At 65.6% G+C, this 113,009-nt stretch carries 106 protein-coding genes, 1 other RNA gene and 1 riboswitch (2 of these 108 cut by a window edge); of the genes, 55 read left to right on the top strand and 52 right to left on the bottom strand.

The window, feature by feature from the left end; translation table 11 throughout:
* Positions 1-9: 9 nt before the first annotated feature.
* Positions 10-594 carry a DNA-3-methyladenine glycosylase I gene (locus tag L2Y97_RS19860; protein ID WP_247430072.1) on the bottom strand — a complete coding sequence of 195 codons (585 nt, stop codon included), beginning with the start codon at positions 592-594 and terminating at the stop codon, positions 10-12.
* Entirely contained in the window at positions 591-1,082 is a 492-nt protein-coding gene (locus L2Y97_RS19855) for a DUF1993 domain-containing protein (RefSeq protein ID WP_247430069.1), read from the bottom strand. Before L2Y97_RS19855 ends, L2Y97_RS19860 begins: the two co-directional genes overlap by 4 nt.
* A gap of 179 nt (positions 1,083-1,261) precedes the next feature.
* Here L2Y97_RS19855 and L2Y97_RS19850 point away from each other — a divergent pair, with 179 nt between their 5' ends.
* Positions 1,262-2,212 (top strand): ABC transporter ATP-binding protein, encoded by a 951-nt coding sequence (locus L2Y97_RS19850; protein WP_247430066.1) that lies wholly within the window; start codon positions 1,262-1,264, stop codon positions 2,210-2,212.
* Positions 2,209-2,970, top strand: coding sequence for an ABC transporter permease (locus L2Y97_RS19845; RefSeq protein ID WP_247430064.1), 762 nt, complete (start codon positions 2,209-2,211; stop codon positions 2,968-2,970). Before L2Y97_RS19850 ends, L2Y97_RS19845 begins: the two co-directional genes overlap by 4 nt.
* Before the next feature lie 166 nt (positions 2,971-3,136).
* On the opposite strand, the gene L2Y97_RS19840 is transcribed toward L2Y97_RS19845, so the two are convergent.
* Entirely contained in the window at positions 3,137-3,646 is a 510-nt protein-coding gene (locus L2Y97_RS19840) for a DUF1993 domain-containing protein (protein WP_247430061.1), read from the bottom strand.
* A gap of 102 nt (positions 3,647-3,748) precedes the next feature.
* On the opposite strand from L2Y97_RS19840, the gene L2Y97_RS19835 reads away from it, so the two are divergent.
* Complete coding sequence (locus tag L2Y97_RS19835; RefSeq protein ID WP_247430058.1) at positions 3,749-4,351, top strand: FUSC family protein; 603 nt, start codon at positions 3,749-3,751, stop codon at positions 4,349-4,351.
* Positions 4,348-5,043: a VIT1/CCC1 transporter family protein gene (locus tag L2Y97_RS19830; RefSeq protein ID WP_247430055.1), complete on the top strand. Its 696-nt coding sequence runs from the start codon at positions 4,348-4,350 to the stop codon at positions 5,041-5,043. The genes L2Y97_RS19835 and L2Y97_RS19830 overlap by 4 nt, the downstream gene beginning before the upstream one ends.
* A gap of 107 nt (positions 5,044-5,150) precedes the next feature.
* Here the strand turns inward: L2Y97_RS19830 and L2Y97_RS19825 are convergent, their stop codons facing one another.
* The 4 genes from L2Y97_RS19825 to L2Y97_RS19810 all read right to left on the bottom strand — a co-directional run bounded on the left by L2Y97_RS19825 (position 5,151) and on the right by L2Y97_RS19810 (position 9,439).
* Positions 5,151-6,518, bottom strand: coding sequence for a GGDEF domain-containing protein (locus L2Y97_RS19825; RefSeq protein ID WP_247430052.1), 1,368 nt, complete (start codon positions 6,516-6,518; stop codon positions 5,151-5,153).
* Positions 6,519-6,591: 73 nt separating this feature from the next.
* The gene (locus tag L2Y97_RS19820) at positions 6,592-7,851 is read right to left on the bottom strand and encodes a TCR/Tet family MFS transporter (protein WP_247430049.1); all 1,260 of its coding nucleotides are present in this window, start codon (positions 7,849-7,851) and stop codon (positions 6,592-6,594) included.
* A complete protein-coding gene (locus L2Y97_RS19815) occupies positions 7,844-9,031 on the bottom strand; it encodes a cation:proton antiporter (RefSeq protein WP_247430047.1) in 1,188 nt (395 codons plus the stop codon). The genes L2Y97_RS19820 and L2Y97_RS19815 overlap by 8 nt, the downstream gene beginning before the upstream one ends.
* Before the next feature lie 57 nt (positions 9,032-9,088).
* Positions 9,089-9,439, bottom strand: coding sequence for an EF-hand domain-containing protein (locus L2Y97_RS19810; RefSeq protein ID WP_247430044.1), 351 nt, complete (start codon positions 9,437-9,439; stop codon positions 9,089-9,091).
* A 78-nt stretch (positions 9,440-9,517) separates the two neighbouring features.
* On the opposite strand from L2Y97_RS19810, the gene cysK reads away from it, so the two are divergent.
* From cysK to L2Y97_RS22580, 4 genes are all read left to right on the top strand, one after another.
* Positions 9,518-10,474 carry a cysteine synthase A gene (cysK, locus tag L2Y97_RS19805; protein WP_247430042.1) on the top strand — a complete coding sequence of 319 codons (957 nt, stop codon included), beginning with the start codon at positions 9,518-9,520 and terminating at the stop codon, positions 10,472-10,474.
* Positions 10,475-10,667: 193 nt separating this feature from the next.
* Positions 10,668-11,111: a hypothetical protein gene (locus L2Y97_RS19800; RefSeq protein WP_247430040.1), complete on the top strand. Its 444-nt coding sequence runs from the start codon at positions 10,668-10,670 to the stop codon at positions 11,109-11,111.
* Positions 11,112-11,198: 87 nt separating this feature from the next.
* On the top strand, positions 11,199-11,903 hold the full coding sequence (locus L2Y97_RS19795) for a MerR family transcriptional regulator (RefSeq protein WP_247430037.1): 705 nt from the start codon (positions 11,199-11,201) through the stop codon (positions 11,901-11,903).
* Positions 11,900-12,301 (top strand): PIN-like domain-containing protein, encoded by a 402-nt coding sequence (locus tag L2Y97_RS22580; protein WP_425492793.1) that lies wholly within the window; start codon positions 11,900-11,902, stop codon positions 12,299-12,301. Before L2Y97_RS19795 ends, L2Y97_RS22580 begins: the two co-directional genes overlap by 4 nt.
* Before the next feature lie 98 nt (positions 12,302-12,399).
* Here the strand turns inward: L2Y97_RS22580 and L2Y97_RS19790 are convergent, their stop codons facing one another.
* From L2Y97_RS19790 to L2Y97_RS19740, 11 genes are all read right to left on the bottom strand, one after another.
* The gene (locus L2Y97_RS19790) at positions 12,400-15,192 is read right to left on the bottom strand and encodes an AAA family ATPase (RefSeq protein ID WP_247430035.1); all 2,793 of its coding nucleotides are present in this window, start codon (positions 15,190-15,192) and stop codon (positions 12,400-12,402) included.
* Positions 15,185-15,910: a hypothetical protein gene (locus L2Y97_RS19785; RefSeq protein ID WP_247430032.1), complete on the bottom strand. Its 726-nt coding sequence runs from the start codon at positions 15,908-15,910 to the stop codon at positions 15,185-15,187. The genes L2Y97_RS19790 and L2Y97_RS19785 overlap by 8 nt, the downstream gene beginning before the upstream one ends.
* Complete coding sequence (locus tag L2Y97_RS19780) at positions 15,903-17,213, bottom strand: hypothetical protein (protein WP_247430029.1); 1,311 nt, start codon at positions 17,211-17,213, stop codon at positions 15,903-15,905. Before L2Y97_RS19780 ends, L2Y97_RS19785 begins: the two co-directional genes overlap by 8 nt.
* 2 nt (positions 17,214-17,215) lie before the next feature.
* Positions 17,216-17,812, bottom strand: a complete 597-nt coding sequence (gene folE / locus L2Y97_RS19775; protein ID WP_247430027.1) for a GTP cyclohydrolase I FolE — start codon at positions 17,810-17,812, stop codon at positions 17,216-17,218.
* 125 nt (positions 17,813-17,937) lie between these two features.
* Positions 17,938-19,386, bottom strand: coding sequence for a DNA recombination protein RmuC (locus L2Y97_RS19770; protein WP_247430025.1), 1,449 nt, complete (start codon positions 19,384-19,386; stop codon positions 17,938-17,940).
* 140 nt (positions 19,387-19,526) lie between these two features.
* Positions 19,527-20,180: a ribose-5-phosphate isomerase RpiA gene (rpiA, locus tag L2Y97_RS19765; RefSeq protein ID WP_247430024.1), complete on the bottom strand. Its 654-nt coding sequence runs from the start codon at positions 20,178-20,180 to the stop codon at positions 19,527-19,529.
* Positions 20,177-20,635 carry an EVE domain-containing protein gene (locus L2Y97_RS19760; protein WP_247430022.1) on the bottom strand — a complete coding sequence of 153 codons (459 nt, stop codon included), beginning with the start codon at positions 20,633-20,635 and terminating at the stop codon, positions 20,177-20,179. The genes rpiA and L2Y97_RS19760 overlap by 4 nt, the downstream gene beginning before the upstream one ends.
* Positions 20,632-21,243: a 5-formyltetrahydrofolate cyclo-ligase gene (locus L2Y97_RS19755; RefSeq protein WP_247430020.1), complete on the bottom strand. Its 612-nt coding sequence runs from the start codon at positions 21,241-21,243 to the stop codon at positions 20,632-20,634. Before L2Y97_RS19755 ends, L2Y97_RS19760 begins: the two co-directional genes overlap by 4 nt.
* A gap of 107 nt (positions 21,244-21,350) precedes the next feature.
* A non-coding RNA gene (ssrS, locus tag L2Y97_RS19750) (6S RNA) lies at positions 21,351-21,534 on the bottom strand.
* Between the two features lie 8 nt (positions 21,535-21,542).
* Positions 21,543-21,851, bottom strand: a complete 309-nt coding sequence (locus L2Y97_RS19745; RefSeq protein ID WP_247430018.1) for a cell division protein ZapA — start codon at positions 21,849-21,851, stop codon at positions 21,543-21,545.
* A 7-nt stretch (positions 21,852-21,858) separates the two neighbouring features.
* Complete coding sequence (locus tag L2Y97_RS19740) at positions 21,859-22,083, bottom strand: TIGR02449 family protein (protein ID WP_247329781.1); 225 nt, start codon at positions 22,081-22,083, stop codon at positions 21,859-21,861.
* A gap of 115 nt (positions 22,084-22,198) precedes the next feature.
* Between L2Y97_RS19740 and L2Y97_RS19735 the strand changes: the two genes are divergently transcribed.
* Both L2Y97_RS19735 and L2Y97_RS19730 read left to right on the top strand, forming a co-directional pair.
* Positions 22,199-22,765, top strand: coding sequence for a UPF0149 family protein (locus L2Y97_RS19735; RefSeq protein ID WP_247430016.1), 567 nt, complete (start codon positions 22,199-22,201; stop codon positions 22,763-22,765).
* Positions 22,766-22,809: 44 nt separating this feature from the next.
* Positions 22,810-24,042: an aminopeptidase P N-terminal domain-containing protein gene (locus L2Y97_RS19730; protein ID WP_343218380.1), complete on the top strand. Its 1,233-nt coding sequence runs from the start codon at positions 22,810-22,812 to the stop codon at positions 24,040-24,042.
* 12 nt (positions 24,043-24,054) lie between these two features.
* Here the strand turns inward: L2Y97_RS19730 and cydX are convergent, their stop codons facing one another.
* From cydX to rph, 12 genes are all read right to left on the bottom strand, one after another.
* Positions 24,055-24,183: a cytochrome bd-I oxidase subunit CydX gene (cydX, locus tag L2Y97_RS19725; RefSeq protein WP_247430012.1), complete on the bottom strand. Its 129-nt coding sequence runs from the start codon at positions 24,181-24,183 to the stop codon at positions 24,055-24,057.
* 13 nt (positions 24,184-24,196) lie between these two features.
* Entirely contained in the window at positions 24,197-25,327 is a 1,131-nt protein-coding gene (cydB, locus tag L2Y97_RS19720; RefSeq protein ID WP_247430010.1) for a cytochrome d ubiquinol oxidase subunit II, read from the bottom strand.
* A 13-nt stretch (positions 25,328-25,340) separates the two neighbouring features.
* Positions 25,341-26,909: a cytochrome ubiquinol oxidase subunit I gene (locus L2Y97_RS19715; protein ID WP_247436926.1), complete on the bottom strand. Its 1,569-nt coding sequence runs from the start codon at positions 26,907-26,909 to the stop codon at positions 25,341-25,343.
* Complete coding sequence (gene cydP / locus L2Y97_RS19710; protein WP_247430008.1) at positions 26,909-27,127, bottom strand: cytochrome oxidase putative small subunit CydP; 219 nt, start codon at positions 27,125-27,127, stop codon at positions 26,909-26,911. Before cydP ends, L2Y97_RS19715 begins: the two co-directional genes overlap by 1 nt.
* Before the next feature lie 286 nt (positions 27,128-27,413).
* The gene (gene pepQ / locus L2Y97_RS19705; protein WP_247430006.1) at positions 27,414-28,736 is read right to left on the bottom strand and encodes a Xaa-Pro dipeptidase; all 1,323 of its coding nucleotides are present in this window, start codon (positions 28,734-28,736) and stop codon (positions 27,414-27,416) included.
* Between the two features lie 69 nt (positions 28,737-28,805).
* The gene (locus L2Y97_RS19700) at positions 28,806-29,414 is read right to left on the bottom strand and encodes a hypothetical protein (protein ID WP_247430004.1); all 609 of its coding nucleotides are present in this window, start codon (positions 29,412-29,414) and stop codon (positions 28,806-28,808) included.
* Between the two features lie 57 nt (positions 29,415-29,471).
* Positions 29,472-29,819 carry a PilZ domain-containing protein gene (locus L2Y97_RS19695; RefSeq protein ID WP_247430002.1) on the bottom strand — a complete coding sequence of 116 codons (348 nt, stop codon included), beginning with the start codon at positions 29,817-29,819 and terminating at the stop codon, positions 29,472-29,474.
* Positions 29,816-32,053 carry a DUF1631 family protein gene (locus L2Y97_RS19690; RefSeq protein WP_247430000.1) on the bottom strand — a complete coding sequence of 746 codons (2,238 nt, stop codon included), beginning with the start codon at positions 32,051-32,053 and terminating at the stop codon, positions 29,816-29,818. The genes L2Y97_RS19695 and L2Y97_RS19690 overlap by 4 nt, the downstream gene beginning before the upstream one ends.
* Before the next feature lie 126 nt (positions 32,054-32,179).
* A complete protein-coding gene (hemW, locus tag L2Y97_RS19685) occupies positions 32,180-33,337 on the bottom strand; it encodes a radical SAM family heme chaperone HemW (protein ID WP_247429998.1) in 1,158 nt (385 codons plus the stop codon).
* Positions 33,334-33,927, bottom strand: a complete 594-nt coding sequence (gene rdgB / locus L2Y97_RS19680) for an RdgB/HAM1 family non-canonical purine NTP pyrophosphatase (RefSeq protein WP_247429996.1) — start codon at positions 33,925-33,927, stop codon at positions 33,334-33,336. Before rdgB ends, hemW begins: the two co-directional genes overlap by 4 nt.
* The gene (locus L2Y97_RS19675) at positions 33,927-34,439 is read right to left on the bottom strand and encodes a GNAT family N-acetyltransferase (protein WP_247429994.1); all 513 of its coding nucleotides are present in this window, start codon (positions 34,437-34,439) and stop codon (positions 33,927-33,929) included. Before L2Y97_RS19675 ends, rdgB begins: the two co-directional genes overlap by 1 nt.
* A complete protein-coding gene (rph, locus tag L2Y97_RS19670; RefSeq protein WP_247429992.1) occupies positions 34,436-35,167 on the bottom strand; it encodes a ribonuclease PH in 732 nt (243 codons plus the stop codon). The genes L2Y97_RS19675 and rph overlap by 4 nt, the downstream gene beginning before the upstream one ends.
* 75 nt (positions 35,168-35,242) lie before the next feature.
* Between rph and L2Y97_RS19665 the strand changes: the two genes are divergently transcribed.
* The 3 genes from L2Y97_RS19665 (at position 35,243) to L2Y97_RS19655 (ending at position 37,508) form a co-directional block, all read left to right on the top strand.
* Positions 35,243-36,106 carry a YicC/YloC family endoribonuclease gene (locus L2Y97_RS19665; protein WP_247429991.1) on the top strand — a complete coding sequence of 288 codons (864 nt, stop codon included), beginning with the start codon at positions 35,243-35,245 and terminating at the stop codon, positions 36,104-36,106.
* 114 nt (positions 36,107-36,220) lie between these two features.
* Positions 36,221-36,787 (top strand): DUF6932 family protein, encoded by a 567-nt coding sequence (locus L2Y97_RS19660; RefSeq protein WP_247429989.1) that lies wholly within the window; start codon positions 36,221-36,223, stop codon positions 36,785-36,787.
* 13 nt (positions 36,788-36,800) lie between these two features.
* Positions 36,801-37,508 carry a hypothetical protein gene (locus L2Y97_RS19655; RefSeq protein ID WP_247429987.1) on the top strand — a complete coding sequence of 236 codons (708 nt, stop codon included), beginning with the start codon at positions 36,801-36,803 and terminating at the stop codon, positions 37,506-37,508.
* Here L2Y97_RS19655 and cysC read toward each other — a convergent pair.
* Both cysC and cysD read right to left on the bottom strand, forming a co-directional pair.
* A complete protein-coding gene (gene cysC, locus L2Y97_RS19650; protein ID WP_247429985.1) occupies positions 37,432-39,303 on the bottom strand; it encodes an adenylyl-sulfate kinase in 1,872 nt (623 codons plus the stop codon). The two genes, L2Y97_RS19655 and cysC, sit on opposite strands and share 77 nt — an antisense overlap.
* Entirely contained in the window at positions 39,303-40,220 is a 918-nt protein-coding gene (cysD, locus tag L2Y97_RS19645; protein WP_247429984.1) for a sulfate adenylyltransferase subunit CysD, read from the bottom strand. The genes cysC and cysD overlap by 1 nt, the downstream gene beginning before the upstream one ends.
* Positions 40,221-40,443: 223 nt before the next feature.
* Here cysD and L2Y97_RS19640 point away from each other — a divergent pair, with 223 nt between their 5' ends.
* The 6 genes from L2Y97_RS19640 (at position 40,444) to L2Y97_RS19605 (ending at position 51,459) form a co-directional block, all read left to right on the top strand.
* Positions 40,444-41,442: an AraC-like ligand-binding domain-containing protein gene (locus tag L2Y97_RS19640; RefSeq protein WP_247429982.1), complete on the top strand. Its 999-nt coding sequence runs from the start codon at positions 40,444-40,446 to the stop codon at positions 41,440-41,442.
* Between the two features lie 178 nt (positions 41,443-41,620).
* A complete protein-coding gene (locus L2Y97_RS19635) occupies positions 41,621-42,436 on the top strand; it encodes a sulfotransferase family protein (protein WP_247429981.1) in 816 nt (271 codons plus the stop codon).
* A gap of 69 nt (positions 42,437-42,505) precedes the next feature.
* Positions 42,506-46,942: an autotransporter-associated beta strand repeat-containing protein gene (locus L2Y97_RS19620; RefSeq protein ID WP_256452058.1), complete on the top strand. Its 4,437-nt coding sequence runs from the start codon at positions 42,506-42,508 to the stop codon at positions 46,940-46,942.
* A 1-nt stretch (position 46,943) separates the two neighbouring features.
* Entirely contained in the window at positions 46,944-47,468 is a 525-nt protein-coding gene (locus tag L2Y97_RS19615) for a GNAT family N-acetyltransferase (RefSeq protein WP_247429979.1), read from the top strand.
* 262 nt (positions 47,469-47,730) lie between these two features.
* The gene (locus L2Y97_RS19610) at positions 47,731-50,418 is read left to right on the top strand and encodes a TonB-dependent receptor (protein ID WP_247429977.1); all 2,688 of its coding nucleotides are present in this window, start codon (positions 47,731-47,733) and stop codon (positions 50,416-50,418) included.
* 15 nt (positions 50,419-50,433) lie between these two features.
* A complete protein-coding gene (locus tag L2Y97_RS19605; RefSeq protein WP_247429974.1) occupies positions 50,434-51,459 on the top strand; it encodes a phospholipase C/P1 nuclease family protein in 1,026 nt (341 codons plus the stop codon).
* Positions 51,460-51,494: 35 nt separating this feature from the next.
* Here L2Y97_RS19605 and L2Y97_RS19600 read toward each other — a convergent pair whose 3' ends face one another.
* A complete protein-coding gene (locus tag L2Y97_RS19600) occupies positions 51,495-53,828 on the bottom strand; it encodes an arylsulfatase (protein WP_247429971.1) in 2,334 nt (777 codons plus the stop codon).
* 168 nt (positions 53,829-53,996) lie between these two features.
* On the opposite strand from L2Y97_RS19600, the gene L2Y97_RS19595 reads away from it, so the two are divergent.
* Positions 53,997-55,091: a pilin gene (locus L2Y97_RS19595; protein ID WP_247429970.1), complete on the top strand. Its 1,095-nt coding sequence runs from the start codon at positions 53,997-53,999 to the stop codon at positions 55,089-55,091.
* 9 nt (positions 55,092-55,100) lie between these two features.
* On the opposite strand, the gene L2Y97_RS19590 is transcribed toward L2Y97_RS19595, so the two are convergent.
* Entirely contained in the window at positions 55,101-56,318 is a 1,218-nt protein-coding gene (locus L2Y97_RS19590) for an MFS transporter (protein WP_247429967.1), read from the bottom strand.
* A gap of 102 nt (positions 56,319-56,420) precedes the next feature.
* Here L2Y97_RS19590 and L2Y97_RS19585 point away from each other — a divergent pair, with 102 nt between their 5' ends.
* The 3 genes from L2Y97_RS19585 (at position 56,421) to L2Y97_RS19575 (ending at position 60,861) form a co-directional block, all read left to right on the top strand.
* The gene (locus tag L2Y97_RS19585) at positions 56,421-57,323 is read left to right on the top strand and encodes a LysR family transcriptional regulator (protein ID WP_247429964.1); all 903 of its coding nucleotides are present in this window, start codon (positions 56,421-56,423) and stop codon (positions 57,321-57,323) included.
* A gap of 101 nt (positions 57,324-57,424) precedes the next feature.
* Positions 57,425-59,566 carry a penicillin acylase family protein gene (locus L2Y97_RS19580; protein ID WP_425492864.1) on the top strand — a complete coding sequence of 714 codons (2,142 nt, stop codon included), beginning with the start codon at positions 57,425-57,427 and terminating at the stop codon, positions 59,564-59,566.
* Positions 59,563-60,861: an amidohydrolase family protein gene (locus tag L2Y97_RS19575; RefSeq protein WP_247429958.1), complete on the top strand. Its 1,299-nt coding sequence runs from the start codon at positions 59,563-59,565 to the stop codon at positions 60,859-60,861. Before L2Y97_RS19580 ends, L2Y97_RS19575 begins: the two co-directional genes overlap by 4 nt.
* Positions 60,862-60,972: 111 nt before the next feature.
* On the opposite strand, the gene L2Y97_RS19570 is transcribed toward L2Y97_RS19575, so the two are convergent.
* Positions 60,973-61,953, bottom strand: coding sequence for an oxidoreductase (locus L2Y97_RS19570; protein ID WP_247429955.1), 981 nt, complete (start codon positions 61,951-61,953; stop codon positions 60,973-60,975).
* Positions 61,954-62,029: 76 nt separating this feature from the next.
* Between L2Y97_RS19570 and L2Y97_RS19565 the strand changes: the two genes are divergently transcribed.
* The 9 genes from L2Y97_RS19565 (at position 62,030) to L2Y97_RS22405 (ending at position 68,816) form a co-directional block, all read left to right on the top strand.
* Positions 62,030-62,977 carry an AraC family transcriptional regulator gene (locus L2Y97_RS19565; RefSeq protein WP_247429953.1) on the top strand — a complete coding sequence of 316 codons (948 nt, stop codon included), beginning with the start codon at positions 62,030-62,032 and terminating at the stop codon, positions 62,975-62,977.
* Positions 62,978-63,037: 60 nt separating this feature from the next.
* Positions 63,038-63,838, top strand: coding sequence for a DUF4339 domain-containing protein (locus L2Y97_RS19560; protein ID WP_247429950.1), 801 nt, complete (start codon positions 63,038-63,040; stop codon positions 63,836-63,838).
* A gap of 107 nt (positions 63,839-63,945) precedes the next feature.
* The gene (gene gmk / locus L2Y97_RS19555; protein ID WP_247429949.1) at positions 63,946-64,563 is read left to right on the top strand and encodes a guanylate kinase; all 618 of its coding nucleotides are present in this window, start codon (positions 63,946-63,948) and stop codon (positions 64,561-64,563) included.
* Positions 64,560-65,372: an ABC transporter ATP-binding protein gene (locus L2Y97_RS19550; protein ID WP_247429946.1), complete on the top strand. Its 813-nt coding sequence runs from the start codon at positions 64,560-64,562 to the stop codon at positions 65,370-65,372. Before gmk ends, L2Y97_RS19550 begins: the two co-directional genes overlap by 4 nt.
* The gene (gene mlaE / locus L2Y97_RS19545; protein ID WP_247429944.1) at positions 65,369-66,136 is read left to right on the top strand and encodes a lipid asymmetry maintenance ABC transporter permease subunit MlaE; all 768 of its coding nucleotides are present in this window, start codon (positions 65,369-65,371) and stop codon (positions 66,134-66,136) included. Before L2Y97_RS19550 ends, mlaE begins: the two co-directional genes overlap by 4 nt.
* 58 nt (positions 66,137-66,194) lie before the next feature.
* A complete protein-coding gene (gene mlaD / locus L2Y97_RS19540) occupies positions 66,195-67,070 on the top strand; it encodes an outer membrane lipid asymmetry maintenance protein MlaD (protein WP_247429943.1) in 876 nt (291 codons plus the stop codon).
* A 23-nt stretch (positions 67,071-67,093) separates the two neighbouring features.
* Positions 67,094-67,783 (top strand): MlaC/ttg2D family ABC transporter substrate-binding protein, encoded by a 690-nt coding sequence (locus L2Y97_RS19535; protein ID WP_247429941.1) that lies wholly within the window; start codon positions 67,094-67,096, stop codon positions 67,781-67,783.
* A complete protein-coding gene (locus L2Y97_RS19530; protein ID WP_247429939.1) occupies positions 67,780-68,076 on the top strand; it encodes an STAS domain-containing protein in 297 nt (98 codons plus the stop codon). Before L2Y97_RS19535 ends, L2Y97_RS19530 begins: the two co-directional genes overlap by 4 nt.
* A 608-nt stretch (positions 68,077-68,684) precedes the next feature.
* Complete coding sequence (locus L2Y97_RS22405; RefSeq protein ID WP_256452057.1) at positions 68,685-68,816, top strand: hypothetical protein; 132 nt, start codon at positions 68,685-68,687, stop codon at positions 68,814-68,816.
* 521 nt (positions 68,817-69,337) lie between these two features.
* On the opposite strand, the gene L2Y97_RS19525 is transcribed toward L2Y97_RS22405, so the two are convergent.
* On the bottom strand, positions 69,338-70,168 hold the full coding sequence (locus L2Y97_RS19525; RefSeq protein WP_247429938.1) for an MlaA family lipoprotein: 831 nt from the start codon (positions 70,166-70,168) through the stop codon (positions 69,338-69,340).
* Positions 70,169-70,345: 177 nt separating this feature from the next.
* Here L2Y97_RS19525 and rpoZ point away from each other — a divergent pair, with 177 nt between their 5' ends.
* From rpoZ to recG, 4 genes are all read left to right on the top strand, one after another.
* Positions 70,346-70,636: a DNA-directed RNA polymerase subunit omega gene (rpoZ, locus tag L2Y97_RS19520; protein ID WP_045828432.1), complete on the top strand. Its 291-nt coding sequence runs from the start codon at positions 70,346-70,348 to the stop codon at positions 70,634-70,636.
* Positions 70,637-70,755: 119 nt separating this feature from the next.
* On the top strand, positions 70,756-72,936 hold the full coding sequence (locus tag L2Y97_RS19515) for a RelA/SpoT family protein (RefSeq protein WP_247429936.1): 2,181 nt from the start codon (positions 70,756-70,758) through the stop codon (positions 72,934-72,936).
* Positions 72,937-73,098: 162 nt separating this feature from the next.
* The gene (locus L2Y97_RS19510) at positions 73,099-73,482 is read left to right on the top strand and encodes a RidA family protein (RefSeq protein ID WP_247429934.1); all 384 of its coding nucleotides are present in this window, start codon (positions 73,099-73,101) and stop codon (positions 73,480-73,482) included.
* A gap of 19 nt (positions 73,483-73,501) precedes the next feature.
* Entirely contained in the window at positions 73,502-75,619 is a 2,118-nt protein-coding gene (recG, locus tag L2Y97_RS19505) for an ATP-dependent DNA helicase RecG (protein WP_425492791.1), read from the top strand.
* A 26-nt stretch (positions 75,620-75,645) separates the two neighbouring features.
* On the opposite strand, the gene L2Y97_RS19500 is transcribed toward recG, so the two are convergent.
* A complete protein-coding gene (locus L2Y97_RS19500) occupies positions 75,646-76,623 on the bottom strand; it encodes a mitochondrial fission ELM1 family protein (RefSeq protein WP_247429931.1) in 978 nt (325 codons plus the stop codon).
* A gap of 136 nt (positions 76,624-76,759) precedes the next feature.
* On the opposite strand from L2Y97_RS19500, the gene L2Y97_RS19495 reads away from it, so the two are divergent.
* From L2Y97_RS19495 to L2Y97_RS19470, 6 genes are all read left to right on the top strand, one after another.
* Complete coding sequence (locus L2Y97_RS19495; RefSeq protein ID WP_247429928.1) at positions 76,760-77,353, top strand: malonic semialdehyde reductase; 594 nt, start codon at positions 76,760-76,762, stop codon at positions 77,351-77,353.
* Positions 77,354-77,427: 74 nt separating this feature from the next.
* Positions 77,428-78,012, top strand: coding sequence for a YceI family protein (locus tag L2Y97_RS19490; RefSeq protein WP_247429926.1), 585 nt, complete (start codon positions 77,428-77,430; stop codon positions 78,010-78,012).
* A gap of 134 nt (positions 78,013-78,146) precedes the next feature.
* Positions 78,147-78,353 carry a zinc-finger domain-containing protein gene (locus L2Y97_RS19485; protein ID WP_247429925.1) on the top strand — a complete coding sequence of 69 codons (207 nt, stop codon included), beginning with the start codon at positions 78,147-78,149 and terminating at the stop codon, positions 78,351-78,353.
* Positions 78,354-78,413: 60 nt separating this feature from the next.
* The gene (locus tag L2Y97_RS19480; protein ID WP_247429923.1) at positions 78,414-79,553 is read left to right on the top strand and encodes a glycosyltransferase family 4 protein; all 1,140 of its coding nucleotides are present in this window, start codon (positions 78,414-78,416) and stop codon (positions 79,551-79,553) included.
* Positions 79,550-80,830 carry an O-antigen ligase family protein gene (locus L2Y97_RS19475; RefSeq protein WP_247429921.1) on the top strand — a complete coding sequence of 427 codons (1,281 nt, stop codon included), beginning with the start codon at positions 79,550-79,552 and terminating at the stop codon, positions 80,828-80,830. Before L2Y97_RS19480 ends, L2Y97_RS19475 begins: the two co-directional genes overlap by 4 nt.
* Positions 80,805-81,614: a glycosyltransferase family 2 protein gene (locus L2Y97_RS19470; protein ID WP_425492790.1), complete on the top strand. Its 810-nt coding sequence runs from the start codon at positions 80,805-80,807 to the stop codon at positions 81,612-81,614. The genes L2Y97_RS19475 and L2Y97_RS19470 overlap by 26 nt, the downstream gene beginning before the upstream one ends.
* Here the strand turns inward: L2Y97_RS19470 and L2Y97_RS19465 are convergent.
* Both L2Y97_RS19465 and lpxL read right to left on the bottom strand, forming a co-directional pair.
* Positions 81,561-82,475: a VirK/YbjX family protein gene (locus L2Y97_RS19465; RefSeq protein ID WP_247429919.1), complete on the bottom strand. Its 915-nt coding sequence runs from the start codon at positions 82,473-82,475 to the stop codon at positions 81,561-81,563. The genes L2Y97_RS19470 and L2Y97_RS19465 overlap by 54 nt on opposite strands.
* Positions 82,476-82,603: 128 nt before the next feature.
* Entirely contained in the window at positions 82,604-83,521 is a 918-nt protein-coding gene (lpxL, locus tag L2Y97_RS19460; RefSeq protein ID WP_247429917.1) for an LpxL/LpxP family Kdo(2)-lipid IV(A) lauroyl/palmitoleoyl acyltransferase, read from the bottom strand.
* An 80-nt stretch (positions 83,522-83,601) separates the two neighbouring features.
* On the opposite strand from lpxL, the gene waaA reads away from it, so the two are divergent.
* Positions 83,602-84,867 (top strand): lipid IV(A) 3-deoxy-D-manno-octulosonic acid transferase, encoded by a 1,266-nt coding sequence (gene waaA / locus L2Y97_RS19455; protein WP_247436919.1) that lies wholly within the window; start codon positions 83,602-83,604, stop codon positions 84,865-84,867.
* 26 nt (positions 84,868-84,893) lie between these two features.
* Here waaA and L2Y97_RS19450 read toward each other — a convergent pair whose 3' ends face one another.
* The 4 genes from L2Y97_RS19450 to L2Y97_RS19435 all read right to left on the bottom strand — a co-directional run bounded on the left by L2Y97_RS19450 (position 84,894) and on the right by L2Y97_RS19435 (position 88,095).
* Entirely contained in the window at positions 84,894-85,190 is a 297-nt protein-coding gene (locus L2Y97_RS19450; RefSeq protein ID WP_247429916.1) for a hypothetical protein, read from the bottom strand.
* Between the two features lie 40 nt (positions 85,191-85,230).
* On the bottom strand, positions 85,231-85,797 hold the full coding sequence (locus L2Y97_RS19445; protein WP_247429914.1) for a hypothetical protein: 567 nt from the start codon (positions 85,795-85,797) through the stop codon (positions 85,231-85,233).
* A 223-nt stretch (positions 85,798-86,020) separates the two neighbouring features.
* Complete coding sequence (locus tag L2Y97_RS19440) at positions 86,021-87,397, bottom strand: TolC family outer membrane protein (protein ID WP_247429912.1); 1,377 nt, start codon at positions 87,395-87,397, stop codon at positions 86,021-86,023.
* Positions 87,398-87,435: 38 nt separating this feature from the next.
* Complete coding sequence (locus L2Y97_RS19435) at positions 87,436-88,095, bottom strand: protein-L-isoaspartate O-methyltransferase family protein (protein ID WP_247429910.1); 660 nt, start codon at positions 88,093-88,095, stop codon at positions 87,436-87,438.
* A 362-nt stretch (positions 88,096-88,457) separates the two neighbouring features.
* Between L2Y97_RS19435 and L2Y97_RS19430 the strand changes: the two genes are divergently transcribed.
* The 4 genes from L2Y97_RS19430 (at position 88,458) to L2Y97_RS19415 (ending at position 92,882) form a co-directional block, all read left to right on the top strand.
* Positions 88,458-89,114 (top strand): TetR/AcrR family transcriptional regulator, encoded by a 657-nt coding sequence (locus L2Y97_RS19430; RefSeq protein WP_247429907.1) that lies wholly within the window; start codon positions 88,458-88,460, stop codon positions 89,112-89,114.
* A gap of 34 nt (positions 89,115-89,148) precedes the next feature.
* A riboswitch (TPP riboswitch) is annotated at positions 89,149-89,247 on the top strand.
* A 70-nt stretch (positions 89,248-89,317) separates the two neighbouring features.
* Positions 89,318-91,159: a phosphomethylpyrimidine synthase ThiC gene (gene thiC / locus L2Y97_RS19425; RefSeq protein WP_283248293.1), complete on the top strand. Its 1,842-nt coding sequence runs from the start codon at positions 89,318-89,320 to the stop codon at positions 91,157-91,159.
* Between the two features lie 83 nt (positions 91,160-91,242).
* On the top strand, positions 91,243-91,815 hold the full coding sequence (locus tag L2Y97_RS19420) for a ferritin-like domain-containing protein (RefSeq protein ID WP_247429904.1): 573 nt from the start codon (positions 91,243-91,245) through the stop codon (positions 91,813-91,815).
* Positions 91,816-91,859: 44 nt separating this feature from the next.
* A complete protein-coding gene (locus L2Y97_RS19415; protein ID WP_247429902.1) occupies positions 91,860-92,882 on the top strand; it encodes a DUF2333 family protein in 1,023 nt (340 codons plus the stop codon).
* Between the two features lie 152 nt (positions 92,883-93,034).
* Here the strand turns inward: L2Y97_RS19415 and ppa are convergent, their stop codons facing one another.
* The 6 genes from ppa to L2Y97_RS19385 form a co-directional block, all read right to left on the bottom strand.
* On the bottom strand, positions 93,035-93,568 hold the full coding sequence (ppa, locus tag L2Y97_RS19410) for an inorganic diphosphatase (RefSeq protein WP_247429900.1): 534 nt from the start codon (positions 93,566-93,568) through the stop codon (positions 93,035-93,037).
* Between the two features lie 229 nt (positions 93,569-93,797).
* Positions 93,798-95,924, bottom strand: coding sequence for a prolyl oligopeptidase family serine peptidase (locus L2Y97_RS19405; protein WP_247429898.1), 2,127 nt, complete (start codon positions 95,922-95,924; stop codon positions 93,798-93,800).
* A gap of 186 nt (positions 95,925-96,110) precedes the next feature.
* Positions 96,111-98,159: a sodium-translocating pyrophosphatase gene (locus tag L2Y97_RS19400; RefSeq protein ID WP_247429896.1), complete on the bottom strand. Its 2,049-nt coding sequence runs from the start codon at positions 98,157-98,159 to the stop codon at positions 96,111-96,113.
* A 256-nt stretch (positions 98,160-98,415) separates the two neighbouring features.
* A complete protein-coding gene (locus L2Y97_RS19395) occupies positions 98,416-98,796 on the bottom strand; it encodes an RcnB family protein (RefSeq protein ID WP_247429894.1) in 381 nt (126 codons plus the stop codon).
* 15 nt (positions 98,797-98,811) lie between these two features.
* The gene (locus L2Y97_RS19390; protein ID WP_247429892.1) at positions 98,812-99,258 is read right to left on the bottom strand and encodes an RcnB family protein; all 447 of its coding nucleotides are present in this window, start codon (positions 99,256-99,258) and stop codon (positions 98,812-98,814) included.
* A 137-nt stretch (positions 99,259-99,395) separates the two neighbouring features.
* Positions 99,396-100,682 carry an amidohydrolase family protein gene (locus L2Y97_RS19385; RefSeq protein WP_247429890.1) on the bottom strand — a complete coding sequence of 429 codons (1,287 nt, stop codon included), beginning with the start codon at positions 100,680-100,682 and terminating at the stop codon, positions 99,396-99,398.
* 163 nt (positions 100,683-100,845) lie between these two features.
* Between L2Y97_RS19385 and L2Y97_RS19380 the strand changes: the two genes are divergently transcribed.
* Together L2Y97_RS19380 and L2Y97_RS19375 are read left to right on the top strand one after the other, a co-directional pair.
* On the top strand, positions 100,846-102,066 hold the full coding sequence (locus L2Y97_RS19380; RefSeq protein ID WP_425492789.1) for a putative DNA modification/repair radical SAM protein: 1,221 nt from the start codon (positions 100,846-100,848) through the stop codon (positions 102,064-102,066).
* Entirely contained in the window at positions 102,066-103,475 is a 1,410-nt protein-coding gene (locus tag L2Y97_RS19375; RefSeq protein WP_247429889.1) for a UdgX family uracil-DNA binding protein, read from the top strand. The genes L2Y97_RS19380 and L2Y97_RS19375 overlap by 1 nt, the downstream gene beginning before the upstream one ends.
* A 97-nt stretch (positions 103,476-103,572) precedes the next feature.
* Here L2Y97_RS19375 and L2Y97_RS19370 read toward each other — a convergent pair whose 3' ends face one another.
* Entirely contained in the window at positions 103,573-104,841 is a 1,269-nt protein-coding gene (locus L2Y97_RS19370; RefSeq protein WP_247429887.1) for a 6-phosphofructokinase, read from the bottom strand.
* A gap of 202 nt (positions 104,842-105,043) precedes the next feature.
* Between L2Y97_RS19370 and L2Y97_RS19365 the strand changes: the two genes are divergently transcribed.
* The 6 genes from L2Y97_RS19365 to L2Y97_RS19340 all read left to right on the top strand — a co-directional run bounded on the left by L2Y97_RS19365 (position 105,044) and on the right by L2Y97_RS19340 (position 111,680).
* A complete protein-coding gene (locus L2Y97_RS19365) occupies positions 105,044-105,625 on the top strand; it encodes an adenylate kinase (protein ID WP_247429885.1) in 582 nt (193 codons plus the stop codon).
* A 48-nt stretch (positions 105,626-105,673) separates the two neighbouring features.
* A complete protein-coding gene (mpl, locus tag L2Y97_RS19360) occupies positions 105,674-107,032 on the top strand; it encodes a UDP-N-acetylmuramate:L-alanyl-gamma-D-glutamyl-meso-diaminopimelate ligase (RefSeq protein WP_247429882.1) in 1,359 nt (452 codons plus the stop codon).
* 10 nt (positions 107,033-107,042) lie between these two features.
* Positions 107,043-107,648, top strand: a complete 606-nt coding sequence (locus L2Y97_RS19355; protein WP_247429879.1) for an LON peptidase substrate-binding domain-containing protein — start codon at positions 107,043-107,045, stop codon at positions 107,646-107,648.
* Between the two features lie 10 nt (positions 107,649-107,658).
* The gene (locus L2Y97_RS19350) at positions 107,659-108,474 is read left to right on the top strand and encodes an SDR family oxidoreductase (RefSeq protein ID WP_247429876.1); all 816 of its coding nucleotides are present in this window, start codon (positions 107,659-107,661) and stop codon (positions 108,472-108,474) included.
* Between the two features lie 214 nt (positions 108,475-108,688).
* Positions 108,689-110,026, top strand: coding sequence for a sigma-54 interaction domain-containing protein (locus L2Y97_RS19345; RefSeq protein ID WP_425492787.1), 1,338 nt, complete (start codon positions 108,689-108,691; stop codon positions 110,024-110,026).
* A 403-nt stretch (positions 110,027-110,429) separates the two neighbouring features.
* Positions 110,430-111,680, top strand: a complete 1,251-nt coding sequence (locus L2Y97_RS19340) for an acetylornithine/succinylornithine family transaminase (RefSeq protein ID WP_247429871.1) — start codon at positions 110,430-110,432, stop codon at positions 111,678-111,680.
* Positions 111,681-111,728: 48 nt separating this feature from the next.
* On the opposite strand, the gene hemL is transcribed toward L2Y97_RS19340, so the two are convergent.
* Positions 111,729-113,009: the 3' portion of a glutamate-1-semialdehyde 2,1-aminomutase gene (gene hemL / locus L2Y97_RS19335; RefSeq protein WP_247429868.1), read on the bottom strand. 3 nt of this gene lie beyond the right edge of the window; only the last 1,281 of its 1,284 coding nucleotides appear in the window; its start codon lies beyond the right edge, outside the window — the gene reads right to left on this strand; it ends in the stop codon at positions 111,729-111,731.
* Position 113,009: a 1-nt sliver of a thiamine phosphate synthase gene (thiE, locus tag L2Y97_RS19330; protein WP_247429865.1), read on the bottom strand. 650 nt of this gene lie beyond the right edge of the window; a 1-nt sliver of its 651-nt coding sequence is all that appears in the window; the start codon falls outside the window, past its right edge — the gene reads right to left on this strand; only part of the stop codon is in view: it crosses the right edge, with 1 base visible at position 113,009. Before thiE ends, hemL begins: the two co-directional genes overlap by 4 nt.

Genomic DNA, 113,009 nt, shown 5'->3' with positions numbered 1-113,009 from the left:
AAAAAATCATTAACCCTTGTTCCGCAAGGGTTTACGAAGCAGTTCGGCCCGCCGGAAGCAGCCCGGCGCGTGGGTGTTGAGCAGGCCGGTGGCCTCCATCCAGGCGAAGACGATGGTGGGGCCCACGAAGGTGAAGCCACGCTTCTTCAGCGCCCTGGATACCTGCTCGGAGAGCGGGCTGTTGGGCGGTACGGGGCCTTCCCAGGCCAGCGGCTCGCCGCCCACGAAATCCCAGCAGAACGTCGCGAAATCTTCGCCGGCATCGCGCATGGCCAGGTAGGCTTTCGCGTTGTTGATCGCGGCGCCGATCTTGCTGCGTGAGCGGATGATGGCGGGATCGGCGAGCAGCCGTTCCACATCGCGCGGCCCATACCCTGCCACCACCTCGGGATCGAACCCTTCGAACGCGGCGCGGAAGCCATCGCGGCGGGCCAGGATGGTCCGCCACGACAGCCCGGCCTGGAAGCCATCCAGGATCAGCTTCTCCCACAGCTTGCGGCCGTCGCGCTCGGGCACGCCCCATTCGCGGTCGTGGTAACCGCGCATGAGGTCGTCGGCATCGCCCCAGGCGCAACGCGCCAGGCCATCACTCATCCGGCAAAGCCGAGGTAATCCAGCTTGCCCACGCCCACGCCGTTGTGGCGCAGGATGTCGTACGCGGTGGTGATGTGGAAATAGAAGTTGGGCAGCGCGAACACCATGAGGTACTCGCTGGCGGTGAAGGTCTTCTCGGCTGGGCCGAACTTGCGGGTGATGGTGCGCGAGGCGCCGGCATCCACCTTCTCGGCTGGGACGGATTTGATCCATGCCACCGTATCGTCGATGCGCTTGATCAACTGGTCGATCGTGGTCTCGGTATCTTCGAACGACGGGGCCTGCACATCGGCCACGCGCGCGACGCCGAACTTGGCGGTATCGCTGGCGCGTTGCACCTGGCCAGCCAGGTTCAGCATGTCCGGAGCAAGCCGCTGTTCGATCAGCGCATCGCCGCCATGCTCTTTCGCCTTGGCCAGCAGATCGGCAAGGACGCGGAAGCCGCGGATGTAGGCGGCGGCGGAGGCTTCGTGCAGCGAGATGCTCATGGCGGTGGCTCCTGGAAGGTTCGGGCAGGGTGATCGGTGAAGGGGGGCCGGTACCACGGCCATCGGCGGACCGGCAATCCAAGCATGCTTGGGGTGTCAGGGCCTCACCTTCAAGGCCTGTGCGCCATACCGCCCAAGGGACTACCATCACCCGCCAACCCCGCAACCAACGGCCCCCCATGTCCCCCACCGATCACGCGCCCGACGCCATCGTCGCGGTGCGCGGCCTTTCCAAGGCCTACAAGACCGGCTTCCAGGCGTTGAAGCACGTGGACCTCGAGATCCGGCGCGGTGAAATCTTCGCGCTGCTCGGCCCCAACGGCGCCGGTAAGACCACCCTCATCAGCATCATCTGCGGCATCGTCAACGGCACCGGTGGCAGCGTGGCCGTGGATGGCCACGATATCGTCCGCGACTACCGCGCCGCACGCAGCCTCATCGGGCTGGTGCCGCAGGAGCTCTCCACGGATGCGTTCGAAACCGTATGGGCCACCGTGAACTTCAGCCGTGGCCTCTTTGGCAAGGCGCCGAATCCGGTGTACCTCGAACGGATCCTGCGCGAGCTCTCCCTGTGGGAGAAGAAGGATTCGAAGATCATGGCGCTGTCCGGCGGCATGAAACGCCGTGTTTTGATCGCGAAGGCGCTATCGCACGAGCCGCGCGTGCTCTTCCTCGATGAGCCCACCGCAGGCGTGGACGTGGAGCTGCGCCACGACATGTGGCAGATGGTCCGGCGCCTGCGCGCATCGGGCGTCACCATCATCCTGACCACGCATTACATCGAAGAGGCCGAGGAGATGGCCGATCGCATTGGTGTCATCAACCACGGTGAACTCATCCTCGTGGAAGACAAGCACACGCTGATGCAGAAGCTCGGCAAGAAGCAGCTCACGCTGTCGTTGCAGGCACCGCTGCAGAGCGTGCCCGAGGGGCTGGAGCACTGGCCGCTGGAGCTGTCGAAGGACGGCTTGTGCCTGACCTACACCTTCGATACGCAATCGGATGACACGGGCATCGCCGAACTCCTGAAGAAGCTCGGCGCGCTGGGCATCGACTTCAAGGACCTGCATTCCAGCGAGAGTTCGCTGGAAGATATCTTCGTCAGCCTCGTCCGGGGAGGTGGCCTGTGAATATCCATGGTATCCGCGCCATCTATCGTTTCGAGATGGCCCGCACGTTCCGCACGCTCACGCAGAGCATCGCCTCGCCGGTGCTTTCGACGTCGCTGTACTTCATCGTGTTCGGTGCGGCGATCGGCTCGCGCATGGGCGCGATCGGTGGCGTGAGCTACGGCGCTTTCATCATCCCTGGCCTGATCATGCTGTCGCTGCTCAATGAGAGCATCTCGAACGCATCGTTCGGCATCTACATGCCCAAGTGGGCCGGCACGATCTACGAGCTGCTTTCGGCGCCGGTGAACTACGTCGAAGTCGTGCTCGGCTACGTCGGTGCGGCGGCAACCAAGTCGATGATCCTCGGTGCACTGATCCTGCTGACCTCGCGCCTGTTCGTCGATTACCAGATCATGCACCCGGTGTGGATGGTGGCCTTCCTGATGCTCACCGCGGTGACCTTCAGCCTGTTCGGTTTCATCATCGGCCTGTGGGCGGATGATTTCCAGAAGCTGCAGGTCGTGCCATTGATGGTGATCACGCCGCTCACCTTCCTGGGTGGCAGCTTCTACTCCATCAACATGCTGCCACCGTTCTGGCAGAAGGTGACCCTGTTCAATCCCGTGGTGTACCTGGTGAACGGGTTCCGCTGGAGCTTCTACGGGCAGGCCGATGTGAACGTGGTGGTGAGTGTGTCGGCCACCGTGGGGTTCATGCTGGTGTGCCTGGCGATCGTGTGGTGGATTTTCCGCACGGGGTGGAAGCTAAAGAACTAACCGCCTCCCGGAACGGGTGTAGGAGCCCACCCTGTGGGCGACATCTTTCGCACCAAGGCCACAGGGCCCATGCGCTCTCGCGAAGAGCTGTCGCTCACAGGCGGCCCGTGCGCTCTCGCGAAGAGCTGTCGCTCACAGGGTGAGCTCCTACCGTAATGACACTTCGTTATTCGGGCTTGCCGATGAAATCGGACTTGCCCAGCACCACGCCCACGCCGCGCAGGATCGCGTAGGCGGTGGTGCAGTGGAAGTACACGTTGGGCAGCACGAAGCCGAGCAGGTAAGCCTGGCCTTTGAAGTGCATCTCGCCCGAGCGCATCTTCAGCAGGATGTCGCGGGTTTCGCTGCCATCGATCTGCTCCGGCGTGAAGCCCTTGAGCATGTCGATCACCCTGGCGATGCGGGCCTGCAGCTGCTCGAACGTGGTCTCATCGTCGGCCATGGCCGGCGCGTCCTGGCCGGCCAGGCGGAAGCCCGCGCCCTTGGCCATGTCGGTGGCGATCTGCACCTGGCGGATCAGCGGGAACATATCCGGGGTGATGCGGGTATTCAGCAGCACCTCTTCGGCGATGTTGCGTTCCTTCGCGTGGTCGGCACCCTTCTTCAGCACGCCGGAAAGGTTGGTCAGCGCGCGAACGAGGACGGGCACAGTGGTCTGGTACATCGTGATGGACATGGAGGTCGGGCTCTTTGGGGTGGGCCGGCCGGCGGCCGGGGCGCGCGTATTGTGCTTGTGAGTTGGCGGCCCGTCGACGGCGTGGGAAGCTACGATGCAGCCATGACCGAACCCGTGCCCCCCAACGCCCATCCCGACGGGAAGAAACCGCTGCAGCGCGTGCGCCGCGCCCAGCGTTTGCTCGATCAGCTCTTCCAGGGCCTGCCGCTCGCCTCGCGCATGCGCGTGGGTGCATTCATGGCGTTCAAGGCCGTGCTGGCCTCGACGTTCGCCTACGGGGTGGGTTTCCTGCTGAACCCGGAGGAAGCGTTCTGGGCGGCGATCAGCGCCATCGCAGTTACCCAGCCCCACTATGGCGATACGCAACACTCGGGGCGCGATCGCGTGGTGGGCACGACCTTCGGTGGTATCGCCGGCATGCTCGGCCTGTGGGTGGGTGGCGATGGCGACCTGCTTTCCTTCGCCGTTGCGCTGGGCCTGGTCACGCTCGCGTGCTGGACCGCCAACGCGGGCGCGGCTGCACGCATCGGCGGCATCACCTCGGCGGTCGTGCTGCTGGTGCCCGCCACCGGCCCGCGTTGGGAAGTGGCCGCCTGGCGATTGGGCGAAGTGATCTGCGGCACGGCCTGCGCGCTGGCGGTGGGTTGGTTGGTATCGCGTCTGGAACACCGCGTGGAAGAAAAGGCAGAAGGGGAACCGGGTTGAGCCGCAAACATTCCGAACATCACCGGCTGGACCGCCTGGGCTGGCTGCGCGCCGCCGTGCTGGGCGCCAATGACGGCATCCTTTCCACGGCCAGCCTGCTCGTGGGCGTCGCCTCCGCGGAAGCGGGCACCTCCGGCGTGATGATCGCGGGCGTGGCCGGGCTCGTGGCGGGCGCCATGTCGATGGGGGCGGGTGAGTACGTCTCGGTGAGTTCGCAAGCCGACAGCGAGCGCGCCGAGCTGGCCGTCGAATCGCGTGAGCTACGCGAGGACCCCACGGGGGAGCACAAGGAACTGACCGAGATCTATGTGCGCCGCGGGCTGGACCGCGCGCTGGCCCACGAGGTGGCCGAACAGCTGATGGCGCATAACGCGTTGGAAGCCCACGCGCGCGATGAGCTTGGCCTGTCCTCGGCGACCGCGGCGCGGCCGTTACAGGCTGCCGCTGCTTCGGCAGTCAGCTTCGCCGTGGGTGCGATCGTGCCGATCCTGGCGACCGCGGCTTCGCCGCGCGAGCACATGGCTCGGGTGACGGTGGTTGTTTCGTTGCTGGCGCTGGCAGCATTGGGCGCGGTGTCGGCGCGGCTGGCGGGTGCGGCCGTATGGCGTGGCGTGGCGCGCATCGTGTTCTGGGGTGCGGCGGCGATGGCGCTAACGGCGCTGGTGGGTCGGTTATTTGGCGTGGCTGCCTAGAGCGGCGGTAGGAGCCCACCCTGTGGGCGACGCCGTTCGCGAACCGCTACAGGCCCGACATTGTTGCGAAAGATGTCGCCCACGGGGTGGGCTCCTACACGGGCGGGTTAGCCGGCTACGCAGCGGTTGCGGCCGCCGTTCTTCGCGGTGTACAGCGCCAGATCGGCTCGCTCGAAGACGGCCTGCGGCGTGTCGCCCTGGCGGAACTGCGCCACGCCGATCGACGCGGTGACGCGCACGGGCTGGCGGCTGGCGTGGAAGGCCAGATGCTGGATCTTGCCACGCAGGCGCTCGCACACCTGAAGCGATTCCGCTTCGTCTGCGCCGTCGAAAATGACGATGAATTCCTCGCCGCCGTAGCGGGCGACGAAGTCGACGGGCCGCACGTGCTTCAGCAGTGCCTGGCCGATCACGCGCAACACCGCATCACCTGCGGTGTGGCCGTAGGTATCGTTCACGCTCTTGAAGTGATCGATATCGATGGCGGCGATGGAAAGCGGGCGCGACGTGGTCAGCCAGCTCTCGTACGCCGCTTCAATGCGCTTCTCGTACGCCAGCCGGTTCGGCATGCCGATCATCGTGTCGGTCTGGGCCAGCTCGTGCTCGCGCTCGAGCGAACGCTGCAACGCATTGCGCTCGGTCTCCAGTTGCTCCACGCGCTGGCGCATTTTTTCGGCGCGCTCGCGGTAAGCCGTGAGGCGTGCACCCTCGCGGCCGCGGAAATCGCGGAAGCACGCCGCGATGGTTTCCAGGCTGGCGTTGACCCGCTCACGCAGTTCATGGGCATCCTCGGCTTCGAGGATCGCCTCGCTAAGCAGGCGCATCTCGTGCGCCACGGACGCATCCAGGGCCTGGCCATTGGCTTCGCCGGTGGACTGGTCCGCCAGCTCGCGGGCCATGTACTGGGTCATCTCATCCAGGCGGCCCGCCACGTGGCGCAGCACCGCCTGCAGCGCATCGATCTCGCGCTGCATGCCGATCCGCTGCTCATTGACCAGGTCGGCCAGGCGGTCGCCGCAGGTAGCCAGGCCGACCAGGTCGCCGGCGTCGGCCACATCGCGGCGCAGGTCGTTGGCGCGGTCGGCCAGCTTCGGTTGCACCACGATGCGATCGACCAGGCGGTGCAGGGCGGCTTGCACGGACGAGCCGTGCTCCGTGCGTGCCGGCCGGGTGATGGGGATGGCCCGCTCTTCCGGGCTGCGCAACGGCCGGGTGGCCAGGCCCTCCAGGGCGTCGCGCAGGCTGTTGGAAAGGGTTTCCAGCACCATGGCATCGACCGAGCCGGCCGAAAGGGCCGCGCTCAGGCGCTCGATATGGGGATCGACCTGGTCATGGGCGCCGTGGGCGGCGCGGGTCAGGCTTGCAACCAGCTGGCGAAGCACGGACTCCACGGCCCGCCACTGGGCTTCTTCGCGGGTAAGCCGTTCAACGGCCTCGCGGTATTTGCTTTCCCAGAGCTGGCTGTCCAAACGCACGCCCCAACCGTCGCGTGAAGTGTCTCAAGTACGTCGCGCATCATACGATGAAACTTGGAGATTTCGATCGGCCTTATGGCTGATCCGGCGCTTCTTTCATCCAACGGGTGGCCCGGGCTGCCACGACCGCCCCGACGGCGATCAGCACCGCCGCCAACAGGAAGGCGATGCCCGGTACGTGCACCTGGCGCTCAGGGGCGATGGAGAACGCGAAGATCTGGGCGAACAGGTACGGGCCAAAGATGCCGGCGAAGCTGCCCAGGCTGGTGATCGCACCCTGCAGCCGGCCTTGCTGGTCGGCCGACACGCAGCGGGTCATGATCGATTGCATGGGCGGCCCGGCCAGGCCCCACAACGACATCAACGGGATGCCGATCAGGAACACCCACCCGGTGGTCGCCAGGCCCATGACAGCGAACGCCAATGTGCCGAAAACGAGGCCGGTGACCAGGATCGGCCGCTCGCCGAAGCGGGTGGTGAGCTTGCCGGTCAGGAAGGCCTGCACCGAGCCGTCGCAGGCGCCGACCAGCGCCAGCACGAAGCCCACCGCCTGCGCGCCCCAGTGGTAGCGGTAATCCGCATACAGCACGAAGGTGGTCTGGAGCACATAGTGCGCCAGGTAAAAGAGGAAGGTGACGATGGCCAGCCCGAATACCGTGGGGCTGCAGCGGAGCAGGCGCATGGCCCCCAGCGGGTGCGCGGTGTGGGGTTCAAACCGTGCGGCGCGGCGTTCCGGCGGCAACGATTCCGGCAGGATGAAGAAGCCATACATGAAGTTCGCCAGCGCCAGGCCGGCGGCGACCCAGAACGGCAGGCGCAGGTCGATTCCGCCGAGGAAACCACCTAGCGCCGGGCCGATGATGAAACCGATGCCGAACGCGCCGCCGAGCAGGCCAAAGGCACCGGCACGTTTCTCCGGTGGCGTGACATCGGCGATGTAGGCATTCGCGGTAGTAAAGCTTGCCGCCGTCATGCCCGAAATGATGCGGCCGACGAACAGCAGCCAGAGCGAGGGCGCGAGCGCCATCAGTACGAAATCCAGGCCAAGGCCGAGATTTGAAAGCAGGATAACGGGGCGGCGGCCAAACCGGTCGGACAACGCGCCCTGGATCGGCGAGGAGAAAAACTGCACGGCCGCGAACACGGTGCCAAACACGCCGACCCACCACGCCGCATTGCTCACGGTGCCGCCGGTCATCGTCTCGATCAGGTGCGGCAACACTGGGATGATGATGCCGAACGCGAGGATATCGATCAGCACCGTGACGAAAACGAACGCCACGGCGGCCCGGCGCACCGGTTGCGGTAACGGCGTGTGCGCTGCATCAGCCATGCAGCAACGCCTTAAGCCGTGGTGCGACAAACGGTACCGTCAGCATGGTGCTGGCCACCGCCATCAGCAACAGGGCAGTGAAGGTTTCACTGGTGATCATGTGTTTATCGAGCAGCACGTTGACGAAGATGATCATGATGAGCGCCTTGGTCTGCAGCAGCCAGCCGATGATCCATGCGTCACCGCGCTTCCAGCCCAGCATCTTGCCTGCCAGGCCTACGCCCGCCAGCTTGCCCACGACGGACGCCACCAACAGCACGGCAGCCGCGACGAACACTGCGGCACCACCGATGTTCCAGTTGGTGCGCAAGCCCGTGGACAGAAAGAACACCGGCATGACCACCAGCAGGACGTTGTCGCGCAGCGCATCAAGTTTCGTGAGCGTGAACCAGTCACGCTCCATCACGGCGCCAGCCAGGAAAGCGCCCACCATGAAATGCAGGCCGCACCAGTCGGCGCCGTAACCGCACGCCGCCAGCCATACCAGGCCGAGGTAGTAGCGATCGGATTCCTGCACGCGCTCCATGATGCGGCGGAACGCCCAGGCGGCCACGGCGAACAGCGCGAGAAAGGCGGCCTGATGGCCGACACGTTTCCAGTCGAGCAGCAGGATGGCCAGTACCGCCCAGATCGCGAGGTCGTCGAGGCTCGCGTAGCGCAGCACACGCTGTCCGAGTGGCTCACGCAGGATCCCCAGCTTGTTCATCAAAAGGATGAGGATGGGTAGCGCCGTCACCGCGCACGCCATGCCCACACCCACCACGAACTGCCACGGCTGCGTGTCCGTACCCATCCAGCCATCGCGCCAGGCCAGCAGGCCGAGGGCTGCGGCGCAACCGGTAAGCATGGGGGCGCCGAGCGCCAGCGCGGCGGTGGTGCCGCACTCACGGCGTTGCTGCCAAACGGCACGCAGGTCGAGCTCGATGCCGGCGATCCATACGAACACCATCACGGCCCACCAGGCAATACCGTTCAGCGCGCCGATGACCGGCGGTGCAAACACCGTGGCGTAGTAATCGGGAAAGATTTTCCCCAGCACCCCTGGCCCCAGCAGGATACCGGTGAGGATCTGGACGACGACCAGCGGTGCCCAGTAATCGGTACGGAACACGCGCCAGATGAGGTACGGCACGCCAAGGATGATCACCATCGCGATCAGGAACAGTTCGGTCGTGCTCATTGGTCCTCCCCAGGATCGGCAGAGGGTAGCGGACCTTCGCCGCGCCGCCAATCGCGCCTAGCGCGGCGGCTGGGTGAGTTCGCGGGCGTTGAGGAACCCGTCATGGTTGGTATCCAGCTTGTGGAACTGCTGGATCAGGTTGCGCTGGAACTCATCGAGGCGGATGGGGCGTGCACCGGGGCGCATGGGACCGTCGTTGGCATCGATCACGCCATCGCCGTTGATATCCATGCGCAGGAAGCCCTGGCTCATGTAGCGGACATATTCCGCCTCATCCACCTTGCCATCGCCGTTGGTATCCATCCGCTGCAGGTATTCCTTCGGTGTGCGGGGGAAATCCTGCGCGGGGGCGCTCGTGGTGGCGAGCAGTGCGAAGGCGGCCAGCAGGCCGGGGGAGTGTCGGAACATCTATGCCTTCCGGGGTGTTTGTCGCGGTGGGTGCAGCGGCGTACTCTCGGAGAACTGTGTCCAGCCTGGGAAACTTCCATGATCTACGAGAGCATTCTCGACACGATTGGCCGCACCCCGATCGTGCGCCTGCACCGCGTGGCACCGCCGCACGTGAGTCTGTACGCCAAGGTCGAATCGTTCAATCCCGGTGGTTCAGTCAAGGATCGCCTGGCCATCGCCGTGATCCTGGATGCCGAGCAGAAGGGGCTGCTGAAGCCCGGCGATACCGTGATCGAGGCCACTTCGGGCAATACGGGTGTGGCGCTGGCCATGGTCTGTGCCGCAAAGGGCTATAAGTTCGTGGCCACCATGGCCGATTCGTTCTCCATCGAACGGCGCAAGCTGATGCGCGCCTACGGCGCCAAGGTGATCCTCACCCCGGCGGCCGAGCGTGGCAGCGGCATGGTCCGCAAGGCCGAGGAGCTGGCCGCGAAGCATGGCTGGTTCCTGCCCCGTCAGTTCGAGAATCCGGCCAACCCGGCCTACCACCGCAGCACGACCGCCGCCGAGATCCTCCAGGACTTCGCTGGCCGTCGGCTCGATGCGTTCGTCACGGGCTGGGGTACTGGCGGCACCCTGACCGGCGTCGGCGAGGTGCTGAAAGTGGCCCGGCCGGAGGTCAAGATCGTGACCTGCGAGCCTACTGCCGCGCCGCTGCTGCAGGACAAGCCGTGGTCGCCGCACAAGATCCAGGGCTGGACCCCGGATTTCGTGCCTGGCGTGCTCAACCGGAAGATCTTCGACCAGGACATCCCCGTGGATGAGACGGTGGCTCGCGATACCGCGCGCCGCCTGGCCGCGGAAGAGGGGCTGTTCGTGGGCGTGTCGGCCGGTGCCACCGTGGCTGCGGCCTTGGAGTTTGCCAAGGGGGCTGTCGAAGGCAGCGTCATCCTGGCCATGCTCCCCGATACCGGCGAACGCTACCTCTCCACCTTCCTCTTCGAAGGCGTTAACGAGGGCACCGACGAAGATTGGCTCAACAGCCTGGGCTGAGGGCACGTCTCCCGAGCCCCTGTAGGAGCGCGCTTGCGCGCGATGCGGCCTTGCCGCAAGCACCCATCGCGCGCAAGCGCGCTCCTGCATGCCGTTAGCTGAACCGGTGACGGCACGGGAACATCCCGCACGCACCACCGTCACATCTGCCCCGGCAACGTGGACTCCTCAGCAATCCAAAGGAGACCACCCCATGACCCTATTCCGCAAAAGCCTCACGGCGGAACTCGGTGGCCGCGCCCAGCGCCTCGCCGGTGCCCTGACCCACGATCACACCCGCGAGCTTGCTGGTGCCGCTCGGCAGTACGTTGGGCGCGCAGGGATTAAGGCGTCCCAGGCGGGCGCCCAGGCAGCGAAAGCCGCCTCTCGGACCACCAAGCAGGTAAGCAGCGCTGCGCTGATCGCGGGCAAGCAGGTACGCAACCACCCACGTACTTCCATCGCCATCGGCGCTGGCCTCGGTGTGGCCGCGCTGACGGCCGCATGGCTACTGCGCCGACATGACCAGAAACAGCGCGCCTCGCTGGAACACGACGAACACGACCCCACGCGCTACCGCACCACGAACGCCGCCGGCGATGCACTGGACGGCTCGGGTGAAGACAATCCGGTGCCGGGCGAGACCGGGCTGTACTAACGACGACTTCGTTTGTAGAGGGATTCCTACACGAGGTCGGGCAATTGTCTGATTCGTCATCAAGCGCGCAGTCTTTACGATGCGCGCATGAAAACATTTGAATCTCGTCCATTTCCCTTTGGCATCGGCATCTATTCATTTTGGGATGCCGCCCGCTACATCGGTGCAACGCCGCGCGACCTACGTCGTTGGATTCGGGCCTATACGCCGCAGCCGAAGGAAGGTGGTCCCGCGCCCCTATGGGATTCGGAGTTGCTCACGTGGCGTCGAAAGGGCATAAGTTTTCGTGACCTCGTGGAGTTGCGATTTGTTCGCGCCATGCGCGGCGCGGGAGTCACGTTACCTGTCATTCGGCGCACCCTCGAACTGGGGCGGGCGCAACTTCGCGTGCCGTATCCGCTTTCAAGTAACGCCTTTCGACGACTCGGAAAGCAAATCTTCCGCGAAGCACTCGCCGTGGAAGGTGTCAGCCTCGCACGACTGAATGAAGATAGCCGGCGACGTGTCCTCAGCCTCGTCTCCGGGCCGAGTCTCCGCCGTGGTCTCGAAATAGATGGCGACGGCCAGGTCACGCGCTGGTTTCCGGTTTCGCGTAGCCAAATCATCGTACTGGACCCCAACCGGCGCGCCGGGGACCCCATTCTCACGGAATCAGGCGTTCCCACTATCGCCATTGCCGCGGCTTACAAAGCGGACAAGGAAGATGCGAAGTTCGTTGCGTGGCAGTACGAAATTACCGAGGCTGAGGTTCGTGCCGCTGTGCGCTTCGAAAAACGGGCTTGCGCGTTGTGAAGGCTCAGATCGACGAAAATATCGCTCCGGCGCTTGCCCGCGCGCTGGACTGCCTTGTTCAAGACATCGGGCACCAGGTGGTTCATGTCACGAGTATGCACGAGCGTGGGACTGCCGATACATGGATTCTCTCGAAGGCTGCATCGTTTGGCGTCGATGTCCACGTTTCCCACGATTACCATCACAAAAGCCAGGACGAGCGAGATGCCATCACCGAAGGAAATCTTATCGTCTTTGTGCTTTCAAAAAGTTGGTCACCGCATACCTTCTTCGAAAAGGCTTCGCGCCTGGTCCACTGGTGGCCCAGGTTGTTGAATGCATGCTCTACGCTCCGTAGGCCAGGTATATACATCGTGCCATGGCGATCGGAGAGCCGACGGTTTGAGCGAGTTGGCTAACGCTTGAGAATAGCTGCGACCGGCAGTTGGGCAGCGAGGTCGAGTGCTTTCGTCTGCGGCCCGCGGCCCCCAAGGCTGGTCGGCAGCCTCCTCGTGCATCAGGCCACCTCGGCCCGGCGCCGCAGCACCGCCAACGGCTGCGCCCAAACCGCCCCCGGCCGGCGCTTGCTGGTCACCAGTGTCAGCTCCGACGGCTGGAACACGTTGACGTTGTGCGTGGCGGGCGTGGTCAGGATGTATTGCGCTCGGGTGCTCTTGAGGAACGCACCGACCTTGTCGATGTTGAAGATGTCGAGATGGGCGAACGGTTCGTCGATGAACACGAAGCCGCCGGGGCGGTCTTCATCGCGCATGAGGGCGACGAGCAGCAGCAGTGACTTCATCACCTGCTGGCCACCCGAGGCCTCGCCATCATCCATGCCGATCCAGCCCTTCTTGTCGAACTCGAAGCGCACGGTGAGTGCCGCCGAGGCGAGGGCGAGATCGTCGTTGTTGAGTTCGGGCAGGTCCACGTCCACGCCGATGCCGGCGAGATCGGCCAGCACCTTCAGGTTCCTGGCGTAGCGTTTGACCGTATTGCGCAGCACCTGGATGTAGGCGCCGCGGGCTTCGTGCGTGATGCGGCCGGCGCGCTCCAGGTGCAGGCGGCGCTTCTCGAGATCGTGCTTCAGGCCATCGTGATCCGCGCCCAGCTTCTCGCGCAGGGCCAGTACGCTGGCATCCTGCTCCCAGTGGCCTTCTTCCAGGCGGCGTTCCACGCGATCCAGCTCGCGGCGCACGGCGGCCGGTGATTCGAAGCGTTCGCGCAGGGCAGCGATTGCAGTGCGCGTACGGTGGGCCAACGCTACATGCTTGCGCTTCGCGCGGAAGGCCTTCAGGCGATCGACCTGCTCACTGCGCGATTGATGGTACTGGCGCACGCCATCGGCGAGCTGGTTCTGTACGCTGCGTTGTTCGCGGGCGGCATTGTCGCGTCCGTTCGAGATGTTCAGCCGCTTCTCGCGTACGCCTTCGTAGTACTGCTCGGCGGCGGCGTGACTATCAGCGGTGCGCTGCACATCTTCCTGCAGGCGTGGCTGCAAATCACGCGCTTCATTGAACTCTTCTGCACGGTCGGCGAGCTGGCTGCTTGCATTGGCACCACGCAGGATGCTTTCCGCATCGCCAGCCTGGGCCGAAGCCGTTTTGCGCTCATCGGCGATCTCGCGCAGGCGGCCCTCGATCTCGCGCAGCCTGGCTTCACCATCGCGGAGCTGGCGCTCGCGCGCGGAGGCGCCGAAGTACATGTCATCGACGCCCAGGTGGCGGCCGCCACGGCGTTCGCGGAAATAGCCCTGTGGGGTGATCCAGTCCTGCTCGCGGCCGAGCTTCGAGCCCTCTGCTACATCTTCCACGCGCTGGATGCGATCGAGATTGCGCAGCAGCCAGTCCGGCGCAGCGGCAGAGAATTCGACCACTTCGTGCAGCGAGCCGGCCACCGGCTTCTCGGCAGGCGCGCGGTCGGCGACGACGAAGTGTTTGTAGCGCATTGCTTCGCCGAGCTTCCATGCTTTCTCGCGATCGCGCGGATCATCGAGCAGAACCACGTGGCGATAACCCGCCAATACGGCTTCGACGGCGGGCTGCCAGCGCGGCTGCGTGATCTCGACGATCTCGCTGAGCATGCTATGGCGGATGCCGGCCTCATCGAGCGCGCGGCGGAAACCTGCCTCGAACTCGGGCGTATAACGACGGCCGCTACGCCACGCGGAAAGCTTGGTGGTGAGCGTGCCCAGGTCCTGGCGCAACGCCGCTTCCTCGTTCTGCAGTGCATGCAGTCGGGCGCGGGCATCGCGGGCGATATCGGCAAGCCGCTCGTGATCGGCACCGTTCTGGGCGGCGACCATTTCGCGCAGGCGGTTTTCCTGGCGAATGACCAGGTCGTTCTGGGCCAGCGCCGCGCGGGCGGCATCCAGGCTCTTCTGCGTGGACTGGCGAGCGATGTCGGCTTCGTGCTGTTCGCCGCGCAGTTGTTCGCCATGGGCATCAAGCTCGGCGAGTTGGCGGGTAAGCTCGGCATCCCGCTGCTCCAGCTCGTTGACGCGGCGCTTGATGCCGTTCAGCGCCGGCCGGGCACCGCGCACGCTGGCCGCCAGGTCGGCGAACTCGGTACGCGGCAGCACTTCGGCCACCAGCGATACGCGTTCGTCCTTCAGGTGGTTCCATTCCTGGTAGGAGCGCGCGCGTGCCTCGGCTTCCTGCAGGCTGACGCCGATGAGCGAAAGCTGGTGCTCCAGGCCGTGTTGTTCGCGGTCGGCCTCGGCCTGCTCGTTGCGCGCGCGCTGGTAATCATCGAGCACCGCCTTGTCGCCGAACACATCGAAGACCAGGTCGAGCAGGGCTTTCGGGGGCAGCTGGCACAGCTTGTCCGTGGCACCTTGTTCCAGCGTGAGTACGCGGCGAATGGCCTGCGACAGGCCGGCGCCTTCCAGGCGCACGCGGTACTCGCGCAGGCCCAGGAAATCGTTGCGCGCCTCGATCTCTTCCACGCTCACGTCGCCGCCGAGCACGGCGTACTGGCGCGTCCACTCGCCGCCCTTCTTCTGGATGCGGCAGGCGAGGGTGACCTCGCGATCCATCAAGGGGAAGAAGGGGCGTTCGCCGTTCGGCCCGGGAATGTTTCCGACGCGGGCGCGCAGCCACGCTAACGGCTTGCCGTTGTGGCGCAGGTAGCTCTTGTAATCACGGTTGCCCGCGCAGTCGATGGTGAGCAACGTGCGCAGCGCATCGAGCAGGGTGGTCTTGCCCGAGCCGTTCGGCCCGACGACGGTAACGATGTTCGTATCGAGCGGCAGGCTGAAACGCTGCCAGTAATCCCAATGGACGACCTCGAGGCTGCGGAAATCAAACATCGGTGGTGCCCTCGGGATCGGCTTCGGTGTCGGTGTCGTACAGCGGCTCGTCGTCGGTATCGCTTACGGGCGTGTTCGTGGCGCGCGTCGCGGCATCGGCAAGCAGGTCGCCAAGGGCACCATCCAGGATGCGTCGCGCGGTGCGTTCATAATCGAATGCGAGATCAAGTAACGGGCCTTCCGCCACTTCGCCCTTGCGGCGCACGATGAAACCCAGGCGGTTGAGCGTACCGAGGTTGAAGTTCACGCGCGTCTTGCCACCCAGCTTCTCGGCGAAGTCGGCAAGCAGCGTACGCTCGGCGATCACCGGCGAAATGGTCGGGTCGCGCGGGATGGGCTTCTCTTCGGCGAACATCTGGCCTTGGGACGCCTTGGCTTCGACTTCCTGGCGCTCGACCTGGCGCTGGCGCTTGGGCAACACGATCAGCGCCCAGATGACGACGAGCAAGGCGACGCCATCGCGATCCAGCTGCATGGTGTTGGAGATCCAGCTATCGCTGCCGCCGAACACCGCGCGCTCGCTGCGCCGCGCCACGGCCAGGCCGATGTAGGCGGCATAGGGGTGTTCGCGCAGTTCCAGGCCCACTGCTTCCAGGCGGCGGTCCAGGTCTTCGCGGAAGGCCTCGTCGAGCAGCGCCTTGCGCGCCTGCGCGTCGTCGCGCGGCAGCCAGCGTTGCGCAAGCAGGCGGGTCACCAGGCTGGCGGTTTCATCATGCATCGGGGGTGTCCTTCGCAGGTTCGCGCGGGCGCAGGCGGCCGGCGCTCACCAGGGCGATCTGGGGCAATTCGGGGTCGATCAGCACCGGCTCAATCTCAAGCGCGAGCGGCAGGCGGGCGAGGTCGGCGGTACCGCCCTCCAGCGCCGCGGATTCGGGGTCACCCAGCAGGCCGAGCAGCGACAGGCGGTACGCCGATAGCGCGTAGTCGGTGCCAATCAGCGTGTCGGCCAGCTCGCGTGGCGCGGTGATCGCGGCCAGCTCGGCATGCCAGTCATCGAGGTAGCGCAGGTCTTCCTCGCCCATGGGCAGGTCGGCGGTATCCGGTGGTTCCTCGGCACCGGGTAACGTCGTGACCTCGGCAGCCAGGCGCTCGCGTTCGAGCAGTTCGTATTCCGCCACGTCCAGGGCAATCTGATCGTGCAGGAAGGGCGCGGGCAGCGGCAGCGAAAGCTGGCCCTCCTCGAAGGCGGCCAGGGTGTCGACATCCTGCGCGCGCAGCCAGCCGACGAGATCGGATGAGGACAAGCCCGTGCGCCCCAGGTGCACGCGGTGCTGGTCGATCTTGTTCAGTTCACGCTGGAACACACCGGCCTGGCGGAGCAGGCCGCTCTGCGCGCGACCCACGGCCTGGGCCAGCCGGTGGGCGACCGGCTCGAGTTCATCGCCCTCGGTAATGGCGGCGACGATCTCGGTGCCTTTCTCGACCCAGATCCATACCGAATCCAGGCGCTCGGCAGCGCGGCGGATGCGGTGCTCCGAGCCGGAGAGCACGGCGCGGTCGAAGTCTTCCTTCAGCTCGGTGAGGCGCGAGAGCAGGTGGCCCAGCTCATCGACCGACACGCGGCCCACGGCCTGGCCGGCGGCCAGCTGCGCCGTCAGGTAGCCGAGGCCGTCGTCATCGTCGTTCTCGAACTCCAGCATGGTCGCCAGGGCGCCCAGCGCCTTGCGGCCTACGGGGCCTACGCGATAGCGGAGGGTCTCGGTGTCGTAGACGAGGAGATCGTGGTCCTTCAGGCGCTGGACGACGGTCTCGAGCTTGACCGGGTCGACGAAGGCGAGCTGGTCCCGGATCTCCTGCGGCGTCCATTCCGTGGCATGCGTGCGCGCGCCGATCGTGCGCAGCACCAGCAAGCGCAGGAGCACCTGCGCCTCGCTGCCGTGGAACAGCGCGGAAAACGCACGCAGCAACCCGCGGCCGCGCAGCAGCGGGAAGACAGTGGGAAGGTCCTCGGCGACGACACCGTCGCGGAAGAGATCCTGCAAACGTTCGTCGTGGACGGTGGTATCGACTGGCCCGTTCAAGGTCAGCGACGGTCGACGCCAACGAAACGGAGGAACTCGCCGCGTGTACGCGGATCCTCACGGAAGCTGCCGAGCATCTGGCTGGTCACCATCGAGACACCGCGCTTGTGCACGCCGCGCGTGGTCATGCATTCGTGGCTGGCATCGATCACCACGCCCACACCGCGCGGGCGCAGCGTGTCTTCGATGCAATGCGCGATCTGAGCCGTGAGCTTTTCCTGCACCTGGAAGCGGCGGGCGAAGCCATCGACCACGCGGGCCAGCTTGCTGATGCCGACGACGCGATCGGTCGGCACGTAGCCCACGTGGGCGCGGCCGATGATCGGCGCCATGTGGTGCTCGCAGTGGCTTTCAAACTCGATATCGCGCAGCACGATCATCTCGTCGTAGCCTTCGACTTCCTTGAAGGTACGGCGCAGGTACTCGGCCGGATCCTCGTCGTAGCCCTTGAACCAGTCCGAGTAAGCCTTGACCACGCGCTTGGGCGTATCGAGCAGGCCTTCGCGCTTCGGATCCTCACCGGCCCAGAGCAGCAGGGTGCGCACGGCCTCTTCGGCCTGTTCGCGGGTGACCGGACGGGACTGGGAATCGTCGCTCATCGGGGTGGGTTCCTTAAAGGCGGGTGCAAACCGCCATTGTAACGCGGGGCGGCTCCGCCGGGCAGGCGAGCCCATGCGTGGCGGCGCCCCGTGAAGGAGCGCGCTTGCGCGCGATCCGGGCCACCTCAGTCCTCGGCTTCGCCCTCAGCCTCAGGCTCATCGCCCCCCGGCGCCAGGTCCAGCAGACGCTGGGTCTCGTCCCCACCCAGTGTCTCCACGCCGCGCAGCTTGCGCTCAATGGCACGGGTGCGGATACCGGCGTTATCGATGCTGTTGCGCACCGTATCCAGCTGCTTGCGCGTTTTCTCCAGCACCACGCCGAACTTGCCGAACTCATTCTTCACCGCGCCCAGCACCTGCCAGACCTCGGAGGAACGCTTCTCGATGGCCAGGGTGCGGAAACCCATCTGCAGGCTGTTGAGCAGGGCGGTGAGCGTGGTCGGGCCGGCCACCGTCACGCGGTGGTCGCGCTGCAACTGGTCGGAAAGGCCGGGGCGGCGGATTACCTCGGCGTACAGGCCTTCGGTGGGCAGGAACAGGATGGCGAAATCCGTGGTGTGTGGCGGTGCCACGTACTTGCTGCGAATGCGCTTGGCTTCCTCTCGGACGCGCAGTTCCAGCGCCTTGCCGGCGCTGGTCACACCCTCGGCATCGGCCGCATCCTGGGCCTCCAGCAGGCGCTGGTAATCCTCCACCGGATATTTGGCGTCGATCGGCAGCCACACCGGGGTGCCGTCGTCGGCGCCCGGCAAACGGATCGCGAATTCCACGCGCTCAGCGGAACCGGGCACGGTGGCCACGTTGGCGTCGTACTGCTCGGCCACCAGGATCTGCTCGAGCAGGGCGCCCAACTGCACTTCGCCAAACGTGCCGCGGGTCTTCACGTTGGTGAGCACGCGCTTCAGGTCGCCCACGCCGGCGGCCAGTGCCTGCATTTCGCCGAGGCCACGCTGCACGGCCTCCAGGCGTTCGGATACCAGCTGGAACGACTGGCCGAGGCGGGTCTCCAGGGTAGCCTGGAGCTTCTCGTCCACGGTGGCGCGCATCTGCTCGAGCTTGGCGGCGTTGTCCTGCTGGATCGCGGCCAGGCGCGTCTCCAGCGTGCCGCGCATGTCGGCCATGCGCTTTTCGTTATCGGCCGTGAGCGCGGTGAAACGCTGGTCGAGCTGTTCACCAAAGTGCTTGAGGGCGAGGGCCGATTCTTCGCGGGTCTTGCGTGCATCGTCGGCCATGCCCTGGCGCAGTGTCTGCAGGCCAAGGTCGGTGCGCTCGGTGAGCTGGTCCAGCCGGCGGCCGAAACCCTCGATGCGCTCGTGCTGATGGGTGGCGGCGGCTTGCAGCTGATCCTGCACGTGGCCGCGGAACTGGCCAAAGCTTTCGCCCAGCTCACCGCGGCCAGCGCGCTGTTCGTCGCGCAGCACGCCCTCCAGGCGGCGGGTGTCATCGCGCAGGGCGTCCAGCTTCGCGGCACTGCCGTTATCGCGTTTACCGCGGGCGAGAAGGGCGAAAAGCAGGGCGAGGCAAGCAACGCCGACCACGAGCAGGGCAAATAGCAACAGCGTTTCGAGATTCATGCGGCGAGCTTAACGGTAGGAGCCCACCCTGTGGGCGACATGTTCTGCAGGGCGCATCAGGGCCCGTGCGTCATCGCGAAAGATGTCGCCCACGGGGTGGGCTCCTACGCGGGGCAGGGGTAGCCTGCCGGTAACGGATCTCAGATCTCGCGATTGCCCACGATGACGACATCGGCGCGGCGCTTGGCGAACAGGCCGACGCAGACAATGCCGGTGATCTGGTTGAGCTGGGCCTCCAGCGCCACCGGATCCTTGATCTGCCAGTTATGCACATCAATGATCCAGTTGCCGTTATCGGTGGTGACGCCATCGCGCCACACCGGCGTGCCGCCCATGGCGGTGATTTCACGGGCGACCAGGCTGCGCGCCATCGGGATCACCTCGATGGGCAGCGGGAACTTGCCCAGCACTTCGACCTGCTTGGTGGCATCGATGATGCAGACGAACTTGTCCGATGCCGCGGCGACGATCTTTTCGCGCGTGAGCGCGGCGCCGCCGCCCTTGATCAGGCACTTGTTGCCATCGCACTCGTCGGCGCCATCCACGTAAAGGTCCAGGCGCCCTGCGGCGTTCAGGTCCATCACGTCGAAGCCCAGCTTGCGCAGGCGGTCGCTGGAGGCCTCGGAACTGGAAACGCAGGCCTTGATGCTGTCGCGGTACTGCGGCAGCTCATCGATGAAGAAGTTCACCGTGGAGCCGGTACCCACGCCGATGATCCGGCCCTTGGGGCCGTTGCCGACGTACTTGAATGCGGCGGTTTCGGCGGCGAGACGCTTCTCGTTGTCCTGGCTCATGCTTTTTCCAGCTTCAGGATGATGTCCCAGTCGTGCTTGGCGACCGGCATCACGGAAAGGCGGTTGCCCTTGCGCACCAGCGGCATATCCGCCAGTTCATCAAGGTTCTTCATTTCATCCAGCGAGATGGTGCGCTTGAACTTCCGTTCGAACTTCACATCGACCAGCATCCAGCGCGGTTCTTCGCGCCTGGCCTTCTCGTCGTAGTACTTCGACTTGGGGTTGAACTGGCTCTCATCCGGGTAGGCCGGCGACGCCACGGTGGCGATGCCCACGATGCCCGGAACGTCCGTATTCGAGTGGTAGAAGAAGATCTTGTCGCCGACCTTCATGCCATCACGCATGAAGTTCCGTGCCTGGTAGTTACGCACGCCATCCCAGGGTTCGACGCCCTTGCGCTGCAGGTCGTCGATGGAAAACGCGTCCGGCTCGGACTTCATCAGCCAATACTTCATTCCGCGCCTTCGGTGCAGTCGATCAGTTCTTTTTCGGTGGCGATGTAATCGAGCTTGATATCCCACTCCGCGGTTTCGATGCCCGGCAGTTCCTGGAAGGAATAGCCGACACCGATCAGCAGTGGTTGCGCCGGGCGCTTCTGCCCGCGCAGGAACTCGAAGCTGCGATCGTAGTAGCCGCCGCCGAAACCCAGGCGGTTGCCCTTGCGGTCGAAGCCCAGCAGTGGCACCAGCACGAGGTCGAGCTTGTCGGCCTCGATGATGTGCGACGCGGCCTTGGGTTCGGGAATACCCAGCTCGTTGGATTCGACGTCCTCGCCCGTGGTCCACGGCGCAAAGGTGAGGCGCTTCTTGCCGGCTGTCTTGGTGACGATGGGCAGGTAGAAGGTCTGCCCGCGTTCGCCGAGCGGCCCGATGGCCACGTTGAGCGGCAACTCGCCGCCCGTGGCCCAGTAGCCGGCCACGTGCTTGTCGGTAAGGAATTCGGGCAGCTGTTCCAGCGAATGGCGCAGGCCGGCGGCCGCGGCGACCCGCTCGGCGGGCTTCAGCTCGCGGCGGCGCTGGACAAGATCGGCCCGCAGTTCACGTCTCTCGGGGAGCTTTGACATGGTCGTTCAGCCGAACGGCACGGTCCTGGGCGCCCGTGAGCCGCCACGCCCGGTGCCGCGGGCAAGGCGCTGACCGGCCCCTGGGGGCCGGCCGGCAAAAGAAAGAGGCGTTCTCCGCGATGCCGCTGCGCACCAAACGACCTTGATCCAAAGGATCAGGTGGGAGAGCCACACGGTCTCAAGGCTTTCCGTACGAAGGCGGACATGCGCAACAACCGTGTAAGGCCGACCCGGGGTCGTATGTAGGAACAAGGCAAATGTAAAGTGCGCTGGCGAGCACCGCAGGGAACGCCCGGCGCTTATTTTACCGATGCGTCGAGCAGACCATCAAGCTTTCTGCGCAAGGAGGCCAACCCATCGGTCAGGGCCTGTTCCTGCGTGTTGTGCTGCCCGCGCAGGGTGAGCAGCTCGTGGGCGATGCTCACGGCGGCCAGGACGGCAATGCGATCGAAGCCAGGCACCTTGGCGCTGGACTTCAGTTCACGCATCTTGTCATCCAGGAACCGGGCGGCTGCCACCAGGCCTTCACGCTCTTCGGGCGCGCAGGCGATATGGAACTCGCGGTCGAGGAGCCGCAGGGATACGGGTTCGTGGCTCGGTGCATTCATGCTGGAATCAACCCGTGTTCTCCAGCGCCTTCAGGCGCTGGATCATGGCTTCGACGCGGCTGCGGGCCTGCTCGTTGCGCGCCATGAGGCTGGCTCGCTCGTTGGCCAGTTGCTCCTGGCTGTGACGCAGGCTGCGGTTTTCTTCCGTCAGGCGACGGACAGTATCGACGAGCCGGTCGAGCGTCGCGCTCAGGGCTTCCAATTCAGTCTTGAAGGCATCCGGGTTCGTCATGCGCGGACTATAACAGGGGTTCGTCGCTTGTCAGCAGGCCGTGAAGGTGAATTCGGCCACGACCCCACTGGCCGGGTGCATTAGACTTAAAGCCGATCCTTGAGGAGTACCCGCCATGTCGGCTAACCAGACCGTCGATCCCGAAGACATCGCTGAACTTATCGGGCGTTGCAACCTGGCCACCACGGTCAGCGAGTTCCACGGTTCGCTGGTGGGATACATCAGCGCAGGCGGTAGCTTCCCCGGCGGTAACGTGCTGGACGCATTGAAGATCGAGCCCGATCCGGCACCCAACGCCAACGAAGCGGCGATGCTCGGACGGCTTCGCCACCAGACCGAAGAATGGCTGGCGGATACCGACCTGAGCTTCATGCCCTGGGTGCCCGATGACGAATCGCCGCTCCACGAGCGCGTGGAAGGGCTGGCCGACTGGACGCGCGGTTTCCTGGGCGGTTTTGGCCTGGGCGGCTCGCCCGAAGCGGCAAAGGCCCTGAGTGAAGATGCCCGCGAGATCCTCCGCGACATGGCGACCATTGCTTCCACCGAAGTCACCCTGGATGACGACGTGGATGGCGATGAAGATTCGCTGATCGAACTGGAAGAATACGTGCGGGTGGGCGCACTTACGCTGCATGCGGAGATGGCGGCCCGCCAGGAACCGGCGAGCGATACGCGGCATTGATCGCGGCGGCTGAATACGCCCGGCGTCGCCGGGAGCTCATGCGCATGGCCGGCGAGGATGCGGTGCTGATCCTCGCCGCCGCGCCCGAGCGCATGCGCAACGCCGATGCGCCCTGGCCATACCGCCAGGATTCCGATTTCCACTACCTCACCGGTTTTGGCGAACCCGAGGCCGTCCTTGCCCTGCTGCCGGGCCGGGCACATGGTGAAACCGTGCTGTTTTGCCGCGAGCGCGATGCGGAACGCGAACGCTGGGATGGCGAGCGCATGGGCACCGATCGCGCGGCCCGCGAACTGAAGCTGGATGACGCGTTTCCGATCGATGACATCGACGACATCCTGCCGGGGATGATCGAAGGCCGGGCGCGGGTGTACTGCCATTTCGGCCAGGAGCCGGACTTTGATGCCCGACTGCTCGGCTGGATGCGCCGCCTGCGCACGGCGCGGGGTGGTGGCGTGGTACCAAAGGATCTGGTGGCCCTGAGCCACCTGCTGCACGACCTGCGCCTGTTCAAGTCGCGCGATGAGCTGGCGCTGATGCGCCGTTCGGCCGAGGTTGCCGGTGCCGCTCACCTGGCCGCCATGGCCCTGGCGCGGCCTGGCGTGGCCGAGTACGAAATCGAAGGGGAAATCCTGCGCACGATCCGCAGCCGCGGTGCGGTGCCGGCATTCCCTCCGACCATCGCCGGTGGCGCGAACGCCTGCATCATGCATTACCAGGCCAACCGCGCCACGCTGAAGGCGGGCGACCTGCTGCTGGTCGATGCCGGCGCGGAGGTGGATTGCTACGCCTCGGATATCACCCGTACCTACCCCGTGGATGGCACGTTCAGTCCTGAACAGCGCGCGCTTTATGACATCGTTTATGAAGCCCAGATGGCAGCGATCGATGCGGTGCGGCCGGGCCGTGCGTTCGCCGATTCACACCGCGAGGCCGTGCGGGTGATCGCTTCCGGCCTGTGTGCCCTTGGCCTGCTGAAGGGCGGGGTGGAGCGGGTGATCGCCGAGGGCGCCTATAAACAGTACTTCCCCAGCAAGACCGGCCATTGGCTGGGCCTGGACGTACATGACGTGGGCGATTACCGGATCGACGGCGAACCGCGCGTGCTCGAAGAGGGCATGGTGCTGACCGTCGAGCCCGGCGTGTACATCCCGCCGAACGACAAATCCGTGCCCGAGCGCTGGCGCGGCATCGGCATCCGCATCGAAGACGATATCGCGGTCACCAAGGGTGCGCCCGAAGTGATGACCGCGATGGTGCCCAAAACCTTCCCCTAGGTGCCGTGGTGGTTACAGCAACGGGTGCCCGTCTTTTTTCTGGTGCGCTTCGTCATCCGCGTGTACTTCGAACCACATCGCATTGAGGATGGCGAAGGTGCAGGCCAGGCCCAGGCCGAGGATCCACGAGAAATACCACATGAGTTGCTACTCCTCAGTACATGTTGTGCGACTTGCGCACGTGTTCGAGGCTGACGCGGCCGCGCATGACGCGGAACACCCACGTCGTGTACAGGATGATGATCGGCAGGAACACGATGGCCAGGCACATCATGAGGAACAGCGTGCCCTGGCTGGATGAGGCATCCCACACCGTGAGGCTCGAGCGCGGATCCACCGACGAGGGCATCAGGAACGGGAACAGCGCGAAGCCGGCCGCCGCGATGGTGCCGGCCACGGAAAGGCAGCTGCTGAAGAAGCCGAGGAAGCCCTGGCGCGCGACGAACAGCTGCACGCCCAGTGCACCGATGAAGGCGACGACCGGCGCGATCCAGAAGAACGGGTGGGCCATGTAGCCGACGAACCACGAGGCCCCCACCGCTACCTGCTTCGCCAGGGGATTGGAAACGCCATCGGTTACCACCGGCCCGGCCACCGCATACCCGGGTATGCCGTAGGCCAGCCAGATGCCGGCCAGCACGAACAGCACCACGTAGACGAGCGACGTGATGCGCGCCGTCCGGGCTGCCCGCGCCGCGATCGACTCGTCGGCTTTCATGGCGACCCACGCCGCACCGTGCGTGAGCAGCATGCTAAGGCTCACCAGGCCGCACAGCAGTGCGAACGGACGGAACAGTTCGAAGAACGTGCCGTCCCAGGTCATGCGCAGGTCGCCGTCGTAGTGGAACGGCAGCCCGAGGAACAGGTTGCCGAACGCCACGCCGCACACCAGCATGACGATGACGCCCGATGCCACCAGGCCGTAATCCCACGCGCGTGTCCAGGTCGGGTTTTCCACTTTCTCGCGGAAGTTGAAGCCCACGGGGCGAATGATGAAGGCCAGTAGCAGCACGAACATCGCGACGTATAGCCCTGAGAACGATGCGGCATACAGGAGCGGCCACGCCGCGAACACCGCGCCGCCGCCCAGGATGAACCACACCTGGTTGCCTTCCCACGTGGGCTCGATCGTCTCCAGCAGTACGTGGCGCTCGTGCTCGTCGCGGCCGAGGACGCGCAGCAGCGCGGCCACGCCAAAGTCAAAGCCATCCATGATCGCGAATGCCGCCAGCAGCACGCCGATCAGGGCCCACCAGATGACGCGAAGGATCTCGTAATCAAGCATGTCGCGCGCTCCTTCAGGCGGTCTGGGCGGTGGTCGGTAGCGGGGCAGGCGAGGGCGGCCACATGCCCAGGCCATCGGGTCCCTTCCTGGCGAACTTCACCATCAGGTAGCCATCGATCACGGCAAGCGCGGTGTAGAACAGCACGAAGCCACCGAGCGATATCCATACCTGGCCAGGGGTAAGCGACGATGCACCCAGTGCCGTCGGCAGTACCCCCTCGATCGCCCAGGGCTGCCGGCCGTATTCGGCGACGATCCAGCCCAGCTCCGCGGCCACCCACGGTAAGGGCAGGCTCCACAGGGCGATGCGCAGGAACGCCTTGCCTTCGAGGCGGCGCTTGCTGGCGCGCCAGAACGCATACGCAAACAATCCGATGAACCAGAACCCGCAGGCCACCATGAGGCGGAACGACCAGAACAGCACCGGCACGTTCGGAATCGTGCTTTCGGCCGCGCGTTCGATATCGGCTGGCGTCGCCTTGCGCGGGTCATCGATGAAGCGCTTCAACAGCAACGCATAGCCCATGTCCTTGTCGTGTGCCGCAAGGATCGCTTTTGCCTGCGCATCATCCTTGTTCTCGCGCAGCACCAGCATGGCATCGTACGCCTTGATGCCATCGCCGATCCGCACCTTCGCATCGTCCACCAGCGAATCGATGCCAAGGATCGGCTCATCGATCGAGCGTGTACCGATCAGCCCCATGAGCCAGGGCACGCGGATCGCCGCATGCGTTTCGCGCTTCGCGACATCCGGAAAGCCAAACAGGGTGAACGAGGCGGGCGCCGGCTCGGTTTCCCACATGGCCTCGATGGCGGCCATCTTCATCTTCTGGTTCTCGGACACGGTGTAGCCCGATTCGTCACCCAGGACCACGACCGAGAGCGAGGCCGCCAGCCCGAAGCTCGCAGCAACCGTCATGGAGCGCTTGGCGAAATCCACGTTGCGCCCGCGCAGCAGGTACCAGGCGCTGATCGAAAGCACGAACATCGCGCCCATCGTGTAGCCGGCGCTCACCGTGTGCACGAACTTGGCCTGGGCCACGGGGTTCAGCACCACGTCGCTGAACTTCGTCACCTCCATGCGCATGGTCTGCGCGTTGAAGGCGGCGCCGACCGGGTTCTGCATCCAGCCGTTGGCGATGAGGATCCACAGCGCGGAGAGCGAGGTGCCCAGGGCCATGAACCAGGTGGCGATCAAGTGTTTCAGGGGCGTCGTGCGCTCCCAGCCGAAGAAGAAAACACCCACTAGCGTGGACTCGAGGAAGAACGCCATCATGCCTTCGATGGCCAGTGGCGCACCGAAGATATCGCCCACGTAATGCGAGTAATACGCCCAGTTCGTACCGAACTGGAACTCCATGGTGACGCCGGTGGCGACGCCCATGGCGAAGTTGATGCCAAACAGCACACCCCAGAACTGGGTCATGCGTTTCCATACTTCGCGCCGGGTCATCACGTACACGCTCTCCATGATGGCGAGCATGAAGGCCATGCCTAGCGTGAGCGGTACGAACAGGAAGTGGTAAAGCGCCGTCAGCGCGAACTGCAGGCGTGACAGGCCGACGACTTCGGGGTCGACGATCATGGCTTGGTTTCCTGGGTGGATGCGGAAGCGGGGGCAAGGACGCGGCCTACGCCAGCGGGAGAAACATCCGCGCGGGGCAGGGGCCGGATGGCGACGTACCAGATGAGCATCAGCAGGGCGAGCTTGGCGACGACGATGACCGAGAGCTCAAGGGCGAGCCTCGGCAGCGGTTTGTCGCGCCAGCGTGGGCGCCTTGGCGGAACGTCGACATCCATGGTGCGACTCCAGCGATAGCCTTGGAACATCTGCAGGCAGCTTAGGCCTGGGCATGCTTCCACGATCGATGGCCGATTGTCGCAGCGGCCTGACCGCGCTTACTTCGCTTGTTTCCCCTGGGCACAGCATACGCCAGGTTGAACCCGGATAAAGGGCGCGGGTTCTAAGTAGATTGTCTGTAGACGGCGGCACGTTGCGTGCCGTCTTCAGGAGCCAGCTTGCTCGCGGTGCGGGGGGGGGTGCGGCGGCGTGGCCGCACCCCGAACCGCTATGGCCCGGTAGGCCTTATGCCAGCTGCGCGAACGCGTCGCGGGTCATGTTTTCCGGTTCGCCGGTGGTGCACACCACGTCATCTTCGATACGGATGCCGCCGTACTTGCGGAACGCATCGACCTTGTCCCAGTTGACGTCGGCGGCGGCCGGCTTGTTCTTCAGTTCGGCGAGCAGCATGTCGATGAAGTACAGGCCCGGCTCGATCGTCACGACCATGCCCGCCTCGAGGTTACGCGTAAGGCGCAGGTACGGGTGGCCTTCGGGCTTGGCGATGGTGCCACCCGCATCGGAGGCGTGGAAGCCGGCGACGTCGTGCACCTGCATGCCGATGCCGTGGCCCAGGCCGTGCGGGAAGAACGCCGAGGTGACGCCCGATTCCACCGCGCTTTCCGCGCTCATGCGGATGAAGCCGTGCTCGCGCAGGACACCGGCAATGGCATGGTGGGCATGCACATGCAGTTCGGGGTAGTTCTGGCCTGCGCGTACCTTGGCCACGAACGAGCGCTCGGCGGCATCCATCGAATCGATGAGCGCCTGGAATTCGCCGGCGTTCTTGCCTGCATACGTGCGTGTGATATCGCTGGCGTAGCCGGAGGCGCTGGCGCCCGCATCGATCAGGAACGAGCGGTGTTCGGCCGGCGGTACGCGGCCGAAATGCGTGTAATGCAGGATGGCGGCGTGCTCGTTGAGGCACACGATGCTGGCGTACGGCAGCTCGGCATCGGTCTGGCCCACGGCGGCCAGGTAGGCCTGGTGGATGCCCAGCTCGCTGGCGCCCTCGCGGAACGCCTGCTCGGCGGCACGGTGGCCGCGCACGCCACGGCGGCTGGCTTCGCGCATCAACTCGAGTTCGTACGGTGTCTTGTACGCGCGGTGGTAATGCAGGTAATCGGTGACCGCCGACGGATTGTTCGGCTGCACTTCGTTCACGCCGCAATACTGGTCACCAATGATCGCGCTGCGCGACTGCAACGGCAGTTCGGCGATGGCATCGGCGGCCTTGCGCACGGTGACGATATCGAAATGGTCCACCCAATAGCCGGTCGGGGCCTCGGGCACGACATGCCAGTAATCGTGCGGCTGCAAGAACACCAGCTTGGGCTTGTGCCCGGGCGTGTACACCAGCCAGCTGCCCGGGGCATCGATCAGCGGCAACCAGTGCTTGAAATGCGGGTTCACCGTGAACGGGTAGTCCAGGTCATCCATGAACTTGGTGATCGGGCGGCCGGCCGGGACCACCAGGTGGTCGAAACCGCCGCGGGCGAGCGCCACATCGGTGCGTTCACGCAGGGTGGCGAGGTGCTGCGGATAGAGCGCGGCCAGCGCGTCGTTCATGGGGATCTCCGGGGCGTGTGGGGTGGGGCAACCACCTATGGTGCGCCTCCGGGCGCCACTATCCAACCCTTACGCGGCGGAATAGACCACGGTGTAGTCGCTGGCCAGGTCGCCCAGGCGCAGGCGCAGCGCAATGGCGGCGTGGTCGAGGCTATCGGTGAAGGAACGCAGGTGCACACCGTGGAGGCTGATCGCGAAGTGGCCCACCGCGAAGTCGTGGGTCGGCGAGGCCCAGTGGGTCAGGGGTGTCCAGGTGGAACAGCCGGGACAGGCGACGAAGGCCGAATCCGGCGAATCGCACCAAACGGCCAGGGCCTCTTCCAGGGCTTCGCTGCCCTCGTCACCCGGCGAGAGCCGCTCCTGGCACTGCGGGCAGCGGATGGTGAAGCTGCCGTCGTAGCGGCAGAAAATGCCGTTCTCCGGGCCACCATCCACCATCAGCGCGCGCTGGCCATCGTCTACCCAGTGGTGGCCGCTGGCGTGCAGGCCGATGGCGAAGATGCCGGTATCGGCCATCAGCTGGTGGTCGACCACCTTGAAAGGCGCATCCATCCCCGGATCGACCACGGCTGAAATCGTGCCGTCGCCGATCAGCTTCAGGTACAGGCTGGTGGCGGCCGCGGCGGCATCGTCGCGTTCGAGCGTGGTATCCACAAGCAGGGTCGTCGGGTGGTTCATCGTGGCGATGGTGGCCCTTCGCGGCTATCGCGGTAAAGCGCCACCGATGGCAACCGTTCAGTCGGCAGGCGGCCCGATCCACTCATCGATGGCGCGCACGTCATCCTCGCTGCCCGAGATAATGCGGTAGCCCGACCAGAACTGGCCGGCCGAGGCGGCCGGTTCGTGCCACTGCTCCTGGATGCCGATCACCACCGCATGCTCGCGGTGCTGGGCATCGGGCAGGTTGAACGTCACCTGGTGCACGGCCCCGGTACGCGGCTCGCGCGTGCCGAGCAGCATCATGCCGGTGGCCGACAGGTTGCCGAGCTGGCCCAGCACCGCATCGTTCATCACATCCACGACCGGCATGGGCGAGGTGGCTCGCTTGCGTGGGGCGCGCCGCTGTTCGAATTCGTTCTTCATGCGTGGCCTGCCATCCGTTCACTCATCCGCTCGCGGCGCAGGGCACGCGCGACGGCCTGCCATGCGCGGTCGATCAGCGGGACGCGCTCCTCGCGCCATTCGCGGGCTTCGCCCGAGGACACCATGCGCGCCAGGCGGGTCAGGTCGATATCGTCGGTGCGCATGCCGCGCTGGTTCACGAACAGGCAGCGCCCCGTGGCCGGTGAGAACCAGGCGAGCTTGCGGCGCACCACTTCACCATCCGCCTGGGTGAACTCGAACCATGTGCCGAAGCGAAGGCTGGCAAAGCTGTCGTAGACAGCGCGTGCCGCCGTATCGAGCGGCGTCGGTTCCACCGGGGCGACCGTTTCGCCGTGTGCCGTGCCTTCGCCCAGGCGGGGGCGCTGCTTCAGGCGCATCGCCACATCGGTGGCGGTTGGCGTATCGTCGCTCTGGCGTTCCTGGGCGGGCTCGAACAAGCCGGCGGCCACCTGGGCGGCCTCCGAGGGATGCATGCCCAGATGCTCCAGGCCACGTTCCACTTCCTGGCGCAGCTTCTGCTTGTCGGTGACCGGGCGGCGGCCCAGCAACTGGTCGGTCACGCCCAGGCAATGCAGGTAGGCCTCGCCGGTTTCGCCGCCACGCAGGATATGCAGGGCGAGCACATCGGCCCACGTGCGCTCCAGCAGAATGCGCAGCACGCCGCGCGGCGTGCTGCCGGCCACCATGCGTTCACTCATCACTTCGCCGGCGCGCTGGCGGGCACGCTCCAGCCGGTCGCGGCCTTCCATCGCTTCGATCTGCCGGCGCTCGGCGACATGCGCCTTGCGCGACAGCTGTGCGATCTGCGTTTCGATGTCGGCGCGCCACGCCGGGTCGATGACCTGGGCGGCGCTGGCATCCACGACCAGCCGCTCAAGGCGATCGAGCAGGGCGTTATCGGGTTCACCTTCCGCGGGATCCAGCCAGTGGTGCGCGGCCTCGCTGACCGTGTTGAGCAGCTGGCGCGCCGGGTGCTCGGGCTGGTCGAAGAAGCCACGATCGTTCACCGCCGCGCGCAGCATGGGCCATTGCAGGCCACCCAACACGCGGCGGCCGGCACTCGCCGCGCCCATCTGCTGGCCCAGGTTCTGGAACAGCATGGCGGTGAGTTCCACCGTATCGCCCTGCTCGATCGTCAGCTCGGCCAGCGGGGAGCCGGCCGGGCGGCCACGGTTGAGCTGGGCCAGCAATTCATCGCGCAGGGCGCCGGCCGTACGGATTTCCCGCTGGGCCGCATCGGTGACGTCACTGACGTGGCCCTGCAGGGCGAGCAGGGCGGTTTGCAGTTCATCATCGGAGGCCAGGCGGCCCGGGGCGAACCCGGCGCCACGGCCGGTCTGGGCACGTTGGGAGAGCAACTGGCGCAGGCTCTCCAGCACGCCGATGTTGCCTTCGGGTGTCGCGCCGCTGCCGCTTCCGGTTCCGCCGCCACCCGTGCCTGTGCCCGCTCCCATGCCGGCTTCGCCGGCGCCGCCTTCGCCGGCGCGTGCACGTCGGTCGCCGGCTGGCGCGCTGCTGACGCGCACGTTCGGATAAACCCGGAAACCGGGCAGGATGCCGCGCGTCCGGTAGTGTTCGTTGAGTGCCCCGTAGAACGCTTCGGTGTGCCCCAGCACGCGGGTATCCACCGCCTGGAACAGGATGAGCCGGTGCGCCGGGGTAAGCGGCATGGTTTCCATGGCCGCCTGCAAGGCTGCCGTCAACGCGCGCGGCCCGGCGGGCAGCGCCTCGCCCTCGAGCGGGGGCGTGCCGGCCAGCACCGCCAGGCGGTAGCCCAGTTCAAACAGGCTGCTGGCGCTGCGTGCCTCGGCACGCGCGGCCATGCTCGACAGCGCGTCGGTTTGTTCCTGCTCTTCCGGATCCACCAGGCTCAGGTTCATGCCGGCGTAGTCATTGGCGGCCGGGCGCCCGGTGGGCTCCCCCAGGTGGCGGAACCGTTCGGAGAGGTGCGAGGCGAAGCGGTTGCGGAAGGCCGGGCCCTCGCGCTGGACGATGCCACGGCTCTCGAAGCAGTCCTGCTGCTCCAGGTGGTTACGGCTGCTTTCGGCGACGGCGAACAGGCGCTGGTCGAAATCACGCAAGGCTTCGCGCAATGGCATATCCAGCCATGTCAGGCACAGGGACAGGCCCTGCTGCGCCTCGCGTTCGGCACGCGGCGATAAGGCGACGGGATGCGGTCCCGTCCGGCCGAACGGCGGCGTGCCAGGATTCATGAGTTAGGCCCCTCCCCGGCCTTGGCCGCAAGTTTAGACGGCCATCCGCCCCGCGCGCCAGCGGGGGCCCGGGAGGCATAAGACCTAAGGCAAACGGTGTAGGTCTCAGCCTACGTGAGCGGCCGGTCAGGCCATGAAGGCTTCGATGACGTCGTTGAGGAAGCGCTGGCCCAACGCCGTGGTGCGCAGGGCAGCTGGATCGTTGTCGATCCAGCCCCGGCGGCGGCACTCGGCCAGGCCTGGTGCGATCGCGTCGAGGGGCAGGCCGGTCCGTTCGGCGAAGTCGCTGATGGGCACGCCATCGATCAGGCGCAACGCGTTCAGCATGTACTCGAAAGGCAGGTCGTCGCCAGCGACTACGCTATCGCCTCCGATGCGGGCCGGACCGCCGGCAGCCGAAAGGTAGGCGGCGGGCAGGCGGGACTTCCAGCGGCGGCGGATGCCATCGGGGCCGCTCACCTTGCCGTGCGCGCCCGCACCGATGCCCAGGTAATCGCCAAAGCGCCAGTAGTTGAGGTTGTGCGCGCAACGGCGACCGGGCTGGGCATAGGCGGAAACCTCGTACTGGCCATAACCACCGGCCGCCAGCCGTTCCTGGCAGGCTTCCTGGATCGCCCAGGCCGCATCGTCATCGGGCAGCGGGGGCGGGTTGGCGGCGAAGGCGGTATTCGGCTCCAGGGTGAGCTGGTAGTGCGAGATGTGGGTCGGCCCGAGCGCCATGGCCTTGTCGACATCATCCAGCGCACCGGCCAGATCCTGGTCGGGCAGGGCGTACATCAGGTCGATGTTGATGTTGTCGATGCCGGCATCCTGCGCCTGGCGTACCGCATCGGCCGCCTCGTGCGCGGAATGGATGCGGCCCAGCCGGTGCAGCTTGTCGTTATCGAAACTCTGCACGCCGAAGGAAATACGGTTTACCCCGGCAGCGAGGTAGCCATCGAAGCGGCCGTGCTCGACCGTGCCGGGGTTGGTTTCCAGGGTGACTTCCGCACCGTTGACGAAGGGCAGGCGTTCGCGCGCGCCGTCGAGGAAGCGGCCGATCAGTTCCGGGGTGAACAGGCTGGGCGTGCCGCCGCCGAAGAACACGGTCTCGATGCGCCGCCCAGCGAGCATGCCACCGAAGTCGCGCAGGTCCGCGTCCATGTCTGCCAGCAACGTATCCACGTACGTGGCGTATTCGGGCGTGCCACGCACGCCGTGCGAGTTGAAATCGCAGTACGGGCATTTGCGCACGCACCACGGCATGTGGACGTACAGGGACAGCGGGGGCGACAGCGTGGTCATGCGAGCTCGGCGAAGCGTGCCTTCAGTACGTCCAGCGCCTGTCCACGGTGGCTCAGGCGGTTTTTCAGCGCAGGCTCGATCTCGGCGGCGCCCAGTTCGGAGCCATCGGGGAGGAACAACGGGTCGTAACCGAAGCCACCGGCGCCACGCGGCGCCTCGAGGATGCGGCCGTGCCAGCGGCCTTCCGCGATCAGCGGTGCCGGATCGTCCGCATGGCGCAGCAGTACCAGCACGGCGATGAAATACGCGGTGCGCTTTTCCATCGGCACGCCGTCGAGTTCGCGCAGCAGCTTGGCGTTATTCGCGGCGCTATCGCCGTGCACGCCCGAATAACGGGCGGCGTACAGGCCCGGGGCGCCATGGAGCGCATCCACGCAGATGCCCGAATCATCGGCCAGTGCGGGCAGGCCGGTGGCGCGCGCGGCATGGCGTGCCTTGATCAGCGCGTTCTCGACAAAGGTCAGGCCGGTTTCATCCGCATCGCTCACGCCCAAAGTCGTCTGCGGAACGAGTTGCACGCCCGAGCCGGCGAGCAGCTGTTCCAGTTCCACCACCTTACCGGCGTTGCCCGAGGCCAGGACAATGCGCATCACAGGCCTTCCGAGAAGGCGGGCGCGTAGCTGACGCGGCCTTTGTAGCCTTCGAGGCCATGGATGGTCAGCGGCAGCACCTGGAAGGCATTGCCACCTTCGAACGCATCGTGCAGGTCGTGCGCCGAGGCCTTGGTGAAGCCGAATTTTGCATAGTAGGCCGGCGACCCCAGCACGAACACGGCGCGGGCATCGGCGACGAAACAGGCGCCGATGCCTTCCTCGATCAGGGCATGGCCTACGCCCTGGCGCTGGTGATCCGGCAGCACGGCGATGGGGGCGAGACCGAGGGCCTTGCCGTCGTCGCCGGTCTCGACGGTAAGCGGCGAGAACAGCACGTGGCCGATCACCGCGTCGTCGTCATCGACGGCCACCAGCGAGATCGTGGCGTGGCCGGCATCAACCAGGCGGCGCACGAGGTCGCCTTCGTTGGGCCGGCCGAACGCCGCATGGTGTACCGCGACGATCGCGTCGAGGTCTTCCGGCGTCGCCGGCCGCACCTCGGCGGTCACGGCGTGGACTCCAGCGCAGCGCGCTGGGCGAGCACCAGCTCGTTGATGCCCTTCCCGGCCAGGTCGAGCAGGGCGTTCATCTCGTCGCGGCGGAAGGCGTGGCCTTCGGCCGTGCCCTGCACCTCGATGAACCCACCGCCGTCGTTCATCACCACGTTCATGTCGGTGTCGCAGTTGGAATCCTCGGCGTAATCAAGGTCCAGCACCGGGACGCCCTTGTAGATGCCTACCGAGACAGCGGCGATGGCGCCCATGATCGGGTCGCGCTTGATCGCGTTGCGCTTGAGCAGGGTGCCCACCGCATCGACCAGGGCCACGTAGGCACCGGTGATCGCTGCGGTGCGGGTGCCGCCATCGGCCTGGATCACATCGCAATCCAGGGTGATGACGCGCTCGCCCAAGGCGGCGCGATCGACGCAGGCGCGCAGCGAGCGGCCGATCAGGCGCTGGATTTCCATGGTGCGGCCACCCTGGCCGCCGCGCGCGGCTTCGCGCTGGGTGCGGTCGGTGGTGGCGCGGGGCAGCATGCCGTACTCGGCGGTGACCCAGCCCTCGCCCTTGCCGCGCAGCCACGGTGGCACGCGCTCTTCCACCGAGGCGGTGCACAGCACCTTGGTATCGCCAAAGCTGACGAGCACGGAGCCCTCGGCGTGGCGGGTGTAGTGGCGCTCGATCGTGACGTTGCGCAGCTGGTCGGCGGCGCGGCCGCTGGGTCGGGAGAAGGTCATGTGGGGCCTGGGTTGGGCGCGGGCGGTGGGTCAGTTTACCATTGCCACCTTTCCTTCACGCGCGAGCCCGCCCCCATGATCCGTAGCATGACCGCCTACGCCTCCGCCGAGAGCGCGGGCCCGTCCGGCACGCTCACCTGCGAGCTGCGCACCGTGAACCACCGCTACCTCGAGATCAGCCCCCGGCTGCCCGAGGACCTGCGCAGCTTTGAAAGCGCCCTGCGCGAGCGCATTGCCACCCGGCTTTCGCGTGGAAAGGTCGATGTGACCGTGCGCCTGCGCAGCGAACAGGGCAGCAGCGAGGGCCTGCGCATCAACGGCAAGATGCTGGCCCAGCTCTCCGAGCTGGCGCTGGACCTGGAGCAGCGCTTCCCGCGGATGAATGTGGAGTTCACCGAGTTGCTGCGCTTCCCGGGCGTGCTGCAGCAGCCCGAGGCCGATGCGGATGCCCTGCAGGCCGCGCTGCTCGATGTGCTGGATCGTGCCCTGGATGCGCTTTCCGATACCCGCGGCCGCGAAGGCACCAAGCTGGGCGAGATCCTGCGCGAGCGCCTCGACGGCATTGAGAAGATCGTCGGCGACGTGCGCGGCTGGCTTCCGGAGATCCGCACGGCGCTGCGCGCCCGGCTGGAAACCCGCCTGGCCGATGTGCGCCAGCCGGTGGAGCCGGGCCGCCTGGAACAGGAACTGGTGCTGCAGATCACCCGTATCGACGTGGACGAAGAACTCGACCGCCTCACCACGCACATCAGCGAAGCCCGCCGCGTGCTGGCGCTGAAGGAGCCGGTGGGCCGCCGCCTCGATTTCCTCATGCAGGAATTCAACCGCGAGGCGAACACGCTGGGCTCGAAGTCGGTGGATTCGCGCACGACCAATGCTGCCGTTGAGCTCAAGGTGTTGATTGAGCAGATGCGGGAGCAGGTGCAGAACATCGAGTAAGGCGTACCTGACGCGTCTCCCTGCTGAGACCTTAGGTCGCGCGTCGGGCGCCGCCGAATACGCGGGCCGTCGGTGCCGGCTCAGAATGCCCGAATCAACCAGGAAGGATGATTCGTGATCCCCGCATTCACTTCGGATGGCTTGCTGCCGCCAACGTCGGGCAGCCGTGTCCTTCCAGCAGAACTCTCACCCCATGCCACTCACATAGTCGACTTTATCGAGCGCTTTGGAGGGACGCTTCACCGCCGTCAACTCCTTCGTGGGTTCCTCAGATATCGCCGGGAGCTATGGGAGTTTGGCTTGCGGGACGGTTTTCAGTGGATCGATGGCAGCTTTGTGGAAGATTCTGAGGCGACGCGCGGGCAACCGCCGGCGGATTTGGACGTTGTCACGTTCGCACCATTGCTTGCGTCACGTCCGTGCCGAGAGCAACTTTTCGACGCGCTCAGCGAAAAAACCTCACTTTTCAGTTCGCACGGCGTGAGGTCGACCTTCGGGTGCGACGCATATTTTGTCGACACCACGATGCCACCCATGCAACTTATTAGCCACGCCTCGTATTGGCTCGGCCTCTTCGGGCACCAGCGCGATACGAATACCTGGAAAGGGATCCTGCGGATCGATCTGGGTGATGACGGCGACATGCTTGAGCAACTCGAGGCCAAGGATGATACGCACTGAGAAAATTCGCGACATGCGCATGCACCTCAATTGGTGGCGAGCCATGGAGGAACGCGCCTTCGCCGAGCAGAACCCGCTGGATATGATTCAGGTGCCGGCGCGTGTGCGGATGCTGGAGCAGGAGCTGGCCGAATTTGAAGCTCTTCCCTACGACGTGGGCGAGGTGGAGCTGCACCTTTTCGATGGGGCGAAAGAGTATCCCTTCGGCATCGACCTTGCGTTGGCAAATGACATTGCCCTGTCATTCCGTCGCCTGCTCGACTTGCAAGCCACGTCGATGGCGCCCCTTGCCATGCACAGCGATACGAACGTGGCAGTCACCGTCCCGGTCAAGGTCACGATGCTGCCGACAGGCAAAGGGCTGATGGTGCGAGAAGTCACGTCGGAACGCTGTGCCGGCGGGCCGGATGTGTCCGCGGTGATCCATCGGGTCACCGAATGTATTGCCGCCATCGTTGGAAGCGAATCGACCGATTCAGCGCTCAGTTCGGTCAGCGAACGTGCTGCCGGTGAGATCGAGAGACTACTGGGCATTCTTTCCGGGGCACGTGCTGGGTTAGGTATCGTGGAGGGCGATAACGATCTGAGTTTCCCCGCCAAAGCTATCGAGATGGCTTACCTGGCATGGACTGGCCGTCGGCAGATCAGGGCGCGCGAATTCGCGTCTCGACCACTTCATAGAGCGAATCAGCCAGCTCTAGGGGCGCTGTCCGGTCAGTGATCAGGTGCACATCTGCCTGCTCAGGTGCTTCATACGGTGAATCGATACCGGTGAAGTTCTTGATGTCGCCCGCGCGGGCCTTTTTGTAAAGGCCCTTCGGGTCACGCGCCTCGCACGCATCGAGCGAGGCATCCACGAAGACCTCGATGAATTCGCCCTCGGCAAAGCGCTCGCGGGCGAACTGGCGTTCGTTGCGGAAGGGCGAGATGGCGCAGACCAGCACGATGAGGCCGGCGTCGGCCATGAGGTGGGCGACTTCGGCCAGGCGCCGGATGTTTTCCACGCGCGCCTCGGGGGTGAAACCCAGGTCGCTGTTCAGGCCGTGGCGGACGTTGTCGCCATCGAGCAGGTAGGTGTGGAAGCCGCTATCGGCGAGCTTGCGCTCCACCAGGTTGGCGATGGTGGATTTGCCCGAGCCGGACAGGCCCGTGAGCCAGACGCATAGCGGGCGCTGGCCTTTGGCGGTGGAGCGCAGGCGCTTGTCCACGTCCAGGTGCTGCCATTGGACGTTGGCCGAGCGGCGCAGGCCGAAATGGATCATGCCGCAAGCCACTGTCGCGTTCGTCGCACGGTCGATCAGGATGAAGCCGCCCAGTGTGCGGTTGGTCTCGAACGGTTCGAATGCCAACGGCGCATCCGTCTCCAGGTTGCAGTACGCCACCTCGTTGAGCTCAAGTCGCGTGGCGGCCAGTTGCGCCTGCGTATCGACATCCACCTTGTGCTTGATGCTGGTGACACGCGCGTTGACCGTGCTCGTGCCCATCTGTAGCAGGTAGGTGCGGTGCGGGAGAAGGGCGTCTTCGCCCATCCACACCACGTGGCATGCGAAATGCGACGAGACCTCGCAAGGTGTTTCGACGGCAGCCAGGACATCGCCGCGGGAGATATCGATCTCGCGATCGATCGTGACGGTGATGGCCTGGCCGGCCCGCGCCGCGGGCTGGGGGTCCCCTGCCACCAGTATCCCAGTGACCCGTGCGGTTCGCTTGCCAGGAAGCGCCGCGAGTTCGTCGCCGATCGAGAGGCTCCCGCTGGCTACCGTGCCTGCATAGCCGCGGGTGCGCTGGTCGGGGCGGCTCACCCACTGCACGGGCATGCGGAACGCCGTGCTGTCCGGCGCGGGTAGCGTCGCGGTTTCAAGCAGCCTGAGCAGGGGCGGCCCGATGTACCACGGCATGCGCGACGATGAGGAACCAATGTTGTCGCCGTCGATCGCCACGACCGGAAGCGCGTCGACCTGGGTGATGCCCATGCTGTTCGCCAGCGAAACGTATTCCTCGACGATCGCGCCGTACGCTTGCGCCGAAAACGCGACGAGGTCCATCTTGTTCACGGCCAGGATGACCTGCCGGATGCCCATCAGAGCACATAGGTACGTATGGCGTCGCGTTTGTGGCAGCAGCCCCTTGCGCGCATCGACGAGTACGACGGCGAGACTCGCGGTTGAGGCGCCGGTGGCCATGTTCCGCGTGTACTGCTCGTGGCCCGGGCAGTCCGCCACGATGAACGCGCGCTTCGGGGTATGGAAATAGCGGTACGCCACGTCGATCGTGATGCCTTGCTGGCGCTCGGCGTCCAGCCCGTCGGTCAGCAGCGCGAAATCGATGGCGCCAGTCGGTACCGATCCGCTCGCGCCGCTATCGCGGACAAGGGCTGCCAGCTGGTCATCCGGCACCATGCCGGCGTCATACAGCAGCCGGCCGAGCAATGAACTCTTTCCATCATCCACGCTGCCGCAGGTGATGAAGCGCAGCAGGCCGCCGTGTGCTTGCGTGGCGAGGCTCGCGTCATTCATCAGAAATAGCCTTCCTGCTTCTTGCGCTCCATCGATGCGCCCGGATCGTGATCGATGACGCGGCCCTGGCGCTCGGAGGTGCGCGAAACCTGCATTTCGTCGATGATGTCGTCAAGGGTTTGCGCCGACGACTTGATGGCGCCCGTCAGCGGGTAGTCACCCAGCGTGCGGAAGCGGACCATGCGTTCAACCACCACCTCGCCCTCGCGCAGCATGAAGCGGTCATCGTCGACCATGATCAATGCGCCATCACGCGCCACCGTGGGCCGCATGCGCGCGAAATAAAGCGGTACCACCTCGATGCGCTCGCGGCGGATGTACTGCCAGACATCCAGTTCCGTCCAGTTGGACAGGGGAAAGACGCGTACGCTTTCGCCTTTGTGAACCTGGGTGTTGTACACGTTCCACAGTTCGGGGCGCTGGTTACGCGGATCCCAGCGGTGCTGCGCGGTGCGGAACGAAAATACCCGTTCTTTCGCGCGGGATTTTTCTTCGTCGCGCCGCGCTCCACCGAGCGCCGCATCGAAACCGAAGGCGGTCAGTGCCTGCTTCAGCGCCTCGGTCTTCATGATGTCCGTGTGCACCGTGGCGCCATGGGTCAGGGGGGAAATGCCTTGCCGAAGGCCATCCTCATTGATGTGGACATGCATGCGCACATCGTCCTGCGCAGCCACGCGGTCGCGGAAAGCGATCATCTCCGCGAATTTCCATGTGGTGTCGACATGGAGCAAGGGGATGGGTGGCCTGGCGGGCGCGAACGCCTTGCGCATGAGGTGGAGAAGAACCGTCGAGTCCTTTCCGATCGAGTAGAGCATGACGGGGTGGCGGAACGATGCCGCCACTTCGCGAATGATATGGATGCCCTCCGCCTCGAGCGCGTCGAGGTGATCGGTATCGGCAGGAAATCGGTTGGGCATGCGAAAAATAGGTCCCTGTATCACACGATGCTAGCACCGGTGGGCGCGATGCCGGGAGGCGGCCCGTGTAGACATTTGCGGCGTGGGGCGTTGCTATGATCGCCGCGCAGATCAAGAGTGGCATCGTCGTGGCTGCCCGGGGAGGGCGCTTCGGGTCGGGGGAGGACCGTTTGCTGTACAAAAAACTTATGCCGGTCCTTGCGCCGGCCACCGGGGTGTCCCGGTGAGCGAGCTGTTCGCCTTCGATAGCGAAGGCCTGGCGCCGGATGACGCGTTCCAGCAGTACGGCGAGCTCTATGCGTCGGGCTCGGATGTGGAGCGGCTTGCCTCACCGTTCTTTGCCCGCGTGCGGAGTTGGCGGCTCGACCGCTACCTGCTGTTTTCGCGTTCCTACGGTGGCGTGCGTCACTACCGCAGCACGCGGATCGACCGGGATGGCTTCGATCACTTCGTGCTCCATCACGTCGTGAGCGGCCAGCTTTCGGGAGGACAGTTCGGCAAGCCCGCGCCCGTGCATCCCGGCGAAACGCTGCTCCTGGATACGCGTGAGCCGATGGAAAGCAGCTCGGCTGGCGTGGAACTGGTGACAGTGAGCCTGGCGCGCGACGCGATGCGAGCCGCCGCAGGGGATGTCGGCAGCCTGCATGGTTGCCGCATCGGTGCGCGCGAAGGCGCGCTCCTGGGCGCCTTGCTGCGTGAGCTGGTCCGGCAGGCCCCCTGCCTTGCCCCAGCCGCACACGCCGCGGTTACGCGGTCGTTGGTGGACCTGCTCTCGATCGCCATTCACCCCGTGGGTGCGGCGGCGCGCTCGGATTTCTATCGGCAGGAACACGTGCGGCGGGAAACCGTACGCCGCCTGGTCGACGCCAACCTGACCCATCCCGACTTTTCCGTGCAGCGCATCCTGGCGGCGACGGGCATGTCGCGGGCCGCACTGTACCGCCTGTTCGAACCTCAGGGTGGCGTGGCGCGGTACATCCAGATGTGCCGGGTGGAGCAGCTGCGCCGCCACCTCGATGATCGCACCCACGACCGCCGCGCCCTCTCCGAGCTGGCGCCCGAACTCGGGTTCTCCAGTGAGAGCCACGCGGGGCGCCTGTTCAAGCAGGCCTTCGGTATTTCACCGGGTGCCTACCGCGCCGCCAGTATGGGCGGGGCCCAGTCATCCCCGGTCGCGATGATGGTCCGGCGCTGGGATAGCGCCCTGCGTGAGCTGGCGTGAAGGCCAGGCGGGTGTCTGGTACCAGCGTCCCCCAAATGGGACGCGCAGACATGTTGAAACGGACGCTCCGCCCCTAGCATCGGTCCTGCCCGAGAAAGTGATAACTGCGTCACAAAAGGGGGTGCTCCGTCCTACAGGGGGCTGAGCCATGGGGGCTGCGAGCCCCCCGAGGGGACCGATGAACCGCCAGTTTCACTTTATCTCGGGCCTGCCAAGGTCCGGGTCGACGTTGCTGTCAGCCATTCTGAGTCAGAACCCGCGGTTCCACGCCGGCATGAGCGGGCCGCTGGGCGGCGCCTTCACAACCTTGTTGGGGGAGTTGAGCGGCCGTAACGAATACTCCGTGTTCATTAGCGATGCGCAGCGCCAGCGCATGCTCTCGGGGCTGTTCGATAGCTATTACGGGCCGGAATACGCCGCCGGGGTGATCTTCGATACCAACCGGAGCTGGTGCGGAAAGATGCGCCACCTGCGCCTGCTTTTCCCGCAGGGCAAGGTAATCGCTTGCGTGCGCCACGTCTCGTGGATCATCGACAGCATCGAACAGCTGATCCGCCGGAACGCACTGCAACCGTCAGCGATCTTCAACTACGAGCCCGGCGGTAGCGTCTACGCGCGTGCCGATGGCCTGGCCAATGGCGATGGCATGGTCGGCGGCCCGTACAACGCCCTGAAGGAAGCCTTTTACGGCGACGAGACGTCAAACCTCATGCTGCTGCAGTACGAGTCGCTGGTCAGCGACCCGGCACGTGCGATCGCTGCGGTTTACGAGTTCCTTGGTGAAGCGCCGTACGCCCACGATTTCGACAACGTCAGCTACCAGGCCGACGAGTTCGACCAGCGCGTGGGCACGCCCGGCCTGCACGAGGTGCGGGCGAAGATCGCCGTGCGCGAACGCATGAGCGTGCTACCGCCCGATGTCTTCCACCGCTTCGCCAATGACTCCTTCTGGCTCGATCCAGCCATGAATCCACGGGGCGTGCGCGTCGTCTGACGCCGTACCTCTCATTCAAAAGAAAAAAACCAGCACCATCACGCTCATTGGCCACAGGGGGCCATTGCCATGAATCGTATCTATCGTTTGATTTGGAATCGCGCCCTTGGCGCCGTGCAGGTGACTTCGGAAGTGGCGAGCAGTCCGCGAGGGGGTGTGTCGGCAAGCGTGGATGAGCGCAAGTCGCCGCCATCATTGCGTCCGCTCGCGGCTGCCGCGCTCGCGTTGTTCACCGGTTCGCTGCTGTGTGCAATACCGACCGCAGCCTTCGCGGCGCCCGTCCCGCCGGCCACGACCACGCCGACGCAGCCAACCGACGATGGCTCGGTGATCGATGGCACGCCGGGCGTCAACGGTTCAAACGGTGGTACGGGTGGCGCCGGTGGCCTCGGCACCGCTGGAGGCTCGGCCCTGGATGACGCAGGCGTAACCGAGGCGAACGGCGGCGACGTTTCTGGCGGCGGTGGCGGCGCGGGTGGTAATGGCGGTGGCGGTGCCTCGGGCGCCTATGGAGGCGTTTACGGTGCGGGAGGCATGGGTGGCGTCGGTGGCACGGGCGGTGCTGGCGCGGCAGGCGGCAATGGCGTGGTATCGCCCGGAGTATTTATCAATACGGGCACTATCCACGCGGGTGCGGGCGGGGCGGGCGGCGTTGGGGCTGCCGGTGGTACGGGGGGCGGGGCCTACTACGGATCCGGCGGAGCGGGCGGCGCGGGCGGTGCCGGGGGAGCGGGTAACAACGGCGGCGTCGGCCTGAGCGGCGCGGGCTTTACGTTGACCAACTCCGGCCTTATCAGCGGTGGGCGCGGCGGCAACGGCGGTGCCGGCGGGCAGGGTGGCCGCGGCGGCTATAGCAAGTACGGCCGTTCCGGCACGGGTGGAGCGGGTGGCATTGGTGGCTTGGGCGGCAACGGTGGTGCCGGCATCAGTGGGGCGCATTTCATCCTGACGAACACCGGTACGATCGCTGGCGGCGATGCAGGTAATGCGGGTGCCGCGGGTGCAGGGGGCAGCGCAGGGTCCTCCCCGTTTGGCATCAACGGCGCCAGCGGCGTGGCTGGCATCGCCGGTGCGGCGGGTGTTGCCGGCGTCGGCGTGATTGCCACCGGTGATGCGACCATCACCAATAGCGGCCTTATCTCAGGCGGACTCAACAGCGATGGCTCACGTGCGAACGCCGTGGAGCTGAGTGGCGGCGGCAACAACCTTATCCTGGAAGCGGGTTACCAGTTCATCGGCCAGGTGATCAGCCAGGGCGGCGATACCCTGACCCTGGGCGGCGACACCGATGCCACGCTGAGCACGGCGGCGATCGGATCGGGTTCGCTGCAAACGATCAGGGGCTTCAACACGTTTGCCAAAACCGGCAACAGCACGTGGACTCTCACCGACGTTAACGATGAGGTCGACGGCAACTGGACGGTGACGGGCGGTACGCTGAATCTCGCCAGCGACCAGGAGTACGTCGGCAGCTTCCGGCTTGGCGCAGGCACGTCGCTCATCCTGGGCCTGCCCGATACGGCCTCGCTGACCTACATCCTCGGCAGCAGTGGTGTAAGCGGAACCACGCTGGCTGACAACAACGGTTCGAACGGCACGGATGGTTCCGACGCCGTCACCGGCGACGGTTTTACATTGAACAGCACGGGAAGCATCCAGGCCGGAAACGGCGGCACGGGCGGCAGGAGCCTCAATGCATCCACCGGATTCGGCGGAGCAGGCGGCAACGGTGGCGCCGGTGTGACGGGCACCTCTTTCAGCCTGACCAGCAGCGGCTCTATTTCCGGCGGCGCAGGTGGCGCGGCAGGCTATTACGCCACGACTGCAGGCGTGAGCGGTGCCGGCAAGGGTGGTGACGGCGTGCGCGGTACCGGTTTCACCTTGACCAACAGCGGCCAGATCGCGGGTGGTGCAGGCGGCAGGGGATCCAAATACACCGCCAGTGCCAGCCTCCCGGCCCCCGCTAACGGCGGCGCCGGCGGTGCCGGCGTCACGGGTTCGGGCTTCAAGCTCACGAACAGCGGGCGGATCCTTGGCGGCTCGGGCGGCTTCGCTGGCGCGGGTAAGTACGCCGGCTCTGGCAATACGTCCGCGCAGGCGTCCGGTGGTACCGGCGGCGCGGGTGTCAGCGGTTCGGGCTTCACGCTGATCAATGCTGCAGGCGGCCTCATCAGTGGCGGCGCCGGTGGCTCCAGCTCATTGAACGCCTACGGCGACGGCGGCGCGGGCGTCGTTTCGACCGGTGGTGCGACGGTGGATAACGCCGGTACGATCGCCGGTGGCGCCGTGACAGGTGGTACCCAGGCCGCCGCCGTGGCGTTTAGCGGCGGCGATAATCACCTGATCATTCGCGATGGCGGCTCGTTCTCCGGCAACATCGTGAGCACCAGCGGTGATGCCAACGGCGGCGACACCATCACGTTCCACAGCGATATCACCACGACGTTCGACCTCGCATCGACCGGCGCCGTGGGCAGTGGCACGTTCATCCAGGGCTTTACCCAGTTTGGCAAGGCTGGTACGGGCACCATGACGCTGTCAGGCACGGCCAGCGCCGCGCAGTCGTGGACGATCAGTGGCGGTTCGCTTGTGGCGAATACCGATAGCCTGGCCGGCAACGTGACGTTTGCACCGGATACGGGCGCCACGGCAAACCTTACGTTCAACCAGGCGACCGATGGAACGTATAGCGGCGTGATCAGCGGCGACGGTTCATTGACCAAGGACGGCGCGGGGGTGCTCACCCTGACCGGCAACAACACCTATACCGGCCTGACCACGATTAACGCCGGCCAGCTGCTCGTGAGTCGCGATGGCGTCACCGGTATGCTCGAAGGCGACGTGGCGAACAACGCTACACTCATCTTCAACCGCGCGGACACGGTGCACTATGGCGCCGTGATCAGCGGCACCGGCACGCTGACCCAGACCGGTACCGGCATGCTCATCCTTAATGGTGCGAACACGTACACCGGTGCGACGACGGTGACGGCCGGCACCCTTGAGGTGGGCGATGCCGATCACGCGGCTGCGGCGATCACCAGTGAGGTGATGGTTGAGGCCAACGGCACGCTGCGCGGCCACGGCACCATCGATGGCAACGTCGTAAGCGACGGCATCGTCTGGCCGGGTGGTTCGGTGGGCCTGCTCACCATCAACGGCAACTACACCCAGAACGCTGGCGGCACGCTGCAGATCGACGTGACGCCGACCGAGGCCTCGCAGCTACTGGTACACGGCACCGCCTCGCTGGCGGGCACGCTCAGCCTCGTCTACGCGCCTGGCACCTACACGACCAGCACCTATACGCTGCTCCAGGCCGATAGCGTGACGGGCAAGTTCGCGAGCACCACCTCCAGCGGCGCCGTGCCGACGACGGCGAACGCTTCGGTGAGCTATACGAGCACGGCAGTCAGTTTGTCGCTCTCGCCGACCGACACCGGTTCCACGCCCACCAACCCAACCAATCCGTCCACGCCATCCACGCCGTCCACACCGGCAACGCCGCCTGCGTCCTCCGTCGTGGCTCCGCTGGACAGTGGCCTTTACGCCAACCTCATGCACGCGGCGAACCTGGCCGGCCAGCAGTCGATGAACACCGTGCTCGGCGCGACGCTGCGTCCCGCCGAGGCCTCATGCGGCAACGGCGATGCGGCGCGCGGCAGCAACATCGCAACGTCATGCGGCCATGGTTTGTGGGCGCAATATACCGGCGGCAGCAACGAGCTGACGGGCGAAAACGGTCTGCGTAGCACGACGTTCGGCCTGCAGGCCGGCGGTGATGTCGCTGCGGGCGATGTCATGCACATCGGTCTGGAGGGTGGCATCGATCGCATCAACGCGAACGACCGCCACGGCGGTAACGGCCATGTCGACAACGTGCATGGCGGCGTCTATGCGTTCGCCAACGCGGGCCCGATCGTGCTCTCGGGCCTGATCGACCAGTCGCATGCCAGCTACCGTTTCAACCGACAGACCGGCACCGGGCAGGCGACAAGCAGCCCGGATGGCAGCACGACGGCGGCAGCGATCCAGGCTGCGTGGCCGATCGCGGCGGCGCAGTGGCAGGTCACGCCGGCGGTGGGTGCCTTGTACCAGCACCAGCGCCTGGATGGCTTCCACGACACGGTGGTAAGCACGAGTCCGCTGGCAGCATCGTTTGCGCTGCAAGGTACGCGCAGCACCTACACAACGATGCAGCCGTACGTGGCGCTGGCATTCTCGCGCGCGTTCACGGCCGGCGGCGTCACCTACGTGCCGCAGTTCGACGTGGGCTATCGCTATGACACCCGCGACGGCAACGGCCCGACGGTTAACGCGCTCAGCCAGGACGGCACGGCATTCGCGTTGCCCGGCGACACAACCGGCCGCGGCATGACCACGGTCGGCGCACGCATCACGGCGCAGGCCGGCGCATCGTGGAACATGTACCTGGACTACCAGGGCCAGTTCAGCAGCCATCTGAACGCCAACGCCCTCAGCGTCGGCTTCACCAAGCACTTCTGAGATGGCGGCAGGCAACCCACCCGCGCCGGCGAAGCTCGATGGTTATGCCGTGCGCTGGGTCTTCGGCCAGCTGGCGCCGCACCGCCGCCAGGCGGTGGTCGCCTTCTGGCTGCGTGAACGTGCGATCGCCAGCCCCGATGAGGCATGGCGTCGTGCGTGGGAGGTCGCCTGCGTGCTGGAAGATGCCCTGTCGGGTGACGTTGTCGGCGTATGCACGGTGGCGATCGGCTTTGACGATACGCAGCGCAGCTACGGCTACGTTCGTATCTATATCGGCAAAGCCCACCGCCACCCGGGCCTGGGTGTGCGCATGATGCGCCGGATGATCCGCGGCTTCGAGGCGCTTGCCACGGAGCCCGGTGCACCGCGGCGCCTCATTGCCGGGATCGAGAACCGCAAGATCGAACGACGTGGTGGCATGCGCCTTCTCGCGGGGCTTGGCTTTGTATCGATCGGCAAAACCGCCGAGGGTGGCGAGCTCGTCGAGCGTACGCTCACGAGTCACCCTGACCGGAGTACTTTGTAGGAGCGCGCTTTCGCGCGATTTAGGTGGCCGCGAGTAACCACGCGCGCATACAAGGCGAGGACGGGGGCGACATGTGCCCATGGTCACGCCGTTCTTCGTTCAGGCGCCCCTGCAGCCAAAAATGTTAGCTGCGTCACCTCCTCGAAAGTCTGCGTAGTTTCCGCAGGCACGAATCACGCGTGTGTAAGCCGCCTGTCATCCGAGCTCGCGAAATTAGATCGATTGAAACCGCTGCGAGAATGACAAGATGCGAGTTGCTCGTATGCCGTCCCGTGCCCCGGGAATGGCCCTGCTTGCCCTGGCGATCAGCCTGGCCCTGACCGCACCGCATGCCCGGGCGGGCGATACCGACCCGACGTCGAATGCCGATACGGATGCAGCTGCGCCGGCGGCGCGGAAGAAGCCGGCCAATGAGACCACGACCCTGGACGGCGTAAGCGTTGCCGCGACCACAGCGGTTACCGACACCGAGCTGGCTAAGAAAAGGAACGCCAGCGTCCTGGTCGATTCGATCGATCGCGACAGCATCCAGGTCCACGCGCAGGAGGATTCCATTGCCCAGCGCCTGCTGCTGGCCCCGGGCGTCAGCGTCACGCGCGACGAAGATCAGCCCCGTTACATCACCGTGCGCGGTATCGAATCCAACCTCAATAGCACCACGCTCGATGGCCTGACCATGGCATCGGTGGGCGACGAGGGCGGCGGTTCACGATCGATCAACCTGCAGTTGATTCCCAGTGATATTGCTGACCGTATCGATGTGTACAAGACCTTCTCGGCGGAGCAGAACCCCGATGGCATCGGCGGCGCCATCAATCTGGTCAGCAACAGCGCCTTCGATTTCGCGAAGAACACGCTGCACGTCGACGCCAACGTCAACCACCACGACCTGGAGAACGACGGCGGCCACAACGCGCAGCCAAAGACCCGCTCCCTGTTCGGCGACGGCGTGAATGCCAAGTACTCGACCATCTTTGGCAGCGATGACGAGTTCGGCCTCACCGTCTCGGCTCGCCACCAGGAGTACAACGCGAACCAGAACAAGCTGTTCCAGACCTCGCAGTACTTTTATAACGAAGCGGGCGCGAACATCGCCGGTCCCAACGTGGCCAGCGGCTGGAATGGCCTGGCCGCGCCGTACAACATTGCTTACTACGCGGATAACCGCCGGGTGAAGACCTACGGCGGCTCGGTCAAGCTCGAGTGGTGGCCAACGAACGGCCCGCTGAAAGCCTCGCTCATGGCCTACGGCTACGGCATGGAGGAGCAGCGCACGGAAAACGGCTACGAATTCGACGCCGCCAAATCAGTAGCCGGTCAGACCGCCGTAGCGGGCAGCTCCCCGTTGCAGAGCCTCAATGTGATCTTCGGCAACAAGAATTGGGCGCGCAATAACCGTGGCCTTATCGGCAACGTCGAGTGGCACGAGGATGACTCGATCCTGCGCTTCACGGCGGGGTACACCCGTGACCGGGTGAATGTCGACCAGGCGAACATGAAGCTCACGGCGACCCCCAGCGGCGATCCGACGATGTATTACGGCTCGGACAGCAAGGGCGAGATCTTCAACATGACCTCGCTGGCCGATCCTTCGATCATCACGAACTCCCTCTACAAGGTGAGCAGTGCCAATCAGCAGCAAACCGAAGGCACCGCGGGCCTTGGCGACGTTCGCCTGGATTTTGGAAAGAACATCGGCGCCGACGCCCAGGGCTTCGGGCTTGCCGCGGGCGCGGAGTACAAGCGGATGAACGTGGCCACCGACTACACCCAGCAGATCTATGCGACGGGTAGCACGCTGGCCGGTGGCCTGTACAACCCCGGCTGGAACTACCCCAAGGCAATGTACTCGCTGCCGTTCTTCGACCTGCCGGCCTTCCTGGCCAACGGCGGCTGGTCCACCCTGGGCGTGAACCAGGCCTCGTCGCTCTACAACAGCCAGGCTTCCGACTTTGGCTACACCGAGAAGGTGAAGGACGCCTACCTGTCGCTGCACTACGCCACGCCGGTGGTGGAAGCCGTGCTGGGTGTGCGCTACGACGACACCACGTATGTCGCGGATACGCCCACGATCAGCAACGGAGTGGTATCGGGCAAGACGAAGAACGATGGCAGCTACCACTACCCGCTGCCCTCGTTGAACGTCACGACCCACGTGACCGACGACACGAACGTGCGTGTCAGTCTAAGCCGCACCATTGGCCGTCCCGTGCCCTCCAACATCGCCCAGGCCGAAGTGGAAACCTGCGGTGACGATGCCGAGTGCACCATCTCCCGGGGTAACCCCGGGTTGAAGCCCGAGAAGTCCTTCAATATGGACGCCTCGATCGAACATTACTTCAACGATGGCAAGGCCTACGCATCGCTGGCCTGGTTCAAGAAGAAGATCCAGTCCGATATCGTCAGCGTCAGTGAGGAATCGACCGATGCGTTTGGCCGGCTGGTCACGATCGTGACGCCGGAGAATGTCGATACCTCGCAGGTCCAGGGCGTGGAGTTCTCCCTGGTGAGCCGCGACATGGCGTTCGCGAGCCAGAAATTCGACGTGCTGTTCAACGCCACGCACATGGATGGCCGGATGAACTACACCAGCGCCAATGGCACGCGGACCCTGTACCAGCTTCTGAACCAGCCGCGAAATATCGCGAACCTGGGTGTGACCTGGCAGGTGCCTGCGCTGCGTAGCCGCCTGACCGTCACCGAGAACTTCACCGACCGCTACCTCATCACCATCGGCGCGAATCCATGGCAGGATCGCGGCTTCCGCCAGCGCTACGTTACCGACGCCTCGTGGGACACCACCTTCGACGACCACTGGTCGGCCTCGCTCAGCGTGGCCAACCTGTTCGGCAAGGATCAGTACGAAACCGTAGGCGATCATTACCAGTACATGCGTAACCTCAACAACTATGGGCGCACGTACTACCTCCATGTGAAGTACGACCTCTAACCGACAGGGCTGCCGATGAATCTCTCACCCCGCCGTGCCCGTGGCCTTGCCGCCGCGATTGCCATGGCTATCACCCTGGCAGCAGGCCCCGCTCTTGGCTGGGGCCATCGCGGCCACGCCGTCATCGACCGCACGGCGGTAGAGAGCCTGCCCGCCGATGGCCCGGTATTCCTGCGTAACTACATTGGCCTGATCGAGGATTCGGCCACGCTGCCCGACGACTGGCGCGACGATGCGACGCCGTTCTCGAAAATGGAGGAGGACCCGAACCATGGCTGGTTCCAGGAACAGTTTGCCTTTCTGAAGCCGATCCCGCGCTCGCGGTTCGAGTTCATCCTGGCGCTCGAAAAGGAACAGCAGCGTCTGGCGGCGGCGCATTCGCCTGAGGCGGTACGGACCAACGTGCGCTGGACCGGCACGCTGCCGTATGCGCTCGTGGAAGTCTACGGCCACCTGGTGACCGGCTTCCGTTCGTATCGCGAGCGCCAGACCCATGGCGAGGATACGGCGCATATCGAAACGGCTTGTGCCATGTACGTAGCATGGATGGGTCACTACGTAGGCGATGGCGCCCAGCCCCTCCATGTCACGATCCACCACAATGGCTGGCAAGGCCCCGATCCGAAGGACTACACGAGGGATCCGAAGATCCACAGCCGCATGGAGAGTGGCTTTGTCGACGCGATCAACCTGACTGACCAAGACCTGCTCCGACGGGTGCCCGCGGTCAATCCGCTCGATGGCGATGTGTTCGATGCGGTGCTGGCTTACCTGTCGAAATCCGGTGACAGCGTCGAGAAGGTGTATCAGCTGGACAAGCGGGGCGCCTGGACGGATCCGAAGGACACCGAGGCGCGTGCACTCATCTACCAGCGCACCGCGGCCGGCGCGACCATGCTGCGCGATCTTGTCTACAGGGCATGGCGCGAAAGTGCATTGCCACGCACACCCCATGTGCCCGGTCCCACGGATAGCGCGAACCCTGCGTACAACCCGGAGACCGGATCGGCACCAGCCGATCCGTCGCCGTCATTGCGTTAGGCCGTCCGATCCACGAGGCGGCCTGCACGCCAGAGCTACGCAGGTGCCTTGCCAATATCCAGCTTGCCCAGGTTGATCGTCACCTTGTGAATCTTCCCGGTGAACGCGAAGGGCAGCTCGTACGTGAAGTCCACTGCTGAACCCACGTCCATGCCGATGTCGAGGCCTTCGCCGAGCGAAAACTGGATAGGGATGGAGCGCTCGATACGGCGGGTGGCCAGGGTCTTGCCACCCGCCTTCAGGGTGAACTCGCCGCCCTTGCCCATGCCGCCGCCGTCGTACCTGAACTCCACGGATACGGTGGTCGGGCCAGCCGGTAGCGTGGTGTCGCCAGCGATCGTGGTGCGATCGATGCTGAGGAAGTTGTAGACGAACGTCAGCTTGCCATCGCGCAGGTACAGCCCGTAACCACCCTCCAGCCCACCGTGGGTCACGATCATGCCGTTGGCATCCTTCGCCGGTACCTCGATATCGGCGGTGATGGTCCACGAGCGGTTGCACATGCGCGGCGAGGCCGCATCAGGCACGCCGATGGTGCCCGGGTAGTAGGTCATCTCCGTCCGGTGGCCGGTCAGGCTGGGGCGGCCCATCAGTTCGGCGTTCATGCGGATCGTCGCGCGCCAGTCGAGCGGCAGTACGCTGTATTTCGCCGCTTCCACCCACCACATGTCCTCCAGTTGCCGCAGCTTCTCGGGATACGTTGCGGCAAGATCGTTGGCTTGCGAGAAGTCCTCGTCGATGTGGTAGAGCTCCCACACGGCCTTGTCAGGATCCCATTCGCCGCGGTTAGGGTCCCATGGGACGAAGGACGGTGCCGAGGCCATCCAGCCATCGTGGTATAGCCCGCGGTTGCAGCCCAGTTCGAAGTACTGCGTACTGCGCGGCGCGGGTGCCTTGCCGTCGTGTAGCGCGCTGGCAAAGCTCCTGCCTTCAATCGGCTTCTGCGCAATACCGTTGAGCACGCGGGGTGCCGTGATGCCGCACAGCTCATAAATGGTCGGCACGATATCGATCGTGTGCAGGAACTGGCTGCGCAACGCGCCCTTCTCACCGATCTTTGCCGGCCACGAAATGATCATCGGGTTGCGCGTACCACCGAAGTGGCTGGCCACCTGCTTGGTCCACTGGAACGGCGTGTTCATGGCGTGCGCCCACGCCGACGGGAAGTGATTGAAGTGGCGCGGTCCGCCCAGCTCATCGATGGCCTTGATGTTGTCTTCCCATTTCTCGGGGAAGCCGTTGAAGAACATGTTTTCGCAGAGTGAGCCTTCGATGCCGCCTTCCGCGCTCGAGCCGTTATCGCCGGCGATGTAGATGATGATCGTGTTCTCCGCGTCGGGGAGTGCCTTGCAGGCGTCGACCACGCGGCCCATCTCTGCATCGCAGTGGGCGCCGTACCCGGCGAACACTTCCATCATGCGGGCATACAGCCGCTTCTGGTCCGCATTGAGTGAATCCCACGCGGGCAGGCCTTTCGAGCGTGTGGTGAGCTTCGTGTCAGCAGGCACCACGCCGAGCTTCTTCTGCCGTTCCAGGGTCTTTTCACGATACGCATCCCATCCGCCGTCGAACTGCCCCTTGAACTTGTCGATCCACTCTTTGGGCGTGTGGTGTGGCGCATGTGTCGCGCCGGTCGCCACGTACAGGAAGTAGGGCTGGTCGGGTGCGATGCTCTTGGCCTGGCGCACCCAGGCGATCGCCTTGTCCGCCAGGTCGGTCGTGAGGTGGTAGTCAGGATCGGTCGATGCCGGGACCAGGTCGCGGTTCTGGTACAAGATGGGGTTCCAGTGGTTCATGTCGCCACCGTTGAACCCGTAGAAGTAATCGAAGCCCAGGCCGTTGGCCCAGCGATCGAATGGGCCGGCGGCGCTGGTTTCCCACGTGGGCGTGTTGTGGTTCTTGCCGATCCACGCGGTCATGTAACCGTTCTGGCGCAGCACCTCGCCGACTGTTCCGCAGCTGCGCGGAAGGATGCACGTGTAGCCGTCGTATCCGGTGGCCAGCTCGGTGATGCCGGCAAACGCGGCGGAATGATGGTTGCGGCCGGTGATCAGCGCTGCGCGCGTCGGGCTGCACAGGGCGGTCGTGTGGAACCGGTTGAAGCGCAGCCCCTCCTTCGCCAGCCGGTCCATGGTGGGCGAGGGCACCGCACCGCCGAACGTGCTGAATTGGCCGAACCCGGCATCGTCGAGAAGGATGAGCAGGATATTCGGGGCCCCTGCCGGTGCCGCGACCGGTTTAGGGAACTGGGCGGGGTCCGATTCCAGGTAGGTTCGGCCCACTTCGCCGGGGAAGTGGAAATCCGGCCGGGGAAGGATATCTGGCGTGGCGGCGGAGGCGGCAGGCGCGGCGGCGGTCTTACTGGCCATGGTGGTGTTCTCCGGGGGGCAGGCAGGCAATGTGGCCCGCCCTCACGCGTCTCGCGTCCGTAGTACCGCCGACCGGCGCTCCGTAGAAATTCGGTGCGCGCATTGACGCGCCGGTCCAGCCGCCGGAAAGTACCCACTCGCGGCAAGGGAGCCGCGCAGGGGGAAAACGTGGACGACAAGATCTGGATTGGCCGGGGCGGGCAGAAGTACGGCCCGTACGAGGAAGCCGTGCTGCGCGGGTGGGTCAAGGAGGGCAAAGTCGAGCCCGACGTGCTGGCCTGGCGTACCGGCATGGCCGAGTGGGTGCCCCTGGCAACCCTGCTGCCTGGCATGGAGGTACCGCCGCCGATACCGCCGCCTTCCGCAGGCTGGGCCCCGCGAGGCTTCAGCGCACGCGAGGATGGCGGCTTTGCCCCCGACCCACGTGCCACGTTCCAGACACCGCCATCACTGCACTGGTTCGTGGTGCTGCTGCTGACGATGGTGACAGGCGGGATCTTCGGCTGGATCTGGATGTTCGTGCAGGCCAGTTGGGTCGGCAAGATCGACAAGCGAAGCAAGGCGCTCGTCCTTTTCATCCTGGCGCTGGTGAGCTACGTCGTGGGGTTCTCGCTCACCACCCAGAAGACCCCGGCTGCCACCCTGGCCGGTGTGCTGATCATGTTCGGCGCGATCATCGTGATCTACGTCGGTATCTTCGCGATGGCCGATTCGATCAAGCGTGATGCGGCCAAACGCGGGCTCGCTCTGCATATCGGCGGTATTACGCTGTTCTTCCTCAGCATGTACTACCTGCAAGGCATCATGACCTGGCTGGCACGGTGGAAGGAAACCGGCCAGACGGAACCCGGGCCGCCGAAGGCAGCGGTCTGGTGCGTGATGATCCTGCCGTTGGTATCCATCCTTGCGGCCATCGCCATCCCGGCTTACCAGAACTACATCATCCGTACCGAGGTGGCGCAGGCCGTTGCTGTCGCCGAACCTGCCAGGACCGCGGTATTGAACTACTACAACAGCCACGGCCAGATGCCACACGACAACACCCAGGCCGGCATCAGTGAGGCTGCTTCGCTGCAGGGTCGCTACGTCTCCGGCGTCACGATCGATGACGGGCGCATCACCATCGCCTTGGGTGGGGTTGCGCACCGGCAAATCGCCAGCGGCTCGCTGGTGCTCACCCCGGTGGTGGCCCAGGGCGAGGTGCGCTTCAACTGCGTGGCTAACAGCATCAGCGTCCAGTACCTGCCGCAGACTTGCCGGTGATTTGAACGATCACGCGGGCGTTCGCTGCGCCTGCGTGTTCGTTCCACGTCGATGGAACGCGGCGGCAACCATGCCAAGAACCAGGCCTAGTACGACCACGCCATTCCAGCCGAAGCGGTTCATCAACCAGCCACTGACCACGGTACCCAGCGCACCGCCAAGGAAAGTCGCGGTCATGTACAGGCTGTTGATACGGCCCTGCGCTTTCGGGTCCACGGCGAAGGCGCGCGTCTGGTTGGACACCAGCCCGGCCTGCACGCCGATATCGAGCACGATCACGCCGATGACCAGCAGGGTGAGCGAGCTATTGGCACCTGCGAGCAGCAGGTAGGCCAGCGTGACGATGCCGATGCTCGCGCCCACCACGTACCGCGTACCCCTGCGATCGGAGGCACGGCCACCAAGCGATGCAGCAAATGCTCCCGCGGCGCCGATGATCCCGAAGCCACCGGCCCACGCACTGCCCAGGTGCCACGGGCCATTCGCGAGCAGCGCCGCCAGGTTCACCCAGAAGGCATTGAAACAGGCCCACAGCAGCGCCTGCACGATCATGGATTCGCGGATAGGGCGGTTATCGCGCATCAGCGGCCAGAGCGATGCGAGCAGCCGACCGTAGCTGAGGTTCGTCGAAGGCACGCCCTTGGGCAGCATCGACAGTGCGACGATACCCGAAGGAATCATCAGCGCTGCTTCGACGCCATACACCGCGCGCCAGCCGTAGGCCTGGCCCACGGCACCGGCAATAGTCCGGCCCACGAGAATGCCGACCATGATGCCGCTGACCACGGTGCCGACGTTGCGGCCGCGCTCGGCAGGCAGGGACATGGCGCCGGCGAACGGCACCAGTTGCTGCGGCACGCAGCTGACCATGCCGATACCGAACGACACCGCCGCCAGTGCCCAGATATCCGGCACAAACAGGGCGACAAGATCGAGCAGGAAGGCGATCACGATCTGGGCGAGCACCAGCTTGCGCCGGTCAAACCGGTCACCCAGCGGGAGCAGTAGCGCCAGGCCCGTGGAGAAGCCCAGCAACGCCGCGCCGGCCACCAGGTCCACCGCGGTCAGGCTGGCATGGAAGCCCGTGGCGATCAGCGGCAGGATCGGCTGCACGCAGTAAAGGTTGGTGATGACCGCCCCGGCGATCACCGCCATCATGAAGATCTTCCCGCGCGACGCGATCGTCGCCGGGGCCGGAGTTGTTACGACTGGGGATGGGCCGCTCACGGCACGCTCCTGGTAAGAGATGCCGCAAAAGATAGGTACGGGCGCTGGATAAGATAATCTGGCAGGATTGGGAATCATCCTTCCAATAATTGATAGGCTGCCATGAACCAGCTTGAATCCATGGCCATCCTTGTCGCCGTTGTCGATGCTGGCAGCCTTTCGGCGGCGGCACGGCAGCTCGGCCTGCCCCTGGCGACCGTCAGCCGGAAGATCGGCGCCCTCGAAACCCACCTGCATACCCGGCTGCTTCATCGCACCACCCGCCAGCTCTCCCTGACCGAGGCCGGCGCGTCCTATGTGGCTGCCTGCCGGAAGATCCTGGAGGAGGTGGGCGAGGCCGAGCGGGCGGCGATGGGCGAATATGTGCAGCCACGCGGCGAACTCACGGTCACGGCGCCCGTCGTGTTCGGCCGCCTGCATGTGGTGCCCGTGGTTGCCGAGTTCCTGGCCCAGTACCCGGAGATCGGGGTGAACCTGGTGCTCACCGATCGGGTCGTCCACCTGATGGAAGAGCCCGTGGACGCGGCCATCCGCATTGGCGATTTGCCCGATAGCAGCTTCATGGCGACGGGGGTGGGGACGGTGCGTCGCGTGGTATGTGGTAGTCCGGCCTACCTGGAGGCGCACGGCACGCCTGCGTCGCCTGCCGAGCTGGCGGCCCACGAGTGCGTGAGCTTTGAAGTGCTGGAGTCGAAGCGCGCATGGGTATTCGGGACGGGTAAAGCCGAACTGGTGGTTCCTGTGCCGTCACGTCTTGGCGTCAATACGGCGGAAGCTGCGATCGATGCCGCCGTGCTGGGCGTGGGGTTGATTCGCGTGCTCTCGTACCAGGTGGCATCGGCTCTTTCCGAAGGCCGGCTCCGCGTCGTGCTGCGGGCTTACGAAACGGCGCCGCTGCCGATCCACCTGGTGCACAAAGGGCAGGCGCCGCTACCGTTGAAACTGCGCGCGTTCCTCGACTTCGCGGCACCGCGATTGAGGAAACGCCTGCCTTCGGACACTTGACGCAAAAGCGCCCGGGCAAGCTAGCATCGACGATCCGTCAGGGGTTACCAACGATGCCTGTCTTGAACCGCAACGCGCTCGCGCTGCTCGCCCTATCGCTCATGGCGGGTGGCGCGCACGCCGCTGATGCCGAAAGCACTCGCTACCAGCGAGAAGCCGCAGCCACCACCATCACCCGCGATGACTGGGGCATCGCCCACATCCACGGCAAGACCGATGCGGATGCCGTGTTCGGCATGGCATACGCGCAGGCCGAAGATGACTTCAACCGGGTGGAGACCAATTACCTGGTGTCGTTGGGCAGGCTATCGGAAGCCGAAGGCGAATCGGCACTGTGGAAGGATCTGCGGCAGAAGCTTTTCATTGACGACACCCAGCTCAAAGCCCTATACGGCCGCAGCCCATCGTGGCTGAAGGCGCTGATGGATAGCTGGGCCGATGGCCTGAACTATTACCTCGCTACGCATCCGGATACCCATCCGCGCGTCATCACCCACTTCGAGCCGTGGATGGCGCTGAGCTTCTCGGAAGGCAGCATCGGTGGCGATATCGAGCGTGTAAAGACATCGGACTTGCAGGCGTTCTACGGCAAGGACCCGGTGGGCGCGCTGGTGCAGTTCACCCCGCCGGGCAGTTGGTGGGAGCCGACCGGTTCCAACGGTATCGCCATCGCACCCAAGCTCACGGCCAATGGCCACGCCCTGCTATTGATCAACCCGCACACGTCGTTCTTCTTCCGCTCCGAGCTGCAGATGTCGAGCGACCAAGGCCTGGATGCGTACGGTGCGGTGACCTGGGGCCAGTTCTTCATCTACCAGGGCTTCAACCAGCACATCGGCTGGATGCACACTTCGTCGGGTATCGATGTCGTGGATGAATTCGCCGAAACGACCGTGGAGCAGGGTGGCAAACGCTTCTACCGCTACGGCAAGGAGTTGAGGCCGGTGGTCACGCGTGACATCGTCGTTCGCGTGAAGGGGCAGGGCGATCGCCACTTTACGACCTACGCCACGCATCACGGCCCCATCGTGCGTGCGCAGGGCGGCAAGTGGATCGCCTTCGCGCTGATGAACAAGCCACTTGAGGCCCTTCAACAGAGCTGGCTGCGTACAAAGGCCAATGACTACGCCGCGTACATGAAGGTGGCCGAGCTCAAGGCGAACTCGTCGAATAACACGATCTATGCGGACGACAAGGGCAACATCGCCTACCTGCATCCGCAATTCATTCCCAGGCGTGACGATCGTTTCGACTACACGAAGCCCGTGGATGGCAGCGACCCCGCTACCGACTGGCAGGGATTATTGCCTTTGGACGAGGCTCCGAGGCTGTTCAACCCGAACACCGGCTGGATCTTCAATACCAACGACTGGCCGTATTCCGCGGCGGGCCCCGATAGCCCGAAGCAGGCGGACTTCCCGAAGTACATGGATTCGGTCGGGGAGAATCCGAGGGGAATCCACGCCACGCGCGTCCTTACCGGGCAGCACGATGTCACCCAGGCTTCGCTCCTCACCGCCGCGTTCGACTCGTACCTGCCGGCGTTCGAGCGGCAGCTTCCCGTGCTGATCAGGGATTACGACGCCCTGCCGGCCAATGACGCGTTGAAGGCGAAGCTGCGTGGCCCGGTGGGCCTGCTGCGCGCGTGGGATTACCGCTGGGGTATTGCCTCCATGCCAACCACGCTCGCCGTGTTCTGGGGCGATATCCTGTGGGACAAGGTGAGCAAGGAGGACACCCAGGAGGGCCTGACCATCTACGACGTGATGGCGGAGAAGGCCGGGCCGCAAGCGCGTCTCCAGGCGCTCGCTGACGCCGTGGATCGCCTGGAGAAAGACTTCGGTAGTTGGGGCGTGCCCTGGGGCGAGGTGAATCGCTACCAGCGTAACGACGATGCGATTGCGCAGGTCTTCGATGATGCGAAGCCCAGCATCCCGGTGCCGTTCACCTCCTCGCGCTGGGGCTCGCTGGCCTCGTTCGGTGCGCACCGCTGGCCGGGTACGAAGCGTTACTACGGCACGAGCGGTAACAGCTTCGTTGCCGTCGTCGAGTTCGGGCCGCGGGTCAGTGCGAGGGCTATTACCGCGGGTGGCGAAAGCGGTCATCCGGATTCAAAGCACTTCAACGACGAAGCCGAACGCTACACCACGGGCAACCTGCGCAAGGTGTACTTCTGGCCGGAGGATCTCCAGGGCCATATCGAACGGCAGTACAACCCGGGTGACAAGGAGCCCACGCCATGACTCGCAAGCTGATTGCCCTGGCCGCGGGCCTGGGCCTCGCGTTCGCCACACACGCGGACGACCTGCCGAAGCCTTCGGGCCATCCCGTGCTCCTGAAAGCCGATCGCGTGTTTGATGCACGCGATGAGCAGGCGCACACCGGCTGGGTGGTGCTCGTGCAAGGTGACAAGATCGCCGGAGTAGGACCGGAAGGCCAGGTCGCCGTGCCTGCCGGCACCGAAACCCTGTCGTTCCCAGGGATGACCTTGCTGCCCGGCCTGATCGACGCGCATTCGCACATCTTCCTGCACCCCTACAACGAGACGCTGTGGAACGATCAGGTGCTGAAGGAAACGCTTGCGTTCCGCACGGTGGAGGCCGTGAAGCACGCGCGCGACACCTTGATGGCGGGATACACCGCCCTGCGTGATCTCGGCACCGAAGGTGCCGGCTATGCCGATGTGGACGTCCAGCGCGCCATCGACAAGGGGCTCATTCCCGGGCCGCATCTGTTCGTCGCCACTCGCGCCACCGTGGCCGCGCACTGCTACGGTCCGGGCCCGCTCGGCTTCCGGGAAGACATGGACCTTCCGCAGGGAGCCATCCCGGTGAGCGGCGTGGCCCAGATGGTCGATGCCGTGCGTGACCAGGCGGCGCATGGCGCGGACTGGATCAAGCTTTACGCCGATTACCACTGCGGCAAGGCGAAGGGTTCCTCGCCCACGTTGACGCAGGAGGAACTGAATGCCGCAGTGGAAGTCGCGCATTCGCTCAACCTGCCGGTCGCGGTGCACTCCAGCACGGCCGAGGGCATGCGCCGTTCGGTCATGGCCGGTGTGGATACGATCGAACACGGGTACGACGGCACGCCGGAAGTGTTCGCATTGATGAAGAAGCACAACGTGGCCTACATGCCCACGCTGGAAGCCAGCGCCGCCTACGCCGAATACTTTGGTGGCTGGAAGCCGGGTGCGCCGCCGACCGAAGCGATGCAGACCTCGGCACAGGCGTTCAAGCGTGCCTTGGACGCCGGCGTGACCATCGGCGCAGGCAGTGACGTAGGCGTGTTCACCCACGGCACCAACTACAAGGAACTGGAGTGGATGGTGCGCGACGGAATAACCCCCGCCAAAGCCTTGCTGGCGGCCACCGCCGTCGACGCGAAGGTGCTCCGCCAGCAGGACCATATCGGCCAGCTAAAAGCCGGCCTCGATGCGGACATCATCGCCGTACCAGGTGATCCGACGAAGGACATCTCGGTCTTGTCGAATGTGCCGTTCGTGATGAAGGGTGGGGCGATTTACAAAAAGCCGTAAACGCCCGTCGCAACGATCCCTGGTGTCGGCCACCGGACGCGTGCACGCGGCCTCCCTGTAGGAGCGCGCTTGCGCGCGATCGCGCGCAAGCGCGCCCTACACGGGCCATTGTCAACTGATGCGGGCGCCGGTCTGCTGTTCGCTCAGTTCCCACAGCGCATCGGCGGCATCGGGATCGATGGCGTAGGGCCGCACGCCGTGCAGGTTGCGCAGGTCGGCCGCTTCGACCGTCGCATCGTCGAGCATCGGTGCGATGTTGCAATCTTCGAGGTATTCGCCGCCCTTGCCATCGAGCATCGGGCTGGTCGCCGCCCACACGCTCGTCGCCGCGCCTTGAGGCATGCTCTTCATGCCGGCGTTCAGATCGACGACCGGCTTGCCTTCCTCATCCACAGCGCCAAACTTGCGCAGGTCATCCACGCTCATGTAACGGGCGAGGTCGGTCACGATGGCACCGGGGTGCAGTGAGAACGAGCGAATGCCGTTCGCCTTGCCGCGCTTATCCACACCGATCGCGAAGAGAATATTCGCGGTCTTCGACTGGCCGTAGCTCAGCCACGGATCGTACGCGCGGTGTTCGAAGTGCGGATCGTCGAACACCACGGGTGAATAGCGATGGCCGCGCGACGAGACGGAGATCACGCGGGCGCCGTCGGCGCGGCGAAGCGCAGGCCACAAGCGCACGGTGAGCTGGTAATGGCCCAGGTGGTTGGTGGCGAACTGGCGCTCATAACCGCGTGCATCGCGCTCAAGCGGGCAGGCCATGACACCGGCGTTGTTGATAAGCAGGTGCAGCGGCTCGCCGCGTGCGAGGACCTCGTTCGCAAACGCATCGATCGAGGCCGGGTCGGCCAAGTCCATCGGCAGCACCTCGATGCCGGCCTCGCCGTCGAGGGCTTTGCGCGCCTTCGCCATGTCGCGGGCGGGGACGATCACCCGCGCGCCGGCGTTACGCAGGGTGCGGGCGGTTTCAAGGCCGAGACCGGCATAACCGCCGGTCACGATGGCGTTCTTGCCGGTCAGGTCGAGGCCGGCGATGACTTCAGCAGCCGTGGTGGCCGCACCGAATCCAGAGGGGATGGGGGACTGCATGGGTGGCTCCTTGGTGGGTACTTCACCAAGGTAAGGGCATAGGGGCGGACGATGAATGCTTGAAAGTGCGCAATGCATGCGCCATCGTACGGGCATGAGCGATGACCCCATTACCTCCATTCTCCGCCTGGCCGAGATCGAATCCGTCATGTCCGGTGGCTTTACGGCCGGCGGGGACTGGGCCGTCCGCTTCCCGCCGCCCGACAAGCTGAAGTTCTTCGCCGTGGCACGCGGTCATTGCGTGCTGCGGATCGACGGCGAGCCCCGTGACATCCGCCTCGCCGAAGGCGATGTCGTGCTGCTGGCTGCCCCGCGTGGCTTCGTCCTGGCCAGCGATGCCGACCTTCCCGCGCGTGACGCCCAGGACTTCGAATGGCGTGGGCCGGATCGTCTCGTGGCGATCAACGACGGCACCGATACCCTGCAGATCGGTGGCCATGTACGCGTGCATCCTGCGTATGAACCCATGCTCACGGCCGCGCTTCCGGCGTGGCTGCACATCGGTGCGGGCGCACCGGAGGCCGAGACCATGCGTTGGCTGATTGACCGCATGGTGCGGGAGAGCCGCGATGACCTGCCCGGCGCAGGCCTTGCCCAGACCCAGCTCGCGCACCTGCTGTTCGTGCAGATCCTGCGCGCGCAGATGGCTTCGGGCGATGTTCTGCCGCCGGGGTGGTTGCGCGCTGTTGCCGATGCCCGCCTCGCTCCCGTGTTGCGCCGGATACACGCCGAGCCGGGGCGCGACTGGCGCCTCGACGAGATGGCCCGGCTCGCAGCGATGTCGCGTACCGTGTTCGCCACGCATTTCCGCAAGGTATCCGGTACCGCACCGCTCACCTATGTCACCGAATGGCGCATGCGGCTAGCCTGCCAGGCACTGCACCGTGGATCCGTGCCCGTCGCGACGCTCGCGCGTAACCTCGGCTATGGCTCCGAAAGTGCTTTCAGTCACGCCTTCAAGCGTGTTGTCGGCATCTCGCCGGCGCGGTACGCCAACGACAAGGAACGCCAGGCCGCGGCGTGACCAGCGCGGGGTGGCACGGGCATACTCACCCAACAACACACGGGGCAAGGAACGAGGGGCATGGCGGACGAACGGAACATCTGGATCGGCCGTGATGGCCAGCGCTTTGGCCCGTACGATGAGGTCACGCTGCGGGCGTGGGTGAACGAGGGCAAGGTATCGGCCCATTCGCTTGCCTGGCGCGAAGGCATGGCCGAATGGCGGCCGCTCCACGAACTGCTCGGCATCCCGGTACCTCCGCCGGCGATGGGTGCCACCGCGCCCGTGCTGCATGGTGAAGTGCCGGCACCGCCCGATCTGCACTGGGCCATCATCTTCGTGGTCGATCTGCTCGCTGGCGGCCTGATGGGTATCGTCTGGCAGTTTGTCCAGGCGTCCTGGGTGAAGAAGATCGATCCGTCGAGCCGGGCCACGATGTGGCTGGTGATCTCGGTCTGCCTGTTGCCGCTGACCTGGATCGTCATGCTCGGCGTGGTGCTCAACCAGTCGTATACCGCCACGCGCCCGGATCTGGGGGCCATCGCCGGTGTCATGGCGTACTTCGGCTTTTTCTTCCTTTTCGGCCTCGCCATGGTGGTGTGCCGGTATATCGCCATGTTCTCCATGGCCCGTTCCATGCGGGAGAAGCTGCCGGCTTACGGCCTGGTGCCCGAGATTGGCGGGGTCACGCTGTTCTTCTTCACCCACTACTACCTGCAGGCCCAGATGACCTGGGTCGCACGGTGGCGCCGCACCGGCCAGAGCACGCCGCCAGCGCAAAAAGCCATCTTCTGGGTGGTATTTGGCGTATGGGCGGGCCTCATGGTCCTGTTCCTCATGCTGGTGTGGGCCGCCATGTTCGCGAGCTACCACAGCGGCTAGCCACAAGGGGCGGAACCCCGGCGAAAGGCGGTACGGCCACGATTCCGGCTACAATCCCGCTTTGCGTTCCGGGAGAAAGCCATGACCCCCCAACGAGATCCCCGCGGATGAGTGACGGCACCCTGTTCGTGGTGGCCGCGCCCTCGGGTGCCGGCAAGTCCACGCTGGTCAATGCGCTGCTCGAGCGCGAACCGCAGATCTCCTTGTCCATCTCGCACACCACGCGCCCGCCGCGCGTGGGCGAACAGTACGGCCGCCACTACTTCTTCGTGGAACGGCCCGATTTCGAGCGCGAGATCGCGGATGGCATCTTCCTGGAGCACGCCGAGGTCCACGGCAACCTCTACGGCACCTCGCGTACGGTGGTTGCGGAAAAGCTCAGCTCGGGCGTCGATGTCCTGCTGGAGATCGACTGGCAGGGTGCCCGCCAGGTGCGCAAGGGCAAGGCCGATTGCGTCAGCGTGTTCATCCTGCCGCCGTCGCGCGTGGAACTTGAGCGCCGCCTGCGCGGTCGAGGATCCGATGCGCCCGATGTCATCGAGCGCCGTCTGTTCAACTCCCGCGAAGAAATCGCCCATGCGCACGAGTTCGACTACATCATCGTGAACGATCGCTTTGAAGATGCCCTCGCGGACCTGCAGGCGATCGTGCGTGCCGTGCGCCTGCGCTCGGCGTGGGCGGCCAAACGCCACGAAGCACTGATCGAGGAACTGCTCGCCCCATGACCGACGACGCCATCGTCCGCGTACGCGGCCTGACCACGGTGCTCAATGGCAAGACGATCTTCGACGCGATGGATCTGGATATCCCGCGCGGCAAGGTCACGGCCATCATGGGTCCCAGCGGTACCGGCAAAACCACGTTGCTCAAGCACATCACCGGACAGATGCGCGGCGATGCCGGCACGGTCGAGGTGAATGGCGAGAACGTGCCTACGCTCTCGCGCGAAAAGCTCTTCGAACTGCGCGAGCGCATTGGCTACCTGTTCCAGAATTCCGCGCTGCTCACTGATTTCGATGTGTTCGAGAACGTGGCGTTCCCGCTGCGCCAGCACACGAAACTGCCTGAAGAGCTCATCCGCAACATCGTTCTGAACAAGCTGCAGGCCGTGGGCCTGCGCGGGGCCGCGCGGCTCATGCCCACGGAGCTTTCCGGCGGCATGGCGCGCCGTGTCGCCCTCGCGCGCGCCATCGTGTTCGACCCCGCGCTCATCCTGTACGACGAACCCTTCGTCGGCCTCGATCCCATTGCGCTGAACCAGGTGCTGCTGCTTATCCGTACGCTCAACGAAACGCTGGGCATCACCAGCATCCTCGTGGCGCACGAACTGGCCGCGGTGCAGAAAGTGGCCGATCACGTGTTCCTTATCGCCAACGGCAAGATCGTGGCGCAGGGCGCCCCCGATACGCTGGTCAACGATGGCTCGCCGTGGACGGCGCAGTTCTTCGGTGGCAAGGCCGATGGCCCGGTCCCGTTCCAGTACCCGGCCGGCGATTACGCCACGGCGCTCGGCTTTCCCGGAGACAAGGCATGACCACCAGGGATGACAATGTCGTGATGCGCAGCCTGGCGCAGATCGGTGCGTGCGGGCTGTTCCTGCTCACGATCCTCGCCTCCATTCCACGCAGCCTGAAGCATGGCCGGGAAACCGTCCGGCAGATCTGGTTTGTCGGCGCCATGAGCCTCACCATCGTCATGACCTGCGGCCTGTTCGTCGGCATGGTGCTCGGCCTGCAGCTGTACGACGTGCTGTCGATCTTCGGCGGCACCTCGGCCACCGGCACCGTCGTGGCCATCGCCATCTATCGCGAGCTCGGCCCGGTCGTCACCGCGCTGCTGTTCGCCGGCCGCGCCGGCACCTCGGTCACCGCCGAGATCGGCCTCATGCGCGCCACCGACCAGCTCGATGCGATGGAAATGATGGCGGTCGATCCGATCGCCTACGTGGTGGCCCCGCGCTTCCTCGCCGGCGTCATCGCACTGCCGCTGCTCGGTATCGTGTTCTGCGCCATGGGCGTGTTCGGCGGCCACCTGGTCGGCGTGACCTGGCTCGGCATCGATAACGGCACCTTCTGGTCCAACATGACCGCCGCGGTGGATGTCCACAAGGACATCATCGATGGCGTGCTGCTCAAGTCCATCGCCTTCGGCATCGTGGTCTCGCTGATCGCGGTGTTCCAGGGCTATACCACTCCGCCCACCAGCGAAGGCGTCGCGTACGCCACCACGCGCACGGTGGTCGCCTCGTCCATTGCCATCCTGGCGCTGGATTTCGTCCTTACCTCGTTCCTGATCTGAAGGCACGGAGGCCCGCCATGAACATCATTCTTTCCGTACCCCATTCGAGGATCGTGCCGTGACCCAGAGACGTTCCTATGCCGTCGGCACCGGCCTGTTCATCGTGCTTGGCTTCGCCGCGCTGGCGTACCTCGCCACCCAGACCACCTCCGTCGCCAACCAGGGCGGTGGCTCCACCTACAAGGTGGAAACCCACTTCGCCAACGTCGGCCAGCTGAAGGTGCGCGCGCCGGTGAAAGTCGCCGGTGTCCGCGTCGGCTCGGTCCAGGCCATCGACCTGGTGCCGGGCAAGGAAGAGGCGAAGGTAACCCTGGCCATCGATGATGGCCACAAGGATATCCCGAGCGATTCCGTGGCCACGATCTACACCAGCGGCCTGCTGGGCGACCAGTACGTAGGCATCCAGTTCGGCCAGTCGAAGACCCCGGTGAAGGAAGGCGGCGAGATCGGCCTGACCCGTCCGGCCCAGCAGCTGGAAGAGATGCTCGGCAAGTTCTTCGGCGGCGGCAGCGCCCCGGATCGCCTGGGTGGAACCTTCCATGTCACGGGTGATTTCACCAACATCGGCGGCCTGCAGCCCGGCGCCGCGGTGAAAATGGCCGGCGTGCCCATCGGCAGCGTCGAATCGGTGGTGGTGAAACCGGGTGCCGTCGAGGCCACGGTGACCCTTGCGATCGACAAGCGCTACTCCCAGATACCAGATGACTCGGCCGCGGCAGTGTTCACAAGCGGTTTGATCGGTAGCCAGTATGTTGCGATCCAGCCCGGCGGCTCCCCGTCGTTCCTGGCCGATGGCGATCAGCTCGTGCTGACGCAGTCGGCGCTTCAGCTGGAAGACCTGATCGGCAAGTTCCTCGTGAACGGCTCGCCGAGCGACAACAAATCCGGTGGCGCCCAGGGCGGCACCCAACCCGATACCTCCGGCAAGAAGTAAGGCCGGAACCCAGGAGACATCGCATGTTGCGTCAGCTTTCCCTCGCTATTGCCCTTGCCGTTGGCACGGTCGCCGCTGCCCCCGTGTTCGCGCAGGATGCCGCGCCCGCCGCGGCCACCCAGGGCCAGGCGCCCCAGCAGGTTGTCCAGCAGATTTCCGATGACCTGGCCAAGGCCATCGAAGGCCACCAGGCGGAACTGAAGAACGACAAGGAAAAGCTGATCGCCGTTATCGACGACACGTTCCTGCCGCACTTCGATATCGATTACGCGTCGATCCTGGTGCTCGGCCAGAACGCGGTCAAGGCGAGCCCGCAGCAGCGCGAGCGCTTTGCCAAGGCGTTCTACAACTCGATCACGCATCGCTATGCCGAGGGCCTGCTCAACTACACCCGTGGCCGCGTGAAGGTGCTGCCGTTCTCGGGCGATCTGAACAAGAAGCGCACCATCGTGCGTACCCAGGTCATGCTCGATGATGGCAAGTCGGTGTCGGTGGATTACGCGTTCCGCCAGAGCGCCAGCGGCGACTGGAAGGCGTACGACGTGATCATCGAGGGTATCTCGTACATCACGAACTACCGCAACCAGGTGGATGCCGAGATCAAGAAGGAAGGCCTGGACAAGCTCACGGCTGACCTGGAGTCGAAGGGTTCGGCGGCTATCGATGAGATGAAGCAGGACACGGCAGGCGGCAAGGCTGGCGCAGGCAAGTGATCCAGCCGGCCACGTACCAGTTGGCCGAGGCGCCGGGGACCTTGAAGGTCTCCGGCGCGCTGACGTTCGCGACGGCGGCGTCGGCGCTCGAGGCGGGCCGCGAAGCCCTTGGCCGCGGCAAGCCGGGCACGCTGGATCTTTCCGGCGTGACTCAGGCGGATAGCGCAGGGCTGGCAACGGTGCTGGCGCTGCTGGCACATGCGCGCCAGAACGGCACGGCCATGAAGGTGGCCAACGCCCCCACGGGCCTGGAAGCCCTGGCCCGCGTCTCCGGCGTCACCGCCTTCCTCTAAGCCTGCAGGAGCGCGCTAGCGCGCGATCCCCGCTGACGAAAGCCCGGCGATATGCCGGGCTTTTTGTTTGTGCCTCAACAACAGGCTCGCCTTCGGCCTCGCGCTAGTGAATCGGTTCATTCGCTAGCGCGAATGCATGTAACCAGCGGCATCCGCCGCCTCGCTCTTGTGGGCTTGAGGCCGAGAGCCGTCGGTGCCCACCCTCGCGTCGGATGTTGCGGCTGCGCCGCCGTGCCTTTGATTCGCGCACAAGGTGCGCTCCTACAACCGCCGCCCCGTTAGCGAGCCATGGGCCAGCCCTATGGAAGGCTGGCCTACGGCCGCTCTCTTGTGCGGAACTCGCCTCGAGGGTGGGCACCGACGGCTCTTTTGACCCATGAGGTTGGGTGGTGGGAGAGCCGGTGCGTTGTCTGCGGGTCGATTGGTGCGTTCGGACATGTATGGGCGGACAGCTGCTTCGTCCGCGGACAGTGGTCGTCATGCGGCGTGGTTAGGCGCAAACGGCGTCGTGGCGCCGTTTGCGGGCCGTTGGTGGGGTTGGCACGGCGGATGCAACGTCTTGGGCAACGGGGCCTGGCCCCACTTGTCCCACCTCACGGAGCATCGCCATGAAAGCTGAAACCTTCCTGCTCAAGTCCTTCTTCGTTGCTGCCGTGCTGACCTGCGTGTTGGCGATGGGTTCGTTTGTCACGGCCAGCCCGTCGCAGCTGCCGGCGAACGTGGTGGCCGTCGCGCGTTGATGGGTTGCGGCGTCATCGCCGCGTCGGCTGATCGCGTGCAAGCAGGCTCCCACACGAGCCTGGTCCATCCATTTATCAAATCGCGATATAGCCTTGTAGGAGCCCACCCTGTGGGCGACATCTTTCGCGACGACGTAGCAGGCCCTGTGGCTTTGTCGCGAACGGCGTCGCCCACAGGGTGGGCTCCTACAACGGCATGGCGCACCAGCGGCGAGCTCGCACGCACACCACCTCATGGGTGAAGAGAGCCGTCGGTGCCCACCCTCGAGGCGAGTTCCGCACAAGAGAGCGGCCGTAGGCCAAATAGATACATTTGCGCCGGAGGCGCACTCCGGTACGAACGCGGAGGACCTGTCTGAGCAGCGAGGGTGGGCACCGACGGCTCTTCGCCTCAAGCCCACAAGCAATAGGCGGCGCAAGCCGCTAGTTACATGCATTCGCGCTAGCGAATGAACCGATGCACTAGCGCGAAGCCAAAGGCGAGCCACAAAAAAGCCGCCCGTAGGCGGCTTCTTCGTCAATCAGTCCGGGTTCTGCCCGTTCTGCTTCTCCCACGAATGCTGCTCCTTGAGCAGTTCATCCGGGTCGAAATCCTTGTTATCGCCCACGCCCTGCATCTTCTCGATCACATCCTCCGGCGGGTTGCCGTCGTAGATCTGGTACAGGCGCTGCTGGCGGTACGCATCGCGCATGAACACATACGGGTCATACGCCGAGGCCAGGAAGCTCTCCGCATCGATCGCGCGGGCACGCAACGTCACCAGGTACAACACCGACGGCACGTAATACTCGCCGTGGTGGAAGTCGTGGTTACGCGACAGGTAGCTCAGCGGATCGAAGAAATAGCTATCCACCGGCAGCTTCCAGACATCGCGCACCGTGGTCGGGCCGACGAACGGCAGGACCAGGTACTCGCCCTCCGGCACGCCCCAACGGGCCAGGGTCACGCCGAAGTCGCTGTCATACAGCGGCATGCCCAGCATGCTGGCCGGGTCCTTGAAGCCCAGGAAGCCAATGCCGAGGTTGACGATGAAGCGACCCGTGGTCACCGCCGCCTGGCCCGGACGGCCCTGGAGCAGCTGGTTACCAATCGTGATCGGCAGGCGGATATTCGTATAGAAATCGCTCACCGCCGTGCGGACGCCCGGGGTGGTGACATTACGGTAGCCCACCGCGACCGGGCGGATGATCGCCTTGTCGAGCTTGTCGTTGAACGCATAAACCTTGCGGTTCATCTGTTCATTCGGGTCGTCGGTACGCGGCGGCGCCACATGGCAGGCCGCCAGGAGCGCCAGGGCGACCAGGCCAAAGGCTTGGCGGGCCAGACGCTTTAGGTTGATCTTGGGGTCCATCGGGGTGACTCTGGGGGTGGGGCGATACTTTAGTGTACCGCTTGGTTTTATTATTTGCACTAACGCCCGTCCTTCCTGGCCAGAACCCGGCATGATACCCCCCACCCGGATGGACAGCCAACCGGCTGGGCCGCTAAACTGCACGGTCATAAGTGTCTTTGTTGTCAAGGATTTGAAATGGCCCGTATTACCGTCGAAGACTGCCTCGAGGTAGTCGACAACCGCTTTGAGCTCGTGCTCATGGCGACCAAGCGCGCTCGCCAGCTCTCCAAGGGCGCCGAGCCCACGCTCGATCCGAACAACGACAAGCCGACCGTGCTCGCCCTGCGCGAGATCGCCGATCGCCGCGTCAATGAGCAGATGATCGACGAGATCGACAAGGCCGCCCGCGAGCGCGCCGAGCGTGAAGCCCTCGAGTGGGCCGCCACGGAAGTGGACGACGACCTCTCGAAGGGCGGAGATGACTGATGACGTCGGGTCCCTGTCGACCCTGCGTTCATCCATTCACTGCGCACGTTGTTGAAGCGCGGCCCGTCAGGCCGCGCGCGGGAGGCTGTGCTGCCTGAACCCAGGCGCCAGGCATCCCCATGGAAGTCATCCCCGCCAAAAAGCTGACCGACGTCTCCGACGACACCCCGGTGCCCGCCTATGTGCAGGCGCTGGAAGAGCGCGTGGGCGCGTACCTGCCCAAGGAGCAGGTCATGCGCATCCGCCGCGCCTTCCTGGTGGGGGCGCTCGCGCACGATGGGCAAACCCGCAAATCGGGTGAGCCGTACATCACGCACCCGGTCGCGGTAGCGCAGGTGCTGGCGGAGCTCGGCCTGGATGCCGAAACGATCATCGCCGCCATCCTGCACGACACGCTCGAGGACACGCAGCTCAGCCGCGAGGAACTGGCTGGTGCCTTCGGCGAGACCGTGGCCGAGCTGGTCGATGGCGTCACCAAGCTGGACAAGATGCGTTTCTCCAGCCGCGCCGAAGCCGATGCCGAAAGCTTCCGCAAGATGCTGCTGGCCATGGCGCGCGACCTGCGCGTCATCCTCATCAAGCTTTCCGATCGCCTGCACAACATGCGCACGCTGGGCGCGAAGGACGCCTCGTCCCGCCGCCGCATCGCGCGTGAAACGCTGGAGATCTACGCACCGATCGCGCAGCGCCTGGGCATGAACAAGTTCAAGGCCGAGCTGCAGGACCTGGGCTTCAAGGCCTTGTACCCTGATCGCCACCGCATCATCGGCGAGCGCATCCGTGCCGCGCTGGGTAACCGCCGCGAGGCCATGGCGAAGATCGAGATGGCGCTGGAAGGCCGCCTTGCGGCCGACAAGATCCCTGGCCGCGCGGTCAGCCGCATCAAGAGCCCCTGGAGCATCTATTCGAAGATGCGCAACGAGCACAAATCGTTCGCGCAGCTCATGGATGTGTACGGCTTCCGCGTCGTCACCGATTCGGCCATGCATTGCTACATGGCGCTGGGCGCCGTGCACGGCCTGTACAAGCCGGTGGATGGCCGTTTCAAGGATTTCATCGCCATTCCCAAGGGCAATGGCTACCAGTCGCTGCACACCGTGCTGCTCGGGCCGTTTGGCGCGCCCATCGAAATCCAGATCCGTACCTCGGAAATGGAATCGGTGGCGGAGCGTGGCGTGGCGGCTCATTGGGCGTACAAGACCGATTCGGGCCCGGCGAACAGCGCGCAGCTGCGCGCACGCGAGTGGCTCTCGGCATTGGCCGATAGCCAGGCCAATACGCCATCGGCTGCCGAGTTCCTGGAAAACGTCAAGATCGACCTGTTCCCGGACGAGGTGTACCTGTTCACCCCGCGCGGCGATATTTTCTCGCTGCCGCGTAATGCCACCGCGCTCGATTTCGCCTACGCCGTGCATACCGACGTGGGCGACCACGCCGTGGCCGCGCGCGTCGACAAAAAGCTCGTGCCGCTGCGCACCCGCCTCATCTCCGGCCAGGTCGTCGAGATCATTACCGCGCCGTCGGCCGTGCCGAACCCGGCGTGGCTCGAAGCCGTGGTGACGGGCAAGGCGCGTACCGCCATCCGCCAGTACCTCAAGCACCTGCAGCACGAGGATGCGGTCGATTTCGGCCACCGCATGCTCGATCGCGCGCTCGATGCGCGTGGCCTGAGCCTCGATGCCATTCCGCCGGCCGTGCTCGATCGTTTCCTGGAAGAGGCCAAGTTCAAGCGCCTGGAAGAACTGCTTTCCGAGATCGCGCTGGGTAACCGCTTCGCCGACCAGGTGGCCGGCCAGCTCATCAACGTGATGGGCCCGCGCGATTCGCACCCGCAGGTACCCACCGAGCATGCGGTGGAGAAGATCCGCATCAGCGGCGCGGAGCGCGGCGTGCTGAGCTTCGGCAATTGCTGCCACCCGTTGCCGGGCGACGAGATCATCGGCTTCCTGTCTTCGGGCAAGGGCATTGTCGTGCACCGCGTGGAATGCCCGAACGTGGCCGAGTTCCGCAAGACGCCCGAGCGCATCGTGGCGATCGAGTGGGACCGCGACGTCACCGGCGATTACCGTGCCGAGTTGCGTATCGAAGTCCTCAACCGCCCGGGCGTGCTCGCCACTGTCGCGGCGGCCATCGCCGATGCCGGTTCGAATATCGAGAACGTCGAATACATCGAGCGCGACAGCACGGCAGCGACGCTGTTGTTCGCGATCGAGGTCAAGGGCCGCAAGCACCTGGCCGACGTGATGCGCCGCGTGCGCCGCACCGGTGTCGTCAGCGGCGTATACCGCCACCCCCTCTAGGGCGATGCCCCGCCCGTAGGAGCCCACCCTGTGGGCGACATCTTTCGCGATGTCGCATCGGGCCCCTGGCTCCATCGCGAACAGCGTCGCCCACAGGGCGGGCTCCTACAACAGGGCGTTCCGGGCGGTTACTATCTGCGTCTACCGCCACGAGGATCCCCCATGTCCCGCACCATCATCGCCACCGACAAGGCTCCGGCCGCCATTGGCCCGTATTCGCAGGCCGTGCGCGCGGGCAACACCGTGTATTTCTCGGGCCAGATTCCGCTCGATCCGGCCACCGGCAACCTCGTGGAAGGCGACATCACCGCGCAGACCCGCCGTGTGTTCGACAACCTCGTCGCCGTGGCCGAAGCCGCCGGTGGCAAGCTCGCCGACATCGTGCGCGTCGGTATCTACGTCACCGACCTGGGCAACTTCGCCGCGGTGAATGCCGTGATGGCCGAATACTTCCAGCAGCCGTACCCGGCGCGCTCCACCATCGAAGTCTCGGGCCTGCCGAAGGGTGCCCACGTCGAAGTGGACGCGATCCTCGTCCTGCCGTAACCGGATCACTGCCATTCCCGTGGGCCGAACCGCCAGCCCGTCACCCGCCGCACCGCCGGCGGACCCGGGCCGCGCGCCGCTGACGACGCTCGGCGGCGTTGGCCCTGCGCTGGCGGAAACCCTCGGCCGCCTGGGCCTGCGCGAAGTGCAGGACCTGTGGTTCCACCTGCCGCTGCGCTACGAAGACCGCACCACGATCGTGCCCATCGGCGACCTGCGCCCGGGCATGCACGTGCAGGTCGAAGGCAGCGTGGATTTCATCGAACGCAGCTTTCGCGGGCGCATGCAGCTGAAGGTCATCATCAGCGATGACTCCGGCCGCGCGCTGTTACTGCGCTTCTTCCACTTCCGCAAAGCGCAGATGGATCAGTTGCAGAAAGGCACGCGCCTGCTCTGCTTCGGTGAGGTACGCCAGGGCCCGCAAGGCCTGGAGATGGTGCACCCGCAGTACCAGCGCATCGAAAGCGATGAAGCGGTGTTGGTGGATGAGCGGCTGACGCCGGTCTACCCGACCACCGAGGGCCTCGGTCCGCGCCGCCTCGCCAGCGTCATCGCCAAGGCGCTGCACCACCTGCCTGGCGATGACCGGCTCGAACTCATTCCCGAAGAGGTGGGCCGGCCGCTCGGCCTTACCTCATTGCGGGATGCACTGATCTACGTGCACCGGCCGCCTCCGGATGTCGACCTCCGGCAGTTGGGGGAGGGCGGGCATCCCGCGCAGAAGCGACTCGCCTTCGAAGAACTGCTGACCCAGCACCTCACCCTGCGGCGCATGCGCGCGGCGGTGAAGAAGCGCAAGGCGCCTGCGCTTAAAAGTGCCGGTGTGATGCGTGAGCGACTGCTGTCGTCACTGCCGTTCGCACTGACCAGGGCGCAGGCGCGTGTCGCGGGCGAAGTGGGGCGGGACCTCACCCGAGCCCACCCCATGCTTCGACTCGTGCAGGGCGATGTCGGCAGCGGCAAGACCGTCGTCGCGGCACTCGCCGCGCTGGCCGCCGTCGAGGCCGGTTACCAGGTCGCGCTGGTGGCGCCTACGGAACTGCTCGCCGAACAGCATCTGCGCAACTTCCGTACCTGGCTCGAACCGCTGGGCCTGCATGTGGAATGGCTGGCGGGCAAGGTGCAGGGCAAGGCGCGCAAGAGCGCGCTGGCCCACGCGGCCGAAGGGACCGCGCATGTTGTTGTCGGTACGCACGCGCTCATGCAGGAGGGCGTGGTATTCCAGAAGCTCGGCCTGGTCATTGTCGACGAGCAGCACCGCTTCGGTGTGCACCAGCGCCTGGCGCTGCGCGACAAGGGCGCCAGTGGCGAGCTCATTCCCCACCAACTGGTACTGACTGCGACGCCGATTCCCCGCACGCTCGCGATGAGCGCGTACGCCGATCTCGATGTGTCATCAATCGACGAGCTCCCGCCGGGACGCACACCCGTACAGACCGTGGCGCTTTCCAATGAGCGGCGCTACGACATCATGGAACGCATCCATGGCGCGTGCATGGAAGGCCGCCAGGTGTACTGGGTGTGCACGCTGATCGAAGAGAACGAGCAGATGAATGCGCAGGCCGCCGAGGTCGCGCATGCCGAGCTCGTGGCAGGGTTGCCGGACCTCAACATCGGCCTGATCCACGGCCGCATGAAGCCGAAGGAAAAGCAGGCCGTGATGGATGCGTTCAAGCGGGGCGAGATCGCCGTGCTGGTCGCCACCACGGTGATCGAAGTGGGCGTGGATGTGCCCAACGCGAGCCTCATGATTATCGAAAACAGCGAGCGCCTTGGCCTGGCCCAGCTGCACCAGCTGCGCGGCCGCGTGGGCCGTGGCTCCATCGCCTCGAGTTGCGTGCTGCTTTACCAGACGCCCCTGTCGCGCCTGGCGAAGGAGCGCCTGCAGGTGATGCGCGAAACCAACGATGGTTTCCGCATCGCAGAGAAGGACCTTGAGTTGCGCGGCCCCGGCGAGGTGCTCGGTACCCGCCAGACCGGGCAGCTGCAATTCCGCATCGCTGACCTGGCACGCGATGCGCACCTCATGCCCGATGTGCAACGCGTCGCGGAAGCGATGATGCGCGACCATCCGGCGCGCTGCGAGCGGCTGATCGCCCGTTGGGTAGGCGACGCCGCCCGTTACGTCGACGCCTGATCACTGGCCGACACGTTCGACGCGGCTCACGACTCGGGCAGGCCCAGGTGCTGGCGGACCTGGGCGGCGACCCACGCGGTTTCGCGCAGCACGGGTTGCACGGGCGGGGTACTGGCTTCGATATCGTGCAGCCGGCGGGTGGCGCGGAGCTCGGCGTGGAAGCGTTCCAGTTTGGCCGGTAACGATCCTGCCACCAGCGTGTGCACGGGGCGCCCCGTGGCGCAGGCTTCGGAAAGCATGTTCACCGAGTCGGGGGTGACCACCAGCCGATCGGCCCACGCGAGGACCCCGGGGTAGGGGTTCGGATCGTCATCGCCGGGTGCCCAGATGAAGCCCGGCACATCGTGGAACGCAGCCCGCACCATGGGCAGGATCGAGGACGGGGTGCGCCGCGAGGCCACCACCATCACCGAACCGCCTTCGCGCGCGTGGCGCTGCTTCACCGCTTCCAGCAGGGCCGCCATGGCGGCGACATCCACGGGCGCGCCGTGGCGCGCGCCACCGAGCAATACACCCAGGCGCGGGCCGGGCACATCGGCAAAGCCGGGAAAAGCGTCGCGCGCATCCGCAAGCCACGCATCATCCACCGGGTTCAGCGAGCCGAGCGGCGTGAGCACGTTATCGCCATGCAGTTGGTCATGCTTCGGCGCGACCACCAGGTCCCAGTGCCCGGGATCCAGGCGCGGGTCCAGTATCTGTACCGCCAGCGCGCGGCCATCGGACCAGCGGCGTACCTGCCGCGTCGCCCACGCCGCCGAGCGGCCGCAGCCGATCACCAGGGTAGGCCAGGGGGCGCGCAGGCTATCGCCATTACTGGAGAGCGCCATGTGGCCCCCCGGCAGCAGCCGCGGCGCGAACCACGACCACGGCGCACGCAGGTCGACCACGCACTCACGGATGGACGGGGTGAGCGCTTCGGCCAGCGCCAACGCCTGGCGGCGGTTGCCGGCCGCACCATCGGTGATGACCCAGCATGAACCCGGGGCCAGGGGATGGGCACTCATGCCGATCCCTCACGTTGGATTGTTGTCGATTTCGACACAGTTCGTTCCTGCGGCACCGGTCCACGCCATGGCCAGACCCGCTTACACTGTTGGAATGCCGGCACGACCGGCGCCTGTTCACTGTACAAGGAATCCCATGAGTTCTCCGCTGAACGATGCCGCGCTTGACCAGCTCTTCCGCTCCGCCCGCACCTTCAACGCGTGGCAGGACAAGGAAGTTACCGATCAGCAGCTCAAGGAGCTCTACGATCTGGTGAAGATGGGTCCCACCTCGGCGAACTCCTCGCCGGTGCGCCTGGTCTTCATCAAGTCGCAGGATGCCAAGGCACGCCTCAAGCCGTTCCTTTCCGAGAACAATGCGGAGAAGACGATGGCCGCACCGGTCACCGCCATCATCGCCACCGACTTCGCTTTCTACGACCACCTGCCGAAGCTGTTCCCGCACGCCGATGCGCGCAGCTGGTTCGTCGGCAACGAAGCGCTGGTGGAAGCCACCGCGTTCCGTAACAGCACGTTGCAGGGCGGCTACCTGATCATGGCGGCGCGTTCGCTCGGCCTCGATTGCGGCCCCATGTCCGGTTACGACCAGGCCGGCCTCGATGCCGAGTTCTTCCCGGGCACCCAGGTGAAGTCGAACTTCCTGGTGAACATCGGCTACGGCGATCCCAACAAGAACCTGTTCGGCCGCCTGCCGCGCTTCGATTTCGACGAAGTGGCCCAGGTCCTCTGACCCCTTTTCCCGCGGTGACCCCCGGTCCCGCTGTCCACTGGCAGTACCCCAACCCACTGCAGGAGCTTTCACCCATGCGCGCTCTCCGTTACCTCGCCCTCGCGGGCCTGCTCGCCGCCGCCGGCACCGCTACCGCCGCCCCGGTCACCTACAAGCTCGACCCGGGCCACACCATGGTCCTGTTCAGCTGGAACCACTTCGGCTTCTCGAACCCGAGCGCCAACCTGGGCCAGGTCGATGGCACCCTGGTGTACGACGAAGCGGCCCCGACCAAGGCCACGGTCGAAGCCACCCTGCCGCTCGCCGGCCTGGATACCTTCGTGCCGAAGCTCGATGAGCACCTGAAGTCGGCCGATTTCCTGGATGCCGCCAAGTACCCGACCGTGACCTTCAAGAGCACCAAGGTCGCCGCCGCGGGCAAGGGCAAGCTGAAGGTCACCGGTGACCTGACCGTGCACGGCGTGACCAAGCCGGTCACCCTCGATGTCACCCTGAACAAGGTCGGCCCGAACCCGATGATGAAGGTGCAGGCCATCGGCTTCGATGCCACCGCCACGATCAAGCGCTCGGATTTCGGCGTGGGCGCGTACGTGCCGAACGTTTCGGACGAGATCAAGATCCGCATCACCACCGAAGCCCACGACGCCTCGGCCAAATAAGGCACGCCGTCACGGGATGCCCAGCAAGGGCCCGCACACGCGGGCCCTTTTTTTTCGTCATTTCACGCCCCCCAAGGCGTTCCTGCTACCATCCCCCCATCCCCGGTTCCAACGTATCGCCCGGAGTTTTACCCATGCGCACCAATCCCGCGGCCGCGCCGCTCATCCCGGCGAACGCCGAAAACCGTTACGAAGTGACCCACGCCGACCTTCCGCTGTCGTGCCCCATGCCGGGCATGTACCTGTGGAATTCGCACCCCAAGGTGTACCTGCCCATCGAAGACGAGGGCGGCACCTCCAAGTGCTCGTATTGCGGCGCTACTTACGTACTGAAAGACTGACCGGCCCGGGCGGGCTCGCTGAACGCATCGCCCGCCACCCCATCACCACCGGACCGCGCCATGGCCACCGTCTTCCCAGCCCGGACGATGACCGTTGTACAACTCGTACCCGCCCTGCATTCGGGCGGTGCCGAGCGCTCGACCCTGGAAATTGCCAGGGCGCTGGTCGAGGCCGGGCACCGCTCCATCGTGGTCTCCGCAGGCGGCCGCCTGGTCGAGCAACTCGAAGCCGAAGGCAGCCAGCACGTCACACTGCCGATCGGCCATAAATCGCTGCGCACCCTGTTCACGGTCGGCAAGCTGCGCCGCATCCTGCGCGAGCTCAAGCCGGATATCGTCCATGCGCGTTCGCGGCTGCCTGCCTGGGTAGGCTGGTGGGCCATGCGCCGGGTGAAACCCCGCCCGCATTTCGTCACCACCGTGCACGGCCTCAACAGCCCGGGGCACTACAGCAGCATCCTGCTGCGTGGTGAGCGGGTCATCGTCGTCTCGCAGACCCTGCGCGACTACGTGCTGCGGCACTACCCTGAAGACATTTCCAGCGCCCGTATCGCCGTGGTGCCGCGCGGCATCGATACCGAGGCCTTTCCGTACGGGTACCGGCCGGACGATGCCTGGCAGCGCGCCTTCTTCGAGGAGTTCCCGCAGCTCGAGGGCGCGCCGCTGCTCACGCTGCCCGGCCGCGGTACTCGCCTGAAGGGCCACGCGGATGCCATCGAGCTCATCGCCGATCTGCAAAGCCGGGCGATCGATGCGCGGCTGTTGCTCATGGGTGCCGACGAGCCGGGCCGCGAGGCGTATGTGGCCGAGTTGCGCGCGCTGATCAAGGAGCGCGGCCTGGCATCCAAGGTGGTGATCTCGCCGCCGCGTTCCGATATCCGTGACGTGTATGCCATCTCGAACCTGGTACTGCAGCTGTCCCAGCGGCCGGAATCGTTCGGACGCACGGTCGTGGAAGCCCTTGCGATGTGCCGCCCGGTGCTCGGTTACGCCCATGGCGGCGTCGGCGAGCTGCTGTCGGAGCTGTACCCGGCGGGCCGCGTGCCGTTGAACGATCGCGAACGGCTGGTGGAGCGTGCCGCCGAGCTGCTGCGCTTCGCCCCGCCCATCCCGCCACCGCGTAGCTACCGGCTGGTGGATATGCAATCCGCCACCCTGGCGCTGTACGCCGATGTGGTGGAAGGCGTGCCGACCGCGTGAGCGGCACGGGTTTCAAGGCGGCGCTGGGCGCCGGCTGGCGTTCGCCGCTCCTCCCCATCTGGCTCGTGCCCGCGCTGCTGCCTTTCGGGCGTAGTGCCGAGCTAGGCGTGTTCCTCTCGCTGGTAGGCGCGGTCCTGCTGCTGGTGCGTGAACCGGCGGCGATCCGCCACCACCCCGGTGCGAAGCTGTTCCTGTGGTTGTTCGCGGCCTACGCGGGCGCTGCGCTGGTTTCGGCCATCGATGCCGTGGCGCCGGGTAAAAGCTGGGGCACGGTTGCCGGGATACTGCGTTTCGCTCCGCTCGGGGTGTACACCTGCTTCGCCATGCGCCGGCCCGCGAAAGTGCGTGCGCTGTACATGGCCACGGCCGTGGTCGTCGCGATATGGGTGCTCGATGCCTGGGTGCAGGCCCTGACCGGCGTCGGCCTGGCCGGGCACTCGAATGCGGAGCGGCTCTCCGGCATTTTTGGCAGTGACAACCTGAAACTGGGGCCGGCCCTGGCCGCGTGCGCGCCGTTCTTGCTGTGGGCGGCGCGGGAGCGTTGGGGCCGGTGGGCGTTGGTAGGTGCGTACCTCGTCACGCTCGGCCCGGTACTGCTTTCCGGTTCGCGCGCTTCCTGGCTTTGCTATGGCCTGGTCGGCCTGGCGTTCCTGTGGCGCGAGGCTGGCAGCATCAAGCGCTTTGCCCTTGCGTGCGGGGCAGCTGCGCTGGTGCTGGTCGTCGCAGGGCTGCTCGCGTGGCAGGTATCGCCGCGCTTCCGTGAGCGCATCGCCCACACGCTGCCCGCCCTCAGCGGTACCCGCCAGGGCCTGGATACGGCCCTTACCGGCCGTCTGGATATCTGGCGAACCTCGCTTCGCCTTTACGCGGCCCACCCCGTGAACGGCGTGGGCGTGCGCGGCTTCCGCGTGGCCTACCCGGCGTACGCCGCGCCCGGCGATCATTTCCTCACCATCGAGAAATGTGGCGATGGCGAAGGCGCCTGCCACGCGCACCAGGTAGTGCTCGAAGTCGCCACGGAAACAGGCACGCTGGGCCTTTTGGCGTGGCTTGCCGCGGCGGGGCTCGCGCTGCGCGCGTGGTGGCGCGCGGATGCCGACGCGCGCATGCGTGCGTTCCCACCTGCGGTCGCGTTGTTCTCCATCCTGTTCCCGCTCAATACCCATATGGCGTACTACTCGGCATGGTGGGGTTTGCTGGCCGCCTGGCTCCTCGCCGTGTGGTGCGCCGCCCTGTATGCCGACCTGCCGGATGCGGGACAGACGCATGGTGGGTGAGCGGCTTTCCGTCGTCATCACCACCTTCAACAACGCCGACACCATCGGTGCGTGCCTGGCGTCGGTCGCTTTCGCCGATGACATCGTGGTGCTGGATTCCGGGTCGGCGGATAGCACGCGCGAGATCGCGGAGCGCGCTCGTGCGCGCGTGTATGTGCAGGCCTTCGCGGGATACAGCGCACAGAAGCAGGCCGCCATCCAGCTGGCGCTGCACCGTTGGGTGCTACTGCTGGATTCGGACGAGACCCTGCCGGCGGATGCCGCGCAACGCATCCGCACCGCGCTCGCGGCACCCGCCGTGGCCGGTTTCGAATTGCTCCGTCGCGAGTGGGTGTTCTGGCGCTGGCAACCCGGCCGCGCGCGATTAAATCATTACGTGCGGCTGTTCGATCGTGAACACGCGCGCATGAGTGGCCACGAAGTGCACGAAAGCGTCGAGGTGGATGGGCCGGTGGCCCGCCTGGACGTGATCATCGACCACCATGGCGAGCGTGATATCGCCGGTCGTGTCGACAAGGCCAACCGCTATTCCTCGCTGCAGGTGGCCGACCGGCATACGCGCGAACCGCGCGCACTGCGCTTGCGCATGGTGGCCTATCCCACCATCGCCTTTGCCCGTTACTACTTCCTTCGTGGTCACTGGCGTGGCGGGTGGGCGGGGTTTATCGCCGCCCGGGTCCACGCGTTCTATGCGTTCCTGAAGTACGCCAAGCTGTACGAGCGCCGGGTTTCACGCCGCCGCGGCAAGGGCGGGCCGGTGGAACCCGAACGGCTCCAGGATTAGTTCGCACGCCTCGTGGCGCAGCGCCTCGCGGCGGCGGAATTCGCTGCGCCGCTTGCTCTCGATCTCCGATTCAAGGCGCAACGGTTCACGCGGCGGCACCCGGTAGAAGCCGGCGTCGCCGAGCTCGCCACCCGCTTCCAGCCAGAACCCGTCGTAATCGGCTTTCACCTTGTTCGCGATGCCGGCGAACACGTGCCGGTCGTTACCCACGCCGAGTACTTCATCGATGCCAAAGGCATCGGCGAGCGAACGGACCATCGACAGCAGCAGGTTCTTCGGGCGCAGGCCGTGGCATTGTTTGGTCAGGTCACGCACGGCTTCGCGCCCGGCATCGTTCGCCGCACCCTGCAGGCAGCCGATGACGATGGTTCGGCCACCGTTGATGATGGAAAACTGCACGTAGGAAATCTGCAGCCCTTCCTCGTCGGTGAGCGACAGGCTGAGCTCGCCTTCGCGACCACGGCGGATGGGGGCCTTGAGCAGCAAGGAAAGCTTGCCGCCATCGCGCAGCGTGAGCTTGCCCGCCAGCACCTGGCGTTCGCGGTACAGCATGTGGAAGAGCTCGCGCGGAAAGCGTGCAAGCGCGAACTCGTAGTGGTCGCGCACGGCCTGCAGGCGTTGCTCGGCGCTCCACGCCTTGCTGATGTACCGGTGCTGGTAACGCTCCAGCAATACCTTGTCGATTTCCGTGATGCCCGCCATGGCAGGCGACTCCAGGAAGGCGAGCCACGCGTCGTGCTTGCGCCAGCGCTTGAGCGAACGGCCGCAGTAAGTCAGCACGGCGCCCAGTGCGTGCGAAGGCGTGCTGTGCCAGCCGGCGCGGCCGTGCAGCGATCGAGCGAAGCGAAAGAGCGATGGCATGGGAAAGGTCCGTCTCGATGGATATCGACGGACGTTCTACGCCGTGAAATTTTCGCCTGACTTTCGTGAGAACGAACGATTTAGCAGCCGTTGCCGCGTAGAAAGTTTCGGGAAAGCCCGGCGAAAGCTCAGTAGATCTTCGGCTCACCTGGCGGGCGCGTCTTGAAGCGCTTATGTACCCACAGGTACTGCTCCGGCGCTTCGCGCACCATCTGCTCGATCTGCGCGTTCACCCGTTCCGTATCGAGCGCAGCATCCTTCGACGGAAAATCAGTCATCGGCGCGCCAAGCCGCATCGCATAACCCGAATCATCCGGAAGGCGGCGGTGGTAAAACGGAATGACGACCGCGTTGGACAGCCGCGCAAGGTGGTGCGTCGCGGTGATCGTCGCGGCCCTTACCCCAAAGAACGGCGCGAACACGTTGTCCTTGCTGCGCATGTCCTGGTCGGGGGCGTACCACAGCGTGCCACCGGCCTTCAGGTACTTCACCGTGCCGCGGATATCATCCTTCTCGAACATGGCCGCGGCGTAGTGCAGGCGCGAGCGCAGCACGGCGAACTCGAACACATCCGAATCCATGCGCCGGTACATGCCGGCGATGCGGATGCGCTGCGACACCAGCCGCGCACAAAGCTCCAGGTGCGAGAAGTGGCCGCCCACCAGCAACACGCCACGGCCTTCGGCACGGGCGGCTTCCAGGTGTTCCAGCCCATCGATCGTGACCGGCACGCGGGCGATCGCCCTGTCCGAGCCCATCCAGCCCAGGGCGAACTCGGCCAGCATCATGCCGACATCGCAAAGGTTGGCGCGGACCAGCGCCTTCTGCTCATCGGCCGATAGCTCCGGAAAGCACAGGGCGATATTGGTGGCCGCGATGCGCCGGCGCTCCTTGTTCAGGTGCAGGGCCAGCCGGCCGGCCAGGCGGCCCAGGCCCATGAGCCAGCGGAACGGCAGGTGCGCGATGAGCCAGATGACACCCACGCCAAGCCACGCCGGCCAGTTTCGGGGCGCGAGCATCGAGCGGGTCAGGGTGGGGCGGGGCATACCTGGCATGGCCGGGCATTGTAGCGGACCGGGGCGGCTATACTGCCGGGCCAACCGCCCATCCCGGGGATAGTGTGCTCCTGCGCCTGATCTACAACCTGGCCATGTACCTGTTCACGCCGCTGGTGATGGTTCGCCTGATGGCGCGCGGCATGCGCTACGGCGATTACCACGTGCGCTGGCGCGAGCGTTTCGGCAGCTTCAAGGCCCCCCGGATGACGGGCTGCCTGTGGGTGCATGCCGTGTCCGTGGGCGAGGTGAACGCGGCCGAGCCACTGGTGAAGGCACTGATGGAGGCCTACCCGCACGCGCCCATGCTGGTGACCACGGTGACCCCCACGGGCTCGGAGCGCGTCCGCCAGCTGTTTGGCAACTCGGTGCACAGCGTGTACCTGCCGTACGACCTGCCGTTCGCCGTGAAACGGTTCCTGCGCAATACGCGCCCGCGCCTGGCCGTCATCGTCGAAACCGAGATCTGGCCGAACCTTTACTTCGCCTGCCGCCGCCACGGTATCCCGTTGCTCATCGCCAACGCCCGCCTTTCGGAGCGATCACTCCGCGGCTACGCACGCATGAGCTCGCTGGTTCGCCGTGCGTTGCGTTGCGTCAGCCACATTGCTGCCCAATCACGTACCGATGCGGCCCGCTACCGCCTGCTCGGCGCCGAGCCCAGCCAGCTCACCGTCTGCGGCAACCTCAAATTCGACATGCCGGTACCCAGTGCTGCGCTGGAGGCTGGCCATGCCATGCGCGAAGCGTGGGGTGCCGGTCGGCCGGTCTGGATCGCCGCCAGCACGCACGAGGGCGAGGAGATGTGCGTCTTCGAGGCACACACCGAGGTCATGCGCCGCTTGCCCGATGCCCTGCTGTTGATCGCGCCGCGCCACCCGGAGCGCTTCAAGGCCGTCGAGGCCTCGGTGCGCAGCCTGGGCTTCAACGTGGCGACGCGCAGCGCGGACAAGGTGCCCGGCCAGGCGACGCAGTGCTTCGTCATCGATTCCATGGGCGAACTGCTGCGCTTCTTCGCAGCGTCGGATGTCGCATTTGTGGGCGGCAGCCTGGTGTCCATCGGCGGCCACAACGTGCTCGAGCCGGCCGCGCTATCCAAGCCGGTGCTGGTGGGACCGTACACGTACAACTTCGAAGAAATCACCCAGGCCCTGCTCGATGAAGGTGGTGGTGAGCGCGTAAAGGACGGCGATGAGCTGGGTGAGCAGGTGCTGTCGCTGCTCCGCGACAAGGAACGCCGTGAGGCGATGGGAAGCCACGCCCGCCATGTGTTCGATAGCGAGCGTGGCTCCGTTGGCAAGGTCATGAAGCTGGTGGATCGCCTGCTTCAGGAGTGATCGGCCAGGGTGATGCCCCAGTCTGGTCAGGTTGTGCCGCAGGTAAGCTCGGCATTGACCTCGAACTCACCGTCGCTGCGCCGCGTCGAGTGCGTGGCAAAACCGAGCACGCGGCCACCGGTGGATTCACAGTCGGCGGTCATGGCGTCGTTGAGCGTGCGCTGCATGTGGGCAAGGTCGCGCCCGGTAAGGCCGCCGCGAAGAAGTTCGACGCCTTCGCGCTGGATCGGGGATGACAGTGGCGCTAGCGAAGCGCGCGACGCCGATGCGGCGTCAACCGAGCCCAGGGTGGCGAGGATGGCCAGTGTGGTGATGATCTTCATGCGCTTCCTTCCTTGGTGAGAGTGCGTCGTACAGCGTAGATCACTGGCGCCGTACGGCTGGCGAGCAGGTGACGTCGGCCGTTGCCACCATGGTGCCCGGCGGCTGGTTTTCGGCGCGTTCGAAGCCAATCCCCACGTGCTTGACCTGTTCGCCGCCTGCCTGACACACCTGCGGTGCCTTGTTGATCACCGCGTAATACGCCTGGCTCAGCGCACCCGTAGCGGTGATGCGGATACCGCCTGCAAAGTCCACCCTGGCCTCCGGAATAACCGCGAGGAAGACGCCCTCCCGCTTGGGCTCCACGATGTTGGTGCGGCACGTGGCGTAGGCGGGTTCCGCGACCCCATTCTGGATGGTGATGACCGTCTGCGTGGCGCCGGCCTGGAAGTCGGTCATATAGCCCTCGCGGCTGTGGCATTCGTCCATGGCCTTTTTGAAAGCCTGGGCGCGAGCGGCGTCATGCTTGAAGCCCTTGTCGAAGCCGACGACGTGGTAGCGGACGCCGATAACCTCTTCAGCCGGGCCATACGTGTTCCTGGGCACGGCGTGCGCCGTGGTGGCGCTTGCGATCGCTGCTAGCGCGAGCGTAGTGCGAATGGCGTTCATGCTGTTTTCCCTTTCAATAAGCGCCCTTCAATGGGCTGGCACAGAATGCATCGGGTTGGACGTGACCCTATGTAGGGGAATGCCTTGGCGGCGTGTCAGGAAACGTGACGGGATGACTCAGGGTTTCGTTCGCGCCCGCACCGGAAGAGCGGCCTTGTCGAGCGCGCATAAAAAAGGCCGCGATTGCCCGCGGCCTTTCTTTTGTTTCCAACCGTTACGGAGCTTACTGGAGCAGGGAGTTGACCGCTTCCAGGTCCTTCACGTCCACCGTGCCGGCCGTCTGCTTCAGCAGCAGCTTGTCGAGCACGAACTGGTGGCGGGCCTGCGAGTAATCGCTCAGCGCCGAGGTAAGGTTCTGCTGCGCGATCAGCACGTCCACGATCGTACGCGTACCCACTTCGAAGCCTGCCTGCGTCGCATCACGTGCGCTTTCGGCCGATTCCACGGCGGCCTTCGTCGCCTCGACCTTGCTGATACCGGCCACGACCGAGCGGTAGTAGTTCAGCGTATCGCGCACCACCTGGCGGCGGGCGGATTCCAGCGAATCCTGCGCCGCATCGCGCTGGTAGATCGACTGGCGAACGCGCGACTGGGTCGCACCGCCCGAGAAGATCGGCACGTTCAGCGTGAGGCCGACCGACGTAGCACCGCGGCCGTTCGCGCTCGTGGTGCCTGCCGACGACGCGGCACCGGCGTTCTGGTTCCACGCCGTGCTCTTGCTGTAACCGAGCGTGGCATCGATCGTCGGCAAGTGGCCGGCGCGTGCCGACGAAATGCTGTGCTCAGCGGAATCGACGTTGTACTGCGCCGCGATGATCGTCGGGCTGGTCTTGACCGCTTCGGCCACCCAGGCCTGTGCATCGTTCGGGCTCGGCGGATCCATCGGCAGCTGCTCGCGCAGCTTCTTCAGGTTGTCGGCCGGCTGGCCCGTGATCTGGGTGAGCGCCTCGCGCGAATCCGCCAGGGTGTTCTCCGCGGTGATCACCTGGGCCACGGCGGTATCGTGCTGGGCCTTGGCATCCTGCACGTCCGTGATGGCCGACAGGCCCACGTCGAAACGCTGCTGCGCCTGTTCAAGCTGGCGCGCCAGGGCCTGCTCGTTGGCCTTCTGGAAGGTCAGCGCGTCATCGTTGGTTAGCACCTGGAAATACGCGGTGGCCACGCGGGTCGACAGTGCCTGCAGCGCGGCATCGTACGTGGCGTTCTGCGAATCCGCCGAGGAGCGGGCCGCCTTCAGGTCGGCGTACTTGCTGAAATCGACCACGCTCTGGCTCACCGTGGCGCCAACATCACGCGTACGGGTGTGGCCGATATCGCCCGAGTAGCCGACGATCGTGCGGTTGTCGGCGCCGTAGATCGGCTCGCGGGTGGGGCCGTTCGGGTCGCTCTGGTTGAGGCTGAGCTGCGCGCTGACCTGGGGCAGCAGCAGCGCACGGGCCTGGGTCACGCCCTCACCGGTTGCGAGGCGGGTGGAATCGGCCTGCGACAGCACCGGGTCGTTCGCCCGGGCCTGGCGGTAAGCATCAAGCAGGTCTTCGGCATGGCTCGCGAAGGGTGCCGCTGCCAGGGCCAGCGCAACGGTAAGGAGCTTCAAGCGCATGGGTTCGCCTCGTGGGTGATGGGGGGATCTTGTAAAGGTCAGAGCACGAAGCGCTTCACCGGCGCGGCATGCGCCAGGTAGGGAAGGTCCGTTTCGAACAACGATTCCTCACGGTACCGGCCCTCGCCCTCGTGGGTGAGCAGCACCGCTGTCTGGGCCGGCGAATCACCGCGGACCACGAACATGCGGCCGCCCGGCTTCAGCCAGCGTACGAATTTTTCGGGAACCGCGTGCACCGCGCCGGTGACCACGACGACGTCGAAAACGCCGGCCGGCGTGTAACCGTTGACGGCCTCGGCCACCTCGAGGGTCGCATTCGCCACGCCGGCGGCCGCAAGGCGCTGGCGGGCAGCGTCGACGAAGTCGGCGTGCATGTCGATGCTGTGGACCTTGCCGGCCAGGTTGGCCAGGCAGGCCGTGAGGTAGCCCGAGCCCGTGCCGATTTCCAGGACCTCGTCGGTCTTGTTCAGGGCCACGGCCTGGAGGACACGGCCCTCGATGACCGGCTTCATCATGACCTCGTCGTGCCCCAGGGGCAGGTTCAGGTCGGCAAACGCCACGTTGCGATGGGCCGAGGCCACGAAATCCTCGCGGCGGATCGCCTTCAGGGTGTCGAGTACCGAGTACTCCAGCACTTCCCAGGGGCGGACCTGGTTCTCGACCATGTTCTGGCGGGCCTGCTCGAAATTCATCGCCATGGTGTTCAATCCCGTACGAAAAGCTGAAAAAAGATTCGGAAGGATAACGGGTTACACGCCGCTTTTCCTGATGTGCAAAGGCTGCGGTCCCGGTGCTTCCTGGCGAAGTGCCGGAAGTCACCGCACGGGGCTGACGGAAGTCACCCCCCTGGCTGCCCCCCATGCCGGCTGAATGGCAGGTAGGGGTGGGGCCGGGTAGCCATGGAGACCGCGGGCGGGCGGCCCCACATCATTCTAAGGTAGGACGGCGGTTCCGCTCCTGTTCCCGGTTGCTGTCGCGACAAAAATATGCGCGCCATGCTGGAAATAACTGAACCGCTGCGTATAATAAAGTCATAACTTTTGTTTGTGAAGGTGCAGCCATGAACGCCAGCCCGAAAATGAAGACCCAGGGCCCGGGGCGTCCGAAAGACATGGAGAAGCGCGCGGCCATCCTCGATGCCGCCAAGGCGCTCTTCACCCAGGGCGGTTTCGCCGGTACCAGCATGGATGCCGTCGCGGCTTCGGCCGGTGTGTCCAAGCTCACCGTGTACAGCCATTTCGGCGACAAGGACAACCTCTTCCGTGAGGTCATCCGCGCCCACGTGCAGGAACGCCTGCCCGATGACCTGTTCGATTTCAGCGCCGGCGCCGATATCCGCGCCACGCTTACCAACATCGCCAGCCGCCACGCGGCCATGGAAACCAACACGGAATCCGTGGGTACGTTCCGCGCCATCCTTTCCGACTGCCAGTCGGGCGGTAACCCCCGCTTTGGCCGCCTGGTGTGGGAAGAGGGCCCGGTGCGCATGCACAAGCTGATGAGCCGCCTGCTGGGCGACGCCGCCGAGCGCGGCCAGCTCGAGATCCCGGACGTCAGCCGCGCCACCACCCAGTTCCTGGCCCTGCTCAAGGGCGATCTGCTCATCCGCCGCCTGTTTGGTTGCGAGGATTGCGCCGTTCAGTTCGCCGAAGAGGTGAAGAACAACGCCCTCGCCGCGGTCGAGATGTTCATGCGCGCGTACGCGCCGCGCGGCTAAGCCTCGCGTTCCTCCCCGCTTCGTGCTTGAATCGGCCCCGAAGCGGGGGTGCCGGCGCGGTTGCGCAGGCTGAGAGAGTCCCTTTGAACCTGATCCGGTCAGTACCGGCGTAGGAAGCTTTGTCCACGGGAGCCGTGCGCCTATGCGCGCCGGCCGGCCGTGGCGGCGCGTCCGCTTCTCCCTCCCCAAGAGCCGAGAAGCCGATGAATGCCATGTCCGAAGAGCTCGCCCGCGCCGCCCGCGAGCTGTCCGCCGCCGTTACCACGCCGCTCCCTGGCTCGCGCAAGATCCACGTCGGCGGCAGCCGCCCCGATCTGCGCGTCCCCATGCGCGAGATCGCCCAGGCCCAGACCCCCACGCTGTTCGGCGGCGAAGCCAACCCGCCTATCGTCGTCTACGACACCTCCGGGCCGTATACCGATCCGGCGCACCCCATCGATCTGTCAGCGGGCCTGCCGGCCCTGCGCGCCGCGTGGATCGCCGAGCGTGGCGATGTGGCGCGCCTGGATGGGCTTTCCTCCGCGTTTGGCCGGGCCCGCGCCGATGATCCGAAGCTGGACGCCATTCGCTTCCCTGCCACGCGCGCACCGCTGCGTGCGGTGCGCGGTGCCAACGTCACCCAGATGCACTACGCCCGCCGCGGCATCGTGACGCCCGAGATGGAATTCATCGCCATCCGCGAGAACCAGCGGCTCGAGGCCCTGGGGGACAGCGCCCTGCGTACCCAGCACCCGGGCGAGGCCTTCGGCGCCCGGCTGCCGGCCGCCATCACGCCCGCGTTCGTGCGCGACGAGGTGGCCCGCGGCCGCGCGATCATCCCCGCCAACATCAACCACCCCGAAGCCGAGCCGATGATCATCGGGCGGCACTTCCTCACCAAGGTGAACGCCAATATCGGCAACAGCGCGGTGAGTTCCGGCATCGCCGAGGAAGTGGAAAAGCTGGTGTGGGCCACGCGCTGGGGCGCGGACACGATCATGGACCTGTCGACAGGCAAACACATCCATGAAACGCGCGAGTGGATCCTGCGCAACTCGCCCGTGCCCGTGGGCACCGTGCCGATCTACCAGGCCCTGGAGAAGGTGGGTGGCGTGGCCGAGGAGCTCACCTGGGAAATCTTCCGCGACACCCTGGTGGAGCAGGCGGAGCAGGGCGTGGATTACTTCACCATCCATGCCGGCGTTTTGCTGCGTTACGTGCCGCTCACCGCGGGCCGGGTCACCGGCATCGTGTCACGCGGCGGCTCGATCATGGCCAAGTGGTGCCTGTCGCATCACCGCGAGAACTTCCTCTACACGCACTTCGAGGAGATCTGCGAGATCATGAAGGCCTACGATGTGGCCTTCAGCCTGGGCGACGGCCTGCGCCCAGGCTCCATCGCCGATGCGAACGATGCCGCGCAGTTCGGTGAACTCGATACGTTGGGTGAACTGACGAAAGTGGCCTGGAAACACGATGTGCAGTGCATGGTGGAAGGCCCGGGCCACGTGCCCATGCACCTGATCCGCGAGAACATGGATCGCCAGCTCGCGGTGTGCCACGAGGCGCCGTTCTACACGCTGGGGCCGCTGACCACGGATATCGCGCCGGGCTACGACCACATCACCAGCGCCATCGGCGCGGCGATGATCGGTTGGTTCGGCACGGCCATGCTTTGCTACGTCACGCCCAAGGAGCACCTGGGCTTGCCCGATCGCCAGGACGTGCGCGACGGCATGATGGCGTACAAGATCGCCGCCCATGCCGCCGACCTGGCCAAGGGCCACCCTGGTGCGCAGGTACGTGATAACGCGTTGTCGAAGGCGCGCTTCGAGTTTCGCTGGGACGACCAGTTCAATCTCGGCCTGGATCCGGAGAAAGCGCGTTCCATGCACGATGAGACGCTGCCGAAGGATGCCCACAAGAGCGCGCATTTCTGCTCCATGTGCGGGCCGAAGTTCTGCTCGATGAAGATCACCCAGGATGTGCGTGATTACGCGGCGGGCATGGATGCCAAGGCGCTGGAATTCCGGGACCAGGGGGGCGAGGTGTACCGGAAGGCGTGATGCCGGCGCCCTTCACCCCATCTTTTCGGCACCCGCCCTACCGTCAGGCCCCTACCCAACTCCCTTTGAACGGAGCACAGGCAATGCCCAGCGCAAAACCCTTTGTGAGCGATATTGAGAACATCCGTAAGCGTGCCCGCCAGCACATCGATAACGGCGCCGTGACGGCGGGGTACCGCGCGGATCGCGAAACGGTGATCAAACTGCTCAACGAAGCGCTCGCCACCGAAATCGTCTGCGTGCTTCGCTACAAGTATCACTACTACATGGCACCGGGCATCCATTCGCAAAGCGTGAAGTCGGAATTCCTGGAACATGCCACGCAGGAACAGGAGCACGCGGACCGTATCGCCGAGCGCATTACCCAGCTCGACGGGACGCCCAATTTCAACCCGGAAGGCCTGCTTTCGCGTAGCCACGCCGATTACGTGGAAGGCGTGGACCTGGTCGACATGATCAAGGAAGACCTGGTCGCCGAGCGCATTGCGATCGATAGCTACCGTGAGATCGTGAGCTACATCGGCGATGACGATCCGACCACCCGTCGGATCATGGAGGACATCCTGGCGCAGGAAGAGGAACACGCCGAGGACATGGCCACCTTGCTGGAGAACCTGGGCAAGAAAGGTGAGCCGGCGAAACCCTCGAAGCACTGATTAGGTAAGCTTGGGGGCATCGCTCGCACCGGAGAAGGATCAGCATGAACGCGACCGCCGCCCCCTCGCCTGCACCCCGCCGCAGGCGCCGCCCGCTCAGTCTGCTTATCGCCGTGCCTCTCGCGGTGCTGGTGCTGCTCGTCCTGTTCTTCATGTGGTGGTGGGACAAGGAGCCGGCGCAATTCGATCCGGTGCAGGTCACCACCGCCCACATGAAGGAGATCGGCCGGCCCATGAGTACCGGCGCGGTCACCACTTACACGCTGATCCGTTCCGTGGATACGCTGATGGACAAGCGTGGTGGCTACCTGAGTAATGACAAGTTCCCGCCGGGCGCCTTCATGGACAACATTCCCAACTGGGAATTTGGCTCGCTCACGGCATCGCGCGACCTGGCTCGTGCCTTGCGCAACGATTTCAGCCGTTCGCAGACGCAGTCCACCGAGGACAAGGCACTGGGTGAGGCCGATCCGCTGCTTAACAGCCCGAACGATCGCTGGCTGTTCCCCAGTTCGGAGTCGCAGTACGGCAAGGCCGTCGATGACCTGGGCGATTACCTGGGCCGGCTGAGCGATGCGGAAGATGGCAACGCGCACTTCTATGCGCGTGCCGATAACCTCGCCGATTACCTGCAGACGGTGTCGGCGCGGCTGGGTTCGCTGTCGCAGCGGCTGTCGGCGAGCGTGGGCCAATTGAAGGTCGACGCGGCGCCCAACGCTGATGTGGCCGCGAACGCAGGGCCGGCGAAGGCGGTGTACGTCAAGACACCGTGGAACAAGATCGACGATAACTTCTACGAAGCACGCGGCTACACCTGGACGCTGCTTGAGCAGCTGAAGGCGATCCGCCACGATTTCGCGCCCATCCTGCGTAGCAAGAACGCGGATGCGAGCCTGCAGCAGGTGATTCGCGAGCTGGAAGAATCGCAGAAATCGCTGGGCAGCCCGGTGGTGCTCAATGGTTCACCGTTTGGCTTCTTCGCCAATCACTCGTTGGTGATGGCGAATTACATCTCGCGCGCCAACGCGGCCATCATCGACCTGCGCGGCCTGCTCGGCCGCGGCTGAAACAAAAGGCCCGCTGCGAACAGCGGGCCTTCGGCGTTCTGTAGGAGCCCACCCTGTGGGCGACGCTGGTCGCGAAGAGCCACAGGGCCTGCCGCGACGCCGCGAAAGATGTCGCCCACAGGGTGGGCTCCTACCGTGTTGCGGGGTGTTGCTTACTTGGAAGCCTTGTAGCGCTCGATGCCGGCGTTGATCTCGGCCTTGGCCTCGGTGGCGCCAACCCAGCCTTCCACCTTCACCCACTTACCCTTCTCCAGGTCCTTGTAGTGCTCGAAGAAGTGGCCGATGCGCTCCAGCCAATGGCCGGAGACCTGCTTGATATCGCGGATGTGGGCGTAGCCGGCGAACACCTTCTCGACCGGGACCACGACCAGCTTCTCATCGGCGCCGGCCTCGTCGGACATCTTCAGCATGCCGACCGGGTAGCAGCGGATGACCGAGCCCGGCACGAGCGACAGGGGCAGGATGACCAGGGCGTCGAGCGGATCGCCGTCGCCACCCAGGGTGCCCGGCACGTAGCCGTAGTTGCACGGGTAGCGCATCGGGGTGGAGAGGATGCGGTCGACGAAGATCGCGCCGCTGTCCTTGTCCACTTCGTACTTGACCGGCTCGGCGTCCTTGGGGATTTCGATGATGACGTTGATTTCGTCCGGCACATTCTTGCCGGCGGGGACGAGGTGCAGGCCCATGGGCGTTCCTTGATGCAGTTGGGATAGTGAAGCAGCCCAATAGGATACAAGAACGCGGGGGTAGGGGCGCAGGCGGCACCGGCGGCCATTCAGGCCCCCGGTAGGAGCCCACCCTGTGGGCGACGCCGTTCGCGGTTGCGCCGCAGGGCCTGCGGCGGTATCGCGTAAAAGCTGTCGCCCACAGGGTGGGCTCCTACGGGGCGGCCGGGCCCGATGGGCCGGGTGAGCCCTATTTCAGGTGATCCCAGAGGTACGTGTAGGCCAGGGCGCTCATGAAGGCGGCCTGCTTGTTGTCCGCCGCGGCGCCGTGGCCGCCCTCGATGTTCTCGTAGAAGCTGGCATCGAAGCCCATGGCCTGCATGCGGGCGGCCATCTTGCGGGCGTGCACCGGGCCCACGCGGTCATCGCGGGTGGAGGTGGTGAACAGCACGGCCGGGTAGTGGGTGCCCTTGTGCAGGTTGTGGTACGGCGAGAAGGTCTGGATGTACTTCCATTCCTCCGGCTTGTCCGGGTCGCCGTACTCGGCCATCCACGAGGCGCCGGCCGACATGTGCGGGTAACGCTTCATGTCCAGCAGGGCCACCTGGCTTACCACTGCTCCGTAAAGCTGCGGGTACTGGGTCAGCATGTTGCCGGCCAGCAGGCCGCCGTTGCTGCCACCCATCATGCCCATGTGCTTCGGGGTGGTGATCTTGCGGTCGATCAGGTCCTGCGACACCGCCGCGAAATCCTCGTAGGCGCGCGGGCGGTTGGCCTTCAGTGCCGCCTGGTGCCAGCGCGGGCCGTACTCACCGCCACCACGGATGTTGGCAATGACATACACGCCACCCTTCTCCAGCCATGAACGACCGGGGCCCGCCAAGTAGGCCGGCTGCAGCGAAATTTCGAAACCGCCGTAGCCGTACACCAGGGTCGGGTTGGTGCCGTCGGCCTTCATGGTCTTCGGCGCGATCTCGAAGTAGGGCACCTTGGTGCCGTCCTTCGAGGTGGCGAAGTGCTGGCTCACGGTGAACTTCGAGGCATCGAAGAACGCCGGGGTGTGCTTCAGCGCCTCGCGGTCGCCCTTGCCGAGCACGCCGTAGTACAGCGTGGTGGGCTGGATGAAACCGGACACGGTCAGGAAGTAATCATCGCCTTCATCGGCATCGATGCCAGTGGCGGCCATGGTGCTCAGTGCCGGGGCGCCGCCAAGCGATTCGCTCTTCCACGGACCGTTGGCGGCCGGGGTCAGCACCTGGATCTCGCTGACCACATCGCGCATGAGGTTCAGGATGAGGTGGTTCTTCGTCCACGAGTGGCTGGCCAGCGAGCTGTGCTCGTCCGGGGTGAACAGCACGGTGATATCGCGCTTGCCTGCCATGTAGTCGTCGAACTTCGTGGCCAGCAGCGAGCCGGAGGGGTAGGTCTTGCCGCCCACCTTCCAGTCGGTGCGCGGCTCGATCAGCAGCCACTCACGTTCGACGTCGGTTTCCGCGTCGTTGGGCACATCGATCTTGGTGAGCTTGCCATCGGTGCCGCGCACGAACGTCTCGCTGCTGTAGAACTCCAGCGCGCGCATCACGAATTCACGCTCGAAGCCCGGCGTGAGGTCGCGGTAGGCCGAGATCGACATGTCGGTCTTCTTGCCCTCGTACACCGTGGTCGCGGACGACAGCGGCGTACCGCGCTTCCACTCCTTCACGATGCGCGGGTAGCTCGAATCGGTCATGGAGCCGGCGCCAAAATCGGTGGCGACGAACAGGTGGTCCTTGTCGATCCACGACACCTGGCTCTTGGCCTCGGGCAGGCTGAAGCCATCCTTCACGAAGCTCTTGGTGGAGAGGTCGTACTCACGAATCACATCGGCATCGGCGCCGCCGCGCGAGAGCGAGACGAGGCAGAGACGATCATCCGGCTTCAGGCACTGCACGCCATGCCATACCCAGTTTTCCTTTTCGGCGGCCGAGAGCGCATCCACGTCGATCACCGTTTCCCATGCCGGGTTTTCCTTGCGGTACTCGGCCAGGGTCGTGCGCCGCCAGATGCCCTTGGGGTGCTGCTTGTCGCGCCACAGGTTGTAGAAGTGATCGCCGATCTTGTTGACCATCGGGATCCTGGCATCGGAATCGAGCATCTCGAGGATGCGCGCGTCGAGGGTCTTGAACTCCTGCGAATCGGCGTACTTCGCCACCGTCTTCGCGTTCTCGTCCTTCACCCATGCGAGCGGCTTCGCGCCGTCGATGTCGTCAAGCCAGAGGTTTTCGTCATCGCCAGTGGCCTGGGTGGCCGGGGCGGCGGGGGTCTTGTTCGGTTCGTGTGCCTGGGTCATGCCACTCAAGGTAAGGGCGATGGCCAGCGCAATCCAGCGTCGGTGCATGGGGGTGGTCCTTGGGCGAAAAATCACCCGAGGACCTTACCCCAGCGGGGATGCCCGCCGTCCCATGACCTTTTACCTATCCCCAGCCGTGTCCGGTAGGAGCTCACCTTGTGAGCGACATCTTTTCGCGACCCGGCCACAGGGCCTGTGCTTCTTCGCGCGAGCTGTCGCCCACAGGGTGGGCTCCTACAGAAGGGGGATGAGCAGTAGCGCCACGATGTTGATGATCTTGATCAGCGGATTCACGGCGGGGCCGGCGGTGTCCTTGTAGGGGTCGCCGACGGTATCGCCGGTGACGGCGGCCTTGTGCGCATCGGAGCCCTTGCCGCCGAAGTTGCCGTCCTCGATGTACTTCTTGGCGTTATCCCAGGCACCGCCGCCGGTCGTCATCGAGATGGCCACGAACAGGCCGGTGACGATGGTGCCGATCAGCACGCCGCCCAGGGCCTGCGCGCCCGCTTCGGGACCGCCCAGCCACTTGAAGCCGAAGATCACCACCACCGGCACCAGTACCGGCAGCAGCGACGGCACCAGCATTTCGCGGATCGCCGAGCGGGTGAGCATATCCACGGCGCGCGAGTAATCCGGCTTCGTCTTGCCTTCCATGATCCCGGCGATTTCGCGGAACTGCCGGCGCACCTCTTCCACGACCGCCCCCGCCGCCCGGCCGACGGCTTCCATGGCCATGGCACCGAACAGGTAGGGGATCAGGCCGCCGATCAGCAGGCCGATGATCACGTAGTGGTTGGAAAGGTCGAAGCGGACATCCGCGCCGCCGAAGTGCAGGTTGAGGTTGTGGGTGTAGTCGGCGAACAGCACCAGGGCAGCGAGGCCCGCCGAACCGATGGCGTAACCCTTGGTCACGGCCTTGGTGGTGTTGCCCACGGCATCCAGTGGATCGGTGACGCCGCGCACGTCGGCGGGCAGTTCGGCCATCTCGGCGATGCCGCCGGCGTTATCCGTGATCGGGCCGTAGGCATCCAGCGCCACCACCATGCCGGTCATGCTGAGCATGGCCGTGGCGGCGATGGCGATGCCGTAAAGCCCGGCCAGCGAGAACGCACCCCAGATCGCCGCGCACACCGCCAGCACGGGCAGTGCTGTCGATTTCATCGACACACCGAGGCCGGCGATGATGTTGGTCGCGTGGCCGGTGGTCGATGATTGCGCCACATGCCTTACCGGCCGGTATTCGGTGGCGGTGTAGTACTCGGTAATCACCACCATGGCGCCGGTCAGCACCAGGCCGATCACGGCACAACCGAACAGGCGGTTGGCGCCGAAGGCCGAATCCGCCATCAGCGATTGCGTGATGGGCCAGAAGGCGATCGCAGCCAGCAGGGCGGAGACAAACACGCCAGCGTACAGCGCGTTCATGATCTTGCCGCCGCGGGTCTTCACGAAGAACGTGCCGACCACCGAGGCCACGATGGATGCGCCGCCCAGCACCAGCGGGTAGAGCACGCCGGAAGGACCCACCTCGGTCGCCATCACGCCGCCCAGTAGCATCGTCGCGATCAAGGTCACGGCATAGGTTTCGAACAGGTCGGCGGCCATGCCGGCGCAATCGCCCACGTTGTCGCCCACGTTATCGGCGATCACCGCCGGGTTGCGCGGGTCATCCTCGGGGATGCCGGCTTCCACCTTGCCCACCAGGTCGGCGCCTACATCGGCACCCTTGGTGAAGATGCCGCCACCAAGGCGCGCGAAGATCGAGATCAGCGACGAACCGAAGGCGAAGCCCACCAGCGCATGCAGTGCGTGGGTGCGCTCGTAGCCCATGTGCAGCAGCACGCCGTAGTAGCCGGCGACGCCCAGCAGGCCCAGGCCGACCACCAGCATGCCGGTGACCGCGCCGCCGCGGAAAGCGACCGCCAGGGCAGAAGAAAGGCCGCTCCGGGCGGCCTCTGCGGTACGAACGTTGGCACGAACCGACACGTTCATGCCGATGTAGCCCGTGGCTCCCGAGAGGAGCGCCCCCAGCGCGAAGCCAATGGCGGTACCCCAATCGAGGCTTATGCCGATAATGAGGAAAAGGACGATGCCGACAACGCCGATGGTGGCGTACTGGCGGTTGAGATAGGCACGCGCGCCTTCCTGGATGGCGGCAGCAATTTCCTGCATTCGTTCATTGCCCGGCGAGCGTGCCAGGACCCAACTGACCGAAAACGCGCCGTACAGAATCGCCACGACCGCACATCCCAGCGCGATCCATAAACCGTACTGTTGCAGCATCGAAGCCTCCCCGAATTGTGGGAGCCCTTGCAGGGCTCGCCCCGAGTATAGGCAGGGGAGGCGCGGAAACGTGTTGTGCGCTGCGGTAGGGCGAGCGCCCACGCCTGAAACGGTAGGAGCCCACCCTGTGGGCGACATCTTTTCGTAACAGGGCCACAGGTCGTGCGGCGGTCCCGCGAAAAGCTGTCGCCCACAAGGTGGGCTCCTACATGGTGGGGCGTTTACGTGAGGGTGGGGCGCTTACGTGCTGCCGTGCTTAGTGGTTCTGCAGCACGATGTCCGTGATGATGCCCGTGGCGACGGCCACTAGCAGGAACTGGCCATCGTCGTCATCGCGCACCCAGTGGTAGCCACGCGGCGGCTCGCGCAGGCGGCGGGTGCGCCAGTCGTCCACTACCACGACGCGGCCGTCGTAGCGGTGCCCGCGCTGCCAGTCGTGGTGCACGACGCGCGGCGGCGGGCCGCGGTGGTCGCCGCGGTCGTCGTGCCAGTCACGGCCGTGGTCGTCATGGTGGTCACGATCATCGTGGTGGTCGCGGTCATCACGGTGCGGCGGGGGCGGCGGATCCCAGGCGAAGGCGGGGGCGATCGCGCCGGCGGCGACGAAACAGAAAGCGAGTTTGCCCAGCATCTTCATACGTATGTCTCCGGCTTAGCGGGTGGCGATGTCGAGGATGATGCCGGTCGCGACCGCGACCAGCAGGAAATCGTTGTTCTCACGGACCCAGTGGTAGCCACGCGGCGGCGGGCGCAGGCGGTAGCTGCCGTAGTCGTACACGACTACGTTGCGGCCGTAGTAGCGGTGGCCGCGCTCCCAGTGGCCGTAATAGCGCGGCGGCGGGGGCGGCGGCGGGCGGTGATAGTAGCCAGGACCGCCGTGGTAGTAGCCGTGGCCGTAGTAACGCGGCGGCGGCGGGGGCGGGCGGTGGCCGTGCCAGCCGTTGTCGTGGTGCCAGTCACCACGGCCGCGATCGTCGTGGCCGCGGCGGTCGTCATGCCCGTGGCGGTCGTGATCGTGGTCCGGGGCCGGAGCGGCGGCCGCTGCCGTGGTAGCAGCAAGCGCCAGGGCGGCGAGGGCGGTGCGCAGCATCATTTTCATCACGGCTCTCTCAGTGACGATCCGCAGGAAGGGGACCGACGATTCGCATCCTAGGAATGGAAACCTGAACGGAAGAGCGTGCTTTTGAAAGATCCGCGAAAGCATTAAGTAACGCGACAGCTATTGAACCCGCGCGTTCAGTAAATCGAGCCTGGGCGGAACTCAAGTGTCAGATTTGACGGGCTTTCCGGAAGGAACAGCTCGGTGCGTCGTTCAGGTGAGCGGGCGAGGATTTTGCCGCCGCGAACCACCAGCAGGCGGTTGGCCTTCAGCCGGATGGCCTCGTAGGTATCGCCCGCCTGCAGCAGCACGCAGTCGGCACGGTTGCCTGGTGCGATCCCGTAGCCCTCCAGGCCGAGCACCCGCGCAGCATTGGCCGTGACCGCGTCGAAGCAATGGGCCACGCCCGAGGTCGAGGTCATCTGCGCCACGTGCAGGCCCATGTGCGCCACCTCCAGCATGTCGCCCGAGCCCATGCCGTACCACGGGTCCATCACGCAATCGTGGCCGAAGGCGACGTTCACCCCGGCGGCCAGCAACTCGGGCACGCGGGTCATGCCGCGGCGCTTCGGGTACGTATCGTGGCGGCCCTGCAGGGTGATGTTGATCAGCGGGTTGGCGATCGCGTGCACGCCGGCTTCCGCAATCAGCGGCAACAGCTTGGAGACGTAGTAGTTGTCCATGGAATGCATGGACGTGAGGTGGGAGCCGGTGACGCGATCCTGCAGGCCCGTGCGTACCGTTTCTGCCGCCAGCGTCTCGATATGCCGCGACCACGGGTCATCGGATTCGTCGCAGTGCATATCCACGCGCAGGCCGCGCTCGGCCGCCAGTTCGCACAGCCAGCGGATCGACTCCGCACCGTCGGCCATGGTCCGCTCGAAATGGGGGATGCCGCCGACCACGTCCACGCCCATGTCCAGCGCCCGCACCAGGTTGGCTTTCGCCGTCTTCGAGCGCAGCAGGCCATCCTGCGGGAACGCCACGAGTTCCAAGTGCAGGTAGGGAGCGACCTTGCGCTTCACCTCGAGCAGGGCCTCCGTGGCGAGCAGGCGGTCATCGCAGATATCGACATGGCTGCGGATCGCAAGCAGGCCCTGCGCCACCGCCATGTCGCAATAGGCGAGCGCGCGCTTCACCAGCGCATCGATCGTCAGGTCAGGCTTCAGCTCGCCCCACAACGCAATGCCTTCGAGCAACGTGCCCGAGGCGTTGAGCCGCGGCAGGCCCAGCGACAGCGTGGCATCCATATGGAAATGCGCATCGACGAAGGGCGGCGCGACCAGACGGCCCTGCGCATCGATTTCTTCCACGCCTTTCGCTGGGAGCGCTGGCTGGATCGCCGCGAAGCGCCCGTCCTTGATGCCGATATCGATGTCCCTGCGTCCATCAGGCAGGGTGGCGTGGCGAATGATGAGGTCCATGGGCGTCGGCTCTGGGGTATCGATCTCTCATGATACCGGCAGCCCACTGTAGGAGCGCGCTTGCGCGCGATGTGGGGTCGTCGCAAGCACCTATCGCGCGCGAGCGCGCTCCTACAGGCCCTTCACGCGGCGGCGCGGTGAACTTGGCACCATAGCCGTACCCATGAAACTGCAAGAAAAACTCGCCATCCTCGCCGATGCCGCCAAGTACGATGCCTCGTGCTCGTCGAGTGGCGGGAAGGGCCGCAACTCACTCGCCAGCGGCGGCATCGGGTCCACCGAGGGCATGGGTATCTGCCATGCCTACGCGCCGGACGGGCGCTGCATTTCGCTGCTGAAGATCCTGCTGACGAACTTCTGCGTGTATGACTGCGCGTACTGCGTGAACCGGCGCAGCAGCAACGTGCCGCGCGCGCGGTTCACCGCCGAGGAAGTGGTGAACCTCACCCTGGAGTTCTACCGGCGCAACTACATCGAAGGCCTGTTCCTGTCCTCGGGGATCATCCAGTCGCCCGACTACACCATGGAACAGCTGGTGCGCGTGGCGCGTTCATTGCGCGTCGATCACAAGTTCGGCGGCTATATCCACCTGAAGACGATTCCCGACGCGTCGCCGGAGTTGATCGATGCGGCCGGGCGCTGGGCCGATCGCCTCAGCATCAACGTCGAGATGCCGACCGAGGGTGGATTGAAATCGCTGGCGCCGGAGAAGCACCTGGGCGATATCCGCAGCGCGATGGGCCGGCTGCGGCTGTCGATCGACGAGGCGAAGGCGGAGAAGAAGGCGCCACGCTTCGCGCCAGCGGGCCAAAGCACGCAGATGATCGTCGGCGCCGATGCGGCGAGCGATCGCGATGTGCTCACCGCCAGCACCAACCTCTATACCAACTACCGCCTGCGCCGCGTTTACTACTCCGCTTTCAGCCCGATTCCCGACGCCTCGAAGATCCTGCCGTTGAAGCCGCCGCCGTTGGTACGCGAGCATCGCCTCTATCAGGCCGACTGGCTGATGCGCTTCTACGGCTTTGGCGCGGATGAAATCGCGCCGCCGGGCGACGATGGCATGCTCTCGCTCGATGTCGACCCGAAGCTGGCCTGGGCACTACGCCATCGCGAGCAGTTCCCGGTGGACGTCAACAAAGCCTCGCGCGACATGCTCCTGCGTGTGCCGGGCCTGGGCGTGAAAACCGTGGACAAGATGATCGCCATGCGCGGGCACCGCCGCATCCGCTATGACGACCTCATCCGCCTGCGGGTCCCTGTGAAGAAGGTGGCGCCTTTCGTGGAAACAGTGGACCACCGCCCACGCGGTGATCGCGAAAGCCTTGCGCTCCACCGCGACCTGCGCGAGCCCACGCCCACGCAGCCCGATCTGTTCGGCTGATGCTGCGCGTTTCGCTGGACGATCCTTCCGATCTTGGAGAGTGGCGCGGCAAGGCCCGTGCGCTGCTTCTCGCAGGAATCTCGCCTGATAACGTCGACTGGGGCGGCGGAGGCCTGTTCGGTGGTGACGACGACATACCGCCGCCACGCAACGGCGCCGCGCCCGCCGTGCCCCGCGATTTCCTCAACCTGGCGAATACCGTGCTGGCGCACTCGGATCCACGGCGCCACGCCGTGCTGTACCGGATGCTGTGGCGCCTGACCCATGGCGAGAAGGGTTTGCTCGCCATCGCCACGGACGATGACGTCGCCTGGGCGCATACCTGCGTGAAGCAGGTGAACCGCGACATGCACAAGATGAAGGCCTTTGTTCGTTTTCGCGAGGTGGCCGTGGACGACGGCACGGTGTACGTCGCGTGGTTCGAACCCGGCCACGATATCGTCACTCGCGTCGCGCCTTTCTTCGTCCGCCGCTTCACTGGTATGCGCTGGTCGTTGCTGACGCCCGCGCGCACGGCGCACTGGGATGGCGAACAACTCACCTTCGGCACGGGGGCCAGCCGCGCCGATGCACCCTCGGGCGATACGCTGGAAGACCTGTGGCGCACGTACTACAGCAGCATCTTCAACCCGGCCCGGCTCAAGGTCGATGCGATGAAGCGCGAGATGCCGGTGAAGTACTGGAAGAACCTGCCGGAAGCCTCGCTGATTCCCGAGCTGGTGCGCGATGCCCTGCCGCGGATGCAGGCGATGGTGGCACGCGACGCGACGGTACCGAAGAAGAAGTTCGCGGCGTGGCAGAAGGCCGGGATGGATTTGCCTGAGGGCAGCTTATCCGCGTTGCGTCAGCAGGCAAGGGAGTGCCGCGCGTGCGACTTGTGGAAGCCGGCCACGCAAACCGTCTTCGGCGAAGGCCCGGACGATGCGCGCATCGTGGTGATCGGTGAGCAGCCTGGCGACCAGGAAGACCTGGCCGGCAAACCCTTCGTCGGGCCCGCGGGCAAGCTGTTCGACACGGCGCTGGCGGGGGCGGGCATCGCGCGTAATGCGCTGTATGTCACCAACACCGTCAAGCATTTCAAGTTCGAGCCACGCGGTAAGCGGCGCCTGCACAAGCGCGCGAATGCGGAAGAACAGGCGGCCTGCCGGCCGTGGCTGGCGGCCGAGATCGACCGGATCCAGCCTGCGGCACTGGTGTGCCTCGGCGCCATGGCGGCGCAGGCGGTATTTGGCGCGTCGTTCCGGCTGATGGAGCAGCGCGGGCAGTGGTTCGACCTGCCGGATGGCCGCCGCGCCATGGCCACGGTGCATCCGTCGTACCTGCTGCGCCTGCCAGGCGAGGCCGAACGCGAAGCCGCGTACGCAGCGTTCGTAAGCGACCTGTCCCTCATGCAGGACGTGCTCGTGTAGGAGCCCACCCTGTGGGCGACGCTGTTCGCGAAAGAGCAACAGGCCCTGTGGCGTCATCGCGAAAGATGTCGCCCACAGGGTGGGCTCCTACGCGGGGTTACTTCGCTGGCACGAACTTCTTCAGCTTCTTCGGCACGGCGGTGTTCTTCAGCGTCACGTACAGCGGCAGGCCATCCTCGCCGTACGGCGGCGGGGCTTCGCCCAGGATCAGCGGCGCCAGGTAACGCCGCGCCGCGGCGGTGATGCCGAACCCATCCTTGGAGATGAAGTTCTTCGGCATCTTCTTTTCCTGGTTGGCGATCTTGTCCAGCGGCGCGGCCTCGATCTTCCACTTATAGGGTTCTTCCGAGGTGCGCACGATCACCGGCATCACCGCGTTGAGCCCATCGGCCGCGTATTCCACGGCCTTCTTGCCCACCGCATAGGCCTGCTCCACATCCACCTTCGCCGCGATATGCCGCGCGGAGCGCTGCAGGTAATCGGGCAGGGCCCAGTGGTACTTGTAGCCGAGCTTTTCCTTCACCAGCGCGGCGAGCACCGGCGCGGCGCCGCCCAACTGGGCATGACCAAAGGCATCGCGCGCGCCGGTCTCAGCCGACTCGGCCAGGAACTTGCCGTCGGAACCCTTCACACCCTCGGAAACCACCACCGTGCAGTAGCCCACCTTTTCGACCGTGGCCTGCACCCTGGCGAGGAACGCGGCCGGGTCGAACACGTTTTCGGGGAACAGGATGATGTGCGGCGGATCGCCGGCCTTGTTGCCTGCCAGGCCGGCCGCCGCGGCGATCCAGCCTGCGTGCCGGCCCATTACTTCAATGATGAACACCTTGGTGGAGGTATCCATCATGGAGGCCACATCCAGGCTGGCCTCGCGCACGGCGATGGCCGTGTACTTGGCCACCGAGCCGAAGCCCGGGCAGTTATCGGTCACGACCAGGTCGTTATCGATCGTCTTGGGCACGCCGATGCAGTTCACCTCGTAGCCCAGCGCCTGGCCGATCTTCGAGACCTTGTTGGCCGTGTCGGCCGAATCGTTGCCGCCGTTGTAGAGGAACGTGCGGATGTCGTGGGCCTTGAACACCTGGATCAGCCGCTCGTACTCGGCGCGGTTCTCCTCCAGGGACTTGAGCTTGTAGCGGCACGAACCGAAGGCGCCGCCGGGGGTGTGCTTCAGGCCGGCGATGTTGGCCTTGGCTTCCTTGGTGGTATCGATCAGTTCCTCGCGCAGGGCGCCAAGAATGCCGTTGCGGGCCGCGTAGACCGGTATGCCCTTGTCGCGGGCGGTCTCGATGACCCCGGCGGCGGTGGCGTTGATGACGGCGGAGACACCGCCCGACTGGGCGTAGAGGAGCTTACCGGCGGCCATGCTGCGGTTCCTTCTGGTGCGGTCGAGGGCCTGAGGTTAACCCGAGTGGCGTGGCCGTGGCTTGAAGGCGGCCCCTGCGACGCACTGCCACGGCCATGTGGCAGCCGTTTGACGGGGTGGCGCCCCTGCCGTTACCTTGGGACCCATTTTATTGTGCCCGGCGGTGGGGTTAGCCCTGCCAGCCCGGTAAATTGGAGCATCAATGCGATTCGTGCTTTTCGGCGCCCCCGGTTCGGGCAAGGGCACCCAGGCCGCCCGCCTCAAGCAGGATTTCGGCATCCCGCACATCTCCACGGGCGATCTGCTCCGTGCCGAGATCAAGGCGGAAACCGAACTCGGCAAGAAGGCCAAGTCCCTGATGGATGCCGGCCAGCTGCTGCCGGATGACATCATGCTGGGCATCATCGAGCACCGTCTCGCCGAACCCGACGCCAAGCCGGGCTTCATCCTGGATGGCTACCCGCGCAACCTGGCCCAGGCCGATGCGCTGGATGGCGTCCTGGCCAAGATCGGCCAGCCGCTCGATGTGGTGATCAAGCTCGATGTGCCGTTCGAGGCCATCGTCGGCCGTTGCGAGGTGCGCTTCAAGGCGGAACACCGCCCCGATGACGAGCCGGCCACGGTCACGCGCCGCCTCAACATCTACGCCGACCAGACCGCCCCGGTCGCCGATTTCTACGCCAAGCGCGGCAAGCTCAAGATCGTCGACGGCGTCGGCGAACTCGATGAGGTCACGGCGCGCATCAAGGCCGCCCTGACCGAAGCCAGCGCCGCCAGCGCCTGATCCAACCCGGGCCGGCGCCGCGTGCGCCGGCCGCGAGGCTTTTAAACGATGCGCGTCCATATCCTCGGTATTGCCGGCACCTTCATGGGTGGCGTCGCTGCGCTCGGCCGCGAGCTGGGCCTCACGGTCGAAGGCTCCGATGCCAACGTGTACCCGCCCATGAGCACCCAGCTCGAAGCGCTGGGTATCAGCCTCATGCAGGGCTACACCGCCGAACACCTGCAGCCGGCGCCTGACCTGGTCGTGGTCGGCAACGCCATGACCCGGGGCAACCCGGCAGTGGAGTACATGCTCAACGAGGGCATGCGCTACATCTCCGGCCCGCAGTGGCTGGGTGAAACCCTGCTCGGCGGCCGCCAGGTCCTGGCCGTGGCCGGGACGCACGGCAAGACCACCACCACCAGCCTGCTCGCGCACCTGCTCGAACAGGCAGGCATGGATCCGGGCTTCCTGATTGGCGGCGTACCCGGCAACTTTGATGTCTCGGCGCGTCGCGGTGGCGGCAAGCCCTTTGTCATCGAGGCCGACGAATACGACTCGGCGTTCTTCGACAAGCGCTCCAAGTTCGTCCACTACCGTCCGCACATCGCCATCCTCAACAATCTGGAATACGACCACGCGGATATCTTCCCCGACGTGGCCGCCATCCAGCGCCAGTTCCACCACCTCGTGCGCACGGTGCCCGGTCATGGCCGGCTCATCGTCAATGCCGAGGATCCGTACCTCGCCGAAGTACTGGCCATGGGCGCGTGGACGCCGGTGGAAACGTTCGGTATCGATGCGGGTGACTGGCGCGCCGAACTCATCGCCGCCGATGGCTCGCACTTCCGCGTGAGCCGCCAGGGTGTGGCCCTCGGCGAGATCCGCTGGGGCTCGCTCGGCCGGCACAATGTCATGAACGCGCTGGCCGCCCTCGCTGCGGCGACGGCGGCCGGTGCGGATCCGGTGGCGTTGCTTCCCGCGTTTGAAAGCTTCGCCAGCGCCCGCCGCCGCATGGAAGTGATCGGCGAGGCACGCGGCGTTACGGTTTACGACGACTTTGCGCATCACCCCACCGCCATAGCCACCACGCTGGCGGGCTTGCGCGCGAAGGTGGGCAAGGCGCGCATCCTGGTCGCGCTCGAACCGCGTTCGAACAGCATGCGCCTCGGTGCGCATGCCGACGCGCTGGCCCCGTCGCTGGCCGATGCCGATGGCGTGGTGTTCCTGCACCGCCCGGAGCTGGCATGGGATGCGGCGAAGGTGACCGGTGCACTGGATGGGCGCGGCACGACCGTCCCCACTGTCGACGCGCTGGTGGCCAGCCTCGCCACCCAGGCACGTGAGGGCGACCAGGTCATCTTCATGTCCAACGGCGGTTTCGAAGGGGCGCCCCGGCGCTTCTTCGACGCACTGCGCGCAGGTTAGACTGGTGGGCATGGCCGCGACCTTGCCCACGCTCGACCTTCCGCTGTTCCCCTTGTCGAACGTCCTGTTCCCGGGCGGTCATCTCCAGCTGCGCATCTTCGAACCGCGTTACATCGATCTGGTTCGCGAGTGCGCGCGCACGGGCAGGGGCTTCGGTGTGTGTCTCATCCTGGAAGGCCGAGAAGCCGGCCAGCCGGCGATCCCCGCCGCGGTCGGCACGCTCGCGACCATCACCGATTTCCACACGCGTGATGATGGCTTGCTCGGCATCGTGGCCGAAGGTGGCCAGCGCTTTCGGGTGACCCGCACGCGCGTACGCTCCGATGGCCAGGTGCGCGGCGACATCGCACCGTGGGACCCGGAAGCGAAGATGCCTGTGCCGCCGGAATTCGGCTTGCTCACCACCATCCTCGAGCGGTTGGCCGAGCAGATGGGGCCGCCGTGGAAACAGGACATCGCCGGCCGCGCGGACAACGATGCGAGCTGGGTCGGCTTCCGCCTGTGCGAACTGCTACCGCTCGATCCCAACGAATGCCAGCACATGCTCGAGCTGGATGATCCGCTCCAGCGCCTCGCCGAATTGCGTGACATCCTCCCGCGCTTCCAGCGCGCCTGAGTAACGCCCCATGACATCGCTCGCCGGGAAGACCCTGTTCATCACCGGTGCCTCCCGCGGCATCGGTCTCGCCATCGGCCTGCGCGCGGCGCGCGATGGCGCCAACGTCGTGATCGCCGCGAAGAGCGGCGTGCCCAATCCGAAACTGCCCGGCACGATCCACACGGCCGCCGCGGAGATCGAAGCCGCGGGTGGCCAGGCGCTCGCCCTCAAGGTCGATATCCGCGAGGAAGATGAAGTGCGCATGGCGGTGGCGACCGCCGCCGAACGGTTCGGCGGTATCGATATCGTGGTGAACAACGCCAGCGCGATCTGGCTCGCGGGTACCGAGAACACACCGATGAAGCGGTTCGACCTGATGCACCAGGTGAACACGCGCGGCACGTTCCTGGTGACGCAGGCCTGCCTGCCCTTCCTGAAGGAAGCGGCGAACCCGCACGTGCTCATGCTCTCGCCGCCGCTCAGCATCGATCCGCATTGGTATGCACCGCACGTGGCGTACACCATCGCCAAGTTCGGCATGAGCCAGTGCGTGCTCGGCATGGCGCCCGAGTTCGCCCCGATGGGTATCGCGGTGAATGCGTTGTGGCCGAAAACGGTGATCGCCACCGCCGCGATCGGCATGATCGATGGGGTCAAGCCCGAGAACTGCCGAACCCCCGAGATCGTGGCCGATGCCGCGCACGCGATCCTGACCCGCCCCGCCCGGTCCTACACCGGCCACTTCGCGATCGACGAAGCCGTTTTGCGTGAAGAAGGTGTGACGAACTTCGATCACTACGCCGTCACGCCGGGCCAGCCTCTACTACCGGACTTGTTTCTCTAGCAAGCGCAAAACGCCATCCGAACCGCTGTGTGAGCTAGCCCGTTTGGTGTATGGCCGGTTTTTGCATGCCGGGGTAACGTCACTTCGTCGCCCTGTGGCACGACATGACACGGGGTGGTGTGGGGCTTGCCGGCCTGCAGGGGGTGCCGGCGGCGGGTCCAAGGGTGAACCCGCTACAGCCGGCGCAGGCCACTGAACGGTTTGAGGAGCAGGCATGTCACGCGGGGAATCGACGGGACGTTGCGTCGTCTGGGTTGGAAGGCCGAGCGTTGAAGAGCATTTCGGGCTGATTCGGGCTGGCTGGCGAACGCTGGTGGCCGATCCGGCCCGGCTGGATAGCGCCTTGCCCGAATGTGGGGACACGGCCATCGCCGTGGTGGATCTGCGCGCGAGCGCGCAGGCAGCCGTGCGGGTACTCCAGGAGCTGCGCGACAACCACCCGGGCCTGGCGTGGATCGGCCTCACCGGCCACCGCACGCCCGCGAACGATCCTTCCATCCAGCATGTGCTGCCCCAGGCCTTCGAACTCATCGATGGCGCCTCGTCGTTGCAGGCACTTCGCCAGGCACTCCAGCGGGTGCCCGCCGATGGCATCCCGGTGCTGGACGATGACCAGCCCAGCGTGATGACTGGCACGAGTCCGGCGATCCGGGCGCTTTCTCAGAATATTCGGAAGTTCGCGCCCGTCGAGCTGCCGCTGCTGATCACCGGCGAAACCGGCACGGGAAAGGAAATGGCCGCCCGGGCCCTGCACCAGCTCTCCGCGCGCCGCGACAAGCCCTTCGCCGCCATCAACTGTGGCGCGCTCCCGGCCAACCTCGTCCAGTCCGAATTGTTCGGCCACGAGCGCGGTTCCTTCACCGGGGCCACGGCGCGGCGCATCGGCCATTTCGAATCCGCCGATGGCGGCACGGTGTTCCTGGATGAAATCGGCGACCTGCCGCTGGATGCCCAGACCAACCTGCTGCGCGTGCTGCAGGAAGGCACCATCGAGCGGATCGGCAGCTGCCAGTCCATCAAGGTGAACGTGCGCGTGCTCGCCGCCACCCACGTCGACCTGGAAAAGGCGGTGGCCCAGGGGCGGTTCCGCGAGGACCTGTTCTACCGGCTCAACGTCCTGCGCCTGCGCATGCCGCCGCTGCGCGAACGGAACGGCGACATCGAGCTGCTGGCCCAATACTTCCTGGATGCCTTCCGCGAAAGCTATGGCACCCGTGCGCGGGCGTTCAGCACGGCGGCGCGCAAGGCCATGAACGCCTTCTCGTGGCCCGGCAACGTGCGCGAGCTGATGAACCGGGTGCAGCGCGCGGCCGTGATCGCCGACGATGCCCTGATCACCCCGGATGACCTTGAACTCAACGCCGACCTGCCCGGCATCGATCGCGACAGCCTGGGCAGCGCGCGCACCTCGGCCGAGCGCGAGGCCATCGTCGATTGCCTGCGGGCCAGCGCGTTCAATATCAGCGAATGCGCCCGCCGGCTGCGGGTGTCGCGCGTCACGGTGTACCGCCTCTGCAAGAAGCACCAGCTGGCCCTCGATCAGTTGCGCTAGCCGCACCTCTGGAAAAGAAAACTCCCGGCCCTCTGGGGGACCGGGAGTTCCCGTTCTCTCGTCCGGCTTGGCAGGGTCGTCGGTCGAGCGAACCGCGTGGGCCGCCAGGGGCCTCCCCTGAAGGCGAGCAAGCCGCATGCCACCCGGGCGTGGCCTTGATTCGCAAGGAATTTCTACCCGACCGGCATTTCCGGGCCGTTCATCGGCTGTAGCGTTGTGTAACAGGCCGTTACAGCAACGGAACAGCCGTTGTCCGCGGAGCCCGCGCCTTATACGATGGGGATCCCGCGACGCACCATGCCGCGCGGGCATCGGATCGATGTCGGACCGCAGAACGTACCGTGCGATTCCATCCGTTCCTGTTTGGGGCCAGGCGCTGCGGCCGGGCCCGGGAGTCGTTTCCATGTCGTCGCATCCTGTCGAACCCTCCGATCTCATCGGCCTGGGCAAGCGCTATTGGCTGTCCGTGTACCGCCCCCGTGATGTCATCCTTGACCACGGCAAGGGCGCGCGCGTGTGGGATACGGAAGGTCGCGACTATCTCGATTTTGGCGCCGGTATTGCCGTGAATGCCCTGGGCCACCAGGAGCCCGAGCTGGTCGAGGCGCTCGTCTCGCAAGCCCACAAGCTGTGGCACGCCAGCAACGTGTTCTGGACCGAGCCGCCGCTGCGCCTGGCCGAAGAACTCATCGAGCACGCACCGTTCGCCGATCGCGTGTTCCTGTGCAACTCCGGTACCGAGGCCAACGAAGCCGCGATCAAGCTCGTGCGCAAGTGGGCCGCCGGCCAGGGCCGCGCGCCGGAAGACCGCGTCATCATCACTTTCCTCGGCTCGTTCCACGGCCGCACGCTCGCCTCGGTCACCGCCACCGCGCAGCCCAAGTACCAGGAAGGCTACGAGCCGCTGCCGGGTGGCTTCCGCTACGTGGCGTTCAACGATGAAGCCGCGCTGGAAGAAGCCTTCGCCAAGGGTGGCGTTGCCGCAGTGATGGTCGAACCCGTGCAGGGCGAGGGCGGTGTCACGCCCGCGGCACCGGGCTTCCTGAAGAAGATCCGCGAGCTGTGCGATGCCCACAACGCGCTCATGGTGCTGGATGAAATCCAGTGCGGCATGGGCCGCACCGGCACGCTGTTCGCGCACACGCACGACCATGTCACGCCGGATATCGTCACCCTGGCGAAGGCACTGGGTGCGGGCTTCCCGATCGGCGCGATGCTGGCCGGCCCGAAGGTATCGGAGGTGATGCAGTTCGGCGCGCACGGCACGACGTTTGGCGGCAACCCGATGGCGGCCGCGGTCGCGCGCGTTGCGTTGAAGAAGATCGCCTCACCCGCGGTGCTGCTCAACGTGGAACGCCAGGCGAACGATATCCGCAAGGGTCTCGACAAGCTCAACCACGAGTTCCACCTGTTCTCGGAAATCCGTGGCCGCGGGCTCATGATCGGCGCAGTGCTCTCCGATGCCTTCAAGGGGCGCGCCGGCGAAGTGCTCGATATCGCCGCCGCGCACGGCCTGCTCATCCTGCAGGCCGGCCCCGATGTGCTGCGCATCGTGCCGCCGCTCAACATCACCGATGAAGAAACCGCCGCGGGCCTCGAACGCCTGCACGCGACACTGGCGGAGTTCGCCAGCCGCGAGGCCAAGGTGGCCTAAAGAAAACGCCCGGCACTGCCGGGCGTTTTTTTTCCTTACACGTCTGCGTTATGCCTTCAGGCTGGCGAGCACGTCGTCCGCGATCGCGATGGTCTCGTCAATGATCGCATCGGTATGCGCGCTCGACACGAAGCCGGCTTCGAACGCCGACGGCGCGAGGTAGACGCCGCGCTCCAGCATGCCGTGGAAGAAGCGGTTGAACGCCGCCACATCCGCAGCAGTCGCCTGCGCGTAGCTCTCCACCTTCGCATCGGTGAAAAACAGGCCGAACATGGCGCCGACGTAGTTCACGCTGAAGGGAATACCGTGCTTCGTCGCCGCAGCCGCGATCCCGTCGGCAAGTTTCGCCGTGCGCTTCGCCAGGTCGTCGTAGAAACCGGGCGCCTGGATCAGCTCGAGCATGGCCAGGCCCGCCGCCATCGCCACCGGGTTACCGGACAACGTGCCGGCCTGGTACACCGGGCCCGCCGGGGCCACCTGTTCCATCAGGTCGCGGCGACCGCCGTACGCGCCCACCGGCATGCCACCGCCGATCACCTTGCCGAAGCAGGTGAGGTCCGGCTTGATGGCGTAATGCGCCTGCGCGCCGCCCAGGGCGACGCGGAAACCGGTCATCACTTCGTCGAAGATCAACAGCGCACCGCTTTGCGTGCACAGCTCGCGCAGCGCCTGCAGGTAGCCATCCTTCGGCGGAATGCAGTTCATGTTGCCGGCGACCGGCTCGATGATGAGGCCGGCGATATCCGCGCCGTGTTCGGCGAACAGCGCTTTCGCCGCCTCGATGTCGTTATACGGAAGCGTAAGCGTCAGATCGGCCGCTGCCTTCGGCACGCCCGGCGAGGTTGGTACGCCAAACGTCAGCGCGCCCGATCCCGCCTTCACCAGGAAGCTGTCGCCATGGCCGTGGTAGCAGCCTTCGAACTTCACGATCTTGTTGCGGCCGGTGGCGCCACGCGCCAGGCGGATCGCCGACATGGTGGCCTCGGTGCCCGAGTTCACCATGCGCACCATATCCACCGAAGGAATCAGCTTCACGATGGTCTCGGCCATGGTGACTTCGGCGGGGGAGGGCGTGCCGAAGCTCAGGCCATCCTGGGCGGCCTTCACCACCGCCTCGCGCACGGCCGGGTGGTTATGGCCCACGATCATGGGGCCCCACGAGCCCACGTAATCGATATAGCGCTTGCCTTCCACGTCCCACAGGTACGGGCCATCGGCACGCGCGGTAAAGAACGGCTCGCCGCCCACCGATTTGAAGGCGCGCACGGGTGAATTCACGCCGCCGGGCATCAGCTGGCGGGCGCGGGCGAAGAGGTCGTGGTTCGTGGT

The organism is Luteibacter aegosomatissinici, assembly GCF_023078495.1.
GTDB classification, from domain to species: domain Bacteria; phylum Pseudomonadota; class Gammaproteobacteria; order Xanthomonadales; family Rhodanobacteraceae; genus Luteibacter; species Luteibacter aegosomatissinici.
The sequence above is the reverse complement of the archived record's forward strand: the minus strand, read 5'-3'. Positions and strand labels throughout refer to the sequence as shown.

What these genes read in the sequence shown, in the direction of transcription:
- L2Y97_RS19405 (WP_247429898.1), bottom strand. Translation starts at nt 95,924, where the DNA reads ATGCACCGACGCTGGATTGCGCTGGCCATCGCCCTTACCTTGAGTGGC.
- L2Y97_RS19785 (WP_247430032.1), bottom strand. Translation starts at nt 15,910, where the DNA reads ATGCATGATGAAACCGCCAGCCTGGTGACCCGCCTGCTTGCGCAACGC.
- gmk (WP_247429949.1), top strand. Translation starts at nt 63,946, where the DNA reads ATGAGTGACGGCACCCTGTTCGTGGTGGCCGCGCCCTCGGGTGCCGGC.
- L2Y97_RS19755 (WP_247430020.1), bottom strand. Translation starts at nt 21,243, where the DNA reads ATGTCAAAGCTCCCCGAGAGACGTGAACTGCGGGCCGATCTTGTCCAG.
- L2Y97_RS19835 (WP_247430058.1), top strand. Translation starts at nt 3,749, where the DNA reads ATGACCGAACCCGTGCCCCCCAACGCCCATCCCGACGGGAAGAAACCG.
- rph (WP_247429992.1), bottom strand. Translation starts at nt 35,167, where the DNA reads ATGACCTTCTCCCGACCCAGCGGCCGCGCCGCCGACCAGCTGCGCAAC.
- L2Y97_RS19565 (WP_247429953.1), top strand. Translation starts at nt 62,030, where the DNA reads ATGCGCCATCGTACGGGCATGAGCGATGACCCCATTACCTCCATTCTC.
- L2Y97_RS19525 (WP_247429938.1), bottom strand. Translation starts at nt 70,168, where the DNA reads ATGGACCCCAAGATCAACCTAAAGCGTCTGGCCCGCCAAGCCTTTGGC.
- L2Y97_RS19365 (WP_247429885.1), top strand. Translation starts at nt 105,044, where the DNA reads ATGCGATTCGTGCTTTTCGGCGCCCCCGGTTCGGGCAAGGGCACCCAG.
- cydX (WP_247430012.1), bottom strand. Translation starts at nt 24,183, where the DNA reads ATGTGGTATTTCTCGTGGATCCTCGGCCTGGGCCTGGCCTGCACCTTC.
- mpl (WP_247429882.1), top strand. Translation starts at nt 105,674, where the DNA reads ATGCGCGTCCATATCCTCGGTATTGCCGGCACCTTCATGGGTGGCGTC.
- L2Y97_RS19370 (WP_247429887.1), bottom strand. Translation starts at nt 104,841, where the DNA reads ATGGCCGCCGGTAAGCTCCTCTACGCCCAGTCGGGCGGTGTCTCCGCC.
- L2Y97_RS19500 (WP_247429931.1), bottom strand. Translation starts at nt 76,623, where the DNA reads ATGAGTGCCCATCCCCTGGCCCCGGGTTCATGCTGGGTCATCACCGAT.
- L2Y97_RS19795 (WP_247430037.1), top strand. Translation starts at nt 11,199, where the DNA reads ATGAAAACATTTGAATCTCGTCCATTTCCCTTTGGCATCGGCATCTAT.
- L2Y97_RS19395 (WP_247429894.1), bottom strand. Translation starts at nt 98,796, where the DNA reads ATGAAGATGCTGGGCAAACTCGCTTTCTGTTTCGTCGCCGCCGGCGCG.
- L2Y97_RS19700 (WP_247430004.1), bottom strand. Translation starts at nt 29,414, where the DNA reads ATGAACCACCCGACGACCCTGCTTGTGGATACCACGCTCGAACGCGAC.
- L2Y97_RS19495 (WP_247429928.1), top strand. Translation starts at nt 76,760, where the DNA reads ATGAGTTCTCCGCTGAACGATGCCGCGCTTGACCAGCTCTTCCGCTCC.
- L2Y97_RS19465 (WP_247429919.1), bottom strand. Translation starts at nt 82,475, where the DNA reads ATGCCATCGCTCTTTCGCTTCGCTCGATCGCTGCACGGCCGCGCCGGC.
- cydB (WP_247430010.1), bottom strand. Translation starts at nt 25,327, where the DNA reads ATGCTTGATTACGAGATCCTTCGCGTCATCTGGTGGGCCCTGATCGGC.
- L2Y97_RS19860 (WP_247430072.1), bottom strand. Translation starts at nt 594, where the DNA reads ATGAGTGATGGCCTGGCGCGTTGCGCCTGGGGCGATGCCGACGACCTC.
- cydP (WP_247430008.1), bottom strand. Translation starts at nt 27,127, where the DNA reads ATGGATGTCGACGTTCCGCCAAGGCGCCCACGCTGGCGCGACAAACCG.
- L2Y97_RS19615 (WP_247429979.1), top strand. Translation starts at nt 46,944, where the DNA reads ATGGCGGCAGGCAACCCACCCGCGCCGGCGAAGCTCGATGGTTATGCC.
- L2Y97_RS19800 (WP_247430040.1), top strand. Translation starts at nt 10,668, where the DNA reads ATGACCCTATTCCGCAAAAGCCTCACGGCGGAACTCGGTGGCCGCGCC.
- hemW (WP_247429998.1), bottom strand. Translation starts at nt 33,337, where the DNA reads ATGACCACGCTGTCGCCCCCGCTGTCCCTGTACGTCCACATGCCGTGG.
- rdgB (WP_247429996.1), bottom strand. Translation starts at nt 33,927, where the DNA reads ATGCGCATTGTCCTGGCCTCGGGCAACGCCGGTAAGGTGGTGGAACTG.
- L2Y97_RS19695 (WP_247430002.1), bottom strand. Translation starts at nt 29,819, where the DNA reads ATGAAGAACGAATTCGAACAGCGGCGCGCCCCACGCAAGCGAGCCACC.
- L2Y97_RS19345 (WP_425492787.1), top strand. Translation starts at nt 108,689, where the DNA reads ATGTCACGCGGGGAATCGACGGGACGTTGCGTCGTCTGGGTTGGAAGG.
- L2Y97_RS19435 (WP_247429910.1), bottom strand. Translation starts at nt 88,095, where the DNA reads ATGGCGATGAATTTCGAGCAGGCCCGCCAGAACATGGTCGAGAACCAG.
- L2Y97_RS19415 (WP_247429902.1), top strand. Translation starts at nt 91,860, where the DNA reads ATGAACGCGACCGCCGCCCCCTCGCCTGCACCCCGCCGCAGGCGCCGC.
- L2Y97_RS22405 (WP_256452057.1), top strand. Translation starts at nt 68,685, where the DNA reads ATGAAAGCTGAAACCTTCCTGCTCAAGTCCTTCTTCGTTGCTGCCGTG.
- cysK (WP_247430042.1), top strand. Translation starts at nt 9,518, where the DNA reads ATGATCTACGAGAGCATTCTCGACACGATTGGCCGCACCCCGATCGTG.
- L2Y97_RS19760 (WP_247430022.1), bottom strand. Translation starts at nt 20,635, where the DNA reads ATGAAGTATTGGCTGATGAAGTCCGAGCCGGACGCGTTTTCCATCGAC.
- L2Y97_RS19730 (WP_343218380.1), top strand. Translation starts at nt 22,810, where the DNA reads ATGGCCGGCGAGGATGCGGTGCTGATCCTCGCCGCCGCGCCCGAGCGC.
- L2Y97_RS19390 (WP_247429892.1), bottom strand. Translation starts at nt 99,258, where the DNA reads ATGAAAATGATGCTGCGCACCGCCCTCGCCGCCCTGGCGCTTGCTGCT.
- thiC (WP_283248293.1), top strand. Translation starts at nt 89,318, where the DNA reads ATGAATGCCATGTCCGAAGAGCTCGCCCGCGCCGCCCGCGAGCTGTCC.
- L2Y97_RS19375 (WP_247429889.1), top strand. Translation starts at nt 102,066, where the DNA reads ATGCTGCGCGTTTCGCTGGACGATCCTTCCGATCTTGGAGAGTGGCGC.
- L2Y97_RS19745 (WP_247430018.1), bottom strand. Translation starts at nt 21,851, where the DNA reads ATGAATGCACCGAGCCACGAACCCGTATCCCTGCGGCTCCTCGACCGC.
- L2Y97_RS19515 (WP_247429936.1), top strand. Translation starts at nt 70,756, where the DNA reads ATGGAAGTCATCCCCGCCAAAAAGCTGACCGACGTCTCCGACGACACC.
- L2Y97_RS19585 (WP_247429964.1), top strand. Translation starts at nt 56,421, where the DNA reads ATGAACCAGCTTGAATCCATGGCCATCCTTGTCGCCGTTGTCGATGCT.
- L2Y97_RS19600 (WP_247429971.1), bottom strand. Translation starts at nt 53,828, where the DNA reads ATGGCCAGTAAGACCGCCGCCGCGCCTGCCGCCTCCGCCGCCACGCCA.
- ppa (WP_247429900.1), bottom strand. Translation starts at nt 93,568, where the DNA reads ATGGGCCTGCACCTCGTCCCCGCCGGCAAGAATGTGCCGGACGAAATC.
- L2Y97_RS19440 (WP_247429912.1), bottom strand. Translation starts at nt 87,397, where the DNA reads ATGCGCTTGAAGCTCCTTACCGTTGCGCTGGCCCTGGCAGCGGCACCC.
- lpxL (WP_247429917.1), bottom strand. Translation starts at nt 83,521, where the DNA reads ATGCCCCGCCCCACCCTGACCCGCTCGATGCTCGCGCCCCGAAACTGG.
- folE (WP_247430027.1), bottom strand. Translation starts at nt 17,812, where the DNA reads ATGAGCGACGATTCCCAGTCCCGTCCGGTCACCCGCGAACAGGCCGAA.
- L2Y97_RS19850 (WP_247430066.1), top strand. Translation starts at nt 1,262, where the DNA reads ATGTCCCCCACCGATCACGCGCCCGACGCCATCGTCGCGGTGCGCGGC.
- L2Y97_RS19770 (WP_247430025.1), bottom strand. Translation starts at nt 19,386, where the DNA reads ATGAATCTCGAAACGCTGTTGCTATTTGCCCTGCTCGTGGTCGGCGTT.
- L2Y97_RS19740 (WP_247329781.1), bottom strand. Translation starts at nt 22,083, where the DNA reads ATGACGAACCCGGATGCCTTCAAGACTGAATTGGAAGCCCTGAGCGCG.
- L2Y97_RS19735 (WP_247430016.1), top strand. Translation starts at nt 22,199, where the DNA reads ATGTCGGCTAACCAGACCGTCGATCCCGAAGACATCGCTGAACTTATC.
- L2Y97_RS19480 (WP_247429923.1), top strand. Translation starts at nt 78,414, where the DNA reads ATGGCCACCGTCTTCCCAGCCCGGACGATGACCGTTGTACAACTCGTA.
- L2Y97_RS19550 (WP_247429946.1), top strand. Translation starts at nt 64,560, where the DNA reads ATGACCGACGACGCCATCGTCCGCGTACGCGGCCTGACCACGGTGCTC.
- L2Y97_RS19490 (WP_247429926.1), top strand. Translation starts at nt 77,428, where the DNA reads ATGCGCGCTCTCCGTTACCTCGCCCTCGCGGGCCTGCTCGCCGCCGCC.
- pepQ (WP_247430006.1), bottom strand. Translation starts at nt 28,736, where the DNA reads ATGAACGACGCGCTGGCCGCGCTCTATCCGCAGCACCTCGCCACCCTG.
- L2Y97_RS19610 (WP_247429977.1), top strand. Translation starts at nt 47,731, where the DNA reads ATGCCGTCCCGTGCCCCGGGAATGGCCCTGCTTGCCCTGGCGATCAGC.
- L2Y97_RS19430 (WP_247429907.1), top strand. Translation starts at nt 88,458, where the DNA reads ATGAACGCCAGCCCGAAAATGAAGACCCAGGGCCCGGGGCGTCCGAAA.
- rpiA (WP_247430024.1), bottom strand. Translation starts at nt 20,180, where the DNA reads ATGAGCCAGGACAACGAGAAGCGTCTCGCCGCCGAAACCGCCGCATTC.
- L2Y97_RS19450 (WP_247429916.1), bottom strand. Translation starts at nt 85,190, where the DNA reads ATGAAGATCATCACCACACTGGCCATCCTCGCCACCCTGGGCTCGGTT.
- L2Y97_RS19790 (WP_247430035.1), bottom strand. Translation starts at nt 15,192, where the DNA reads ATGTTTGATTTCCGCAGCCTCGAGGTCGTCCATTGGGATTACTGGCAG.
- L2Y97_RS19620 (WP_256452058.1), top strand. Translation starts at nt 42,506, where the DNA reads ATGAATCGTATCTATCGTTTGATTTGGAATCGCGCCCTTGGCGCCGTG.
- rpoZ (WP_045828432.1), top strand. Translation starts at nt 70,346, where the DNA reads ATGGCCCGTATTACCGTCGAAGACTGCCTCGAGGTAGTCGACAACCGC.
- cysD (WP_247429984.1), bottom strand. Translation starts at nt 40,220, where the DNA reads ATGCCCAACCGATTTCCTGCCGATACCGATCACCTCGACGCGCTCGAG.
- L2Y97_RS19510 (WP_247429934.1), top strand. Translation starts at nt 73,099, where the DNA reads ATGTCCCGCACCATCATCGCCACCGACAAGGCTCCGGCCGCCATTGGC.
- L2Y97_RS19420 (WP_247429904.1), top strand. Translation starts at nt 91,243, where the DNA reads ATGCCCAGCGCAAAACCCTTTGTGAGCGATATTGAGAACATCCGTAAG.
- L2Y97_RS19560 (WP_247429950.1), top strand. Translation starts at nt 63,038, where the DNA reads ATGGCGGACGAACGGAACATCTGGATCGGCCGTGATGGCCAGCGCTTT.
- L2Y97_RS19810 (WP_247430044.1), bottom strand. Translation starts at nt 9,439, where the DNA reads ATGTTCCGACACTCCCCCGGCCTGCTGGCCGCCTTCGCACTGCTCGCC.
- L2Y97_RS19605 (WP_247429974.1), top strand. Translation starts at nt 50,434, where the DNA reads ATGAATCTCTCACCCCGCCGTGCCCGTGGCCTTGCCGCCGCGATTGCC.
- L2Y97_RS19570 (WP_247429955.1), bottom strand. Translation starts at nt 61,953, where the DNA reads ATGCAGTCCCCCATCCCCTCTGGATTCGGTGCGGCCACCACGGCTGCT.
- cysC (WP_247429985.1), bottom strand. Translation starts at nt 39,303, where the DNA reads ATGAATGACGCGAGCCTCGCCACGCAAGCACACGGCGGCCTGCTGCGC.
- L2Y97_RS19445 (WP_247429914.1), bottom strand. Translation starts at nt 85,797, where the DNA reads ATGAACGCCATTCGCACTACGCTCGCGCTAGCAGCGATCGCAAGCGCC.
- L2Y97_RS19340 (WP_247429871.1), top strand. Translation starts at nt 110,430, where the DNA reads ATGTCGTCGCATCCTGTCGAACCCTCCGATCTCATCGGCCTGGGCAAG.
- L2Y97_RS19815 (WP_247430047.1), bottom strand. Translation starts at nt 9,031, where the DNA reads ATGAGCACGACCGAACTGTTCCTGATCGCGATGGTGATCATCCTTGGC.
- L2Y97_RS19485 (WP_247429925.1), top strand. Translation starts at nt 78,147, where the DNA reads ATGCGCACCAATCCCGCGGCCGCGCCGCTCATCCCGGCGAACGCCGAA.
- L2Y97_RS19380 (WP_425492789.1), top strand. Translation starts at nt 100,846, where the DNA reads ATGAAACTGCAAGAAAAACTCGCCATCCTCGCCGATGCCGCCAAGTAC.
- L2Y97_RS19580 (WP_425492864.1), top strand. Translation starts at nt 57,425, where the DNA reads ATGGCGGGTGGCGCGCACGCCGCTGATGCCGAAAGCACTCGCTACCAG.
- L2Y97_RS19655 (WP_247429987.1), top strand. Translation starts at nt 36,801, where the DNA reads ATGCGCATGCACCTCAATTGGTGGCGAGCCATGGAGGAACGCGCCTTC.
- L2Y97_RS19355 (WP_247429879.1), top strand. Translation starts at nt 107,043, where the DNA reads ATGGCCGCGACCTTGCCCACGCTCGACCTTCCGCTGTTCCCCTTGTCG.
- L2Y97_RS19350 (WP_247429876.1), top strand. Translation starts at nt 107,659, where the DNA reads ATGACATCGCTCGCCGGGAAGACCCTGTTCATCACCGGTGCCTCCCGC.
- L2Y97_RS19470 (WP_425492790.1), top strand. Translation starts at nt 80,805, where the DNA reads ATGCGGGACAGACGCATGGTGGGTGAGCGGCTTTCCGTCGTCATCACC.
- L2Y97_RS19635 (WP_247429981.1), top strand. Translation starts at nt 41,621, where the DNA reads ATGAACCGCCAGTTTCACTTTATCTCGGGCCTGCCAAGGTCCGGGTCG.
- L2Y97_RS19820 (WP_247430049.1), bottom strand. Translation starts at nt 7,851, where the DNA reads ATGGCTGATGCAGCGCACACGCCGTTACCGCAACCGGTGCGCCGGGCC.
- L2Y97_RS19665 (WP_247429991.1), top strand. Translation starts at nt 35,243, where the DNA reads ATGATCCGTAGCATGACCGCCTACGCCTCCGCCGAGAGCGCGGGCCCG.
- L2Y97_RS19575 (WP_247429958.1), top strand. Translation starts at nt 59,563, where the DNA reads ATGACTCGCAAGCTGATTGCCCTGGCCGCGGGCCTGGGCCTCGCGTTC.
- L2Y97_RS19385 (WP_247429890.1), bottom strand. Translation starts at nt 100,682, where the DNA reads ATGGACCTCATCATTCGCCACGCCACCCTGCCTGATGGACGCAGGGAC.
- L2Y97_RS19840 (WP_247430061.1), bottom strand. Translation starts at nt 3,646, where the DNA reads ATGTCCATCACGATGTACCAGACCACTGTGCCCGTCCTCGTTCGCGCG.
- L2Y97_RS19690 (WP_247430000.1), bottom strand. Translation starts at nt 32,053, where the DNA reads ATGAATCCTGGCACGCCGCCGTTCGGCCGGACGGGACCGCATCCCGTC.
- L2Y97_RS19400 (WP_247429896.1), bottom strand. Translation starts at nt 98,159, where the DNA reads ATGCTGCAACAGTACGGTTTATGGATCGCGCTGGGATGTGCGGTCGTG.
- mlaE (WP_247429944.1), top strand. Translation starts at nt 65,369, where the DNA reads ATGACCACCAGGGATGACAATGTCGTGATGCGCAGCCTGGCGCAGATC.
- L2Y97_RS19535 (WP_247429941.1), top strand. Translation starts at nt 67,094, where the DNA reads ATGTTGCGTCAGCTTTCCCTCGCTATTGCCCTTGCCGTTGGCACGGTC.
- L2Y97_RS19855 (WP_247430069.1), bottom strand. Translation starts at nt 1,082, where the DNA reads ATGAGCATCTCGCTGCACGAAGCCTCCGCCGCCGCCTACATCCGCGGC.